At 41.0% G+C, this 115343-nt stretch carries 96 protein-coding genes and 2 pseudogenes (1 of these 98 running past the window's edge); 80 read left to right on the top strand and 18 right to left on the bottom strand.

Annotated features, from left to right (window positions below):
• Together leuS and O3605_RS03630 are read left to right on the top strand one after the other, a co-directional pair.
• Positions 1–955, top strand: partial view of a leucine--tRNA ligase gene (leuS, locus tag O3605_RS03635; protein ID WP_371585271.1) — the 3' end only. 1547 nt of this gene lie to the left of the window's left edge; 955 of the gene's 2502 nt are visible here — the last part of the coding sequence; its start codon lies off the left edge, out of view; it ends in the stop codon at positions 953–955.
• Positions 956–1215: 260 nt separating this feature from the next.
• Entirely contained in the window at positions 1216–1629 is a 414-nt protein-coding gene (locus O3605_RS03630) for a YjdF family protein (RefSeq protein WP_350007406.1), read from the top strand.
• A 53-nt stretch (positions 1630–1682) separates the two neighbouring features.
• On the opposite strand, the gene O3605_RS03625 is transcribed toward O3605_RS03630, so the two are convergent.
• Genes O3605_RS03625 through cbiM form a run of 3 tightly spaced genes read right to left on the bottom strand, consistent with a single transcriptional unit; the run spans position 1683 to position 4185 of the window.
• The gene (locus tag O3605_RS03625; protein WP_155199207.1) at positions 1683–2408 is read right to left on the bottom strand and encodes an energy-coupling factor ABC transporter ATP-binding protein; all 726 of its coding nucleotides are present in this window, start codon (positions 2406–2408) and stop codon (positions 1683–1685) included.
• 12 nt (positions 2409–2420) lie between these two features.
• A complete protein-coding gene (locus O3605_RS03620; RefSeq protein ID WP_155199208.1) occupies positions 2421–3209 on the bottom strand; it encodes an energy-coupling factor transporter transmembrane component T in 789 nt (262 codons plus the stop codon).
• The gene (cbiM, locus tag O3605_RS03615) at positions 3202–4185 is read right to left on the bottom strand and encodes a cobalt transporter CbiM (RefSeq protein ID WP_371585270.1); all 984 of its coding nucleotides are present in this window, start codon (positions 4183–4185) and stop codon (positions 3202–3204) included. The genes O3605_RS03620 and cbiM overlap by 8 nt, the downstream gene beginning before the upstream one ends.
• Before the next feature lie 293 nt (positions 4186–4478).
• Here cbiM and O3605_RS03610 point away from each other — a divergent pair, with 293 nt between their 5' ends.
• The 7 genes from O3605_RS03610 (at position 4479) to glmS (ending at position 12618) form a co-directional block, all read left to right on the top strand.
• Positions 4479–4928, top strand: coding sequence for a MarR family winged helix-turn-helix transcriptional regulator (locus tag O3605_RS03610; RefSeq protein ID WP_134974664.1), 450 nt, complete (start codon positions 4479–4481; stop codon positions 4926–4928).
• A gap of 18 nt (positions 4929–4946) precedes the next feature.
• Complete coding sequence (locus O3605_RS03605; RefSeq protein ID WP_049491031.1) at positions 4947–5801, top strand: SDR family oxidoreductase; 855 nt, start codon at positions 4947–4949, stop codon at positions 5799–5801.
• Positions 5794–6522 carry an ABC transporter ATP-binding protein gene (locus O3605_RS03600; protein WP_049491030.1) on the top strand — a complete coding sequence of 243 codons (729 nt, stop codon included), beginning with the start codon at positions 5794–5796 and terminating at the stop codon, positions 6520–6522. Before O3605_RS03605 ends, O3605_RS03600 begins: the two co-directional genes overlap by 8 nt.
• Positions 6515–8035, top strand: a complete 1521-nt coding sequence (locus O3605_RS03595; RefSeq protein ID WP_049498070.1) for an ABC transporter permease/substrate-binding protein — start codon at positions 6515–6517, stop codon at positions 8033–8035. Before O3605_RS03600 ends, O3605_RS03595 begins: the two co-directional genes overlap by 8 nt.
• A gap of 178 nt (positions 8036–8213) precedes the next feature.
• Positions 8214–8909 (top strand): gamma-glutamyl-gamma-aminobutyrate hydrolase family protein, encoded by a 696-nt coding sequence (locus tag O3605_RS03590; protein ID WP_049498069.1) that lies wholly within the window; start codon positions 8214–8216, stop codon positions 8907–8909.
• Between the two features lie 134 nt (positions 8910–9043).
• Positions 9044–10429: a glycoside hydrolase family 1 protein gene (locus tag O3605_RS03585; RefSeq protein WP_049498068.1), complete on the top strand. Its 1386-nt coding sequence runs from the start codon at positions 9044–9046 to the stop codon at positions 10427–10429.
• Between the two features lie 380 nt (positions 10430–10809).
• Positions 10810–12618: a glutamine--fructose-6-phosphate transaminase (isomerizing) gene (gene glmS / locus O3605_RS03580; protein WP_049498067.1), complete on the top strand. Its 1809-nt coding sequence runs from the start codon at positions 10810–10812 to the stop codon at positions 12616–12618.
• A gap of 203 nt (positions 12619–12821) precedes the next feature.
• Here glmS and O3605_RS03575 read toward each other — a convergent pair whose 3' ends face one another.
• Complete coding sequence (locus O3605_RS03575) at positions 12822–13679, bottom strand: 5'-nucleotidase, lipoprotein e(P4) family (protein WP_003004374.1); 858 nt, start codon at positions 13677–13679, stop codon at positions 12822–12824.
• A 427-nt stretch (positions 13680–14106) separates the two neighbouring features.
• On the opposite strand from O3605_RS03575, the gene O3605_RS03570 reads away from it, so the two are divergent.
• From O3605_RS03570 to O3605_RS03505, 14 genes are all read left to right on the top strand, one after another.
• Entirely contained in the window at positions 14107–15117 is a 1011-nt protein-coding gene (locus tag O3605_RS03570) for a uroporphyrinogen decarboxylase family protein (RefSeq protein ID WP_371585269.1), read from the top strand.
• A gap of 17 nt (positions 15118–15134) precedes the next feature.
• On the top strand, positions 15135–15335 hold the full coding sequence (locus O3605_RS03565) for a hypothetical protein (RefSeq protein WP_070505345.1): 201 nt from the start codon (positions 15135–15137) through the stop codon (positions 15333–15335).
• 98 nt (positions 15336–15433) lie between these two features.
• Entirely contained in the window at positions 15434–16435 is a 1002-nt protein-coding gene (locus O3605_RS03560) for a uroporphyrinogen decarboxylase family protein (protein WP_070505346.1), read from the top strand.
• A 28-nt stretch (positions 16436–16463) separates the two neighbouring features.
• A complete protein-coding gene (locus O3605_RS03555; RefSeq protein WP_049474424.1) occupies positions 16464–17342 on the top strand; it encodes a transporter substrate-binding domain-containing protein in 879 nt (292 codons plus the stop codon).
• A 66-nt stretch (positions 17343–17408) separates the two neighbouring features.
• Positions 17409–18101 (top strand): amino acid ABC transporter permease, encoded by a 693-nt coding sequence (locus tag O3605_RS03550; protein WP_023919543.1) that lies wholly within the window; start codon positions 17409–17411, stop codon positions 18099–18101.
• 3 nt (positions 18102–18104) lie between these two features.
• Positions 18105–18791, top strand: coding sequence for an amino acid ABC transporter permease (locus O3605_RS03545; RefSeq protein ID WP_070505347.1), 687 nt, complete (start codon positions 18105–18107; stop codon positions 18789–18791).
• Between the two features lie 19 nt (positions 18792–18810).
• Positions 18811–19575: an amino acid ABC transporter ATP-binding protein gene (locus O3605_RS03540; RefSeq protein WP_070505348.1), complete on the top strand. Its 765-nt coding sequence runs from the start codon at positions 18811–18813 to the stop codon at positions 19573–19575.
• Positions 19576–19932: 357 nt separating this feature from the next.
• On the top strand, positions 19933–22062 hold the full coding sequence (locus tag O3605_RS03535; RefSeq protein ID WP_023919529.1) for an AAA family ATPase: 2130 nt from the start codon (positions 19933–19935) through the stop codon (positions 22060–22062).
• 225 nt (positions 22063–22287) lie between these two features.
• Positions 22288–22533 carry a hypothetical protein gene (locus tag O3605_RS03530; RefSeq protein ID WP_003009969.1) on the top strand — a complete coding sequence of 82 codons (246 nt, stop codon included), beginning with the start codon at positions 22288–22290 and terminating at the stop codon, positions 22531–22533.
• Between the two features lie 156 nt (positions 22534–22689).
• Entirely contained in the window at positions 22690–23016 is a 327-nt protein-coding gene (yajC, locus tag O3605_RS03525) for a preprotein translocase subunit YajC (RefSeq protein ID WP_003004444.1), read from the top strand.
• Positions 23017–23170: 154 nt separating this feature from the next.
• A complete protein-coding gene (gene uppS / locus O3605_RS03520; protein ID WP_049498060.1) occupies positions 23171–23920 on the top strand; it encodes an undecaprenyl pyrophosphate synthase in 750 nt (249 codons plus the stop codon).
• A gap of 9 nt (positions 23921–23929) precedes the next feature.
• On the top strand, positions 23930–24733 hold the full coding sequence (locus O3605_RS03515) for a phosphatidate cytidylyltransferase (RefSeq protein ID WP_023919527.1): 804 nt from the start codon (positions 23930–23932) through the stop codon (positions 24731–24733).
• 36 nt (positions 24734–24769) lie between these two features.
• The gene (gene rseP, locus O3605_RS03510) at positions 24770–26029 is read left to right on the top strand and encodes an RIP metalloprotease RseP (RefSeq protein WP_049482393.1); all 1260 of its coding nucleotides are present in this window, start codon (positions 24770–24772) and stop codon (positions 26027–26029) included.
• Between the two features lie 15 nt (positions 26030–26044).
• Entirely contained in the window at positions 26045–27895 is a 1851-nt protein-coding gene (locus tag O3605_RS03505; RefSeq protein ID WP_003009975.1) for a proline--tRNA ligase, read from the top strand.
• A gap of 53 nt (positions 27896–27948) precedes the next feature.
• On the opposite strand, the gene O3605_RS03500 is transcribed toward O3605_RS03505, so the two are convergent.
• Positions 27949–28509 carry a hypothetical protein gene (locus O3605_RS03500; protein WP_049498059.1) on the bottom strand — a complete coding sequence of 187 codons (561 nt, stop codon included), beginning with the start codon at positions 28507–28509 and terminating at the stop codon, positions 27949–27951.
• Between the two features lie 486 nt (positions 28510–28995).
• Here O3605_RS03500 and O3605_RS03495 point away from each other — a divergent pair, with 486 nt between their 5' ends.
• The 12 genes from O3605_RS03495 (at position 28996) to O3605_RS03440 (ending at position 49011) form a co-directional block, all read left to right on the top strand.
• Entirely contained in the window at positions 28996–29283 is a 288-nt protein-coding gene (locus O3605_RS03495; protein ID WP_049498058.1) for a WXG100 family type VII secretion target, read from the top strand.
• 131 nt (positions 29284–29414) lie between these two features.
• The gene (esaA, locus tag O3605_RS03490; protein ID WP_049498057.1) at positions 29415–32438 is read left to right on the top strand and encodes a type VII secretion protein EsaA; all 3024 of its coding nucleotides are present in this window, start codon (positions 29415–29417) and stop codon (positions 32436–32438) included.
• On the top strand, positions 32435–32890 hold the full coding sequence (gene essA, locus O3605_RS03485) for a type VII secretion protein EssA (protein WP_049498056.1): 456 nt from the start codon (positions 32435–32437) through the stop codon (positions 32888–32890). The genes esaA and essA overlap by 4 nt, the downstream gene beginning before the upstream one ends.
• Positions 32891–33133 (top strand): EsaB/YukD family protein, encoded by a 243-nt coding sequence (locus O3605_RS03480; RefSeq protein WP_003013697.1) that lies wholly within the window; start codon positions 32891–32893, stop codon positions 33131–33133.
• Between the two features lies 1 nt (position 33134).
• Entirely contained in the window at positions 33135–34424 is a 1290-nt protein-coding gene (gene essB, locus O3605_RS03475; protein ID WP_049498055.1) for a type VII secretion protein EssB, read from the top strand.
• Between the two features lie 3 nt (positions 34425–34427).
• Positions 34428–38837, top strand: a complete 4410-nt coding sequence (gene essC, locus O3605_RS03470; protein WP_049498054.1) for a type VII secretion protein EssC — start codon at positions 34428–34430, stop codon at positions 38835–38837.
• A 63-nt stretch (positions 38838–38900) separates the two neighbouring features.
• Positions 38901–39581, top strand: coding sequence for a hypothetical protein (locus O3605_RS03465; protein ID WP_049498053.1), 681 nt, complete (start codon positions 38901–38903; stop codon positions 39579–39581).
• Entirely contained in the window at positions 39578–42160 is a 2583-nt protein-coding gene (locus O3605_RS03460; protein WP_049498052.1) for an SA1320 family protein, read from the top strand. Before O3605_RS03465 ends, O3605_RS03460 begins: the two co-directional genes overlap by 4 nt.
• Before the next feature lie 196 nt (positions 42161–42356).
• On the top strand, positions 42357–42722 hold the full coding sequence (locus tag O3605_RS03455) for a hypothetical protein (RefSeq protein WP_239681864.1): 366 nt from the start codon (positions 42357–42359) through the stop codon (positions 42720–42722).
• Between the two features lie 144 nt (positions 42723–42866).
• The gene (locus tag O3605_RS03450) at positions 42867–43271 is read left to right on the top strand and encodes a DUF3592 domain-containing protein (protein ID WP_241672514.1); all 405 of its coding nucleotides are present in this window, start codon (positions 42867–42869) and stop codon (positions 43269–43271) included.
• Between the two features lie 195 nt (positions 43272–43466).
• Positions 43467–47861 (top strand): PolC-type DNA polymerase III, encoded by a 4395-nt coding sequence (locus O3605_RS03445; RefSeq protein ID WP_350007401.1) that lies wholly within the window; start codon positions 43467–43469, stop codon positions 47859–47861.
• A gap of 286 nt (positions 47862–48147) precedes the next feature.
• On the top strand, positions 48148–49011 hold the full coding sequence (locus tag O3605_RS03440) for a helix-turn-helix domain-containing protein (RefSeq protein ID WP_041818440.1): 864 nt from the start codon (positions 48148–48150) through the stop codon (positions 49009–49011).
• A gap of 9 nt (positions 49012–49020) precedes the next feature.
• Here O3605_RS03440 and O3605_RS03435 read toward each other — a convergent pair whose 3' ends face one another.
• Positions 49021–50604, bottom strand: a complete 1584-nt coding sequence (locus O3605_RS03435) for an ATP-binding cassette domain-containing protein (RefSeq protein ID WP_070505352.1) — start codon at positions 50602–50604, stop codon at positions 49021–49023.
• 191 nt (positions 50605–50795) lie between these two features.
• Between O3605_RS03435 and O3605_RS03430 the strand changes: the two genes are divergently transcribed.
• From O3605_RS03430 to O3605_RS03410, 5 genes are all read left to right on the top strand, one after another.
• Entirely contained in the window at positions 50796–51059 is a 264-nt protein-coding gene (locus O3605_RS03430; RefSeq protein ID WP_003016112.1) for a type II toxin-antitoxin system RelB/DinJ family antitoxin, read from the top strand.
• Positions 51052–51330, top strand: coding sequence for a type II toxin-antitoxin system YafQ family toxin (locus O3605_RS03425; RefSeq protein WP_003016081.1), 279 nt, complete (start codon positions 51052–51054; stop codon positions 51328–51330). Before O3605_RS03430 ends, O3605_RS03425 begins: the two co-directional genes overlap by 8 nt.
• Positions 51331–51347: 17 nt before the next feature.
• The gene (locus O3605_RS03420; RefSeq protein ID WP_049488740.1) at positions 51348–51497 is read left to right on the top strand and encodes a hypothetical protein; all 150 of its coding nucleotides are present in this window, start codon (positions 51348–51350) and stop codon (positions 51495–51497) included.
• A gap of 150 nt (positions 51498–51647) precedes the next feature.
• Positions 51648–54500 (top strand): AAA family ATPase, encoded by a 2853-nt coding sequence (locus O3605_RS03415; protein WP_347112347.1) that lies wholly within the window; start codon positions 51648–51650, stop codon positions 54498–54500.
• A 101-nt stretch (positions 54501–54601) separates the two neighbouring features.
• Entirely contained in the window at positions 54602–55843 is a 1242-nt protein-coding gene (locus O3605_RS03410; protein WP_070505354.1) for an aminopeptidase, read from the top strand.
• A gap of 479 nt (positions 55844–56322) precedes the next feature.
• Here the strand turns inward: O3605_RS03410 and def are convergent, their stop codons facing one another.
• Both def and O3605_RS03400 read right to left on the bottom strand, forming a co-directional pair.
• The gene (gene def / locus O3605_RS03405; RefSeq protein WP_003004253.1) at positions 56323–56937 is read right to left on the bottom strand and encodes a peptide deformylase; all 615 of its coding nucleotides are present in this window, start codon (positions 56935–56937) and stop codon (positions 56323–56325) included.
• Positions 56938–56997: 60 nt separating this feature from the next.
• Positions 56998–57684 carry a cyclic nucleotide-binding domain-containing protein gene (locus O3605_RS03400; RefSeq protein ID WP_347112348.1) on the bottom strand — a complete coding sequence of 229 codons (687 nt, stop codon included), beginning with the start codon at positions 57682–57684 and terminating at the stop codon, positions 56998–57000.
• A 145-nt stretch (positions 57685–57829) separates the two neighbouring features.
• Between O3605_RS03400 and O3605_RS03395 the strand changes: the two genes are divergently transcribed.
• From O3605_RS03395 to trxA, 7 genes are all read left to right on the top strand, one after another.
• Positions 57830–58993 carry an MFS transporter gene (locus O3605_RS03395; protein WP_371585267.1) on the top strand — a complete coding sequence of 388 codons (1164 nt, stop codon included), beginning with the start codon at positions 57830–57832 and terminating at the stop codon, positions 58991–58993.
• Positions 58994–59098: 105 nt separating this feature from the next.
• A complete protein-coding gene (locus tag O3605_RS03390) occupies positions 59099–60250 on the top strand; it encodes an MFS transporter (RefSeq protein WP_371585266.1) in 1152 nt (383 codons plus the stop codon).
• A 2-nt stretch (positions 60251–60252) separates the two neighbouring features.
• On the top strand, positions 60253–60981 hold the full coding sequence (locus O3605_RS03385) for a pseudouridine synthase (protein WP_371585265.1): 729 nt from the start codon (positions 60253–60255) through the stop codon (positions 60979–60981).
• A gap of 371 nt (positions 60982–61352) precedes the next feature.
• Entirely contained in the window at positions 61353–64028 is a 2676-nt protein-coding gene (locus O3605_RS03380) for a Cna B-type domain-containing protein (RefSeq protein ID WP_371585264.1), read from the top strand.
• A 254-nt stretch (positions 64029–64282) separates the two neighbouring features.
• Entirely contained in the window at positions 64283–64552 is a 270-nt protein-coding gene (gene rpsO / locus O3605_RS03375; protein ID WP_004193424.1) for a 30S ribosomal protein S15, read from the top strand.
• 300 nt (positions 64553–64852) lie between these two features.
• A complete protein-coding gene (locus O3605_RS03370; RefSeq protein WP_003004724.1) occupies positions 64853–65077 on the top strand; it encodes a DUF4649 family protein in 225 nt (74 codons plus the stop codon).
• A gap of 12 nt (positions 65078–65089) precedes the next feature.
• Positions 65090–65404, top strand: coding sequence for a thioredoxin (trxA, locus tag O3605_RS03365; protein WP_003013593.1), 315 nt, complete (start codon positions 65090–65092; stop codon positions 65402–65404).
• A 50-nt stretch (positions 65405–65454) separates the two neighbouring features.
• Here trxA and pepF read toward each other — a convergent pair whose 3' ends face one another.
• Positions 65455–67251 (bottom strand): oligoendopeptidase F, encoded by a 1797-nt coding sequence (gene pepF / locus O3605_RS03360; protein ID WP_371585263.1) that lies wholly within the window; start codon positions 67249–67251, stop codon positions 65455–65457.
• A 155-nt stretch (positions 67252–67406) separates the two neighbouring features.
• Here pepF and O3605_RS03355 point away from each other — a divergent pair, with 155 nt between their 5' ends.
• The 10 genes from O3605_RS03355 (at position 67407) to O3605_RS03310 (ending at position 79479) form a co-directional block, all read left to right on the top strand.
• Complete coding sequence (locus O3605_RS03355; RefSeq protein ID WP_371585262.1) at positions 67407–68690, top strand: DUF6287 domain-containing protein; 1284 nt, start codon at positions 67407–67409, stop codon at positions 68688–68690.
• A gap of 17 nt (positions 68691–68707) precedes the next feature.
• The gene (locus O3605_RS03350) at positions 68708–69445 is read left to right on the top strand and encodes a hypothetical protein (RefSeq protein WP_371585261.1); all 738 of its coding nucleotides are present in this window, start codon (positions 68708–68710) and stop codon (positions 69443–69445) included.
• A 690-nt stretch (positions 69446–70135) separates the two neighbouring features.
• Positions 70136–72358, top strand: a complete 2223-nt coding sequence (pnp, locus tag O3605_RS03345; protein WP_070505370.1) for a polyribonucleotide nucleotidyltransferase — start codon at positions 70136–70138, stop codon at positions 72356–72358.
• A 24-nt stretch (positions 72359–72382) separates the two neighbouring features.
• Entirely contained in the window at positions 72383–73000 is a 618-nt protein-coding gene (cysE, locus tag O3605_RS03340; protein WP_003018264.1) for a serine O-acetyltransferase, read from the top strand.
• Positions 73001–73012: 12 nt separating this feature from the next.
• Positions 73013–73879 carry a GNAT family N-acetyltransferase gene (locus O3605_RS03335; RefSeq protein ID WP_371585260.1) on the top strand — a complete coding sequence of 289 codons (867 nt, stop codon included), beginning with the start codon at positions 73013–73015 and terminating at the stop codon, positions 73877–73879.
• Positions 73880–73899: 20 nt separating this feature from the next.
• The gene (cysS, locus tag O3605_RS03330; RefSeq protein ID WP_371585259.1) at positions 73900–75243 is read left to right on the top strand and encodes a cysteine--tRNA ligase; all 1344 of its coding nucleotides are present in this window, start codon (positions 73900–73902) and stop codon (positions 75241–75243) included.
• On the top strand, positions 75236–75634 hold the full coding sequence (locus O3605_RS03325) for a Mini-ribonuclease 3 (RefSeq protein WP_371474242.1): 399 nt from the start codon (positions 75236–75238) through the stop codon (positions 75632–75634). The genes cysS and O3605_RS03325 overlap by 8 nt, the downstream gene beginning before the upstream one ends.
• Positions 75631–76491 carry a helix-turn-helix domain-containing protein gene (locus O3605_RS03320; protein ID WP_371585258.1) on the top strand — a complete coding sequence of 287 codons (861 nt, stop codon included), beginning with the start codon at positions 75631–75633 and terminating at the stop codon, positions 76489–76491. The genes O3605_RS03325 and O3605_RS03320 overlap by 4 nt, the downstream gene beginning before the upstream one ends.
• 123 nt (positions 76492–76614) lie before the next feature.
• Complete coding sequence (locus O3605_RS03315) at positions 76615–77745, top strand: ABC transporter ATP-binding protein (RefSeq protein WP_003010064.1); 1131 nt, start codon at positions 76615–76617, stop codon at positions 77743–77745.
• 66 nt (positions 77746–77811) lie between these two features.
• Entirely contained in the window at positions 77812–79479 is a 1668-nt protein-coding gene (locus tag O3605_RS03310) for an alpha-glucosidase (RefSeq protein WP_371585257.1), read from the top strand.
• Positions 79480–79540: 61 nt separating this feature from the next.
• Here the strand turns inward: O3605_RS03310 and O3605_RS03305 are convergent, their stop codons facing one another.
• Both O3605_RS03305 and O3605_RS03300 read right to left on the bottom strand, forming a co-directional pair.
• Complete coding sequence (locus tag O3605_RS03305; protein WP_371585256.1) at positions 79541–82762, bottom strand: LPXTG-anchored zinc carboxypeptidase; 3222 nt, start codon at positions 82760–82762, stop codon at positions 79541–79543.
• Positions 82763–82878: 116 nt separating this feature from the next.
• On the bottom strand, positions 82879–83841 hold the full coding sequence (locus O3605_RS03300) for an aromatic acid exporter family protein (protein ID WP_049487803.1): 963 nt from the start codon (positions 83839–83841) through the stop codon (positions 82879–82881).
• A 96-nt stretch (positions 83842–83937) separates the two neighbouring features.
• Between O3605_RS03300 and rlmB the strand changes: the two genes are divergently transcribed.
• The 5 genes from rlmB to rpsI all read left to right on the top strand — a co-directional run bounded on the left by rlmB (position 83938) and on the right by rpsI (position 87070).
• Positions 83938–84666: a 23S rRNA (guanosine(2251)-2'-O)-methyltransferase RlmB gene (rlmB, locus tag O3605_RS03295; protein WP_003010074.1), complete on the top strand. Its 729-nt coding sequence runs from the start codon at positions 83938–83940 to the stop codon at positions 84664–84666.
• An 18-nt stretch (positions 84667–84684) separates the two neighbouring features.
• On the top strand, positions 84685–85197 hold the full coding sequence (locus tag O3605_RS03290) for an NYN domain-containing protein (protein ID WP_070505380.1): 513 nt from the start codon (positions 84685–84687) through the stop codon (positions 85195–85197).
• Entirely contained in the window at positions 85197–86060 is an 864-nt protein-coding gene (locus O3605_RS03285) for a DegV family protein (protein WP_070505382.1), read from the top strand. The genes O3605_RS03290 and O3605_RS03285 overlap by 1 nt, the downstream gene beginning before the upstream one ends.
• Before the next feature lie 152 nt (positions 86061–86212).
• Complete coding sequence (gene rplM / locus O3605_RS03280; protein WP_371585255.1) at positions 86213–86659, top strand: 50S ribosomal protein L13; 447 nt, start codon at positions 86213–86215, stop codon at positions 86657–86659.
• Between the two features lie 18 nt (positions 86660–86677).
• A complete protein-coding gene (rpsI, locus tag O3605_RS03275) occupies positions 86678–87070 on the top strand; it encodes a 30S ribosomal protein S9 (RefSeq protein WP_002893764.1) in 393 nt (130 codons plus the stop codon).
• A 112-nt stretch (positions 87071–87182) separates the two neighbouring features.
• Here the strand turns inward: rpsI and O3605_RS03270 are convergent, their stop codons facing one another.
• The 4 genes from O3605_RS03270 to O3605_RS03255 all read right to left on the bottom strand — a co-directional run bounded on the left by O3605_RS03270 (position 87183) and on the right by O3605_RS03255 (position 91418).
• Positions 87183–88400 (bottom strand): site-specific integrase, encoded by a 1218-nt coding sequence (locus O3605_RS03270; RefSeq protein WP_371475423.1) that lies wholly within the window; start codon positions 88398–88400, stop codon positions 87183–87185.
• 70 nt (positions 88401–88470) lie between these two features.
• Positions 88471–88731 (bottom strand): helix-turn-helix transcriptional regulator, encoded by a 261-nt coding sequence (locus O3605_RS03265; RefSeq protein ID WP_003013637.1) that lies wholly within the window; start codon positions 88729–88731, stop codon positions 88471–88473.
• A gap of 233 nt (positions 88732–88964) precedes the next feature.
• Complete coding sequence (locus tag O3605_RS03260) at positions 88965–90311, bottom strand: hypothetical protein (protein WP_371585254.1); 1347 nt, start codon at positions 90309–90311, stop codon at positions 88965–88967.
• Positions 90312–90452: 141 nt separating this feature from the next.
• Complete coding sequence (locus O3605_RS03255) at positions 90453–91418, bottom strand: site-specific integrase (protein ID WP_371475421.1); 966 nt, start codon at positions 91416–91418, stop codon at positions 90453–90455.
• A 788-nt stretch (positions 91419–92206) separates the two neighbouring features.
• On the opposite strand from O3605_RS03255, the gene O3605_RS03250 reads away from it, so the two are divergent.
• On the top strand, positions 92207–92626 hold the full coding sequence (locus O3605_RS03250; protein ID WP_371475419.1) for a hypothetical protein: 420 nt from the start codon (positions 92207–92209) through the stop codon (positions 92624–92626).
• Between the two features lie 69 nt (positions 92627–92695).
• Here the strand turns inward: O3605_RS03250 and relB are convergent, their stop codons facing one another.
• Entirely contained in the window at positions 92696–93022 is a 327-nt protein-coding gene (relB, locus tag O3605_RS03245) for a type II toxin-antitoxin system RelB family anti-toxin (RefSeq protein WP_003010093.1), read from the bottom strand.
• Positions 93023–93182: 160 nt separating this feature from the next.
• On the opposite strand from relB, the gene O3605_RS03240 reads away from it, so the two are divergent.
• From O3605_RS03240 to O3605_RS03205, 8 genes are all read left to right on the top strand, one after another.
• On the top strand, positions 93183–97022 hold the full coding sequence (locus O3605_RS03240) for an SEC10/PgrA surface exclusion domain-containing protein (RefSeq protein WP_371585253.1): 3840 nt from the start codon (positions 93183–93185) through the stop codon (positions 97020–97022).
• 141 nt (positions 97023–97163) lie between these two features.
• Positions 97164–97535, top strand: coding sequence for a hypothetical protein (locus O3605_RS03235; protein ID WP_003004846.1), 372 nt, complete (start codon positions 97164–97166; stop codon positions 97533–97535).
• 207 nt (positions 97536–97742) lie between these two features.
• Positions 97743–98507 carry an IS30 family transposase gene (locus tag O3605_RS03230; RefSeq protein WP_371585252.1) on the top strand — a complete coding sequence of 255 codons (765 nt, stop codon included), beginning with the start codon at positions 97743–97745 and terminating at the stop codon, positions 98505–98507.
• A 92-nt stretch (positions 98508–98599) separates the two neighbouring features.
• Positions 98600–99472, top strand: a complete 873-nt coding sequence (locus tag O3605_RS03225) for a helix-turn-helix domain-containing protein (protein WP_049496925.1) — start codon at positions 98600–98602, stop codon at positions 99470–99472.
• A gap of 203 nt (positions 99473–99675) precedes the next feature.
• Positions 99676–99813, top strand: coding sequence for a hypothetical protein (locus O3605_RS03220; RefSeq protein ID WP_155167719.1), 138 nt, complete (start codon positions 99676–99678; stop codon positions 99811–99813).
• A 145-nt stretch (positions 99814–99958) separates the two neighbouring features.
• The gene (locus O3605_RS03215) at positions 99959–100252 is read left to right on the top strand and encodes a hypothetical protein (protein ID WP_023919386.1); all 294 of its coding nucleotides are present in this window, start codon (positions 99959–99961) and stop codon (positions 100250–100252) included.
• 6 nt (positions 100253–100258) lie between these two features.
• Positions 100259–102460: a bacteriocin-associated integral membrane family protein gene (locus tag O3605_RS03210; RefSeq protein ID WP_049496930.1), complete on the top strand. Its 2202-nt coding sequence runs from the start codon at positions 100259–100261 to the stop codon at positions 102458–102460.
• 4 nt (positions 102461–102464) lie between these two features.
• Positions 102465–103121 (top strand): ABC transporter ATP-binding protein, encoded by a 657-nt coding sequence (locus O3605_RS03205; protein ID WP_195311642.1) that lies wholly within the window; start codon positions 102465–102467, stop codon positions 103119–103121.
• 907 nt (positions 103122–104028) lie between these two features.
• Here O3605_RS03205 and O3605_RS03200 read toward each other — a convergent pair.
• Positions 104029–104928 carry a tyrosine-type recombinase/integrase gene (locus O3605_RS03200; RefSeq protein WP_070505413.1) on the bottom strand — a complete coding sequence of 300 codons (900 nt, stop codon included), beginning with the start codon at positions 104926–104928 and terminating at the stop codon, positions 104029–104031.
• 90 nt (positions 104929–105018) lie between these two features.
• On the opposite strand from O3605_RS03200, the gene O3605_RS03195 reads away from it, so the two are divergent.
• Positions 105019–105732 (top strand): toll/interleukin-1 receptor domain-containing protein, encoded by a 714-nt coding sequence (locus O3605_RS03195; RefSeq protein WP_049514396.1) that lies wholly within the window; start codon positions 105019–105021, stop codon positions 105730–105732.
• 68 nt (positions 105733–105800) lie between these two features.
• Here the strand turns inward: O3605_RS03195 and O3605_RS03190 are convergent, their stop codons facing one another.
• Entirely contained in the window at positions 105801–107273 is a 1473-nt protein-coding gene (locus O3605_RS03190; protein ID WP_049514398.1) for an SIR2 family protein, read from the bottom strand.
• Positions 107274–107499: 226 nt separating this feature from the next.
• On the opposite strand from O3605_RS03190, the gene pezA reads away from it, so the two are divergent.
• From pezA to O3605_RS09980, 8 genes and pseudogenes are all read left to right on the top strand, one after another.
• On the top strand, positions 107500–107976 hold the full coding sequence (gene pezA, locus O3605_RS03185; RefSeq protein WP_070505417.1) for a type II toxin-antitoxin system antitoxin PezA: 477 nt from the start codon (positions 107500–107502) through the stop codon (positions 107974–107976).
• Entirely contained in the window at positions 107976–108737 is a 762-nt protein-coding gene (pezT, locus tag O3605_RS03180) for a type II toxin-antitoxin system toxin PezT (protein ID WP_371476304.1), read from the top strand. Before pezA ends, pezT begins: the two co-directional genes overlap by 1 nt.
• Before the next feature lie 55 nt (positions 108738–108792).
• Positions 108793–108972: a hypothetical protein gene (locus O3605_RS03175; RefSeq protein WP_125386627.1), complete on the top strand. Its 180-nt coding sequence runs from the start codon at positions 108793–108795 to the stop codon at positions 108970–108972.
• Positions 108973–109521 (top strand): hypothetical protein, encoded by a 549-nt coding sequence (locus O3605_RS03170; protein ID WP_371476306.1) that lies wholly within the window; start codon positions 108973–108975, stop codon positions 109519–109521.
• Positions 109522–109523: 2 nt separating this feature from the next.
• Positions 109524–109757, top strand: a complete 234-nt coding sequence (locus O3605_RS03165; protein ID WP_044814943.1) for an ABC-three component system middle component 6 — start codon at positions 109524–109526, stop codon at positions 109755–109757.
• On the top strand, positions 109747–111453 hold the full coding sequence (locus O3605_RS03160) for a hypothetical protein (RefSeq protein WP_371585251.1): 1707 nt from the start codon (positions 109747–109749) through the stop codon (positions 111451–111453). The genes O3605_RS03165 and O3605_RS03160 overlap by 11 nt, the downstream gene beginning before the upstream one ends.
• A gap of 1022 nt (positions 111454–112475) precedes the next feature.
• Positions 112476–112754: pseudogene (locus O3605_RS09985) on the top strand (YSIRK-type signal peptide-containing protein); the annotation flags it as partial.
• Positions 112755–112877: 123 nt separating this feature from the next.
• A pseudogene (locus O3605_RS09980) lies at positions 112878–115343 on the top strand (Spy0128 family protein); the annotation flags it as partial.

Here is a 115343-nt window from a genome sequence, read left to right as displayed (position 1 = left end):
GGACCTCCTCAAACAATGGCTGCCAGTCGATATCTATGTAGGTGGTGCAGAACACGCTGTTCTTCACTTGCTTTACGCTCGCTTCTGGCACAAATTCCTCTATGACCTTGGTGTTGTACCGACTAAAGAGCCATTCCAAAAACTCTTTAACCAAGGAATGATCTTGGGAACTAGCTACCGTGACCACCGTGGTGCTCTTGTAGCGACTGACAAGGTTGAAAAACGTGACGGTTCCTTCTTCCACATGGAAACAGGAGAGGAATTGGAGCAAGCACCAGCTAAGATGTCGAAATCCCTCAAGAACGTGGTCAACCCAGACGATGTGGTGGAACAATACGGTGCCGATACCCTTCGTGTCTATGAAATGTTCATGGGGCCACTCGATGCTTCTATCGCTTGGTCTGAAGAAGGTCTAGAAGGAAGCCGTAAATTCCTTGACCGTGTTTACCGTTTGATCACAAGTAAAGAAATCGTTGCAGAAAACAATGGCGCTCTTGACAAGGTTTACAACGAAACCGTTAAAGCTGTCACTGAGCAAATCGAGTCGATGAAATTCAATACAGCCATTGCTCAACTCATGGTCTTTGTCAATGCGGCAAACAAGGAAGACAAACTCTATGTGGATTACGCCAAAGGCTTCATCCAATTGATCGCCCCATTTGCCCCTCACTTGGCAGAAGAACTCTGGCAAACAGTCGCAGCAACAGGCGATTCAATCTCTTACGTAGCTTGGCCAACATGGGACGAAAGCAAATTGGTTGAAGACGAAATCGAAATCGTTGTTCAAATTAAAGGAAAAGTCCGTGCGAAATTGATGGTCGCAAAAGACCTTTCTCGCGAAGAATTGCAAGAAGTCGCTCTAGCTGACGACAAAGTCAAAGCAGAGATTGATGGCAAAGAAATCGTGAAAGTAATTGCGGTACCAAATAAATTGGTTAATATTGTTGTAAAATAACCAATTTATTTGCTGATTTCCAACCTCAAACAGTTTCCCAAACTGTTTGAGCCAACCAAACTTGTAAATATTATTATGAAATAAAATTAAAAGTCCTTCAGAGCTAAGTTCTGGAGGACTTTTTGTATTGCTATATGCTATAATAGTTCCAACTAAGATAAAAACACAGTTCTGGTTGGTAGTCCAGACGTAGGCAAGCCTATCAGTAACCTTCCTCCTTGGTTGTCCATTCTTAGGGATAGATTTAAGGAGGTGCTGTCGTGGAAACAATTTCAATTGGATTGACAGTTTATTTTGAAGATGGATTTTGGCATGGTTTGTTCGAACAAGTGTATCGAGAAACTTATCAAGTTTGTCGTGTGACATTTGGTAAGGAGCCAAAAGATGATGAAATTCTAGAGATTTTACAGACTCAGTTTACTCAATTATCTTTTAGTCCAGAAGCTACAGTTAAGCAACATGTAAAAATCAAGAATCCTAAACGATTACAGCGAATGGTGAAGAAACAAGTAAATCAGAAAGTTTCTTCCAAGTCGAAAGAACTATTGCAGTTGCAGTATGAGGAAAAGAAAAAGATTTCAAAACATCAATCTAGTGTCCAAAAGCAATTGCTCGAACAAGAGAAATTTGAACGCAAACAGCAAAAACGAAGAGACAAGCATAAAGGACATTAACCCTTATCTCTTTCATCAAAAAGCTTCGGTAGGAAGAACCCTACCGAAGCTTTTTAACATGTTGAAAACGATTGTTGAATATCTGGATGATTTTCCCAATCAGCTCGATTGTAGCTTCCTGTAATGGTGTGCTCTTCAGAAAAGAGCAGAACCCGTTCCACAATCGGAGCGATTTGCTCGAAATGGTGGGAGGAAATCACAATCGTTTTTCCTGCTGTTTTGAGTTCTTGGAGCAAGGCGACAATCAGCTTCTGGTATTTGGGGGAGAGACCGTTAAAGGGCTCGTCAAATAGCAAGAGACTAGGATTCATGGTGAGGACACTGGCAATGGCGACTAGCTTCTTTTCGCCACCGGAAAGATGGTAGGGAATGCGATCTCTCAGGTGCTCAATCTCTAAAAGAGCGAGTGTGTCCTTGACGCGTTGTTCGATTTCAACTGCCGATAAGCCGAGTTGACGTGGGCCAAAAGCAAGCTCATCATAGACGCTTGTGTTGAATAGTTGCGTATCGCTATTTTGAAAAATAAGCCCGACCTGTTGAAATAGCTGGCCAGCACGATGGGGATCTTTTAAGAAAGGACCATCAATTGTCCAATCCTTAAAGTGGTATTGACCAGAAGACAGGGGTAAAAGTCCAACTAGAATTTTGAAAAGCGTGGATTTTCCTGCTCCGTTTGGTCCCATCAAAGCGATCGTTTCCCCTTGCTTGATCTGTAGTTGAATATCGTAGATTCCAATCTCATCTGTGTAGTGGTAATTTCCATCTTGAATGGTTATCATAGGCTATCCTTTCTAACGGAGTAGAGTTGTGACGGCAATAAGGAAGACTAATTCCAGTAGAAAAATGCCATCTTCTTTTTTCCAACAGAAGGGCTCTTTTTGTTTCCTATCCATGCCATATCCTCTCAGCAACATGGCATCGTAGACCTCTTTGGTATGGTTCTTCGTTGATAGATACAAAAGACCCAGCAGAGAGCCAAAGAGATGGAGACTCACTTTTTGACCAACGGTCCGGAGTTGGACGCACTCAATTTGTTGGTGAAGGTGTTTTCCCAAAATATAACTATATTTCAGCGTAATATCAATGGTCTGGACAAAGGTCTTGGGGAAATGTAGCTGCCTTAGGGCCTCAACCAGTTGGATGCTTGTGGTAGTGGCTAAAAAGAGAGAAATATTGAGGACAATCATCCCGGCACGTAGCAAAAAAAGCCCTCCATTTTGAAATCCTTGAAATAAGATGCTAGGCAAAATCACAATGGTAGAGAAGAGAAGGACCTTGACGAGGACTTTAAACAGGTGAAGAAGGGTTTCTCCCGGCAGCATGGCAATGTGAAGTAGTAAGAGTATACCGAGGATCCAGAGCTGGATCGTATGGTGGGCTGTTGTAATAAGAATGGCTAGGGTTAAAAAGTAAACAAGCCGCATCCAAGAGGAAGTTTTGGCCTTGAATGCGGGTGTCGTTTGTTTCATTTTGCCAAGAAAATGGCGCAATGTGTGAAGGTTCATTTGTAAATAGTGATGGCTTTTTGAAGCTTCTAGAGTCGCTTGCTCTTGAAGGAGCCAGTCAGGAAGTTTACGCATGAGAAGTTTTTGCTCCGTTTATTGATCGAATCATTTTGCTAATGATATAGAAAATGAGAACAGCTGTAATGGCTGATAGAATATAGCCAATCGCAATTTTAGTTCCAGGAATGGTGTAATCACTGAACAAGGCTTCAAAAGAAAAACCATTTTTGATACCAGCTGGAACTTTCCCTTTGAGCAAGGATCCTAATTCTTCAGAAGACCATTCTCCGAAAGCTGTACCATCTGCCAGGAGACCGAGAGGGCTCAAAACGATCAGCCCCAAGAGGACCCAGCGGATTTTTTTGACAAATGAAGTCGTATTTTTGCTACTTGGTGTATACAATTCAGCTGGGGCTACTTGTTTGACAAAGCGGTAAATCACATAGGTGAAGAAGGCTTCGACCCAGCCAGCGACCACAAGATGGGCAGCCATCATGGCAGGAATCGTGACTTCTAATCCATAAGGATTGTAGAGAGGTTGTCCAGCTTCGGATGCAATCAAAGGTTGCAGTCCAAGTTCTATCCCTGTTAAGAGAGCTGCGGCGTTGATAGCGACATAGGACCCCACGATCACTCCAAGAGATTCATGATGGTGTTTGCGGAACCAACTGTAAATCCCATAGCCGATAAAAGGCATGGCAACGGCCATATTGAAGATATTGGCTCCAAGGGCTAAGATTCCTCCATCTCCAAATAAGAAGGCCTGGAGGATCAAGGCAACAGATAAGGCAAGGGAAGCTGCATAGGGACCAATCAGGATGGCCAGAAGAGCACCACCGACAGCGTGTGCCGTTGTCCCCCCTGGAACTGGAACATTAAACATCATTAACAAGAAGGATAAAGAGGCTGCGACGCCAAGCATAGGGGCCAACTCTTTATTTTCCTTTAATTGAACTTTGACTTTGGCAATGGATTCGCCAATCGCAGGGGCAGCCGCTACAGCTAAGAGGGCACAACTTGCAGGACTCAAATAATTATCAGGGATATGCATCACAAATACTCCGATCTTTCTATCATACAGTTAACAGATTACCACATCGTAAAACCAAGTGTCGTTACAAAAGGAGTTTAACATTTGTTACTATTATAGCGAATTTTTGACCGTATTCCAAAGAAGTTTGTGTAAAAGGGGTAAAAAAGTCTGGTCATTTGGAGCTGTGCAAGAATCTTTTGAAGAGCTTCTTGTCAAAAAATTACTATTTCTATATAGAAATAGTTGACAGATGTAATAAGCAGTGGTACAATGACTTTGATATTTCGATATAGAAATAAAAAGGAGACAAAATGGACAAGATGCAAGGGGGCTACCAAGCTTTACAGATACGCTTATTGAACGGGCGACTTTTTCAAAAACTCTTGAGCAAGGAACCAGATGCTCAATACAGAAGTGAACAAGGGAAAATTTTAACGATTTTGTGGAAGCAAGAGTTGGGGTGCGCTACTGCGACAGATATCGCTCTTGCGACGGGTCTAGCCAATAATACATTGACCAGTATGGTTAAGAAATTGGAAGAACAAGGCCTGGTCACGATTCAACCTTGCACGCAGGATAAAAGGAAAAAATATATCTCTTTGACAGACCTTGGTTGGGCACAAAAAGAAATTGGAGACCGCGTTAGTAAAGAGTTGGGTGAAATTTTCTACCAAGGATTTTCAGATCAAGAAATCCGAGAATTTGAGGCCTATCAAGAGCGCATTATCACAAATCTAAAAGCTAAAGAGAATGACATCTAGGGAAAGGAAGTAACAGTTATGATTGGTATTACAGGGGTAACAGGGAAATTAGGTTCTTATGTGGCGAATCTTGTCGATAGGAAAGGAATCGCTTCCGTCCATCTAGCACGAAGCCCAGAGCGTGCAAAGATCTATGCGTCAGCGGAAATTCGTAAAATAGTGTATGCCAATACACCAGAGGTGGTTGAAGCCTTAAAGGGGATCGATATCTTGTTGATGGTTTCTGCTCGGGAAAATCCAGAGCGTGTCAAGGAACACCAGGACTTTTTAGATGCTGCAAAGCTAGCAGGGGTAGAGCATATCGTCTATACCTCCTTTTATGGGGCAGATGAGAAGGCAACTTTCACCTTGTCTCGAGATCATGCCCAGACGGAAGCCTATATCAAGGAGTTAGGCTTCACCTACACTTTTTTGAGAGATAATTTTTACTTGGACTTCCTGATTGATATGGCGCTTGAAAATGGAGAGATTCGTGGTCCGGCAGGCAGTGGTCTTGTGTCAGCTGTTGCCCGTAAGGACACATCTAGGGTTGCAGCAGAGATTCTTTTAAATCCTAAGGAGTGGGAAAATCAAACCTTGCATCTGACAGGACCAGAGGATCTTTCCATGGAAGAAATCGTAGCGCTTCTCTCAAAAGAGACTGGTGACGCCATCGCGTATGTGGATGAAACAGTAGAAGAAGCTTATGAGTCACGGAAAAAATGGCCAGCACAAACTTGGGAGTACGATGCCTGGGTCAGCACTTATACAGCGATTAAAGCTGGGGAACAAGCTGGGGTTTCAACAGATATCGAAAAAGTCCTAGGGCATCCGGCAAGTAGCCTATTGGATACTCTTAGAGACAGAAAACTTATTGAGGAAGAATATGATTGAATATAAACATGTAGCCTTGCGCTACACGGATAAGGACATTTTAAAAGATGTCAATCTCCGTATTGAAGATGGTGAATTTATGGTCCTCGTAGGTCCTTCAGGATCTGGAAAGACCACCATGATCAAGATGATTAACCGTCTCTTGGAGCCGACAGATGGCAATATTTATATGGACGGGAAACGCATCAAGGACTATGATGAACGAGAGTTACGTCTGTCTACTGGTTATGTGCTTCAAGCCATTGCTCTCTTTCCTAATTTGACAGTTGCGGAAAATATCGCTCTCATTCCTGAGATGAAGGGCTGGGGCAAGGAGCGAGTGGCTTCCAAAACAGTCGAATTTTTAGAAAAAGTAGGCCTTCCAGCTTCTGATTACGCCGATCGCAAACCCCATGAGCTGTCTGGTGGGGAGCAACAACGGATTGGCATTGTGCGGGCCATCATCGGGGAGCCAAAGATTCTATTGATGGACGAGCCCTTTTCAGCCTTGGATGCCATTTCCCGCAAACAGTTGCAGGCTCTTACCAAAGACTTGCACAAGGAGTTCGGCATGACCACTATCTTTGTTACACACGATACCGATGAAGCCTTGAAATTAGGCGATCGGATTGCGGTGTTACAAGAAGGAGAGATTGTGCAGGTGGCGGATCCTGAGACCATTCTAGCCCAACCAGCCAACGACTTTGTTGCGGATTTATTTGGAGGTGCTCACCATGTCTAAACTATTTGCAACCTTTCAAGAACGCTTTGGAGACTGGCTCACTGCACTAGGGCAACATTTGCAACTGTCATTACTGACCCTGCTCCTTGCTATTTTTCTAGCTGTTCCATTAGCTATTTATTTAAGTACACGCAAGAGAGCCAGCAACTGGGTTTTACAGGTAGCTGGGATCTTCCAGACCATTCCTTCCATGGCCCTTTTGGGGCTCTTCATTCCCATCATGGGAATTGGAACACTTCCGGCCTTGACAGCTCTCGTCATCTATGCCATTTTCCCCATCCTTCAAAATACTATCACCGGTTTGCAGGGGATTGACCCAAGTCTAGAAGAAGCAGGGGTCGCCTTTGGGATGACTAAGTGGGAGCGCTTGAAGAAGTTTGAGATTCCCTTGGCCATGCCCGTCATCATGTCTGGGATTCGGACAGCAGCTGTGATGATTATCGGGACGGCTACTCTAGCTGCTTTGATTGGAGCTGGGGGACTCGGTTCCTTTATCCTTCTGGGGATTGACCGCAATAATGCCAGTCTGATTTTGATCGGTGCCCTGTCTTCTGCCTTCTTAGCCATCGCCTTTAACCTTCTTCTCAAATGGATGGAAAAGGCTAAATTGCGGACCATCTTTGCGGCTTTTGCGGTCATGATCCTGGGATTGGGAGCTAGCTATACACCAAGTCTTCTTCCCAAACCGGAAAAAGAAAACCTGGTCATCGCTGGGAAGTTGGGTCCTGAACCGGAAATTCTAGCCAATATGTACAAGATTTTGATCGAAGAAAACACAGACATGACAGTGACTGTTAAACCAAATTTTGGAAAAACCACCTTCCTCTTTGAAGCTCTGAAAAAAGGGGATATTGCTATCTATCCAGAGTTTACAGGGACCGTGACCGAAAGTCTCCTCAAGCCGGCGCCGCAAGTCGGCCATGATCCAGAAGCAGTCTATCGAGCGGCTCGAGATGGGATCAAGAAACAAGACGACCTGGCCTTGCTCAAACCCATGGCTTATCAGAATACCTATGCTGTCGCGGTGCCTAAGAAAATTGCCCAAGAGTATGGCCTCAAGACCATTTCAGATTTGAAAAAGGTGGAAGGACAACTCAAGGCAGGATTTACCTTGGAGTTTAATGACCGAGAGGACGGGAACAAGGGCTTGCAGAAGGTTTACGGACTCCATCTACAAGTCTCCACCATGGAGCCAGCCCTTCGCTACCAGGCGATCCAGTCCGGTGACATCCAGATCACAGATGCTTACTCAACGGATGCCGAGCTGGCTCGCTATGACCTGGTGGTCCTTGAAGATGATAAGCAACTCTTCCCACCTTATCAAGGGGCGCCCCTCATGAAAGAAGCTCTTCTTAAGAAACATCCAGAATTGGAAGGCATTCTAAACAAGTTAGCTGGTAAAATCACAGCAGAGCAAATGAGCCAGATGAACTACCAAGTCGGAGTAGAAGGCAAGTCAGCTAATCAAGTGGCACGTGACTTTTTGGTAAAAGAAGGGGTTATTAAAAATTAACAAATAATTCTCAAGTCTTCGCACTTGAGGATTTTTTGATAGAAAGCAATTTTAACCCTTTTCAGCAAGCTTTTGTTATAGAGGGGGAGACCTTCTCTTAAAAAACTCTCCATTGAGTCTAGCTTAAAATTGTGTTACAATAAGCCTTGAAAACGAATGAAAGTATATGGAAACAAGTATGAAAAAAAGACCAGTGATTGGAATTACAGGAAATGAAAGACCCTTCCCAGATGATCCAGACGCGAACATGAGTTATGCGGCGACTGGTTTTGTCGAAGCGGTCAAAGAGGCGGGAGGAATTCCCTTGATCTTGCCAATTGGAGATGCGGACATGGCCAAACACTATATGTCGATGATTGATAAGCTCATCATTACTGGTGGTCAAAATGTCTTGCCCAAGTTTTATGGAGAAGAAATCACCATTGATAGCGACGACTACCTCTTAAAACGTGATCTTTTTGAGTTGGCCTTGATTGAGGAAGCGCGAGCGGCTAAAAAAGCTATCTTTACAGTCTGTCGTGGGACCCAACTCTACAATGTTGCATTGGGTGGAACTTTGCATCAAGATATTGAGGATCATTGGCAGGACAATCCAGGTCAGTACACCAGCCAAGAGCTGGTGACTAAGGATCAGACGGTTTTACAAGAGATCTATGGTAAGACCAGTCGCATCAATTCCTTTCACCATCAAAGTATCAAAGACTTGGCAGATGGCTTAGAAGTAATTGCGCGGGATCCCAAAGACGACGTCATAGAGGCGGTTCAATCCACAGATGAGAGTCGTTTTCTCGGCGTTCAGTGGCATCCGGAACTGCGTTTTGACAAGAGTCCTGCAGACCACAAACTCTTTGAATATGTTGTGAATGACTTATAATGAGGACCAGCTCTCTTAGGAATTTTTCTAAGGGAGCTTTTTCTTTAATCTGCGTAAGAAAGACTGTAAATTGTGCCTAGGTTTTGGGGGAGGATTCGCTACAATAGAGCTAGTAGAATGAGGAGGATTAGAACATGTTTCAATTTCCAAAGGATTTTTTATGGGGGAGTTCGACCTCGGGTCCACAGACAGAAGGGCGTATAGATCAGGATGGAAAAGGTGACAATCTCTGGGATTACTGGTATAGGATCGAACCCAATCGCTTTTATCAAGGGCAGGGACCAGAGAAAACATCCACTTTTTATGAACACTGGGAAGAGGACCTGGATCTCTTGTTAGAAACCGGTCACACAGCTTTTCGGACGTCTATTCAGTGGTCCCGCATTTTCCCAGAAGGCCGAGGGGAGATCAATCAAGCGGGTGTCGATTTCTACCGTCGTGTCTTTGAAAAGATTAAGGAAAAAGGGATTCACCTCTTGGTCAACCTCTATCATTTTGATTTGCCGATGGCTCTCCAAAAGCAGGGCGATGGTTGGGAAAACAAGGAAACCGCCTATGCTTATCAAGAATATGCGCGTTTTTGTTTCAAGACCTATGGGGATCTGGTCGACCAGTGGATCACTTTTAATGAACCCATTGTCCCTGTGGAGTTTGGTTATTTTTATGATGCCCATTTTCCTCATAAGGTAGATGCAGCTGCAGCTGTAAAAGTAGCCTACCACACCCAGTTAGCAAGCTCTCTAGCGGTCAAGACCTGTCACGAGGTGGATCCCAATTCCCGGATCGGGATTGTGCTCAATCTGACACCAGCCTACCCTCGGAGCCAGCATCCAGAAGATGTTAAAGCCGCTCGTATCGCCGAGCTCTTCCAAGCCAAATCTTTTTTAGATCCTTCCGTTCTTGGCCATTATCCTCAAGAATTAGTGGAGATCTTGCGGGAGCGTGATCTCTTGCCAGATTATGATCCATTTGAGTTGCGCTTGATGGAGGAAAATACCGTCGACTATCTAGGTGTTAACTATTACCAACCACTCCGTGTGGCAGCTCCTCGTTATACTCCGAATCCAGCTTCTCCCCTACTCTTTGAGCAATTTTATGAACCCTATGTCATGCCAGGCCGCAAGATTAATCCCCACCGTGGTTGGGAAATCTATGAGCAAGGCCTGTATGACATTGCCCAAAATATCAAGGAAAACTATGGCAATATCGAGTGGATCCTGACAGAAAACGGGATGGGGGTCGAAGGCGAGGAAAAATTCCGCAAGGATGGAGTGATCCAAGACGACTACCGGATTGACTTTGTCAAAGACCATCTTCGTGAGCTCCACCGGGCTATTCAAGATGGTGCCAATTGTAAAGGCTATTTGATCTGGACCTTTATTGATTGCTGGTCTTGGCTCAATGGCTACAAGAACCGCTATGGTTTAGTTGAATTGGATCTTGAGAGTCAAAAACGTACCCTCAAAAAATCCGGCCATTGGTTCCGTGAGTTAAGCCAGCAGAATGGATTTGAAGAATAGAAAAACAGAGAGTGGGACAGAAATCGGTCATTCGTTAGAATTCGATTTCGTCGTCCCGCCTCCGCAAAGTTGAGTAGGGCTGTAAAAGCTGATGAAATCAGCGTAGTAGAGCCTACTCAACCACTGCATCTTGCTTGACAATCTAAAAACAATTAAGAGGCTAGGACTTTTGTCTCAGCCTCTTTTCTTAACCCTTTCTTAACTAGACCAATTTTCTTATATTTCCTAGTTGACAAACTGGAAGAAGCATTGTATACTGACTCCGCTGGTTACTTTTTTGGTAAATTAGACTAGACCAATTTCAAAGTAACTGAGAAATCGACCATGGGTCGTTTGACTAAGTAAAGGGGAAAGTATAGCAAGGCTATATCGTAAAGACTATGTGCGGAATCGTTGGTGTTGTAGGAAATACAAATGCAACTGATATTTTGATTCAAGGACTTGAAAAGCTCGAATACCGAGGCTATGACTCTGCGGGTGTTTTTCTGGCTAGTGAAGGCAAGAGCCAATTGGTAAAGGCAGTTGGTCGCATTGCAGAATTGTCAGCTAAGGCAGAAGGTGTCGAAGGAACAGCTGGGATCGGACATACCCGTTGGGCCACTCATGGAAAACCAACTGAAGACAATGCCCACCCACACCGTTCGGAGACAGGTCGTTTTGTTTTGGTACACAATGGCGTCATTGAAAACTACCTTGAAATCAAGGAAGAATACCTAGCTGGTCACCATTTCAAGGGGCAAACCGATACAGAAATTGCAGCCCACTTGATCGGAAAATTCGCTGAAGAAGAGGGCTTGTCTACGCTTGAAGCCTTCAAAAAAGCCCTCCACATCATCCGAGGAGCCTATGCTTTTGCTTTGATGGATGCGGAAGATCCAAGCACCATCTATGTAGCAAAAAATAAATCACCACTCTTGATTGGTCTTGGGGATGGTTACAATATGGTCTGCTCAGATGCCATGGCCATGATTCGTGAGACCAACCAATATATGGAAATCCATGACAAAGAGTTGGTCATCGTCAAAGCAGACAGCGTTGAAGTCCAAGACTACGATGGAAATCGTCGTGAGCGCGCTAGCTACACGGCTGAACTTGACTTATCAGATATCGGTAAGGGGACTTATCCATACTACATGCTCAAGGAAATTGACGAGCAACCAACCGTGATGCGTAAACTCATCCAAGCCTATACAGATGAATCTGGTCAAGTAGTGGTAGACCCAGCTATCATCAAGGCTGTTCAAGAGGCAGACCGCATCTATATCCTTGCAGCCGGTACCTCTTACCATGCAGGGTTTGCGTCTAAAAAAATGTTGGAAGAGTTGACGGATACCCCGGTAGAACTCGGTATCTCCTCTGAGTGGGGCTACGGCATGCCACTTCTCAGCAAAAAACCACTCTTCATCTTTATCAGTCAATCTGGTGAAACAGCGGATAGTCGCCAGGTATTGGTCAAAGCAAATGAAATGGGCATTCCAAGCTTGACAGTAACCAATGTTCCAGGATCTACTCTTTCACGTGAAGCAGACATGACTATGTTGCTCCATGCGGGTCCTGAAATTGCGGTCGCTTCCACCAAGGCTTATACGGCTCAAATCGCAGCCCTTGCCTTTCTTGCCAAAGCTGTTGGAGAAGCCAATGGCAATGAAAAGGCCAAAGCCTTTGATTTGGTGCACGAATTGTCTATCGTTGCCCAATCGATCGAATCAACCCTTTCAGAAAAAGAAGTCATCGATGAAAAAGTCCGTGGCTTGTTGGAAACAACCCGCAATGCTTTCTATATCGGACGTGGCCAAGATTACTATGTTGCCATGGAAGCCAGTCTGAAACTAAAAGAAATTTCTTATATCCAATGTGAAGGCTTCGCAGCGGGTGAGTTGAAACACGGTACCATTGCTTTGATCGAAGACGGTACACCAGTTATTGCCCTCTTGTCTGATCCAGTCCTAGCCAGCCACACACGTGGAAATATCCAAGAAGTGGCAGCACGTGGGGCTCATGTCTTAACCATTGCAGAAGAAAATGTCGCTAAAGAGACGGATGATTTAGTCTTGACAGCGGTTCACCCTTACCTCTCTCCAATCTCAATGGTGGTGCCAACCCAATTGATTGCTTACTTTGCAACCCTTCATCGTGGACTCGATGTCGACAAACCACGGAACCTTGCTAAGTCTGTAACGGTTGAATAAACTTGTCTATATAGAAAAAACGAGGCTGGGACAAAAGTCCCAGCCTCTTAATTGTTTTTGGATTGTCTAGCAAGACGCAGTGGTTGAGTGGGCTCTACTACGCTGATTTCATCAGCTTTTATAGCCCTACTCAACTGTGCGGAGGTGGGACGACGAAATCGAATTCCAACGAATTACCGATTTCTGTCCCACTCTCATTTGTTTTATTTATCAAAACCTTGCAAGGCTTTGAGGCGTTCTTCTGTTTGTCCCTTGGCATCTAGTTTTTTACCTTGGTAAACAGCAGATTCCCATGATCCGTACATTGGATTTGGGAAGATGATGAATTTTTCACCAAATTCTTTTTGCAATTCGTCCAATTTCTTGTCGCGATCAGCTTCGGATGTCTTAGAGAAGTCTGCAAAGTCCACTAGGTTGTCCCCAAAGAGCAAGACAAGATTGGTCTTTTCTTGCACAGCTTGGCGACGGCCTTCTTTTGATTTGACACCATCTTCTAAGAACATGAGGTGGTCACGTCCTTGAACCGGAATGCCTTCTTTTTCAAGATTCTTGATGGTATCATCTACTTGAGAGGTTGTACGGTCAGAAATGTAGTAGATTTGAACCCCGTTTTGATCCGCATATTGAAGGAAATCTTTAGCACCTGGCACCGCTTTTGCGGCTGCTTTTTTCACCCAAACATCCCAATCTTTAGGGTTGAAGGCTGTACCATCTTTGACGTTTTGAACTTGGTAAGGGCTGTTGTCTAAAACAGTTTCATCCAAGTCTAATACGATTGAGTATGGCTTATCAGAAGGCGTTTGGAGGATCTCTTTCAAACGGTCAGTAGCGACATTGTAGCCTTGTAAATACAAAGCCTTGGTTTCTGCTGCCTTTTGGTACCAGAGAACAGACATGGTATTTTCTTGTGAGCGCTGCTGATCATAGGTCATCGTCACCTGATTTTTAGTGCTGCTTGCTTTTGTCTCTTGCGTTTTAGTGGTGTTGCTTCCACAACTCGTCAGTAAAATGACAGAAGCAAGAGCAGAAACGATGGTAAAGGTGGTTTTTGTTGTTTTCATAAACCGTACACTCCTTAAAATTATTCTATAAAAATTATACTCCTTTCAATCTTGTATGACAAGAAAGAGGGGAAGGGGAGCCAGGAAATGGTGGAATGAATAGGAAGAAAGAAATGTTGATATGAAGGGCTTTTTCATCTCAATAGATTCCATTTTTCATCTTAAAAGGAGGGGTATAGTTTTATATTATAACCGGATCAAGAAAAGATCAAAGAGGTTCTTTTTTTCTAAAATGAAACAATCGAGAAAGATACTCGCAAGTCCCTATTTTCAAGGGCTTGCGTTTTTTTGATGATTTTCTTAATAAAGAAATTTTAAGGCTTTGATAGGGAAAATATATTAGTCAGCTACTTTTCGAGGTGATATCATGGTTACAAATTCCAGAAGGGAAGCAGTCAATCTTTCTTTTGGAGAAAAGATGAGGAGGATGTACAGTATGAGTAAAAAAGAATTGGTTCTTCGTGCCATTCGAGGCGAAGCAGTAGAGCGAATCCCTGTAGGATTTTGGCTCCATTATGTGACCCAAGAAGAAAAAGAATTGGGGCTAGACAATCCAGCTGTAGTAGAAAAAAGTATTAAGGGTCACCAACACTATGTTGAAGAAATTTCACCTGATTTTGTCAAGATCATGAGCGATGGCTTCTTCCGCTATCCGAATGTCCTTTATTCGAGAGAGATCACATCGATCCAAGAATTAAAGGACATTCAACCGATTGGAGAGCATCATCCTTGGATTGAAAAACAGATTGAAGTGGTCAAGGAGATTCGTTCCCATTTCCATGAAGAGATTGCTTCTTTCTACAATATCTTCTCGCCCATTTCTTACTTGAAACGCTGGTTCCGTACGGATCAATCCCGTGGAGACCAAGTGATTGCAGACTTTATCAAGGAAGATCCAGAAACTTTAGCTCATGTCCTTGACGTGATTGCAGGAGACATCGCCATTCTTAGTCGCCGCTTGATCCAAGAAGCAGGAGTGGAAGGCATTTACTTCTCAACCCAGCAGGTTCAAGATGAGCGCGTGACAGAGAAAGAATACCGCAAGATCATTGAGCCAAGCAACATTGCCGTTCTAGAAGCAGCCAATGAAGCGGGTGGAATCAATATCCTTCATATCTGTGGTTTTGAAGGGGCCAGCAATGAAGTGGACCTCTTCAAGGATTATCCAGCACAAGTCATTAACTGGGCGACCCATCATGAAGGCCTGAGCCTAGCAGCAGGTCGCAAACTCTTTGGGGATCGTGCTGTCCTAGGTGGCTTTGTCAATGGTAAGAAAGGCTTACTCTATCAAGGGGAACGAGCAGCTATCGAGCAAGAAACCCGTCGCCTGGTCGCAGAAGCGGGAAGTCGTGGTTTGATCCTTGGAGCAGACTGTACCGTACCAGACGATTTCCAATTGGAACGCTTAGACTGGGTGCGTCAGGCGGCCGTCTTGTAAGAAGAAAGGAGAGGGAGATGAGAAAGATTCATGTGTGGTGTATGGGGCTGGTAGCTTTATTCTTAGTCCTAGGACTCGCAAAAGCTACTGCAGCAAGCAGTCATGGGATTGTACGGAAAGATCCGGACATCGAAAAATTGGAGAAAATTCCAGCCCATAGTCTCTCTCTCCTTCGCCCATCTGATATAGCAGGAATTTTACTTCTTGAAGATCAGTGATAAAAAAAGATGAAGAGCTTGATAAAAAATATATATTAGTCAAAGTATAATTGAAGTGATAAGATAACAAACAAGAAAAGATGGAACGAGGTAAGAACATGTCAGCAAAAAGAGAATTAGTGTTAAAAGCTTTTAAAGGAGAAGCAGTTGATCGTGTGCCAGTTGGATTTTGGCACCATTTCACGACAGAAGAAGAGTGGCTAAAAGGATTTTCAAATCCTGAAATTATTGAAAAAAACCTGAAGGGTCATCAAAACTTCCTTCACAAGGTCCAACCAGACTTTGTTAAACTTATGAGCGATGGTTACTTTGCTTATCCAAATCCAGCCATTCACAAAGGCCTTGAAAACATCTCTGACTTAGCAGGAATTGAACCTCTCGGAGCCGATCATCCATGGATCACAGAGCAGGTAGAGCTTGTGAAAAAAATCCGTGCCGGTTTTGAAGAGGACATTGTAGCCATCTACAATATCTTTGCTCCAGTAACTTACTTTAAATGGTTGGTCGGAGAAGTTTCAGGAGGAGATGACTTGATCGCAAACTTCATCGATCAAGATGCTGCAACCCTTAAAAAAGTATTGGATACGATTGGTCAAGATATTGCAAGTTTGAGCCAACGCATCATTAAAGAAGCAGGAGCAGACGGGATCTACCTCAGTGTTCAAAGTATCCAAGATGCGCGCGTGAGCCAAGAAGTTTATAAAAATAGTATTGCACCGAGTGAACTCCATGTCTTAGAAGCAGCCAATGAAGCAGGTGGGGTAAATATCCTTCATATCTGTGGCTACGAAGGGGCTCGCAATGATATCCATCTCTTCACAGACTACCCAGCTCAAGTCATTAACTGGGCAGTTGGACCAGAAGGAATCAGCCTAGCAGAAGGACGCGAAATCTTCGGTGGACGTACGGTTCTTGGTGGCTTTGAAAATGGCAAAAATGGTCTTCTCTATACAGGAGACAAGGCTGCGATTCAAGCAGAAACTAAACGCATCATCGCAGAAACTGGAACCACAGGCTTGGTCATCGGTGCGGATTGTACGATTCCAAGTGACATTGATGAAGAGCGAATCGAATGGGTTCGTGAAGCTGCAGCAGAATAAGAAAAAATAGAATCAGGGAGAACAGAGTATGAGTAAAAAAACATGGATTATCGGTGGGGTGGCCGTTCTTGCCATTGCAGGTGCAACCATTCTTGGACGGAGCTTGAACCATGCAAACGACAGCAAAGGCTCAACGGGATCGAACAAGGTAACAACCTTGAAAGTAGCCCACACGCAAAACTATGTACCGTACGATTTCGTCGATGAAAAAGGAGAATCAGATGGTTATGAAGTAGCTGTGCTCAAAGCTATTGACGAAAAATTACCAGACTACAAGTTTGAGTACACTGGAACAAGTGACGATGACCTTTTGATCGGTCTAGAATCTGGTAAGTATGATATCGGAACCAAAGGAGCTTGGTATACCGAAGAACGCGCCAAGAAATTTATCATTCCAAAAGAACCAATCGGAGCAAGTATCATCGGATTTACCGTACGAAAAGAAGATGCGGATAAATACAAGAACATTGATGACTTTGCGAAAGAAAAAGGGAAATTAGTTCCAATTTCACCACAAAATGCGCAATGGAATGTTATTAAAGAATACAATGAAAAGCATAAGGACCAACAAATCGAATTAACAGCTGCCGAATCGTTCAAAGTCGCAGATGCTTATGCTTGGGTACTTGAAGGTCGTTACGATGCCTTCTTTGACATCAAACTTTCCTTTGAAAAAGCTGTCACAGATAAAGATGGTTCTTACCACCAATACGCAGACAAACTCAGCTGGTTTGCCTACAAAGGAATTCCAACTTATCCATTGATCCATAAGGATAAGAAAAACGAAAAATTTGCGGAAGAATACAGCAAGGCCATCAAAGAATTGGAAAAAGATGGAACGCTTGCGAAATTGTCGAAAAAATATTTCGGTGAAGATGTCTTCAGTTATGTAGATAAAGAGAAATAAGATGGAACTGGGTGCGCATAGCCCCAGCTTCCTTATTTCTATACGGATACAGAAAGGAAAAGAAACATGGTCTCATACGACATTTCCAAGGTCTGGTCATTTCTTCCAACCTTGGTCCAAGCTCTACCAGCGACCTTAGCTTTGATGGTGTTAACGACGCTTCTTGGTTCTGCATTTGGCTTGGTTTTGACTTGGGCACAAGTATCAGAAGAGAAGGTAGGAGCAGGTCTGGCAAAAGGCTATGTCTTTACCTTGCGTTGTACCCCTCCGATTGTCTTGCTCTTTTTGGTCTTTTATGGACTACCCCAATTTTTGAACTGGTGGTTGGGCATTGATATTGACCACTGGTCCAAGTTTGTCTTTGTCCTTGTGGCCATGTTTCTTCTCTTTGCGGCGATGATCTCTGAGGTCTTCAAGGCAGCCTATTTGGCCATTCCCAAAGGCCAGATGGAAGCGGGCTTGAGTATCGGATTGACACCAGCTCAGACCATTTGGCGGATTGTCCTTCCCCAAGCCTTTCGTGTGGCTCTTCCAAATATGACGACGGCCATCTTGAACCTCATGCGCGATGCCGCTTTGGCTTATACCATTGGCTTTATCGATATCATGGGAGCAGGAAACAACTTGATCAGTCGCAACCTTGGGAATTATTCCCTCGAGACTTATACAGCCGTAGCAGTGATCTACTGGGGAATTGCTCTTGTGATCTCCTTCTCCGCTCAATTGCTTGAAAAACGACTCAGCGTAACAGAAAGGTAGCTTATGGATTTCAATTTTATTAGTAAAACATTTCTAGCCACCTTGGGTGGTGTTCCAGTGACCCTTCTGATCATGGTCGTATCGATTCTCTTGAGTTTTTTTCCAGCCCTCTTTTTGGCGCTCGGTCAGATCTATAAGGTCAAAGGGGTTCGCAGTTTCTCAGTGGTTTACTTAGCCTTTATTCGCGCGACGCCTCCGATTCTCTTGATTCTCTTCTTTTATAGTCTCTTTCCTAGCCTCTTGAATAGCTTTTTTAAGAGCATAGGCAGTCACTTTAATGTCTTTGAGATCAATCCCATTTACTATGCCTTTATCATCTTTAGCTTGATGACAACGGGGAGTCTTGCAGAAATTCTCCGGTCAGCTATTCTGACTGTGGATAAGGGCCAGCTAGAAGCAGCGCAAGCCATTGGTTTGACCAACCGCCAAGCTTATATCCGAATTGTTTTTCCTCAAGCCTTGCGTTCAGCCCTTCCTAATTTGTGTAACCTGGTCATCAACTTGGTCAAAGGAACTTCCCTTGTCTTTGTCATGACGATCAAGGATATCACCGCCATTGCCAAGGTCGAAGCCTCTTATGGTTATCAATATTTTGAATCCTATCTCGTGATTTTTATTCTTTATATTATCATTTGTGGGGTGATTCAGTGGGGATTCAACCTCTTGGAAAAACGCCTGACACTCGCATAGAAGAAGGAGAAATAAGAAGATGTTAGAAGTAGAACACGTATCGAAAAAATTTAAGGACCACCAAGTCCTGGTAGATGTTAATCTCAAGGTCAACCAAGGGGATGTCGTCGTTATTTTGGGTCCATCTGGATCAGGAAAAACAACCTTCCTTCGCTGCCTCAATCACTTAGAAAAGGCAGATACAGGCCACCTAACCCTAGGTGGAAAAGCATATGACCTCTCAAAACTCAGCAAAAAGGAAATTTTAGAAATTCGTCAAAAGACAGCCTTTGTTTTTCAGCATTACAATCTATTTGCCAACAAAACAGCACTTGAAAATATCTTGGAAGGATTGATTGTAGCTCGTAAGATTCCAAAAGAAGAAGCCATCCAACGGGCAGAATCCGCCCTTGAAAAAGTTGGTCTCCTCGCTTACAAGGATTACTATCCTTCTCAATTGTCAGGTGGTCAGCAGCAGCGGATCGGAATCGCACGTGCTATCGCAGTAAAACCAGACGTGATCTTGCTGGACGAGCCGACTTCAGCGTTAGACCCAGAATTGGTTGGGGATGTCTTAGATGTCATGAAACAGCTAGCCCAAGAAGGAGTGACCATGGTTGTCGTAACCCATGAGATGGGCTTTGCGCGTGATGTGGCCAACCACGTTATCTTTATGGACGGCGGACACATCATCGAAGAAAACGAACCCCATGAATTCTTCAATAGTCCAAAGGAAGAACGGACCAAACAATTCCTTTCACGGATTTTATCTGATGCTACTTATAGCGTCGAATACATGATTTAACAAGAGACACACCTATGTAGGGTGTGTTTTTTGGATTCTGGAAAAATTTTTTAAAAAAATGTAAAAAATTATGTAAAAAGTGTTGACAAAGAAATCAGTCTGCGTTATAATAATTTATGTAAACAAAAAGAGGTTGGAAAAACCTACTGGTTTACAATATCAATAGTGGAAAGGAGATGGTGATATGCTATTTCCAGAATTAAGACAACTAATTGATAAAAGGAAAAATAGAACTGTTAGCCTGTAGGGCTATTATTAAATAAATGAATTAAAATTATGTAAACAATCAAACAGCAGCCAATTGGTCTGCTAATTTTCAAGAATGAATTAAAATTATGTAAATTAGAGGTATACAATATGAATAACAACTTTAACAATATGGATGATCTTTTCAATCAACTAATGGGAAACATGGGTGGTTTTCGTTCTGAAAGCCGTCGCTACATGATCAATGGTCGTGAAGTAACACCTGAAGAATTCGCCATTTACCGCCAAACTGGTCAACTTCCAAATGAAGGAAGCGAGCAAGTGCAACACCATCAAGGTAAAGGAATGAAACAAGATGGGATCCTTGCAAAACTTGGTCGCAACTTAACCGAAGAAGCTCGTGAAGGAAAATTGGATCCGGTCATCGGACGTAATAAAGAAATTCAAGAAACTGCTGAAATCTTGTCTCGTCGTACCAAGAACAATCCTGTTCTTGTAGGGGATGCCGGTGTTGGTAAAACAGCAGTTGTAGAAGGTTTGGCACAAGCTATTGTGAACGGGGATGTTCCAGCTGCTATCAAGAACAAAGAAATCATCTCGATTGATATTTCTGGTCTAGAAGCTGGTACGCAATACCGTGGTAGCTTTGAAGAAAATATTCAAAATCTGATCCAAGAAGTCAAGGCTATGGGAAATGTTATTCTCTTCTTTGATGAAATCCATCAAATCCTTGGTGCAGGTAGCACAGGTGATGGTCAAGGCTCTAAAGGTCTTGCGGATATCATCAAACCTGCTCTTTCACGTGGGGAATTGACAGTTATTGGGGCAACTACTCAAGATGAATACCGTAACACCATCTTGAAGAATGCGGCTCTTGCTCGTCGTTTCAACGAAGTGAAGGTCAATGCTCCATCAGCTGAAGATACTTTCAAGATTCTCCAAGGGATCCGTGATCTTTATGAAAAACACCACAATGTCATCTTGCCAGATGAAGTTTTGAAAGCAGCGGTTGATTATTCGATCCAATACATTCCACAACGTAGTTTGCCTGATAAGGCCATTGACTTGGTCGATGTGACAGCTGCTCACTTGGCAGCCCAACATCCTGTAACAGATGTCCACGCTGTGGAACATGAAATTGAAGAAGAAAAAACCAAACAAGAAGAAGCTGCGGCTAAAGAAGATTACGAAGCAGCTTTGAAAGCAAAAGTTCGCATCGAAGAACTTGAAAAGAAAATTGAAAACCATACGGAAGACCATAAAGTAACAGCAACAATCAACGATGTGGCTGAATCTGTAGAACGGATGACGGGTATTCCAGTATCACAAATGGGTGCAACTGATATCGAACGTTTGAAAGATATGGGTCACCGTTTGCAAACTAAGGTTATCGGTCAAGATAAAGCCGTTGAAGCAGTGGCACGTGCTATCCGTCGGAACCGTGCAGGATTTGACGAAGGGAACCGTCCAATCGGTAGCTTCCTCTTTGTAGGTCCTACTGGTGTCGGTAAGACTGAGTTGGCTAAACAATTGGCTCTTGATATGTTCGGTACCAAAGATGCCATTATCCGTTTGGACATGTCAGAATACAGCGACCGCACAGCCGTTTCTAAATTGATTGGTACAACAGCTGGTTATGTTGGTTATGATGACAATAGCAATACTTTGACAGAACGTGTTCGCCGTAACCCATACTCTATCGTCCTTCTTGACGAAATTGAAAAGGCGGATCCTCAAGTGATCACCCTTCTCCTTCAAGTCTTGGATGATGGTCGTTTGACAGATGGTCAAGGGAACACGGTCAACTTCAAGAACACTGTGATTATCGCAACTTCAAACGCAGGCTTTGGTTACGAAGCTAACTTGACAGAAGATGCGGATAAACCAGAACTCATGGATCGTTTGAAACCTTACTTCCGTCCAGAATTCTTGAACCGTTTCAACGCTGTGATTGAATTCTCACACTTGAGTAAGGAAGATCTTTCTAAGATTGTTGATTTGATGTTGGTAGATGTCAATAAGACCCTTTCTAAGAAAGAAATCGACTTAGCAGTGAGCGATGCAGCTAAAGAATACATGACTGAAGAAGGTTATGATGAAGTGATGGGTGTTCGTCCACTCCGTCGGGTAGTTGAACAACAAATCCGTGACAAAGTCACAGACTTCCACTTGGATAACTTGGATGCCAAACATCTCGAAGCTGACATGGAAGATGGTGTCCTTGTGATTAGAGAAAAAGACACAAAGAAGGAAGAAAACACTGATAAACAAGCAGACTAAGGCGAATTAGTTTGTGAAAAATAGAGGCTGCTATAATATAGCAGTCTTTATTTTTTCTTCCCACCTGGGGGAAATTATTCGCCGTATAAGGCCAAAATCCTCCTATTTGGGGTAAAAAAACATCAATAATTAGTGAAATTAATCCAATTTGAGCAAAATTATTAATAAATAAAGAAAATAAGTATATAATCTATACAAGAATAAAATTTGAGGAATGGAAGTAAGATGAGCAATACAATTGATATCTACTCAACTCCCGAATACAGAAAAGTGGAAGCCGTTGTTCAACTGATGGTTGACGGTCGCTTGACGAGCTATCGTGTCGCAACTGAAACAAACATCAGCAAAATGAGCCTAGCGACTTTGACGAAGGGAACGAGTAAAATCAAAAATATTACCTATCAAACGGCTTTGGCCTTGATTGATTGGTATGATGAGAATCATGAAAAGTATGGCATTACGATTGACTAGTCAGTAGCCCACTTTTCGTGGTTTTTTTCTTTTTCATCAAAACTTGCCTCCTCTCTGAGACTGGAGTCTGATTTTACTTGAAGAGGATGGGAAAACTTGAAAAGACGGGCGAAATTTGATATAGTATAGCATATATGAAAATTAAAGGAGAAACATATGCAAGGCGGAAGTTTGCTAATTATGCTCGTTCTTATGGTCGGTTTGATGTACTTCATGAGCCGTAGCCAAAAGAAACAGTACCAAAAACGGATGGAAAGTTTGAATAAACTTCAAAAAGGAAATGAAGTCATCACGATTGGTGGCTTGTACGGAACCATCGATGAAGTCGATACAGATCGCAAGACCGTTGTCTTGGATGTTGATGGTGTCTACCTGACCTTTGAATTGGGAGCGATCAAAACAGTTCTTCCTGTATCAGAAGGAATCTCAGCTACTGCTACAGAAGGTGCTAGTTCAGATGCCGATTCAGCCATCGAAGAATAATCATCAAAGAAGAGGCAAGGGCCTCTTTTTTGGTGGGCAAATAGGACGATGTGATGAAGGAAAGCCTTGCTGGTTCAAAAAAGAGGCCAGAGTCCCTATTTTATGGGGATTTATGGTATAATGAAGCGATAAATATTGAAATAGGTAGAAAAACATGTTTCGTTTTAAGAAAAAAGAAAAAATCGAGATACCTTTAGAAGTCCCGAAACACATTGGGATCATTATGGATGGCAATGGTCGCTGGGCGAAAAAGCGGATGCAACCGCGTGTCTTTGGTCATAAGGCGGGGATGGAAGCTCTCCAAGAAGTGACGATTGCAGCAAAAAATATGGGGGTTCAGGTCTTGACTGTCTATGCCTTTTCTACGGAAAACTGGACACGCCCTGAAGATGAAGTCAAGTTCATCATGCACTTGCCGGTCGAGTTTTATGATCGTTTCGTCCCCGAATTGCATCGCAACAATGTCAAGATTCAAATGATTGGTGACACTAAGAAATTACCAAAAGAAACGCTGGAGGCTTTGGAAAGAGCAGAAGCGATGACCCACCTCAATACGGGTTTGATCTTGAATTTTGCGCTTAACTATGGTGGACGTGCAGAGATCACCCAGGCTGTGAAGCAGATCGCCCAAGAGGTCTTGGATGCGAAGTTCAGTCCAGAAGATATCACAGAAGAGATGATCGCAGATTCTCTCTATACTGAGAGTTTGCCACGTGTCCTAAGGGATCCGGATTTGATTATCCGTACCAGCGGAGAGATCCGTTTGAGTAATTTCCTTCCTTGGCAGGCTGCTTATAGCGAGTTGTATTTCACAGATGTGATGTGGCCAGATTTTGGAGATGAAGCACTACGAAGTGCCATAGTAGAATATAGCCATCGCCATCGGAGATTTGGTGGTGTTTAGGAGAAGATGATGACGAAAGATTTACAAAAACGTGTGATTTTTGGAGGAATTGCCCTGCTCTTTTTCATTCCAACAGTAATGGTTGGAGGAGTGTTCTTCCAGATTGTGATTGGCTTGATCGCCATGCTAGGGGTTCATGAATTGCTCAAGATGAAGGGGCTTGAGACAGCGACCTTTGAAGGAGCGCTAGCCATGTTAGCGGCCTTCGTTTTGACCTTGCCGATCGAGGACTACCTCCCTTACCTTCCAGCAGATGGCAATATGATTGCTTATGGTTTGGTTGTCCTGATTCTCATGGGAACAACTGTTCTTGCTCAGAATTACAATTATGAAGACGTGGTCTATCCCATTGCCTCTAGCTTTTATGTTGGACTTGGTTTCCATTCCTTAGTAGATGCGCGAATTGCTGGTATTGATAAGGTCTTATTGGCCCTCTTTATTGTCTGGGCTACAGATTCAGGTGCTTATCTAGTAGGAAGTCGGTTTGGGAAACGCAAGCTCATGCCTGCGGTTTCTCCTAATAAAACGATTGAGGGCAGTCTTGGGGGAATCTTGTCTGCAGTTGCGGTAACTGTGATCTATATGATCGTGGATCGTTCTGTGGCGGGTGGACATGGTTTTCTTGCTATGATCTTCTTTACCATCCTCTTTAGCATTGCAGGTCAGTTTGGCGACCTCGTAGAGAGTGCGATCAAACGCCACTTTGGTGTCAAGGATTCTGGGAAATTTATCCCAGGACATGGTGGTGTTCTAGACCGCTTTGATAGTTTGATTTTTGTCTTTCCCTTGATGCATTTCTTGGGCTTGTTCTAAGACAGAAGAAATAGAAAGGAAACCACGTATAGAACGATGCAATTTATTGCCTTTATTGTTATTTTTGGAGTGATCGTTCTCGTTCACGAGTTTGGTCATTTCTATTTTGCAAAAAAATCGGGCATCCTGGTGCGAGAATTCTCGATCGGGATGGGTCCCAAGATCTTTGCCCATATTGGTCAAGATGGAACAGCTTATACCATTCGCATTCTACCTTTAGGTGGCTATGTTCGTATGGCTGGCTGGGGTGAGGACACAACTGAGATTAAAACCGGAACGCCTGTCAGCTTGACGCTAAATGAGGCTGGTAAGGTCGTCCGGATCAATCTTTCAGGAAAGAATCTGGATCAGACAGCCCTTCCCATGAATGTCACCCAGTTTGACTTTGAAGATAAACTGGAAATTACGGGCTTGGTTCTCGATGAGACCAAGACCTATAGTGTTGATCATGATGCGACCATCGTTGAGGAAGATGGGACAGAAGTGCGGATTGCGCCGAGAGATGTTCAGTATCAGAATGCCAGCATTTGGGGACGATTGATTACCAACTTTGCGGGTCCTATGAACAACTTTATTCTCAGTATTGTCGTCTACTCACTTCTAGCTTTTATGCGTGGTGGTGCGATTGACTACTACAGCAACAATGTTCAGGTGGCACCTGATGGGGCGCTGGCTAAGGTCGGTGTCAAAAGCAATGTTCAGATCCTTCAAGTCAACAACGATACCGTTAGCAACTGGGATGAACTGACAGATGCTGTCGAGAAAGCAACCAAGGACAGCAAGACGGCTCCTGAATTGACCCTGAAAGTCAAAACAGACGGCCAAGAAAAAGAAGTCAAAGTGAAGCCAACCAAGTCAGGGAATCGTTACTATCTGGGTGTGACAAATGGCCTTAAGACAGGATTTGTGGATAAACTCTTGTCTGGTTTTACAGATACCTGGAATACAGCGACACGAATTTTGGGAGCTTTGAAAGATATCATTTTCCACTTTAGTCTCAATAAACTGGGTGGTCCGGTTGCCATCTACAATGCCAGCTCACAAGCTGCTCAATTAGGGATTCCAGCAGTCTTGTCTCTTATGGCTATGCTCTCTATTAATATTGGGATCTTCAATCTAATCCCGATTCCGGCTTTGGATGGCGGGAAAATCTTGATCAATTTGATCGAGGTCGTCCGGAGAAAGCCATTGAAACAAGAAGTAGAAACCTATATGACGCTTGCAGGTGTAGCTGTAATGGTTATTTTGATGATTGCTGTCACCTGGAATGATATTATGAAATTATTTTTGAAATAGAAAAGGATATTGTCCATGAAACAAAGTAAAATGTTGATTCCAACGCTTCGCGAAATGCCAAGCGATGCCCAAGTCATTAGCCATGCTTTGATGTTGCGTGCAGGTTATGTTCGCCAAGTATCAGCTGGTGTTTATTCTTATCTGCCATTAGCCAATCGAGTGATTGAAAAAGCAAAAGGCATCATGCGCCAAGAATTCGAAAAAATTGGAGCAGTAGAAATGCTAGCTCCAGCCCTTTTGAGTGCAGATCTCTGGCGTGAATCTGGTCGTTACGAAACTTACGGGGAAGACCTTTATAAGTTGAAAAACCGTGAAGGCTCTGACTTTATCTTGGGTCCAACTCACGAAGAAACCTTTACCGCTATTGTGCGCGACTCAGTAAAATCTTACAAACAATTGCCGTTGAATCTCTACCAAATTCAACCAAAATACCGCGATGAAAAACGCCCACGGAACGGTCTTCTTCGGACCCGTGAGTTCATCATGAAAGATGGTTACAGCTTCCATGCGAACTACGATAGCTTGGATGTCACTTATGATGAGTACAAAGCAGCTTATGAGCGGATCTTCACCCGCAGTGGCATCGACTACAAAGCCATCATCGGTGATGGTGGTGCCATGGGCGGAAAAGATAGCCAAGAGTTTATGGCTGTTACACCTGCTCGTACAGACTTGGATCGTTGGGTTGTTTTAGACAAATCAGTGGCTTCCTTTGATGAGATCCCAGCAGAAGTCCAAGAAGAAATCAAAGCAGAATTGCTCAAATGGATGGTCTCTGGGGAAGATACCATTGCCTATTCAAGTGAATCAACCTATGCTGCCAACTTGGAAATGGCTACTAACGAATACAAGCCAAGTAACCGTGTTGTGGCGGAAGAAGAAGTGAAGCGCGTGGAAACACCAGGTGTCAAATCGATTGATGAAGTAGCTGCATTCTTGAATGTTCCAGAAGAAGCTACTATCAAGACTTTGGTTTACATCGCAGATGGTGAGCCTGTTGTTGCCCTTCTCGTAGGTAATGATCAGCTCAATGAAGTGAAGTTGAAAAACCACCTCGGCGCAGACTTCTTTGAACCTGCAACCGAAGTGGAAGTAAAAGAATTATTGGGAGCTGATTTTGGCTCTCTCGGTCCAGTTGATCTTCCTGAAAATGTTAAGATTATCGCAGACCGCAAGGTCCAAGACAGCCGTAATGCAGTAGTCGGTGCCAATGAAACAGGCTACCACTTGACTGGTGTCAACCCAGGACGTGACTTTACTGCAGAATACGTCGATATCCGTGAAGTTCGTGAAGGCGAGATCTCACCAGATGGGAAAGGAGTCTTGAACTTTGCGCGTGGAATCGAAATCGGTCACATTTTCAAACTCGGCACACGCTACTCCGCTAGCATGGGAGCAGATGTTTTGGACGAAAACGGTCGTGCGGTTCCAATCATCATGGGCTGCTATGGGATCGGTGTCAGTCGTCTTCTTTCAGCCGTTATGGAGCAACATGCACGCCTCTTTGTCAATAAGACTCCAAAAGGGGAATACCGTTATGCTTGGGGAATTAACTTCCCTAAAGAATTGGCGCCATTTGATGTGCATTTGATTCCAGTCAATGTCAAGGATGAAGCGAGTCTTGCTTTGACCGATCGGATCGAAGAAGCCTTGGTGAATAAAGGCTACGAAGTCTTGGTGGATGACCGAAATGAACGCGCTGGTGTCAAATTCAGCGATAGTGATTTGATTGGACTTCCAATCCGCGTAACAGTTGGTAAGAAAGCAGCTGAAGGCATCGTTGAAGTGAAAATCAAAGCGACAGGAGATACCATCGAAGTTCATGCGGACAATCTCCTTGAAACCCTTTCAATCTTGAACAAATAAGAAAAAGCTTTCTGAGATCTCACCATTGTGGTGACGATACTCAGGAAGCTTTTTTATTTTTCTTCTTTTAGTCCTTGATCTTCGATGTAAGTAAAGAAATCTTGTGGTTTACCATTGAGATATTTCTTGAACTCGGCTGTTTCTTCCTCCCCTTGATCTCCGTAGATGGAAGCAAACTCATCTTTCTTGATTTTTGAGAAGTCAGCATGTAAGACCTTAGCATAGGATTGTTTATCTTTCGAAATTTGAATGCGGAAGCTAAGTCCAGGCTTGCCATTTAAGCTTTTATAGATATCGCTCTGTTCTAATTCTTCTTGGTAGATTTCCTTTAATTCGGAAAGATCCAAGTCTTGCAAATCAGAGGAAATGGGTTCAAAACTAAGAAAAGTAAAAGAGACAATTTCTTCTTTTTTGTAGCCGACTTGAATTTTGTTTTGATGGTGATCGTTAAGTTCTGTGGAGAAAATTTTGGTTCGAACGTTCTCTTCTTTTTCTTTTTTCACTTGGGAAGTTCTTTGGCTAGATGTTGTTGAAGTTTTACCTTTTTCTGCTTGGCCTTGGCTACATGCGGTGAGAGCTAGGAGGCAGACAGAGGTCAATAATATTTTTTTCATAAAAACTCCTTGTAGGTTTTAGTAGTGTTCGATCTTGCATAAAACAAGTTCTATACAGTCTTCATTATACCATAAACCAACCTCAAAGTCATTTATATGAAAAAATATACAATAATAGCGTAAATTATTGTTTAAGACATTTAATATCAACAATATTTATAAAAGTGTCAAGTTAATGTTAAGATACGGAGTGTCTAATTTTGTTCATGAAAATAATACTATGTAAAGACTACTGGGGCAAAGGTTTTAGGAAAAACATTACAATTTCATGACAAAACATTTCGAAACTGTGACAAAGTTACAAAGTTTTATCAGTTAGCCCTTTAAACTTGACTTTCTTGCAATATTTCATTAAGATATTTTTAAGTAAATGATACAAATAGGGAGTAAAAGGTAAAATATACAATTATCTGGAATTTTACTAATTCGTACTAAATGTGTTGTTTATGAAAAATATAAGGGTATCAGCCCAAAAAGGAGAAACATATGACTCAAATTAAATTAACTCCAGAAGAACTACGTCAATCAGCACAACGCTATGCACAAGGTTCTCAAGAAATCGATCAAATCCTTAACACTTTGACACATGAACAACAAGTCATCGACGCAAACTGGGATGGATCTGCATTTGATAGCTTTGAAGCACAATTCAACGAATTGTCTCCAAAAATCAAACAATTCGCTCAATTGTTGGAAGATATCAACGGTCAATTGATCAAAGTTGCTGATATCGTTGAACAAACTGACCAAGATATCGCTGCACAAATCCACTAAGATAGTCTTGGAGGTGATCTTACTTCTTGTAGGTAGATCACCCTTTTGTCTTTTGATATATAGAAAATAGGGGTTAGATTCTTAATTCCTAACCCCTATTTTGTATCTATGAATTAGAAAAAGGAAAAGGTATGGAAGTTAAAAATAAAAAATGGTTAAAATACATCGGTCAGAGTGCGGTTGTGCTCCTTTTGATGGGATCTGTCGTGGGTCTTTATACCACTGTTCAAAAGGACCAAAAGCAAAACGAAGCAAAGACCGTGCAAACGACAGAAAACACCAAGCTCAACATTGCGGTTGTCAATGAAGACAAGGCGGTCAAACTGAATGATAAAGAATATAACCTTGGGGCTAGCTATGTAAAGAATATCGAACGGGATAATTCGCAAAACTGGTCTGTACTCCCTCGTGGAGCTGCTGAGTCAGGGCTTGCAGATGGCAAGTACCAGTTGATGATCGTCATTCCAAGTGACTTCTCAGAGAAGGTCTTGGAAGTGAATGCGGTTAATGCAGAGAAGACCACCGTTACTTATAAGGTCAATGCTGCTGGAAATTCTCAAGTTGAAAATGAGGCAACTAAAGTTGCCAAGGATATTGTTTCAGACTTGAATAGCCAACTGGTCGATATGTATATGGTCAGCATTTTAAGCAATCTTTATACAGCTCAAAAGAACGTAGAGACAAGCAATAAAATCCAATCGACCAACATTGGTTCTTACCGGAGTAACTTGTTGGAATCGGCTTTAGATTCCAAGAATATCTTCCCAGGTCTCTATAGCTTGTCTACCTCATCCGTTGAGTCCAACAATGCTCTGAAGACAGCCCTTGAATCCTATACACAGGCCTTTGATCAATTGAGCCAATCTCAAGATCAGTACGGTCAAAATTTTGATTTGTTGATTAAGCAACGTTCTGCGGATAAGATCAGCCATGAAGAATTCATGAACCAATTGATGGCTATGAATCAGTCTGTTGTCAGTGAAAAAACTCAGGACTTGTACAAGAGGTTGCAACAAAATCAAGAAGCGATTACCAAACAATTGAGTCAGCCGGCGGAGGGTGAAGGAGATCCTTCAGCTACCAAGACTTATGCAAGTTTGACTAAGGATGTGAATGATCGTGTGGCAGACCTCGAAAAAGGGATCAAGGCAGAACGCGACAAATTAGATGATCACGAAAAGAACATCGAGTCTTCTGTAAAAGCGAAGATCCTTGACTACTATGGTCTAAAAGAAGGAGACAAAGTCACTCTTCGTACCTTGCTTGGAAAGACGACTATCAAGACCTTAAGTGAGGCACGTGATAAGGCAGATGCGGACATTCGTAACGCAATTGAAAAACTTCCGTCTTTAGATCCTGCTAGTCTGAATTTGAATAAGTATGGAAATCTCAACGCAGCGATTAATTTTGATAGTGCTTTTGCTGGAACAAAGGCGCATCCAAAAGGGAACGCCGGTGACTTGAAACGATTGGCTACTGAAGTGGATGCCAAATCAACGGCAGTTGCGGATGTCCTTAATGCTAAATCTGGAAAACAGAAGGTTAGCATCCAAGTGCCAGCAGGAGTCAAGGTTGATACTTGGACCTATGATGGACATACTTATGCAGGTAGCGGCGATCAGGAAGTCGAACTGAAAGATGGCAAACAAATTCAAATTCACCTTGTTGAAGATGGAGGAGCCATGCCAAGCGCGATTGATGTTGAAGTCCTTGTCAATGGGGTTTCTTCAACCAGTGTGACGGTATCAGCAGAAGATTTGAAAACAGCTGTCGCTAACTATGCATCGAAAGCTAGTGAAATCGCCTTGGATTATCAACGCGCAGGAGCATTGATCGATGCCTACTATCCAGAAGATGACAACCATGTTCGTCATTCACTCTATGATCCAATCGAAGATATGGATTTGACAAACGCTTTGGTCGACATCGTGAAGGCTGCTGTTTCAAGTAACATGAAGGACTACCGTAAGAGTATTGAAACGGATGAATCTGGGGATGCAACGAAGAGTGTGAAAGCCCAGTTAGATGGTACACTCCAACAGTTGCAAGAGTTGGGACCACAATTGCAGGCCAATCTTCAAGCAATCGAAAACACCAACAAAGATCTGACCCAAAATATCAACGATCAATTGGCGCAGTATGCAGACCTTCAAAAACGCTTAGAAGCTATCTCAGCTGCACAAGAAACAGTGACACAGGCTCAAACCAAGACCGATGCAGATTTGTCAGCTCTTGGTTCTGAATACACGTCATTATTGAGCTCGACAGAAGGCGTCAAGAGCTCGTCTCGTAGCAATGTAGAAGCTGCTAACTCTACCAATGAAATCTTTAGCCAATTGAACAAAGAATTGGAAAAAGCCCAAGGCAATACAGAGAAATTGTCTAGTAATGCGGAAAGTTTGATGGGTGAATTCGACAAGGAATTGTCTGAAAACGGGAACTTCGTCGAAGCCTTCCGTAAAGTCTTCAACAATGCCTATGAAAACGGAGTACCGAATGAAGTCTTGCTCGACTTCTTGTCAAATCCAGTTGCAGAGAAATCTTCTTCTGTGAAAGCGACCATCAATGTCTACCGTCCATTTATCTGGATCTTTATGTTGGAAGTCTTGAGCCTCTTTACAGCTTATCTCTTTGCGACGCAACCAATTATTCGCAAGGTGAAAGACCGTTTCAAATTGAATCGTTTGCAAGAATCGGATCTCTTAACTGTCGGTGTCCTTGTAGGACTTTCCCTTATCCTTGGACTTGTGATCGGAATGATTTCAAGTATCCAACTCTCTGTTGGTCGTGAATATGTTCCTTCGTGGGTGTTACTAGCAGTATTGGCGGGGTTTGTATTGGTACAACTGCAATACCTTCTCTTGAAACACTTCCGTGTGATTGGAATGGGACTGGCCTTCTTCATGTTGATCAGCTATGTCTACCTATCAAGCGCGATCGGAACGACTGCGACCTTGTCGGGCCTTCCAGCATTTGTGAAAAATATTAACCTCCTCTCTATTCTAGAAGGACAGTTTGCGGGTTACTTTGATGGACAAACAGCTGGATTTACCGTCTTCTTTGGATTGTTGGTTTTCTTCGGCCTTTTGACTGTTGCCAACATCTTCCTTCCAAAGAAGTTTACTCAAACAAAGGAAATTGAATCAAGCTTATGAAAAAAATGATGTATCTTCTCTTTGTCTTTAGTCTCTTGCCAGTAGCTGTTGTTTCTGCAGATGATTTTATTGATAATCGTCTGCAGGTCAACAACTCACGTCTTGAGACAGAAGAGGAAAAGACACTTGGTGGCCAATTGGATGCCACTGAGTCTCTTTTCAATGAGAAGGATCAGAAAAAATTAGCAGATGAAAAACGCAAGCAAGAGAAACAATTGACCGATTCAGACGGCCAGTTGTTTTCTGCTATAAAGGGAAAGAAAAAAACAGAGCCTGAAGCGGACCTGTTCCAGCCTGAAAATCAAAAATTATCTAAATTCGAGTCCAATGTGGGGGACAATTCGGCCAGCTTGGCGGATTTTATTCCAGCCTTGCAAATGCTGGCTTGGAGTGCCCTTCTCTTTGGGATTGCTGGCTATATTTCCTATCGAATCTATAGAAAAGAGGCCTAAATGGACCAACATATCAATGTCACCTTCCGTATGAATGGTGCAAGCCATGACCTCCGAATCCCAACGCGGATGGAGGTGCGACGCTTGATTCGGGAATTGGATCAGATCTTTGGATCTGCCATGGAGCCTAGAAGCAAGTATCAGTTGCGCGTGGTAAATAAAGGCATCTTGCTGGATGAAGGCAAGGTGGTACAAGAGTATCCGATCACGAGTGGTGATCTGATCGAAATTGAGGAGTGGTAAGGTGAAAGAAGAACAATTTACACTGGAAGAACAAGTCTTCCGTTTTGAAAAAGAAGAAACGAGCTGGCGGCTGGACCTCAAGCGTTCAGAAGTGGATAGCCAGGATTTACGCAATTTATGGATTTTGGATCTCCATCATCCCTTGTTTTTAGAGCAAAGCATGACAGCGGATCAAGACCAGATTCATCTGACCTATCAGACTGATGCGCTAGGCTTGAGTGCTGAAGAAATCAAGAAATTACCGGTTTCAGACCGTCTGCGTCTAGCTATCAATGTCTTGGATTTGGCGCCAGCCTTGGAGCTTCCGGTGACCTTTGTGGTGCATCCCATCAATTTGTTTGTGACCAAGGATGCGCAAGTCAAGATCGCTTACCGTGGAGTTCCGGGGATGATGGTGCCACGCAGGTGGGATCAAGTGGAATTCTTGCGTCAGGCCAAGTGCTATGCGGTCACTCTTTTTGGGGACTGGGATTTCATGGAGCTCTATCAAGGGACACTTGAATTAGAAGATCTACCTGATTTCTTGGTGGAAATTCGTGATGCTGCGAGCTTAGAAGAGATGAAAGTTCTCTTAGAGAAAGCCTACAAAGAACGCAAGGAAGAGGAAGAAAAGACCTTGACCTTGGTTTCAAGCCGTCAACACCGAATCTTTAAGTTGGCAACAGTGTGGCTTTCAGCTGTAGTGGCCCTCTTACTCTTGCCTTTGATTTATTTGGTCTTTTTCCAAGCACCCTTTAAAGAAAAGTTGCTTCAAGCGGATACAGCCTATCTCAAGGTAGACTACACCGGTGTGATCGATGAGTTGGAGGGAGTGGCTCCAAGCAGTCTTCCAACGACACAGAAATATGAGTTGGCAACGTCTTATTTACAAGGCTTGAATTTCTCAGAGGAGCAAAAGAAGGTCATCCTTAACAACGTCACACTCAAGTCAGATAGCCTCTATCTCCACTACTGGATCTATATCGGCCGTCATGACTTTACCCAAGCGCTGGATACAGCCAAGCGGATCGACGATTCAGACTTGATCATCTATGCCCTTCGTAAAGAAATCAAGGCGACACGTGATAGCGAAAAACTCTCTGGTGAACAGCGCGAGAAGAAACTCTCTGAGTTAGAAGGCGAATACAAGAAATACTGGGATGCCCGCTCTAAACTCTTGGAAGCAGAGACAGATGAAACCAAAGTTTCCACTAGCAGCTCAACAACGGCTTCGTCTACAGAAGGCTCCTCAACAGAAAGCTTGTCTTCTACAACTGCAAGCTCGACTGAGTCTAGTGACCATAAGGAGTAGTCTATGAAAAAACGTATCATACTCTATAAAAAAGGTTTTCGCTATGAGCTAGCGCTAGAAGAGGGAAAAACAGCGACCGTATCGAATCAAGAAACAGCTCAGTTGACCCTGGCTTCGCAAGAAAATCCCCTTCATTTCCAATGGAGTCAAGGGGAAATCTCCTACCAGTATGGTGAAGACAAGGGCGTGCTTGAAAATAGCAAGATCCTTGGGGATGTGGTCTGCTACTTGGCGACAGGTGAAGTCCATACCTATGAACTGCTAGACAAGGAAGAAATCCTCGTAGCAGATGAAAAGGGTGCGGATGTGCGCTTGCACTATCCAGTACGCTTTCTCCTTGTGAAAAAAGAGCAGACTTGGACTTGTCAGCTCTTATCTGGAAAACTCTACCATAACCATAAACTCGTCAGTGAAGCGACTTTTCCACTGGCCTTTGGGGATGAGCTGGCCATTGGAGATGTGACCTTTAAGCTCTATCCAGAAGAATTTGGCGTGGAAGGGGCTGTAGAAGTAAGTCCTTATCTAGTGCCGCGTTTGCATTCACGCTATGACTTCTACAAGGACTATCCAGAGTACCACCGTTCTCCGCGGATCATCTACCGGAGTTCGGAAGACAAGATCTTGATCAATCCTCCGGGAGCGGAGCCTCAAAAGCCATCAGATGAACTCTTGAAGTTGATCATGCCACCCCTCATCATGGTTGGGGTGACTCTCTTGATCACCATTTTCCAACCGCGGGGTCTCTATATCATCGCGACAGTATCCATGTCTGTGGTTAGTGTGATCTTTTCGGTTCAAGGATTCTTCAAGAATCGTAAGAAATACAAAGAAGACAAGAAAGAGCGTGTGGAGCTCTACCATCTCTATCTCAAGGATAAGGCCAAGGACTTGGAACAGCTATCTCGGAAACAACGAGAAGGCATGTTTTACCATTTCCCAGCGATTGAAGACTTGACAAAGATGGTCAAACGCTATGATTCGCGGATCTACGAAAAAACACCCCTTCATTTTGATTTTTTGGCCTATCGCTTGGGCTTGGGCAAGGTTCCAACCAGCTATGAGCTCAAATATGGTCAGGAAGAGCGTAGTGGGAAGAAAGATGCCTTGGAAGAAGAAGGCTACGCTCTTTTCCAAGCTCACCAAAAGATCGACAATCTTCCGATTGTAGCTAGCCTTAATCGGGGACCTGTAGGGTATGTCGGTCCTCGTCCTATCGTGTTAGAGCAGTTGCAACTCCTCGTTGCCCAATTGGCTGTCTTTCACTCTTATCATGATCTGACCATTATTCCGATCATTCCAGAAGAAGAAAAAGAAAGCTGGGATTGGATGCGCTGGTTGCCTCATGCAACTCTGCAAGACATGAATGTCCGTAGCTTCGTCTACAATCAGCGGACACGCGATCAGGTCTTGAACAGTCTCAACCAGATCCTCAAGCTCCGCAAGGCGCAAAAAGAGGAAGAAAAAGCCAATGATACCAAGATCTTCCATCCTCACTATGTGGTCCTCATCACCGATGAGACTTTGATTTTGGACCATGTCATCATGGAGTTCTTCCGTGAGGATCCGACAGAGCTCGGCTGCTCCATCATCTATGTGGCAGACGTGCTCTCATCACTTTCTGAAAATATCCAAACCGTTATCTCTATCAAGGACCGTAACCAAGGGCAATTGCTCTTGCAAGAAGGGGTTCTTCGGGAGCTTGACTTTCAATTGGATCACTTCCCTGAAGGCTATGACAAGGAAGCCATCTCGCGCGGCCTAGCCCCACTGAAACATATCCAACAGCTCAAGAGCTCGATTCCAGACTCGGTGACCTTCCTTGAAATGTACCAAGCGGAAACTTTCAATGACCTCAAGGTCTTGAGTCGTTGGGAGAGCCATGCCCCTTACCAAAGTTTGGCCGTGCCGATCGGTCTGCGCGGGAAGGACGATTTGGTCTACCTCAATCTCCATGAAAAAGCCCATGGACCACACGGCTTGATCGCAGGGACAACCGGTTCCGGTAAGTCTGAAACCATTCAGTCTTATATCCTGAGCCTTGCTGTCAACTTCCATCCACATGATGTGGCTTTCCTCCTCATCGACTACAAGGGTGGGGGAATGGCCAACCTCTTCAAGGATCTGCCTCACTTGCTTGGGACCATCACCAACTTGGATGGTGCCCAGTCTATGCGGGCCCTAGCCTCTATCAATGCGGAGATCCATCGTCGGGAGCGGCTCTTTGGTCAATATGGGGTTAACCATATCAACCAATATCAAAAGAAATTTAAACTGGGTGAAGCGACAGAACCGCTACCTCACCTCTTCTTAATCAGTGATGAGTTCGCCGAACTCAAGGTCAACCAACCTGACTTCATCAAGGAATTGGTCTCTATCGCGCGTGTCGGGCGTTCCCTCGGGGTACACTTGATCCTTGCGACGCAAAAACCTTCTGGGGTCGTGGATGACCAGATCTGGTCCAACTCCCGCTTCAAGCTAGCCCTCAAGGTGGCAGACCGTGGTGACTCTATGGAGATGCTGCGGACGGCAGATGCGGCTGAGATCACCCAAACCGGTCGTGCCTACCTCCAAGTCGGAAATAACGAAGTCTATGAACTCTTCCAAACCGCTTGGTCAGGAGCAGACTATCAGCCTGAGAAAGATCAGCTAGGGATCGAAGACCATACCATCTATTTGATTAATGAACTGGGCCAATACGAAGTCCTCAACCAAGACCTATCCGGTCTGGATATGGCAGAAGAAATCAAGGAAGTGCCAACAGAGCTGGATGTCATCGTGCAGGAAATCAACCACTTGCACCAACAAGAAGGGATCGCAGCTGTGGCCCAACCGTGGTTGCCACCGCTCAAAGAGCGGATCACGCTGGATGAGTTGGACAAGGTCGTGCCGATCGAGGCTTGGCAAAAACGGACAGCTCCAAGCGTCCTAATCGGGGTCGCCGATATCCCGCAAGCGCAAAAGCAAGAAGCTGTCGCTATCGACCTATCAAAAGATGGCAATATCCTCCTTTACGGAAGTCCAAGTACAGGAAAGACCACTTTCCTACAGACTGCCGCAATGGATCTAGCTCGTAAGCAGAGTCCAGAAAACCTGACCATGTACCTGCTGGATTTCGGGACCAACGGTTTAGCACCCTTGACTCAATTGCCGCATGTGGCCGATAGCCTCTTGCTGGATCAGACGGAGAAAATCCAGAAATTCATCCGAATCATCAATCGCGAGTTGGATCGCCGTAAGAAGCTCCTCTCGGAGCATGGTGTCGGCACCATCGCCCTCTACCGTGAAGTGACCGGTAAGCAAGAGCCAACCATGGTCATCCTCATGGATAGTTATGAGTCTATGAAGGACGAGCCTTATGAGACAGACCTCTTCAAGCTCTTCATGCGGATCTCCCGTGAAGGTCTCAGCATCGGTGTGCACTTGATCATCACAGCTAGCCGTCAGAACAACCTACGGGCTCAACTCTATTCAAACTTCAAGCACCAGCTGACCTTGCCACAAAATGATTTCTCTGAAGTCCGCGGTATCGTGGGAGCAACCCCACTGGCGTCTACTATGGAAGACATCAAGGGACGCGCTCTCATGAAGCGTGACGAAGTCGATGTCGTCCAGTTCGCCCTACCAGTCGCAGGGGACAATGATATCCAAATCATCAACAACCTCCGAGACCAAGTCCAAAGTCTTAAAGAGATGTGGACAGGCCGCACACCAGCAGGCATCCCAATGGTGCCAGATGAGTTGACAGAAGCAACCTTCTATGGACGTGAGGATGTAGCAGCCTTGCTGGATGAAGGAAAAGTGCCACTCGGATTGGATCTGGAAACAGTTGAGCCTGTGACATGGGATCTCAAGAAAGGCAACCTTCTCTATCTGACAGACAAAGAAGAGCAGATGACACAATTCGTTAAACAAATTGCTCGCAGCAAGCAAAAGGTAATTGTGTTGGCGCCACAATTTTCTAAACTAAACTTAGAAAGATTTGATAAGAAAGTTATCTGTGAGAATGTAATACAAGATATAGAAAATAGGTTGGAACTACTTGAAAATGAGATAAATAAACGTATCCAAGAAGGATTGACGGAACAAGTAGCTACTATTGTTCTTTATAATGTAACGGAGATCATTGGAAATCTAACACCTATTGCACAGAAGAGACTAGAGTTTATCTTTAAACAAGGTCTATTTGTTGGCTATGCATCAATTGTAATAACGAACCAAAGTATTTCTCGTAATATCGAGGCACCGTTGCGCTTAGCAAAAGGTTTCAAACAAGCCTTGGTAAGCATGAGACTCAATGATCAAACCGTTGTACCTGTTGCAAAGAAACCTCTACGAGAGTCTATATTAGAAAAACAAGTCCATTATTTTATTTGTGAGAGTACATACATTAAGATCAAGGGATTGATGCGCTAAACGCATGATTAAAGACGCAATCACGAGTCAATAGTGAACATTGTAATCGCGGAGTAAAGAAAGATGAAAAAAATAAAAATAATTTTATGGCTACTGATAGGAGGAGTTATACTTATGACAGCATCGTTATTAAATGGATGTAGTTTGGGTGGTGAAACTATTCCCAAAAACAGAACAAAGGAACAGTACGAATTTGAAAAAACGTTTGAACCTATGTTTGAATTTTTGGAAAAAGACAAGAAAGAGTTTAATGGGTTAAAGCTTTACAAAAATAGTATTTATATAGAGAGTGGAAACGTAGTAAAGGATTATAAAGTATTCTTAGATACTAGCCAATCTGACATTAAGGGTGAGTATACAATAAAAATTGGGGATAATGAAGAAACAGTTCCTGTTACTTACTCTAATGGGAGATTACAGTACGAATCGAAGTTAGAACCTTTGTTTGACGAAGAAATTCTTAATTTGGTAGTACAAAGAGATTATTTCGCTTCCTTGAATATAAAAGAAACCTTTAAGAGTGCTGAAACTGAATTGAGCGATATTATCTACCAGCCTGAAAATCATTCTGACCTCTATAAATATCTTAAAAATAAGTACGATATGCCAGAAGATACGACCTGTCGAATAATATTAGATTACTCTAGTGGAACAATCTATGGAATTTCAATACTAATGGAATCTAAGGATGAGGCTGTTCAAATAGATTTAACTATATTTAAACAACGGGAGGATAATCAATGAATGAAATTGAAAAAAGTAATCGTCGAGTTGAAATGTCAGCCGTCTTATCTGATGCTGTATATAAATACGAGATAGCCTATACTGCTGGTCGTAAAAATCCAACAGAGATGGCTGTAGGGGTTTTGGATGATGCTGGCGTGGATAGTAGTAGTTATGAAATCGTAGACTGCATGTACGATAAAGATTCGGGAGTTGCCGCAATTGCTGTATATGATAAGTTTACAGAAGAAACCTATATCTCTTACGCAGGAACTAACTATAAAGCTGACGGTCATAAAGATATTATTGTAGATGCTGCAATTGGTATCAATGATTCGTTATATCTTAAAAAAAAGAACAAACCTGCACTTGATTTTTATGATAGAGTAGAAGCAAAAGGAAACTATATCACAACAACAACGGGACATTCCTATGGAGAATTTCATAGCGGACGAGTAGCATTGGAGAGACAAGTACCCTATAATTTCGGGTATCAGGGGGCTCCTCAGTCAGTAAATGGGAAAACAGCTCAGCAGATGATTAAGGACGGAGATTCTAAATTATTTAATGAAATTCTAGTAAATAAAGATTTTGATCATTTCAAAACCATGGTTGAAGTGAAAACTAATCAAACAGGGCTGAGTATGCCAAGTGATAAAGTGCTTAAGCAATACTGGACCTACTTTTCATCTTTAAAGAATATTTCTCCTGAAATGTTAAAATCCTCGGAAAAAGAAGCTAAGCGGATAGAAGAATTAAGGAAAAATTACAAGGGACAATCAATTACTTTTTCCTCAACTCGTGATGTATTGACTAATTTAGTATGGAATCAAAATAAATTAGAAATTCAATTTGAAGGACAGGCACTAGATGGAGCATTTTTGCAATGGTTGTTAGATGCTAATACTCCAGGAATACTAGATTTTACTGGAATAAGCATGGAAACAAAATATCCAGGGAGAGTTGTTGCAATTGATTTACCAATTTATCATAATATGACAGCATATAGAAAAAATGAAGAAGCTATGCAATATACAAAGCAAATAGTTCTAGAACAATTATTTACTGTTGATATAGAAGGAGATGGTATTCTTGATTTTGCGGTCACTCCTGAAAATACAACTACCAGAGATTTATTACCAAAAAGTGGAGATTCACTACAAGTTAAAATAGATACTACATCTATGACAATTTTGATTACTAATTTAAAAGTATGTTTAAAACAGGCACAAAATTTAGCATCAGTTACTCAACAAACTCTTCAAGCAAATGAAAATGTTCTGAATAATTTGTCGAGTCGCACAAATAATCTTAAGGAGGTGGTCTTCCAACATTTACAATCGATAAGTTTAATTGAAGCTATCCAAAAGATAGACAAGGCTTATAGTCACTATAATAGTATTACAGGAACTTTTGATACACTTAGTAACTATGATTCATACGAGTTTTCAAGAAAATTTGATTGGAGAGGTTCCAGTATATTTTATGATTATTTAGATAGTGCTGGAAATGTATTTAATCATGGAGCAATTACTTCTAAGCTGAATGGCATGAACTCAAATGCTTTAAATATAGAGGCAGATATCAATATGCATAAAATAGCTTCTGAAGGGAAATACGGGAATATATGGCCTCAAGCAAACATGTATACGAAATTTGGAACCAAAGGTGCAGAACTTGTGAATTCATTTGAGGATATGATTGAAAAAAGTACAAATGGATTGGCAAATCGCTCTCATTTTGGTGATGGAATTCCACAAGCTGTTGATGAAATTTTAAAAGTGTTAGCACAAAATATTCAAACAATTATCTCTTGCATTTCATATACTATTTCAGTAGCTGAGCTTATTAAATCAGCTTTAGAAGAAACTGATAGAGGATTGGCCAGAAATATTGACACTTTAAATTTCAGTTCGATTCCAGATGTAAATATTAGTGTTTCACAGGATTATAATGCTTACTTAGAGGAGAGTGGTATATTCGATGATCGTGATGTAATTAGTGCTTTTGACGATCAAATAGATGTTAAATCTGAGGCTTTAGCCAATCAAATGTCTCCAGCATTTAGTGATTATCTTGATAGTGTAAAAGCTGCTGTTGAACATACAAACAAGGTGATGACCACTGCTAAATATGATCTCCAAACAATTGTTAATGAATTTCCAACTAAAATATACTACAAGTTAAAATCTGATGATAAAAATAAGAAAAAACTTTATAGTACTGTAGAGCCACTTATTTCGGTATCAGGTGTAATTCGAACTGCTATTTCAGATATTGATTCTGTAGATTTAGATTTGACCACAGCATCGACAACAATTAATACGGTATTAACTATGTTAGGAGGTTTTAAAACGGTATTTAGAAATGGGATGGAGGATGCTTTTTATGGAGCTGCTCATTTGCAAGGTATTGTTCGTGCTCAAAAAGCAGTTGCGACGGTTATTAAATCGTTACAAATTCGATTTGTTAACTTGAAAGGAGATTTGGAAAGTTTATCTTCAGGTGCCGCATCAGATGCGCTAGGATACAAACTTGGAGATATGACGAATCTGATGGGGAATGTATCTCATGTTATTGATGATTGTTTTGGAAATTGATAATGATTAATATTTTTTAGAGAGAGCCCCTTTGAACTGTACCTCAAAAGTTAGACAGAAAAATCTAACTTTTGAGGTGTTTTTATTATGACATTGATATTGAGAAAAAAGTTCAGAACCTTGAACATAGAAAACAAGAGGCCTTTAATTCTTACAGTACTTTTAACCACTACTGAAAGGAAAAACATCGGATTTGATGGAACTGGGGAAGAAGTTAGTTAAGGAGCATCCGGAAGTTGGCGATCAAGAGGATGTCACTGTATATTATACAGGGAACACTTATACTGTAGAGCAACAAGAATATGCAGTATTTATGTTGGTCAATAAAACGACAACGAATATTGATCGTGATGCAACTTTTAAAATTAGCTGGAGTTATGATGGGCAATCTGTTTACCAAGATCAAGTAGTCCAGTATAGTCTATCGAACAACCCTAAGTTACCAACGCAATCAGCGACCCTCTTGTTGCTTCCTTTGACGAGCGAACAAAGCTCGATCGTAGAGAAGATATCAGATGAAACGAAGATGAGTCTGAGTATCACAGACATTTTGATGAAGTAGGTGATGGGGATGCCTGATATCAGAATACTTCTAGTCATTGCTGTGGCTGTTATTGGATTTCCTTTGTTTGTCGTACTCTTTTTTGGACATTTCTATAGAAGAGAAGTTAGGATTAAAACCCTCTCGTCAAAGAGCGTTGAGGGAGTGGTAGTTGGCTATAAGCGGGCACAAATTGTAGCGGCTTCAATTGTAGAATATAGAGTGGATGGTCAGACCTATCGAAATAGCCTGAAATATTATCGGGTGGTGCGAGTGACCCTTCCTTGGAAAACGAATCAAGCGGCTAGCGACATCGATTTGATGGCGCAAAGGATAACCATTTACACCAATTCTACAGTCTCAAAGGGCAATCTTTTTCAAGATGCTTTTCCACTGGGATCGAGCATGACGGTCTGGTATAATCCAGCCTGTCTAAAAGAATCATACGTTGAACGCTATGGTGGATTAGACGGGCTTTTTAAACGGCAGATGTGGATTGGAATCTGGATGTTAATTTTATTTCCTATTTTGGCAGTTGTGGCCATTGTCATGGGGATGAAGTATAAATGATGGATCAGCTCTAACTGAATAAAAGATGAAGAGAAATCACCGTCCTATAGGTGATTTTTTCGTCTTCACTTCTCCCTCGAATTAATCCTTAAATTGTGATAGAATAAGGGTTACGAATGTTTTTGAATGGTCTGTTTTTTCTTAGAGTCAGGCCACTCAAAAGCGAGCAAAAGAATCAAGATCAAGGGAGAAACAATGTCCAACACCTTTGAAATTTTAATGGATCAGCTGGATATGCCGCTGGAGATGCGATCTTCCAGTGCCTTTTTGCATGCGGAGATTCAAGAAGTCGTGGTGCACAAGGTCAGTCGGGTCTGGGAGTTCCGCTTTGCTTTTGCGGAAGTCTTGCCCATTGCTTTGTTTAAGGAATTGCGCCAGCGCTTGAAGGACGAATTTTCAAAGACGGGAAACCAGGCGACCTTTACCATCCAAGTGGCCAATCAGAATTTTTCTACGGATTTATTGCAGGCCTACTACCGTGAGGTCTTTGAGGAAGGACCTTGTGCTAGTCAAGGCTTTAAGGGACTCTACCAAGACTTGCAGGTGCGCGCAGAAGGGCAGGAATTGATCATCTCAGGGCCTTCTTCGGTTGATACGGAGCATTTTCGTAAGAACCATTTGCCCAATCTTGCTAAGCAGTTGGAAGCCTTTGGTTTTCCGCATTTCACCTGTCGAGTGGAGTCTGATGAGGAGTTGACAGAGCAAGAAGTGGCGCAATTTGAGCAGGAAAATGAAAAGATCTTCCAAGCAGCCAATGAAGAGACCTTGCGGGCTATGGAATCCTTGGCCCAGATGGCTCCGCCACCAGCGGTTGAAGAAAAGCCAGTTTTTGACTTCAAGGCTAAGAAGGTGGCAGCTAAACCTAAGCTAGACAAGGCCGAGATCACTCCGATGATCGAGATCACGACAGAAGAGAACCGGATTGTCTTTGAGGGTGTAGTCTTTGACGTGGAGCACAAGGTGACACGGACCGGTCGGGTCTTGATCAGCTTTAAGATGACCGACTATACCTCGAGTTTTTCCCTTCAGAAATGGGTCAAAAATGAGGAAGAAGCCCAGAAGTTTGACATGATCAAGAAGAACAGCTGGCTCCGGGTGCGGGGAAATATCGAAATGAACAATTTCACGCGCGACTTGACCATGAATGTCCAAGATATACAGGAAGTCGTGCACTACGCCCGCAAGGACCTGATGCCAGAAGGCGAGCGCCGGGTGGAATTCCACGCGCATACCAATATGTCGACGATGGATGCCCTGCCGGAAGTCGAAGAGCTGATCGCCAAGGCAGCTGAGTGGGGCCACAAGGCGGTGGCTATCACTGACCATGGCAATGTGCAGAGCTTCCCACATGGCTTTAAAGCAGCCAAGAAAGCTGGGATCCAGCTGATCTATGGGATGGAAGCCAATATCGTAGAGGACAAGGTGCCCATCACCTATAATGAGGTGGACCTGGACCTTAATGAAGTGACTTATGTGGTCTTTGACGTGGAAACGACGGGACTTTCAGCCATCTACAATGACTTGATCCAGGTCGCTGCTTCTAAGATGTACAAGGGCAATGTCATTGAGGAGTTTGATGAGTTTATCGATCCGGGCCATCCTCTGTCCGCCTTTACGACCCAATTGACAGGGATCACCAATGAGCATGTTCGGGGTGCCAAGCCCTTGGTGCAGGTCTTAAAGGAATTTCAGGCCTTCTGTGAGGGAACGGTTCTCGTTGCCCACAATGCTACCTTTGACGTAGGCTTCATGAATGCCAACTATGAGCGTCATGGCCTTCCCAAGATCACCCAGCCGGTCATCGATACCCTGGAATTTGCCCGTAACCTCTATCCAGATTTTAAACGGCATGGATTAGGGCCATTGACCAAGCGCTTTGGAGTAGGCTTGGAGCACCACCACATGGCCAACTACGATGCGGAAGCAACGGGGCGCCTGCTCTTTATCTTCATCAAAGATGTCGCTGAAAAGCATGGGGTGACCAATCTCAAGGACTTGAATATCGATTTGATCGATGAGAATTCTTATAAGAAAGCGCGGGTCAAGCATGCCACCCTCTATGTCAAGAATCAGACCGGCCTTAAGAATATGTTTAAACTGGTCTCACTTTCTGGGACCAAGTATTTCGAAGGAGTCCCACGGATTCCAAAGACCGTGCTGGATGCCCACCGCGAGGGCTTGATCCTTGGATCGGCCTGCTCAGAAGGGGAAGTTTTTGATGCGGTCATGTCGCAAGGTGTAGATGCGGCAGTCGAAGTGGCCAAGTACTACGACTTTATCGAGGTCATGCCGCCGGCTATCTATGCGCCCCTCATTGCCAAGGAGCAGGTCAAGGACATGGACGAGCTCCAGACCATTATCAAGAGCTTGATCGAAGTGGGAGATCGCCTCGGCAAGCCTGTTCTTGCGACAGGAAATGTCCACTATCTGGAACCGGAAGATGAGATCTATCGGGAGATCATTGTCCGTAGTCTCGGTCAAGGGGCTATGATCAACCGGACCATTGGGCACGGAGAAGATGCCCAGCCAGCGCCACTTCCAAAAGCGCATTTTAGAACCACCAATGAAATGCTGGATGAATTTGCCTTTTTGGGAGAAGACTTGGCGCGCAAGATTGTTATTGAAAACACTAATGCACTCGCAGAGACCTTTGAGCCGGTCGAAGTGGTTAAGGGGGACCTCTATACGCCATTTATCGACAAGGCCGAAGAAACAGTTGCGGAATTGACCTATAAGCGAGCCTTTGAGATCTATGGTAATCCGCTCCCTGATATTGTCGATCTGCGAATTGAAAAAGAATTGACCTCTATCTTGGGGAATGGCTTTGCAGTGATTTATCTGGCATCGCAAATGCTGGTGCACCGTTCCAATGAGCGGGGCTACCTGGTTGGATCGCGTGGATCCGTTGGATCCAGCTTTGTGGCGACCATGATTGGGATCACCGAGGTCAATCCGCTCTCGCCTCACTATGTCTGCAGCCAGTGCCAGTACAGCGAGTTCATCACCGATGGTTCTTATGGATCTGGTTTTGATATGCCAGACAAGGATTGTCCAAACTGTGGCCACAAGCTCAGCAAAAACGGGCAGGATATTCCTTTCGAAACCTTCCTTGGTTTCGATGGGGATAAGGTACCCGATATCGATTTGAACTTCTCTGGAGAAGATCAGCCAAGCGCCCACTTGGATGTCCGCGATATCTTTGGGGAAGAATATGCCTTTCGGGCAGGAACGGTAGGTACGGTCGCAGCTAAGACTGCTTACGGTTTTGTGAAGGGCTATGAGCGTGATTTTGGCAAGTACTACCGCGATGCCGAGGTCGAGCGCTTGGCTCTTGGTGCAGCTGGGGTCAAACGGACAACTGGTCAGCACCCAGGGGGAATCGTTGTTATTCCAAACTATATGGATGTCTATGACTTTACTCCGGTCCAGTATCCGGCAGATGATGTGACAGCTGAATGGCAGACCACTCACTTTAACTTCCACGATATCGATGAGAACGTCCTCAAGCTCGATGTCCTGGGACATGATGATCCGACCATGATTCGCAAGCTTCAAGACTTGTCAGGTATTGATCCGAACGATATCCCAATGGATGATCCAGGGGTCATGGCCCTCTTTTCTGGGACGGAAGTGCTAGGGGTGACAGCCGAGCAGATCGGAACGCCGACAGGGATGTTGGGGATTCCAGAGTTTGGGACCAACTTTGTTCGGGGCATGGTCGAAGAGACCCATCCGACGACCTTCGCAGAGTTACTTCAGCTCTCTGGTCTGTCTCACGGTACCGACGTGTGGTTGGGAAATGCCCAAGACTTGATTAAGGCAGGCATTGCCGATCTATCGACCGTTATCGGGTGTCGGGACGACATCATGGTTTACCTCATGCACGCGGGTCTCAAGCCTAAGATGGCCTTTACCATCATGGAGCGCGTGCGGAAAGGGATGTGGCTCAAGATCTCAGAAGAAGAGCGCAACGGTTACATCCAAGCCATGAAGGAAAACAATGTCCCTGAATGGTACATCGAGTCCTGTGGGAAGATCAAGTACATGTTCCCTAAAGCCCATGCGGCGGCCTATGTTATGATGGCCCTTCGTGTGGCCTACTTTAAAGTGCATCATCCACTTTATTACTACTGTGCTTACTTCTCGATTCGGGCCAAGGCCTTTGACATCAAGACCATGGGTGCAGGCCTTGAGGCCGTGAAAGCGCGGATGAAAGAAATCTCTGAGAAACGCAAGAACAACGAAGCTTCCAATGTAGAGATTGACCTCTACACCACCCTTGAGATTGTCAATGAGATGTGGGAGCGGGGCTTCAAGTTTGGTAAGCTAGACCTCTATCGCAGTCAGGCGACAGAATTCTTGATCGATGGGGATACCCTGATTCCACCATTTGTCGCTATGGATGGTCTGGGAGAGAACGTTGCCAAGCAAATCGTGCGAGCGCGTGAAGAAGGAGAATTCCTCTCTAAGACCGAGCTCCGGAAGCGTGGCGGTGTTTCGTCTACCCTGGTTGAAAAGATGGATGAGATGGGCATTCTTGGCAATATGCCAGAGGATAACCAGTTGAGCCTCTTTGATGATTTGTTCTGATGGAGGGAATCCATTCACAAAAGTTGATCCAGTTTCATCTAATTAAGACTTAACAGTAAAACCAGTAGAGATGATTTTTATGATTTTCATTTCTGCTGGTTTTTAGATATGATAGAATATAAATAAGTTTTTATCCAGAGACTAAAACTTTAGGAAGTTATATATTGAAATTATCAAAAATGATCGCTATAAATTATTAATAATGATACTCTCAAACAAGAGTAGGCTTAACGGAAGTAGTGTTTGCTATACCTTAATAACTTTTCGATATGGAATGGAGATAAGTATGATTTTAGGTGAAACTTATAGGAAAATAAGAGAAGAAAAGGGAATTTCTATTTCTTCATTAGCAGGTGCTGAAATTTCAAAATCTCAAATATCTAGATTTGAATTAGGAGAAACAGAGATTTCTGTCTTTAAGTTATTGTATCTTCTTGAAAGAATAGGAGTAACACTAGAGGAATTTCTGCTTATCTGTAATCATTATCAACCTTCGGATTTTAATACCTTAATAGCTTCTGTTAAACAGGCCGCATATAATGAAGATTCTCAAGCATTACTAGATATGGTAGAGAAAGAAATAGAACTTTTTCATAGGACAAATTCTCATTACCATAAATTAAATGCTATTTTCATTGAAAGTATTGTTTCGGGAATGGATAAGAATCATCAATTGAGTCGTCAAGACGCCTCTTATCTTACAAACTATTTATTTTCTGTTGAAAACTGGGGTTATTACGAAACGCTCATCCTTGGAAATTGCTGTCGTGTTCTATCTCCAGATTTATTATTTAGATATGCCAAAGAGGCGCTCAAAAAAGGGAAGTTGTATAGCTCTATACCTAAAAATAGACAATCTCTCATTCAACTACTTCTCAATTCTTTGATTATAATGATTGAGAACGACTTATATGAGGAATCTTTATTTTTAAAACAGGCTACGAAGAATATATTAGCGGATTCCACAGATTTTTTTGAACAAACTATTTTGCTGTATTTAGATGGATATTTGGAACTAAAATTCTATCATAATCAAAAATCACTTTTAAAAATCGAAGAAGCTTTAAAAATTTTCGAACTCTTCAATAAAACAATCTACAAAAATTACAAAGAATACTTTGAGAAACACATCATTCATTTAGTAGACTAGGCCATTTATCTATAGGGTAATAACGTGATCAAACTCTTCCAATATTTCTGGATTTTGATCATGAGTAATGACAATAACAATTGCATCTTTAATGGATAGAATGTAGTCCATCATTGCTTTGGCTTTTATTGGATCAAGGTTGCTTGTAGGTTCGTCAAAAATATATACAGAATATGGTTTGGCTAAAAACCTAGCTAAATCAATTCGTTGCTTTTCTCCTTCTGAAATGGTTTGATTTGATTGAGATAGACTCTTATTAAGGAAGTCTTCACTAAATCCTAAGGCTTTTCTTAATTTTTCAGTTAAATAAAGGTTTCTGGACAGTTTGATATTCTCTAGGATATTTCCTTCAATCAGAAAATCATTTTTTTGCACAAATGCAATATCTTTATATAACTCCTCTGAGGGAATATCAATATTCTGTTTTCCGTTGATTTTTATTTCCCCATCATAAAGATTTTTGGAATAATAGTTTAGTATTAATTTTACTAAAGTTGTTTTCCCAGCTCCTGAAGCACCTATAATCGCATAGCGTTTGCCTTTTTTAAATTCATAGGAAAAATGATCAAATAATATTTTATTTTCAATTTCATAATGTAATTGGCTAATAGAAATGGTCGAAATGTTATCACAATCAATTGTCCTTGTTTTATGGAAAAGTTCATGATTTGTCTCATATAAATTTTCTTGGATATTATCAATAATGGACTTGCTACTGCTGATTAAATTTTTATTGTAAAGAATAGATTGTAATGGAGCAAAAACACCGTTTAATAATTGAATACTTGCTACTAGTAATCCAATAGTCAGTAAGTTATTTCTTACAAAAAAGATACCAGCAACCATACAGGATAGTTGAGAGCCAAAACTTAGTAAAATTCCAGTAGTTGAAGCTAAGTCTTTTAAGAATTGATATGTTTTTCTGGACTCTTCAAATTCTAAACTGATTTCCTGAATTTTTTCTTGGGTCCAGCTTTGAATATTTAATAACTTAATTTGTTCAAAACCATTAATAAAGTTTGTCATTTTTGACAAATAGTGATTATTTTGTAGAGAATAATTATTTGTTGATTTAGTCATTAACTTTCCAGGAATTTGTGATAGAAAAATCGTTATACTCGACAATAAAAGAAAGACTAATGCTAATCGCCATTCTATATAAATAATAGCAACCACACTCATGATAAGGCTCCCTAAATTTGCAATTAGAGAGATTTTAGGGATTAATAAATTTTCTTGAATAAGGTCACTGTTTTTGGTGATATTATTTAAGAAATCTGAATGGTTACGGTTGTCAATTTGGTTAAATTCACGCGATAAATAATGTAATAAGAGACGCCTTTTTAGATCTAAAATAACTTTTTTTACATATTGGTTTTTAAGATAGGAATAGGAACAAGAAATCAAGAACCACAGTAAAATCGAACTTACACAAATAGTGATATGAAAGAGTAATCCACTATTTGAATTAGATATACTATCAAGTATTCTTCCTAATTGGAGAGAGAAGAATGTCATTAAAAGAGCACTTGTCAGACTTAATAAAATAAGCAAGAAATATAGTAATTTATATTGTTTCGTAATCTGCTTCATATTTTTCACCTCTTAATATATGATAGCAACATTATATTCTAAAACTAAAACTCAGGCTGAGATCTCCCATATTTGGGATACTAATTTTATTTCTTTACTATATTTTAGTTTACAGCTATCCATTGTATATCCTATGGATTTACAATAGCCTTCTTTTTTGATACAATAAAAGATAGAAAGAAGGTGAGAATATGTCAAAGACGAGCATGAGTATCCGTTTGGATAGTGAGGTTAAGGAGCAAGCCCAACTGGTATTTAATCATTTAGGGATGGATATGACCACGGCTATCAACATTTTCCTTCGTCAGGCTATTCAATATCAGGGCTTACCTTTTGATGTTCGATTAGACGATCGTGGTAAGTTGCTCCAAGTAGTAACGGATGTAGAGCAAAATCGGAATATGAGTCAGCCCTTTGAATCGGTCTCAGACTTGATGGAGGACTTGCGTGCTTAAGATTCGTTATCATAAACAGTTTAAAAAAGATTTTAAGTTAGCAATGAAGCGAGGTTTGAAGGCAGAACTGTTAGAAGAAGTTTTGAATTTTCTGGTTCAAGAAAAAGAACTTCCTGTCAGATATCGTGACCATCAATTGACCAATTCCAAGCATTTCCAAGGTGTTCGGGAGTGTCATATCCAGCCGGATTGGCTTTTGGTTTACAAAGTAGATCAGGATGAATTGATTTTAAACTTGCTGAGGACAGGAAGTCACAGTGATTTGTTCTAGAAACAAAGGAGGAGAACATGAAGTTAGAAATTTTTGCAGAAGACAAACCAGCTGAAAAAGTCTTTGAGTACAAGCTAGAAGTGGCAGACAATGTGCTGCTCCTTTCCACTGCCATGCTCTCAGGAGTGATTGCTCTAGCCAGCTTGTTTTCAGCCTTGAAAGATTAACTGACAGCCTCTATTTTCCTTTTGAAAATAGAGGTTTTTCAGTCCTTTCAGATCTGATAAGTGTTTTCTTTGGTACTGGATTGTGTTACAATTTTTAGTAACAAGTGTTTATAACAAGGAAACAGAAAAGATGAAACAAAGGAGAAGCGCGTGGCAAGATATTTAGTAGGGCCTTACAACAATAGTTGGAACTTTATGGATGCGCTTGAAAAAGCGCAGGATGGAGATACCATCGAGTTTGAAAATGGGTATGTGTTTCAATGGCCGACAGATGAGGTAATTGTGATCAACAAGAGCCTTCATTTTGTGGGGCATGTAGTTCCAAATCCAAATGGTAATGGGCGCATGTTTAACAACACGATTGAGGCTTCTTTCCGATTTGTAGAGGGAGCTCAGGTGACATTTGAAGATCTGTGGTTTAAAGTTGGTGGGAACTATACTGCCTTGACCTTATGGAATGAGTCAGCTATCACTTGTAAACAGGTCTATTTTGAAATTACCACTCCGACAAATAGTGAATTTTTTATCTATATGGATACGCATTCGAAAATGACATTGGATGGAGTTGGGATGAAGGTTCCGGAAAAACACCAAAGTGTCATCGGAATGTCAGCATCAGAACTGTCCATTCAAAATTCAACGATTTTTTCTAAGATAGATCTGTCAGAAGGATCTAAATTGACCTTAGAAAATGTCCATATTGAAAAATTTGGGAATAATACGATCCATGCCAAGGACTCAGAAGTGATCGCAAAAAATTCAACGATTACAGGCGGGGATCTGGAAAAGGACTTTCCACCAGTTTGGTTGAGGAATGTCATCTGGGAGTCTGAAAACTGTAAAATTGAGTTGCCTACTGGAACTGGAGTCTGTCTTGACAATAATGTTCAATTCAATTCGGATTCCGATCGTATCACCTCTCTCAATGCATTCAATAGTATGATCCGAGCTCACCAGGCTACATTTTCAGAATTTTTATGCGTCTATGAAGAGTCCTTTGCTTCCCTGACTGGAGAAACGACCTTCTTGAATGAGAATGCCCAAACCATTTCGTTTGGAGTTTTTGATGATGGTGTGCTGATGGCTGAGCATATGATTTGTCATAAGATTGCGGATCCTAATATACGGCTTCAAGGTGGAGCCTTTGCGAAGGTGGGCACCGTGACCTATAGGCAAGGCGATGCGCGTGATCTGACCAAGGAAATCGAGGATGACTGTGACTATCTTGTTGGCAGAGAAGTGGCCAAGGGCAATGCGCAAGTCGTTCCTACGGGACAGACGACGGATGCAACGGTGGCTCCAACCACCGCAAGAGACTCTGGTCCAGAGAAGAAACAAGATGCTCTTCAAGAACTCAATAGCCTGATTGGTCTTGAAAAAGTCAAACATGAGATCAAGAAAATGATCAACATGGTGGAATTTAACAAGAAACGAATCGCTAGTGGCAAGGCACCTGAAAAGCAAACCTTGCATGCTGCCTTTATGGGAAATCCTGGTACAGGGAAAACCACTGTGGCCCGTCTGTTGGGACAAGTGCTCTTTGATGCGGGTGTCCTCTCAGGGGAAGAATTCCGTTTCGTGGAAGCAACGGAGTCCGATCTGATTTCTTCGAATATTGGAGGAACGGCTGAACAGACCCAAGCCCTGCTTGAAAAAGCGCGAGGAGGCATTCTCTTTATTGATGAAGCCTATAGCTTGGATAAAAAGGACAGCGGTGCGGACTTTGGGATCGAGGCGATCAATACCATCCTCAAATTTATGGAGGACAATCGTGACGACATCATGATTATCTTTGCCGGCTATACCAAGGAAATGGAGGAGTTCTTAAAGACCAATCCAGGCCTTCGTTCTCGGGTACCAAATAATTTCATCTTTGAAGATTTCACAGGAGATGAGATTGTCCAACTAGGTGAAATGATCCTAAGCAAAGGGGACTACAAACTCGAAGACCGGGATTACTATGCGCGGCATGTTAAGCGGGCTTATGATGGCTCGCTAGATAAGAGCAATGGACGCTGGATCCGTAATCTGGATGAGCAATTGACCAAGACCATGGCGGATCGGGTGGTGGCCCAAGGTTCTGACGATATTGAGACCATCCTCAATAGCGATATCGATGCTGTCCTTAACCAAGGTAAGTATCAAGCAGGAGCCGACAAGGAAGAAGATGGGATGGCTGCCCTCAACCGTTTGGTTGGAATTGCCAAGGTGAAAGAGCAAGTCGAACAATTCGTAGCCATGGCTGAGTTCAACCAAAAACGGGCTGAACAAGGTGGCATCGTCGAAGACACGACCTTGCACTCTCTCTTTCTTGGAAATCCTGGTACAGGGAAGACTACCGTGGCCCGCATTTTGGGCAATATCCTCTTCCAAAAAGGGGTTATCAAACAGAAGAAATTCATCGAAGTTTCGCGGAGCAATCTGGTTGGAGGCTACCAAGGTCAAACAGCTTTGAAGACGCGCGAAGTCCTAGAAAGTGCACTGGGGGGAGTCCTCTTTATCGATGAGGCCTATACGCTCTATACCGGTTTAAATGACGATTTTGGGAAAGAAGCCTTGGACGAAGTCCTCAAATTTATGGAGGACCACCGCCGCGATATCGTTATTATCTTTGCTGGTTACACAAAAGAGATGCACGACTTCTTGCAGGTCAATTCAGGTCTGCAAAGCCGGATCCCGACTACATTTGATTTTGAAGACTACAGCCCAGATGAGATCGTTGAGATCGGTCTGTTAGGATTGCGTAAGCAAGGTTACCAGGTCAATGAAGCCCTTTATGGAGAGATTGTGAAAGGAAATTATATGCGTGCCAATGACCATAGTAATGGTCGCTGGGTTCGCAATCTCAATGAAAAACTCTTGCGCCAAGTATCAACTCGGGTAACCCGTGAAGGTAGTACAGACTACAATTCCATTTTGGATCAAGATTTGGAAGCTTTGAGAGAGAATAGCAGTTCAGAGCAACCCCATACCGTGGATGATCAAGGCTATGTTCTTCCTTAAGCTAGAAGGAACAAGAAAAAGGATTCTGCAGGAGCGGAATCCTTTTTGCATGGACTTATGGTATACTAGGAGAAGATTATTCACTTATGAAGGAGAAAGCAATGGTTTTACCAAATTTTAAAGAAAACCTCAAAAAATACGCTAAATTGTTGGTGGCGAACGGCATCAACGTGCAACCTGGCCATACCTTGGTCTTGAACATTGATGTGGAACAAAGAGAATTGGCCCACTTGATTGTGAAGGAAGCCTATGCATTGGGGGCGCACGAAGTGATTGTCCAATGGGCAGATGATTTTACTACCCGGGAAAAATTCCTCCATGCACCGATGGATCGCTTGGACAACGTGCCTGACTACAAGATCGCGGAAATGAACTACCTCTTAGACCACAAGGCTAGTCGCTTGGGTGTGCGCTCGTCTGATCCAGGTGCCTTAAATGGTGTTGATGCAGAGAAGCTTTCTGCCTCTGCCAAGGCTTTGGGCATGGCCATGAAACCAATGCGCATCGCAACTCAATCCAACAAGGTCAGCTGGACCGTTGCTGCAGCAGCAGGTTTAGAATGGGCGAAAAAGGTCTTCCCAAATGCGGCGAGCGATGAAGAAGCAGTGGATCTCCTGTGGGATCAAATCTTCAAGACTTGCCGGGTGTACGAAGAAGATCCAGTCAAGGCTTGGGAAGAGCATGCTGCTATTCTCAAGAGCAAGGCAGATACACTGAATAAGGAACAATTCTCAGCCCTTCACTACACAGCGCCTGGTACAGATTTGACTCTTGGCTTGCCGAAGAACCACGTCTGGGAATCTGCCGGAGCCATCAATGCCCAAGGTGAAAGCTTCTTGCCAAACATGCCGACAGAAGAGGTCTTCACAGCTCCTGACTTCCGCCGCGCAGAAGGTTATGTAACTTCTACAAAACCGCTTAGCTACAATGGGAACATCATCGAAGGCATCAAAGTGACCTTTGAAAATGGAGAAATTGTGGATATCACAGCTGAAAAAGGCGATCAAGTTATGAAAGACTTGGTCTTCAAAAACAAGGGAGCGCGTGCCTTGGGTGAATGTGCCCTCGTACCAGATCCAAGCCCAATTTCACAATCAGGCATTACCTTCTTTAACACTCTCTTTGACGAAAATGCCTCTAACCACTTGGCCATCGGAGCAGCCTATGCAACCAGCGTAGAAGGTGGCGCAGAGTTCACAGAAGAAGAACTCGAAGTAGCCGGCCTCAACCGCTCAGATGTCCACGTCGACTTCATGATCGGCTCAAGCCAAATGGATATCGACGGCATCCGAGAAGACGGCACCCGCGTCCCAGTCTTCCGCAACGGAGATTGGGCAATATAGGGAGCAGGACAGAAATCGGTAGACGCAGTCTCGATTTCGTAGTCCTGCCCCCACACAGTTGATTAGACTGGACGAAGAACCGAAAGGTTCGAGTGCCGTCAATCAACCACTGTGCCGAGAAACAGAAATCAGTAACTCGAAGAGTTTGATTTCTACCTCGCTTTTCGGTTTTAATGCTCGGGCAAAAAAGGTCCGCAGGACCTTTTTAGTACCCCCGCACAGTTGATTAGGAAGTACGAGTACCGCAGGTAGGAGTAGTTCCAATCAACCACTGCGCCAAGAGACAGAAATCGGTAGACGCAGTCTCGATTTCGTAGTCCTGCCCCCACACAGTTGATTAGACTGGACGAAGAACCGAAAGGTTCGAGTGCCGTCAATCAACCACTGTGCCGAGAAACAGAAATCGGTAGACGCAGTCTCGTAAAAAAAGTAAGGTAGTAGTGATGATTCACTACTACCTTACTTTTTTGTCATTTGCGCTATTCTAAAATCAAGAGTCCTTCTTTGATTTCAAATGGGTTGTTTGGGTTGATGCGGTCATAGAACATGATACCGTTGGTGTGGTCGATTTCATGTTGAACGACGATGGAGTTGTATCCCTTGAGTTTGATGCGTTTCTTTTCCCCATCTTTTGTGAAATACTCAACTGTCACGCGGGCATGGCGAACCACATAGCCTGGGACGTTGCGGTCTACAGAGAGACAGCCTTCCCCGTCGCCAAGAGCCGCATCTTGAACAGAATGGGCGACAACCTTTGGATTGTACATGACTTCTTGAAGGCTATAGGCTTCTTTTGGTGGGTTTCCATCGGCATCTTCTGGATTGGGAACCAAAACAGCGATGATTCGTTTAGAGATATCCAGCTGAGGGGCAGCGAGCCCCACTCCTCCACGGAGGCCAAGTTTTTCAGCCATAACAGGGTCTTGAGAATGGTGCAAGAATTGCATCATTTTTTCACCCAGGATAATTTCCTGATCAGACAAAGGGAAGGTCACGTCTTCTGCAACAGCTCGAAGTGTTGGATTTCCTTCGCGGATAATGTCATCCATATCAATCAAATGGGATGCTCTTGTAACTTTTTCAATTGCTTTCATCGTTTTACTCTCACTTTCTTTCTACCCTCCATGATAACACAAAAGAGCCTAAAATTAAAGTTATCTGTCGACGGTTTCCGCATGTTTGATGGACAAATCATTCATCCTTTTTGCATCTAAAATCGTATAGACTCGCCCTTCTCTTTGGACTAAGCCCTCTTCGATCATCTGCTTGATGACACGGCTAAGGTGGCGGTAGCTGATCCCAAAACGCAGGGCCAGCTGATTCATCTTGGGCTTGAGGGTCCCATTTTCATCGCAATGCTCCAGAAAATGCGAGGCGAGGCGTTCCTTGACCGAATAATGAAAGTTGGCAGGAGCCAAATAGTTGATCTGGTGTAATTTCTCAGCCAAGGTCTTGGCCGTAGAGCGCAAAAAGGTTGGATCAAGCAGGAGGCGCTTCTTAAAGTGCAGGGCTGGGAGCTGGACGACTAGCGAGTCTTGGTCTGCAATGACTGATGAGATACAGACCCGATCGAGCAGGAGCTCAATCTCTCCTAAGAGTCCAGGTTTTTCTTGGATTTCAAGGATGGTGTCGCTGCCATTCTCAAGACTGTGGATAATCTTGAGCCGGCCTTTGAGAAAATAAGGAATGACATCTTGCTCAGAGCCTTGGCGGCAGATATAATCTCCAGCCTGGTAGAGAACGAGGTCCAGTTGGCTGAGGCAGTCGCCCGGAAAGATCTGGTCCAATTGGTAGTCTGTGATGATTTCCTTGAGTCTTGTAGATGGGGAAATTTTTTTCATCTCAATCTCCTAAAATAGGACAAATGTCCTGTTTTTCTATTTCTAAATTGATTATACTAGGATTCTATTGAAAATACTAGTTTGAATCTTTTCTGAAAAAACTAGTAAAATCAAATGTTACCAGTAAAGTGTAGGAAATAAAAAAATGAAAAAAACAATGGAAAGAATCAGTCTCTTGAGTTTGTCGCTCATGCTGATCTCATCCTTTTCAATTACAGCCGGTTTGCCAGCTATGAAGGCCTATTTTAGCCAATTCGGATATTCAGCAGGCCAGGTGGAACTCTTGGTTTCCCTGCCGGCCTTTGCGGTTGTGGTCATGCTCTTTTTAAATAGCCTGATCGAGCGATGGATGAGTGAGCGCCAGATGATTGTCGCAGGGCTCTTGCTCTTTTCAACTAGTGGCCTTGTGCCTTTGGTCGTGCAGGACTATCCTCTCATCTTTCTTAGTCGTTTGGTTTTTGGTTTGGGGACAGGAATGATCAATGCCAAGGCTATTTCGATTATCAGTGAGCGCTACTCAGGAAATGACAAGACTCGGATGCTGGGCTATCGGGGGTCTGCTGAAGTGGTGGGCTCTGCCATCTTGACTTTTATTGTTGGACAACTCTTACCCCTAGGCTGGCCAGCGATCTTTGCTGTATATGGAGGTGGTTACTTGATTTTACTCCTCTATATCCTTTTTGTCCCCTATCCTAAGGGGAAAAAACAGGCTAGCTTGAAGGAGAAAAAGAAAGGTTTCGCACGCCTTCGCTCCCCTCAATGGCGTTTTAGTCTGATGCTAGCTGTGATTGCTGGTATCATCATTTGTTTCAATTCCATCATTAGCCTGCGCGTGCCGGATATCATTGTTGACGCTCGTATGGGAACGGCGACAACAGCTGGAACAGTCCTAAGTCTGATGCAATTGACAGGGATTGTAGCGGGAGTGGGATTTGCTAGTTTGACACATGTTTTCAAAAAGAACTTGCTCATGATCATGTGCTTTGGTTTCGGTCTAGCTTTAGCCTTGATTGGCTTGTCTGGACAGCTGTGGAGCCTGGTTCTAGGAACCCTCTTGGCAGGATTTACCTACAGTACGGGGGTCACCAGTATCTTCTATCACTTATCTGAAAAAATTCCGACTAATCTCCTGAATCTTGCGACCTCGCTTGTCTTGATTGGCTGCAATCTCGGATCAGCCGTCTCTTCTTTCTTCATCCAGTTGGTGACGCCACTAGCTCCTTCCAATCATCTGCTCTTTGTCTGGATTGGTGCTTTGATGCTCCTAACAGGAGTCTTCGCCTCACAATTACTAGCACGAACGAAATGATGGAGAAATCATTTCGTTTTTTTAATTCAATCTATTGCGTCCTGTCACTAGCTCGTGTTATTATAGGAGGAGTGTGAAAAAAAGATTAGTTTAAAGGAAAAAATAATGAAAAGAATCATGGAGAAAGTGAGTATTCTCGCGCTTTCATTTATTTTGACGACCTCGTTTTCGATTTCGAGTGCGCAGTCGGCCATGTTTGCCTATTACAAGGGGATTCCTCACAGCATGATTGAGCTCTTGGTCTCGCTTCCTTCTGCAGGGATCATGGTTTCACTCATCTTCAATAAATGGATTGGGCGACTATTTTCAGAGCGTCAGATGATTGTGATAGGCCTAGTCGCTTACGCTCTATGTGGCTTTATTCCCTTAATCAGTCCAGCTTATCCGGTTGTCTTTTTGTCTCGGATTATTTTCGGGATGGCGGTTGGCTTGCTCAATGTTTCTGCCATTGCCATTATCAGTGAGCGCTATAAAGGAAAAGAACGTGTCCAAACCCTTGGCATTCGTGGTTCTGCAGAGGTTGTTGGGACGGCCGTTTTAACCTTTGGAGTCAGCCTTTTGATTCGCTTTGGCTGGCAGGCTGCCTTTCTCGTCTACGGTATCAGTATTCCAATCTTGCTCTTGTATCTCTTATTTGTCCCTTATGGTTCGAAAACAGTTGGTGTAGAGGAGAAACATCGGAATGATCAGATGACAGCTAGTCAATGGTGGACAGCGCTCGGCTTAGCAGTCGTTGCGGCAGCTATCGTCTTGTCCAATGTTATGATCACCGTTCGGATTCCAAGTGTGGTCGAGCAAGTAGGGCATGGTACTGCCCAAACTGCTGGGATTATTTTAGCAGCCATGCAATTTGTTGGGATCTTGGCAGGTTTGGCCTTCTCGCCCTTGACCCAGCTCTTCCGCGATCGTTTATTATTGGTTTCGGGTGTAGCTTTTGGTGTGGCCCAACTGTTGATCGGCGTCTCTCCAAATCTCTTGATTCTTGCCCTTGTAACCATCGCTTCTGGCTTCGCCTACAGTGTAGCTCTTACAACAGTTTACAATGTCTTATCAGATAAGATGCCAGCAGGGGTCTTGAGCCATGCAACATCCATTGCGGTTTTGGGATGTAGTACAGGTTCGATCGCAACGACCTTTGTCCTTAGTCTATTAGGGACTATCTCATCTGCTCCAGCCTTTATTTTTGGATTTTCTGGTATCCTCATGATCCTGATTTCCTTTTTTGGCCTTTGGATTGTGCGAAAGAGCGGGAAGTAATCATGCGGCTAGATAAATTTTTAGTGGATTGTGGCGTGGGGAGTAGGACCGAGGTCAAGCTGCTTCTCAAGCAAAAGAAAATCGCAGTGAATGGAAAAAAAGAGACAGCAGGGAAGCTACAGATTGATCCAGACAAGGATCAGGTGACCTTTATGGGGGAAAATCTGGTCCATGAAACCTTTGTGTATTATCTGCTTAATAAACCAGCTGGAGTCATCTCAGCGACTGAGGATGACCATCACCAAACTGTCTTGGATCTACTGGATGAGACAGCCCGTCACAAGGAAGTCTTTCCTGTCGGGCGCCTAGATATCGATACCCATGGCTTGCTCCTTTTGACCAATAATGGGAAGCTTGCCCATGCCATGCTTTCACCGAAGAAGCATGTGTCGAAGGTCTACCGTGCCCAGGTGGCTGGGATCATGGATGAGGCAGATGTGGCCCGTTTTGAAGCAGGCATTGCCCTCAAAGATTTCACGACTTTGCCTGCGAGATTGCAGATCTTAGAGGTGGATGAGACAAGCGCCAGTTCCTATGTCGAAATTGAAATTGCAGAAGGAAAATTCCATCAGGTCAAGCGCATGGTTGCTGCCTGTGGCAAGGAAGTAGTGGATTTAGAGCGGATCTCGATGGGTCCTCTAAGGCTAGATCCCACTCTTCAATTGGGAGAATGGCGGAGACTCCATCCTTCTGAACTCAAGTCCCTAGAGGTATTCGGAGTTCCCTTATAAGCAAAAAACCAAGAGGCTGGGACAAAAGTCCTAGCCTCTCAATTGTCTTTGGATTGTCGAGCAAGACGCAGTGGTTGAGTGGGCTCTACTACGCTGATTTCATCAGCTTTTACAGCCCTACTCAACTGTGCGGAGGTGGGACGACGAAATCGAATTCTAACGAATTACCTATTTCTGTCCCACTCTCTATTTTTCTTTGTATCAAAAAAATGTACTTAAAATACAAAAAGCATATATATTAGCTTGTCTTCTCAAAGTAAATCGATTATAATGAAAAAAGATGGGTTGTGTATAAAATCACAATATGTAGTGATAATTTTTCGACTCACATACCTTATCTAGTAAACGTAGAAAAAGGAGAAAAATCGTTTATGAAAAAGTGGCTCTATTCTGTTGTGACAACAGTTGCCCTATTTTTACTAGCGGCTTTAGGATTTGCCAAACCCAATAGTCCAGCTAAAGTCCATGCAGATACGATCAATGATGTTGTGACATCTGTAAACATATCGAAATCAACTGGTGGAGCGATTACAGATCCACTCGGTGTTTGGGAGAGTTTTCAAGTTGAAGCAAACTTTGTGTTGCCGAATGGACGTGTAAAAAAGGGAGATCAGACCGTTATCCAACTTGGAGATGACTTTAAGGTCTTTGAAACGGACACCATCGACCTGCTGGATCCAAGTGGTCAAAAAGTTGCGACAGCAACGGTAGATGATCAAAGAAAAGTCATTACTGTAACCTATACGGATTATCCTGAAAGAATGGCCAATGTGACAGGGAAACTGCGTTTCTTTGCGCGTGTAGACCATCAAGTTGTCAAAGGACAAAAGACGCTCGATTTCACTCTGACGGTTGATAATAAGACCATTTCAGGTGGAAAGGTCGATTACAAAGGGGTCAATCCAGGGGAGTATCCTCCAACTCCAGAAGTCTTTAGCAAATGGGGTTGGACCAACTCAGATAATAAATTAAAATTGACCTATACCTTGAACATCAATCAAGGTCACACTGCCCTTCATAATATTGATATTAAGGACCAATTGGCCTTTACAGATGGAAAAATCAAAGCAGATTCTGTCAACATCCATACTGGAACTTGGCAGATCGATAACGAAGATGGTGCCTATCATTTACGAGATACCACAAATGTCACTAAAAATTATTCCCCTGTTGTCAGTGCCGATGGTCAATCTCTAACGGTTCATATCGGAGATCTAGCTCCAGAACAAGGAATGACGATTCGTTATGATGTTTATTTGGACAAGGTCCCAGCCATCAATAAATCCTTTAAAAACAATGCTAGCATGACAGCTACAGAAATCAAGGAGCAAAATAAGGTTGCAGACATTCTGTATCAATTCCTTGATGGAGATTTTAATGGTGAGAAATATTCCTTCACTATTCATAAAAAAGGTGAAAATGGTCAAGCGCTTGCAGGTGCCGTCTTTGCTGTGACAGCAGATGATACAGGTGAGCAAGTTGGAACCATTACGACAGATGAGAATGGTGTTGGCACCATTACGGGTTTGATCAAGCAAGCTTATACGGTTAAAGAAATTCAAGCTCCGACAGGATATGTGCTCTCTGAAAAACCTATCAAGATCAGCAAGGATGATTTTGGAAATGACCTCGCGATTTCTCGTGATGTCGTAAACCAAAAAGAAAAAACAAGCGTTGCTGGTCAAAAGACATGGAATGATAATGATAACCAAGATGGCAAGCGTCCATCAAAAATCACCGTCAATCTCCTAGCAAATGGTGTCAAAGTCGCTTCCAAAGAAGTGAAACCAGATGCTGCAGGAACCTGGGCTTATCAGTTTGATAATCTCGATGTGGTCGATGATGCTGGTAATGTCATTGCCTACACTGTTTCAGAAGAACCTGTTGAAGGCTATGAAATAACTATCGAAGGAACCAATATTACCAACACTCGTACACCAGAAGTTGTTGAAATTCCAGTAACGAAGATCTGGAAAGATAATGATAATCAAGATGGTGTTCGTCCTGACAAGGTCACTGTTCGTCTCCTTGCAGATGGTACAGAAGTAGCTAGCCAAGAGCTAAGTGCAGCGACTGATTGGAAGACAGTCTTTACCAATCTTCCAAAATACAATCACGGTAAACAAATTCTCTACACAGTCACAGAAGACACAGTAGCCAATTACTCTGCTGCGATTGATGGAACAACTATTACCAATAGCTACAAGCCAGGTAAAACCAGCGTCACTGTTACAAAACGTTGGGAAGACAACAATGACCAAGATGGGAAACGTCCAAACATCATTAAGGTACAGCTTTATGCAGACGACAAAGCTCAAGGAAAAGAAGTGGAACTTTCTGCTAAAAATAACTGGACTCATACCTTTAGCAATTTGCCTCTAAAAGCGAAAGGCAAAGAGATTCAGTACCAAGTGAAAGAAGTTGGAACAGTCAAAGGCTATACTAGTACGGTTGATGACAGTAACAAGGGAAATGTAGTGATCACTAATAGCCGCACGCCAGAAGTAACGGAAGTAGCGGTTAAGAAGATCTGGGATGACGCAGACAACAAAGAGGGTCTTCGTCCTGAAAAAATCACAGTTCGTCTCCTTGCGGATGGTCAAGAAGTGGCTGTAAAAGAAATCACAGCTACTGATAATTGGCAGGCAAGCTTTACGGATCTACCCGTATACAAGGAAGGTAAGAAGATTACTTACACCATTACAGAGGATCCAGTAGTTGACTATACAACAACTATTGATGGTTTCACGGTAACCAACCGTCATAGGCCACCAACAACACCTCCGACCACTCCACCAAGTACACCACCAAGTACACCGCCAAGTACACCGCCAACGACACCACCGACCACTCCACCAACAACACCTCCTACAACGCCTCCAAGCACACCGGAAAAACCAGAAACTCCAACCACACCAAGAGAAGGAAAGAAAAAAATTCTCCCATCAACTGGTGAAGTTGTTGCATACGGGTTGACCATACTCGGTGCACTTTTAGCAGTTTTTGCTTTGGCTTTGCTCTTGCGTGGTAAACGGAAAGAAAAATAAGATTCATACCATTAAAAGACAAATATCCTAAAAGATATTTGTCTTTTTGAATAAGTTGCTAGAAGAATGCTCCATCAAACCGTTCAAATTCTTGAGGTTCATCTTAAAAATCCATCTTGAAGGAAACATAAGTGTTTGACAGAAAGATGAAATCTTGGTAGAATAAGAAGGTCGAATAGACAACTAACTCTTTCTTGGTAGCAGGATATGCCAAACCTGCCACTCGGATAGAGCATAAAGAAAAGGAGCTTATCATGGCAATCTCAAAAGAGAAAAAAAATGAAATCATTGCACAATACGCACGTCACGAAGGTGACACTGGTTCAGTAGAAGTACAAGTTGCTGTCCTTACTTGGGAAATCAACCACTTGAACGACCACATCAAACAACACAAAAAAGACCACGCTACTTACCGTGGTTTGATGAAGAAAATCGGTCGCCGTCGTAACTTGTTGGCTTACCTTCGTAAGAACGACGTTAACCGTTACCGTGAGTTGATCAACTCTCTTGGACTTCGTCGTTAATCTGCTCTATTTTCCACTTACGCTGCGTTGTCACCTTGCCTCGATATACTCGAGTATAATCTTCGGCTACGGTTCCTAGCATCGTAAGGTAAAATAGACCAGATCTATCTCCCTTCGGGGAGATTTTTTGTTTTCACCTGATTTTAGCCCGAGTTCAAAACAGCCCTCTGGATTCAGAGGGCTTTTTTGCTGTCTTTTCCTTATCGAACGAGATCCATCATTCTGAGGAAGTCGTTTTGTTTGACAGATGTAATATCTAGAGTTACAATTGATGCATCATAAGAAATAGAGGTTATCGACATGATTGATATTACATATCTAGACGGTGCAAAACAAGAAAGAGTCATGCATTTTGATTCCTACGAAGAGTTTGAACGCTCCCAACAAGCCTGCTTGATTGGGGTAGCAGATTTTTATCCTGTTGTGAAACTGACCTATAATGGGCATGAGTTGGACTACCAAGGGACTTACGGAGATGTCTTCTTCTATTTAATGAAGCAAGATTTGACCCAGTACCAAAACTAAAGGAGAAAGAAAATGGCAAAAGCAATTACAGACGCAACATTTGAAGCAGAAACAAAAGAAGGCTTGGTCTTGGTAGACTTTTGGGCAACCTGGTGTGGTCCATGTCGCATGCAAGCTCCTATTTTAGAAAAATTATCGGAAGAACTTTCGGAAGATGAGTTAAAAATCCTAAAAATGGATGTGGACGAAAATCCAGAAACAGCGCGTGCTTTCGGCATTATGTCCATCCCAACCTTGCTCTTTAAAAAAGATGGGCAGGTTGTTAAACAAGTAGCAGGAGTGCATACCGCAGCACAAATTAAGGCCATTGTGGCTGAGTTGAGTTAAAAAGCAAAAAAGCTAAAGAAGAATGAACCTTCTTTAGCTTTTTTTGAATTTTATTCTCCCAATTCTGCACTGTAAGCAATGATTTGATCCACAGTGTCTGAAAGGAATTGGATGGTATCGCGAAGTGGTTTGTCCGTTGAGATATCTGCTCCGATAATCATGGCTGACTCAAGTGGTGTCTTGCTACCGCCTGATTTGAGGAGGTCCAGCCAATCTTTAGCTCCGTTTTCAGAGTTTTTCAAATGCAAGTAACCCGCTGTTGAGATTACTAATCCAGCTGAGTAGGTGTAGCTGTAAAGTCCCATGTAGTAGTGGCTTTGGCGCATCCAGGTCAAAGCCGCATCGTCATCTGTTTCAACAGCGTCTCCCCAGAATTCGGTCAAGACTTCCTTCATGATGCTATTGAGCTTGCTAGCGCCGAAGGTTCCACCTTCTTCAATCAGGGTGTAGACCTTGCGTTGGAAAGCTGCTTCTAGCAAGTGGGTGATGAAGTTGTGGAAGTAGGTGTCTGTCAAACGGTGAGCTAGGGCAAAGCGTTTTTGACGAGGATCGTCAAACTGGTGTTCCAAGTAGTCGCTGAGGAGGAGCTCGTTAAAGGTAGAAGGAGCTTCCACATAGTAGGTCGACATGTGGGCGTTGAAGTAGCTTTGGTTGTTGTCTGAGAAGATGAATTGACCAGAGTGTCCGATCTCGTGGATTAGGGTGTAAACATCGCTCATCCGTCCTGTCCAACTCATCAGAACATAAGGATGGACACGGTAAGGATCGGCTGCATAACCACCGGAATCCTTGCCTTCATTGGCCGCAAAGTCGACCCAACGTTCGGTTTGGTAGCGGGCAATTTCGCGAGAATATTCTTCCCCAAGAGGTGCTACGGATTTCATGACCAAGTCATAAGCGTCATCAATGGTGACATCTGGGTTGAGCGCACTGTCCAAGTCCAACTTCCAATCAGCAAAGGTCATTTTCTCAAGGCCGTTGACCTTGGCCACGTGTTTGAGGAATTTTTGAGCGACCGGAGCGAAGTCTTTCATGATCAGGTCGATCTGACGGTCAAACATAGCACGATCCACTTCCTGTTCAGCCAAGAGATAGTCAAAGACTGAGTCGTAACCTCGCATGTCTGCGATTAGTTTTTCAGATTTGACTTGGGCTAGATAGGTAGCAGCAGCCGTGTTTTGGTGCTTGCGGAGGCCTTCTGAGAAAGAACGAAAGGCTTTTTCACGGACTTCCGCATTCTCATGGTTTTGGTAGAAGTTTTCATAGGTGACAAAACTATTCTTGTAGACTTTTCCATCCACTTCAAAATCAGCCATTTCAAAGTCACCTGCCCGCATCTTGGTATAGATGTCTTGCGGTCCGTAGAAGACTTCACCAAGGTTGGTCAGAGTTTTTTCCACATCAGCTCCCAAGTAGTGAGCTTTTTTGATTTTAGCCTGACGAATGGCAAAAGTGAGGTGAGGGAGTTGTCCGAGACGTTCAAGGACTTCTTCATCCGCTTCGACTAAGGCATCATCAAAGAAAGAGAGTTCGACGCTGGCCCAAGTTTCGAAATCCATCCCTGCTTGGGCAATTTCTGCAAAAACTTCATCGCCAAAGTCCGTCGTTTGGGGCATAAAGCTGTAGTTACCGATGTGGCTGAGTTGGATCTGAATTTGTTCGAAGATCGCAAAGGCAGCTTCAAAGTCTTCAAAAGTGTGGAGCTTACCCTTGTAGTTACGGACAAATTCATTGATTTCTTCACGTGTTTTTTCAATGGCACGCAAGAAGTCTTCCTGGTCTTGGTAGAGGGCTGTGAGGTCCCAAAGTTCATTCTCAGGAAATTCAGAACGTTTTTTTAATTCCATAGTGTTCTCCTTTTGATCAAATAACTATACTAAGTATATCAGAAAAAAGGGCAGAAACATAGAGGGAGAGGGGAAAATGCTTGTGTAAAAATCTTGAAAAGAGCTGGGAAAATTGACCATTTTTGATATACTAGGATAGATATGAGGAGGTTTTTATGAAAAAGGTTATGATTTCACTATTGGCGGGTGTGTCCGTTCTATCTTTAGTGGCTTGCACGCCCAAACGCTATGAACGTCAAAGTAAGCCGAATACGGCAAGCTCTTCATCGGTCAAAAAAGAAAAGAAGGATACAGGTCAAAAGTATTATCAAGAGGTTTTGGAGCGGTATGCTAAGTATGATACAGCTCTTAAAAATGGCGATAAGTCAGGCCTGTTTGCGGAATTAGGTAAGATAAAATCTGGCTCAGAAGAAAGCATCTATCTAGATGCTTTGGAGCGCTTAGGAACTCCGGTAACCTTCCAATACGCTTTTACAGACTTGAACAAAGATGGTGTGGATGAGCTCTTGGTGTCCAATCAATACACTGGAAAAAAACAATACGTTTCTGCCATCTATTACCTCAAGGGTCAAGAAGCCGAATTGCTCCATACAGCTTATACAGCTGCGGTTGGTGGCTATCGCTCCAGCCTAGACCTTTTTGATAATGGGCAAATTGTCTACGCCACTTGGCAATCTGTGAGCCCAGACCGGGAATTGACCCTTTATTCGCTAGGAAAAGGGGAAGCCAAGGAAGAAAAGAAAGCAACCATTCAAATTGGTGGGGACCAAACAGCAGAGAAGGCTCTTGGGATTTCAGCCAAGCAGTTGGACCTCAGTAAGCTGGACTGGAAAACTTTTGACGGTTCAGGGGATTCCAAATCAACAGCAAAAGCAGAAGAGAAAAAATCAGAAAGCTTCCAAGTGCAAGTCAGTGTGTCGGATCTTCGTATTCGAAAAGAACCATCTACTTCAGCTCCATCTGCAGGAATGATCGCAAAAGGAACTCATACCATTACGGAAACCATAGATGCGGATGGTCATACCTGGGGCAAATTAGAATCTGGACAAGGCTGGATTGCCCTTGACTATACAACGCGAGTGGATGGAAATGCCGAATCAGCTCCTGCCCCTGCCAAAACAAGCACTGAGATGAATCTAGATGAAATAAAAGCTGGAAATTTCTCAAGTGTAGCGGGAGTTTGGAAAAATAAGTACGGTACGAGTATTGAGTTTGATGCGCAAGGAATTGTGAAGGTCAATGGTAGTGCTGTCAATGGTGTTCAATTTTCTGGTTTTTACTTCAAGGAAGGCAATTTACACGGAGTTAGTCGGATGCCTGGGGCAACGAATGACACGCCTATTCTTTTCATTCCTTCAAGAGAAGGTGGCAGTGAATCCATTTACTGGAGTAAGAGTGATGCTACGAATGGGAACGATTTGTACTACCGTGTGAACTAAAAAATAAGGAGACAAACATGAAAAAAATTGGAACATATTTACTAGCTGCAGCCCTCTTGCTTTCCCTAGCAGCTTGCGCTCCAAAACGCTATGAGCGTAAGCACAGTCCGGTAGGAGCTTCATCGGTCAAAAAATCATCTGACAAAGCCCAAGAAAAAGAGCAAACAGAAGAAGCTAAGTCAGATGAACATGATAAAGAAGCCATTGGAACCTTGTCAAAAGCAGACCAAGCGGATATCTACTCGATCATTGAAAACAGTGCGTCTTTGACCTATTCACTTCAGGTGCAACCGACTCGTTTGCTGGAGTTGAACAATGATCACAGTGCAGTTGAAGGCTACTCGCAAGACATGTTCATTGATTACTTCAATACCTACACGCCAGAAACCTATAATTTACAAGATATCATTGATAAATTGAATGCTGAAGAGATCTCGGACTCTATCCGTAGTCTGTCACAAGACCAGTTGATCCAACTAACAAATGAAAAGAAAGATGGCCGGATCTATTCGACAAAAGACAAGGCCTTTTACGAAATTGTATCTGGTGGTCGTGGCGGAGCGATGCCACCGATGGAAATTCCTTCACCGGATGAATGGGTGATCAATGAAGATTCAGTTGAAGTGACAACGACCATCCAAGGAACTTCCGATCCATACAGACGTTTTGTCTTGAAACGCAACAACAAGAATTACAAGGGTGGAACCCACAAAACACGCTTTTATGTCGACAGCACTGAATTCGCGAAATCTTAAAAATAAATAGAAGCTATACCTGGATCTAAAATTTTTATATAGGTCTCTTGGAAGATTCGCAGAAAAAGGCCCTTAAAGCCTTTTTCTTTTGGGCTTGAATATGTTAAAATAAAAGGTATACGTGCTTGGATACAAAGATGAGGATATAACATACAGATGGGCTGTCGAAATTCCTATCTCGTTGAGATGGGTGGCCTGGGTATCTTGAGTAATTGAATTTTGGCCTCATTTCTTAGGAAAAAAGATCAGCTTCCTAGCACTCATCGAGTGTGGCGTCACCTTCCTATTTTTCTACAGAAATGTTCGGCAAGCCGAACCGTCCAAAATATCTTGAGTAATTGAACCCGCCTACAACTCTGTGGAAAAAGATAAATCTACCTAGGAGCGTTCGCTCCGTCGTTCGATTTTCTATTTTCCTTTGAGTTGCTTAACGGCTTGGTATCTTGATAGTTGAACACGGGCTAAATCCCTAGTGAAAAAGATAGATTTCCTAGTGTGCGTGGCACACTGCGTCAATCTATGCTATCATGCGTAATTGAACCCGGCCGAAAAGCTGTGTAAAAAAGATAAACTGTCTTGTCTTCATCGAAGACTTCGCCAGTTTCCTATTTTTACTTTGCTTTTTGCGGCCTTAGTATCTTGATCTTTGTAGGCAAGTCGTATAATTTTATCAATCCAAAGGGGATTACAATGACAAAACAAGTGTTTCAAACGACTTTTGCGGGTCGTGAGTTAATCGTAGAGACTGGCCAGGTTGCCAAGCAAGCAAATGGCGCTGTTGTCGTGCGTTACGGGGAGTCAACTGTCTTGACGGCAGCTGTCATGTCTAAGAAGATGGCAACTGGGGATTTCTTCCCACTTCAAGTCAACTACGAAGAAAAAATGTATGCGGCTGGGAAATTTCCTGGTGGCTTTATGAAACGGGAAGGTCGTCCTTCTACAGATGCGACTTTGACAGCGCGTTTGATTGACCGTCCGATCCGTCCAATGTTTGCGGAAGGTTTCCGTAACGAAGTGCAAGTCATCAACACAGTCCTTTCTTACGATGAAAATGCATCTGCCCCAATGGCAGCTATGTTTGGTTCATCCTTGGCCTTGTCTATCTCAGATATTCCGTTTGACGGACCTATCGCTGGGGTACAAGTGGGCTATGTTGACGGAGAAATCGTCATCAACCCTACTCAAGAACAAGCAGAGCAATCGCTTCTTGAATTGACAGTAGCTGGTACCAAGCACGCTATCAACATGGTAGAGTCTGGTGCCAAAGAATTGTCAGAAGAAATCATGTTGGAAGCTCTTCTTAAAGGGCACGAAGCCGTTAAAGAATTGATTGCCTTCCAAGAAGAAATCGTTGCGGCAGTTGGGAAAGAAAAAGCAGAAGTGGAATTGCTTCATGTAGATGCTGACTTGCAGGCTGAAATCATCGCAGCCTACAACAGTGACCTTCAAAAAGCGGTTCAAGTTGAAGAAAAATTGGCGCGTGAAGCTGCAACTCAAGCAGTCAAAGACCAAGTCACAGCAGTTTACGAAGAAAAATATGCCGACCACGAAGAATTTGACCGCATCATGCGGGACGTGGCTGAAATCTTGGAACAAATGGAACACGCAGAAGTGCGCCGTTTGATTACAGAAGACAAGGTTCGTCCGGATGGTCGTAAGGTCGATGAAATTCGTCCTTTGGATGCACAAGTCGACTACCTTCCTCGCGTACACGGTTCTGGACTCTTTACACGTGGACAAACGCAAGCCCTTTCTGTCTTGACCTTGGCACCAATGGGTGAAACGCAAATCATCGATGGTTTGGATCCTGAGTACAAGAAACGCTTTATGCACCACTATAACTTCCCTCAATACTCGGTTGGTGAAACAGGTCGTTATGGTGCGCCTGGTCGTCGTGAAATTGGTCACGGTGCTCTTGGTGAGCGTGCCCTTGCTCAAGTATTGCCAAGCTTGGAAGAATTCCCATATGCCATCCGTTTGGTAGCAGAAGTATTGGAATCAAATGGTTCTTCATCTCAAGCCTCTATCTGTGCGGGAACACTTGCCCTTATGGCTGGTGGTGTGCCAATCAAGGCCCCAGTAGCTGGTATTGCCATGGGTCTGATCTCAGATGGAAATAACTATACAGTATTGACCGATATCCAAGGTTTGGAAGACCACTTTGGAGATATGGACTTCAAGGTTGCTGGAACTCGTGACGGGATCACAGCCCTTCAAATGGATATCAAGATCCAAGGGATTACTGCAGAAATCTTGACAGAAGCGCTTGCCCAAGCCAAGAAAGCTCGTTTTGAAATCCTTGATGTGATTGAAGCAACGATTCCAGAAGTGCGTCCAGAATTGGCACCAACTGCTCCAAAAATTGATACCATCAAGATTGATGTCGACAAGATCAAGATTGTCATCGGTAAGGGTGGAGAAACCATCGATAAGATCATCGCTGAAACAGGTGTTAAGATTGATATCGACGAAGAAGGGAACGTATCGATCTATTCGAGCGACCAAGATGCGATTAACCGTGCCAAGGAAATCATTGCTGGTTTGGTTCGTGAAGCCAAAGTGGATGAAGTCTACCATGCCAAAGTGGTGCGGATCGAGAAATTCGGAGCCTTTGTCAACCTCTTTGACAAGACGGATGCCCTCGTTCATATCTCTGAAATGGCTTGGACGCGCACCAACCGTGTCGAAGACTTGGTAGCGATTGGCGATGAAGTGGATGTTAAGATTATCAAGATTGACGAAAAAGGTCGTGTCGATGCTTCTATGAAGGCACTATTGCCACGTCCGCCAAAACCTGAACATTCAGAAGAAAAAGGTGAAAAGGGTCCTCGTCATGGCGATCGTCCTCGTCACCACAATAAAGACCACAAACCTAAAAAAGACTTTACCATTACACAAAAAGATTCAGAATAAGCATTAGAAAAGGAGGAGCACGGTATGGGATGGTGGCGTGAAACCATCAATATTGTAAAAGAAAATGACCCAGCAGCGCGTACCTCGCTGGAGGTCCTTTTGACCTATCCGGGAGTCAAAGCACTGGCAGCTCACCGTGTTTCCCACTTTTTGTGGAACCATGGTTTTAAGCTCTTGGCGCGGATGCACAGCCAATTCTGGCGTTTTTGGACCCAGATTGAGATCCATCCAGGTGCGACCATTGCTTCTGGTGTCTTTATCGACCATGGAGCGGGCCTCGTTATCGGGGAAACAGCCATTGTTGAAAAAGGCGTTATGCTCTACCACGGGGTGACCCTTGGGGGAACAGGAAAGGATGTCGGCAAACGCCATCCAACGGTACGTGAAGGAGCCTTGGTCTCCGCTCATGCCCAAGTCATCGGCCCAGTGGAAATCGGAGCCAAGGCCAAAGTCGGAGCAGGAGCTGTCGTGGTCTCAGATGTACCAAGTGATGTGACCGTTGTAGGTGTTCCTGCCAAGATCGTGCGGGTGCACGGTCGAAAAGACGAACCGGTTATTCACCAAGAAGAAGAAAAACGGGAATACTACATGAACAAGCTGGAGCATGCTAAGGAAGCTAGCCATCGGTCTTCGAGCTTGTAAGGAGATCGCTACGTGATTCAATCAACCAATACATTGAATGACCACCAACTACTGGAAGCAAAGGCCCTTATTGCAGTCTGTCAGAACTATGACGGAACGTTTCGGGATCCTTATCTCTCCAATATGCTAAATTTTGACCCCGATATGCCCGCCTTTTTCCTTTATTATGAAAAAGGTGAACTTGTTGGCCTATTAACCGTCTATGCAGATGACCAAGATGTGGATGTGGCGATCCTGGTCCACCCTAATCATCGTCGTCGAGGCATTGCGCGGGCTTTGTATAGAAGTTTTGAGAAAGAAACGGCATCTTATCCAATTGAGTCTGTGACTTTTCAGACAGAGCGTATTTTTCTAGAGAATCATCCTGATTTTGCCAGCAATTGGGGACTGGTTGAGGATGACGAAACAGAAACCTGGTTAGGACGTGATCGAACCACTTATGCATTAGATTCCCGTTCGGATGTCGATGTGCTCTTGGCAGATCCTTCTTATCTTGAAGCCATTGACCAGCTCCACCACCAAACCTTTTCAGATGAAGTGGAAGCACCGGAAGTGAGCCACAGATACATTTCGGAGGCCTTGAAGGATCCTGATAGTCTGCTGTACATATTACTCAAAGAAGGTCAAGTGATTGGCGTTTGTACGGTCGATGTATCTGGAAAATGCAATTACCTTTATGGACTTGCGCTTGCTGAAGTCTATCGTGGGCAAGGTTACGGAAGCTATCTGGCAAAATCCCTCATCAACCAACTCATTGAGCAAAATGATAAGGAATTCCAGATTGCAGTGGAAGATGACAATGTAGGTGCCAAACGCTTGTATGAAAAGCTTGGCTTTGTCACACAGACTCAGGTGGTTTACTTGAAGCCAAAAGAGTAGAAACAGAAAGGAAATGAAGCGTGTTAAAAATTTATGATACCATGTCTCGTGATTTGCGAGAATTTATCCCCATCGAGGAAGGAAAGGTCCGCATGTATGTTTGTGGGCCAACCGTTTACAACTATATCCACGTAGGGAATGCCCGCTCAACCGTGGCCTTTGACACGATTCGTCGCTACTTTGAGTATCGTGGCTACGAAGTTGCCTACATTTCCAACTTTACAGATGTGGATGATAAGATCATTAACCGTGCCAAAGAAGAAGGCATTACGCCACAGGAAGTGGCAGACAAGTATATTGCGGCTTTCCGTGAGGATGTAACGGCTCTCGGTGTGAAACCTGCAACCCGCCACCCTCGTGTGGTTGAGTTTATGGATGACATCATTCATTTTGTCGCTGACTTGATCGAAAAAGGCTATGCCTACGAGAGCCAAGGCGATGTCTATTTCCGTGTGGAGAAATCCCACAACTATGCAAAATTAGCCAATAAAACCCTAGAAGACTTGGAGTTAGGTGCTTCTGGTCGGACAGATGAGGAAACAGCTCGCAAGGAAAATCCAGTCGACTTTGCCCTCTGGAAAGCTGCCAAACCAGGAGAGATTTCTTGGGACAGCCCTTGGGGACCTGGTCGTCCGGGTTGGCACATTGAGTGTTCAGTCATGTCGACGGGGATTTTAGGCGATACCATTGATATTCACGGTGGTGGGGCCGATCTTGAGTTTCCACACCATACTAATGAAATTGCCCAGTCTGAAGCTAAAACAGGCAAGACTTTTGCCAACTACTGGATGCACAATGGCTTTGTCAATATTGATAATGTCAAGATGTCCAAGTCCTTAGGCAACTTTATCACCGTGCATGATGCATTGAAGACTATCGACGGCCAAGTGCTTCGCTTCTTCTTTGCGACCCAGCACTACCGCAAGCCCATTAACTTCACTGAAAAAGCGGTACGCGATGCGGAGACCAACCTCAAATATTTGAAAAATACCTATGAGCAACCGTTCACAGGAGAAGTGGATCCAGCAGACTTGCAAAGCTTTGTGGCCAAGTTTATCGTGGCTATGGATGAAGATATCAATGCGGCAAACGGAATCACTGTCGTCTTTGAATTGGCTAAATGGATCAATTCTGGTCACTACAATCAAGACGTCAAGGATGCCTTGACCAAGATGTTAGAAGTCTTTGGAGTGGTCTTTGTCGAAGAAGTCTTGGATGCAGATATTGAAGCCTTGATCGCTGAACGTCAGGAAGCGCGGGCTAAGAAAGATTTTGCACGTGCAGATGCGATTCGCGATGAATTGGCTGCACAAGGAATCAAGCTCTTGGATACAAAAGAAGGTGTAAGGTGGACACGTGATTGATGTCAATCTAATCAATGGGATTGCCCTGGCCTTTGAGGGAGATGCGGTCTATTCCATGTATATTCGCAGACACCTAATTTTTCAAGGGATGACCAAGCCCAATAAGCTTCACCAGGCTGCCACCCGCTATGTATCTGCTAGGGCTCAGGCCAGCTTGATTGAAAGCATGCTGGAGCAAGAAATTCTGACGGAAAAAGAGTTGGAGATCTACAAGCGCGGTCGCAATACCAATAGCCATACCAAGGCCAAAAATGCGGATGTCGTAACTTATCGCATGTCGACAGGCTTTGAGGCTGTCATGGGTTATCTCCATATGACGGGGGAGATCTCTCGTCTAGAAGAGCTGATTGACTGGTGCATCCAGCAAGTAGAAGAAGGAAGAAAGCAGTGAAAAATATCAGAGAGTGGTTTCCTCATGCAGAGATGACGGATGAAGCCAATCCACCAGCTGGTTATGTAGCCATTCCCCTTCAGGCTCATCAATGGCTGCTGCTGAAGGAAGAAGAGCTAACCGAGCGAGAAAAACAACTGATTTCCTGGTTGGGCGGTGAAGAAGAGGTTGCCCCTAATCCTTGGTACCAGTACCTGATCGATGGAAAGGGAGAAGCCCCTCAAGTCATTAAAAAAATGCAGGTCGTCTATTGCCACCTCTCGCACTCGACAGTGGAAGGGACGGCTTCTTGGTTAGAGATGATGCAGACGCTTTTGCCCAACTTTCGGGCAGTCTTGCAACTGAGTGGACAGGACTATGTACTCATTCTAGATCAAGAGCAGTCGCTGGCTGTGGCTGATATCTTAAAAGATACGGTCTCTGCCATGGAGTATGACTTCAATATTCGTTTATCTATCCTGGTCGGGCAAGTATGGACTGAGTCAAAAGTTGGGAAAGTATCTCCGGTTATCCGAGCAGAACAGGCCGTCTTTCGAGCTTGGATTCGAGAAGGGCATCAAGGCGTCTATCGCTTTTCTCAACTCTATCTGTGGGGAATCGAGCAGGCAGATATGGATCTGACCCCAATCAAAGAACGTTTGCATCAGTTGATTGGGAGTCAAGACCAGTTGCAGGACATCATTGTCGCTCTTTGGGACAATGGGGCAGTCGTCACCAAGGCCGCCCAGCAACTCTATCTCCATCGCAATTCACTCCAATACAAGATTGATAAGTGGGAGGAGTTGACGGGTCTCCAGTTAAAAAATCTGACTGATCTAGCCCTTTGTTACCATTTAGTTTTACAAGATGTGATTTAAACGGATGAATCCAGAGTTTTGTGCAACTTGCACAAAACTCTTTTTCTTTTTTGTGAGACTTGCCATAGATTTGTAAAACGTTTTCATTTACAATAGAACTATAAAAATCAAAGGAGTACCATCATGGTAGAATTGAATCTTAGTCACATTTATAAAAAATATCCAAATAGCGAACATTACTCAGTTGAAGACTTCAACTTGGACATCAAAGACAAAGAATTTATCGTTTTCGTAGGTCCTTCAGGATGTGGTAAATCAACGACTCTTCGTATGATCGCTGGTCTTGAAGACATCACAGAAGGTGAATGTTCGATCGATGGCACTGTTGTAAACAACGTGGCACCTAAAGACCGTGATATCGCCATGGTATTCCAAAACTACGCTCTTTACCCACACATGACTGTGTACGATAACATGGCATTTGGTTTGAAATTGCGTAAATACAGCAAGGAAGATATCGACAAACGTGTACAAGAAGCAGCTGAAATCCTTGGCTTGAAAGAATTCTTGGATCGTAAACCAGCTGACCTTTCTGGTGGTCAACGTCAACGTGTGGCCATGGGACGTGCCATTGTCCGTGATGCAAAAGTGTTCTTGATGGACGAACCTTTGTCAAACTTGGATGCTAAACTTCGTGTATCCATGCGTGCTGAAATCGCGAAAATCCACCGTCGTATCGGAGCTACAACAATCTACGTAACCCACGACCAAACAGAAGCGATGACATTGGCTGACCGTATCGTTATCATGTCTGCTACTAAGAACCCTGCAGGTACTGGTACAATTGGACGTGTAGAACAAATCGGAACTCCACAAGAAGTGTACAAAAACCCAGTCAACAAATTCGTAGCTGGATTCATCGGAAGCCCTGCAATGAACTTCATTAACGTGAAATTGGAAGGTGGACACATCGTTGCCAATGGATTGAACTTGAAAGTTCCAGAAGGTGCTTTGAAAGTCTTGAAAGAAAAAGGCTATGATGGTAAAGAATTGATCTTTGGTATTCGTCCAGAAGACGTGAATACAGAAGCTGCTTTCCTTGAAACATTCCCAGAATCAGTAGTAAAAGCAACCATCTCTGTATCTGAATTGCTTGGTTCAGAATCTCACTTGTACTGCCAAGTTGGTGACAACGAATTCATCGCTAAAGTAGATGCACGTGACTACCTTGGAACTGGTGAAACCATCGAACTTGGATTTGACTTGAACAAAGCTCACTTCTTCGACAAAGAAACTGAAAAAACAGTATACTAATACCTACTGAAACTGTAGAGACTGAGACGATATGTCTCGGTCTCTTTCATTTTAAGGAGACAAAACATGGAAAAAGACTGGTGGAAGGGGAAGGTCGCTTATCAGATCTACCCAAAAAGCTTTAAAGATAGCAATGGTGATGGCGTTGGGGATTTGAAAGGCATCACGGAGAAACTCGATTACCTTCAAGACTTAGGGATTGACATTCTCTGGTTATCCCCTATTTACAAGGGCCCTTTTATTGACCAGGGTTACGATATTTCTGACTATTATGCCATTGATCCTATTTTTGGAACGATGGAAGATATGGAAGAGTTGATCGCGGAAGGTAAGAAACGGGGCATTTCCATTATCATGGACTTGGTGGTCAACCACTGCTCCAGTCATCATGAGTGGTTCCAAAAAGCTCTAGCGGATCCAGATGGTCCTTATGCGGATTACTTTTACTTCATCGAAAGTGACAAGGAACCCAACAACTGGGAAAGTTACTTTGGAGGCAGTGTCTGGGAACCGGTTCCTGGTACTAACAAATACTATCTCCATTCCTTCCACAAGGATCAGCCAGACCTTAATTGGCAAAATCCTGTCTTGCGCGAAGAAATTTACAAGATGATCAACTGGTGGTTGGACAAGGGAATCGCGGGCTTCCGGATCGACGCTATTATCAACATTAAAAAAGATTTAGAATGGCGTTCGCTTCCGTCCGATCGTGACAATGGCTTGGTCCCAGTACCGGAGTCTCTGGTCAATGCGCAACCGATTGAACCTTTCTTGCAAGAGTTAAAGGAGCGTACTTTTGCCAAGTACAATGCCTTCACTGTAGGGGAAGTTTTCAATGAAACTGATGAAGAATTGCATTTCTTCATTGGAAAAGATGGCGTCTTCTCTTCGATCTTTGACTTCAAACAAACCATGCTGGGTCAGGAAGGAAAAGGCTGGTTTGACCATGCTCTTCCAACAGCAGATGAACTCAAGGAAAGTATTTTCCAAGCGCATGAGCGCGCGGATAGCATTGGAGTTCTTTCGACCATCATTGAAAACCACGACGAACCTCGTGGCGTGTCCCATTATATTGCGGAAGGTCCAGTCAACGATACCAGTAAAAAAGCTCTGGGAACCATTCAAATCTTGCGTAAGGGAATTCCGTTTATCTACCAAGGCCAAGAAATTGGGATGGAAAACCAAGTATTTGAATCGGTGGAGGACTTTGATGATATCGCGACCATCAATGGCTACCATGTGGCGAAAGAAGCTGGCTTGAGCGAGGAAGAAGCCTTGGCAGCAATTGCCAACTACAGCCGGGACAATGCACGGACACCCATGCAGTGGTCAGCAGAGCCAGGTCTGGGCTTTAGCGATGGAACAGCCTGGTTGATCAGTCCCAAACCAGATGTTGCCATCAATGTGGAAGACCAGGAAAAGGATCCAAATTCCATCTTGAATTATTACCGTCAGCTGACAGCCTTGTATCGCCATCCCCTTTATGGAAATACCATTCGGTTTGGAGATATGATTCCAGCGTATCGGGACCGTGAAAACATCATCGCCTTTGAACGCCGTGGGGACAAGCGTCTCTTGGTGATCAGCAATTTCCAAAATCGCCAGGCCACCTTGGAGTTGCCAGCTCCGATTAAAATAGTCGTTTTAAATAATACAGCAGGATTATTCCATGAAGGAGACCAAGTGCTAGAATTGACCCCTTACCAAACGGTTGTGTTGGAATTAGTAGAATAGAAAGAAGAACCTTCGCAGATGCGAAGGTTCTTTTCATGTCATCCAAGTCTAAACCTGGAACTTACTCAACTTCTTTCTTTTTCAAGAGGAGGAAGCCTCCGCTAACGGCTAGCAAGAAGCCTGAAAGAATGAAGTGCGCAGTTGTGTCTTCTCCAGTTTTTGGCAATTGTGCCTTGGCTGGACTTTCTTGGAAGCTTTGTCCTACTTGGTAAGTCAAGGCTTGCACACTTTCTTCATTTTTAGTTGTCATTTCTTTTTGTGGAAGGAGGACTTTAGGAGTATCCTTCTTGGCTAAGATTGGCTGTGGATTGGTTGTTTGGTTATGAATTGGAACCACCACTTGATCTGGTTCTTTAGCTGGAACGTAATCCATCAAGCTTGCTAACTTGCTGCCAAAGATCGCATTGGTTACCCAGCGGAAGAAGTGGACAGGGTGTTGACGGTTGGTTGGATTTCCTGCATAGACAAAGAGAGGTTGTCCCATCAGTTCTCCAGAGATGGCCATGACTTTGTTGGCTAGCACATCATTATGTGGCCACCAACCTGCAATATAATAATCACTCGGAGCGATGCTCATCAAGGTCTTGAAATGCTCTGGAACCTTTTCAATCCAGTTTCCTGAGTTGGAGTAGAAGAGGGTATTCTTCTTGTATCCGCTGGTCAATGGATCCTGGTCATCAATGATCGCTTTCATCAAGCCTTCGTAGTCACTACCGCCTTTTAATTTTTCAGCGTCAAATCCTGTAAGAACTCCCAATTTTTCCAATTTTTGCATGGCTTCCCCACCAATGACAAGGGTTGGTTTCTTGCCAAAAATGGAAGCATCAAAGCGGTTGCTTTCCAAAATAACAACATCCGCTTCTTCTGGCGTATTGACGATTTGGAAGCCTAATTTTTCAAGGACCAGACTAGTATGAGCAGGCGCATCTACTCCAGCCCAATTATAGTGGTAGTTCGGAGAGTAGACCTTCATCGGTTTCAAGGTTGGTCCGCTTGGCACCTTGTAGAGGGCATCCCCATAAATGGCATAGTTTGGCAGGAGAGAAGCAAAGGTATCGCGGTCAACGATGTAGCCATCGTCTGTTAGGTAGACGGATTTTCCTTGCGCGATGGCCTGGTTAACAGCTTTAACGGCACTGGCTGAGGTATTTGCGATCACATAGTAAGGAGCTTTTGGATCGATCTCAGAGGTACGAGTCGCGCGGGTGGTAGTAACTTCTCCTAATTTTCCATTGAAAAGACCGTCCGCAAAGACAGGTTCGGACTTGAACCCTCTCATATCTGGGAAGTTGACTAGCAACTCTGCGTACATAGCAGCCCAGGCAGATTCGTTGGAGCCCTTGTAGAGAATGTGGTTGGCATAGCCACGTTTGGCTTGGGCCATGTCAATGACTAAGTCCCCCTTTTTATAGTTGCCAATATCTTCTTTGAGTTCCTTGACGAGGACACCATTGCGTTTGAAGTAGTCGATCATATTGAAGGCTTCTTGGGCATCGTTGTCTTTGTCGAGGCTCATTGGGATGACGTAGTAGTCTGGGAAGAATTTCGGACGACCATTTTTCACACGTCCAACGATTTCTCCATTTGGGCCGACCAGTTCATTTTCAGCTTTTGGATCTTCGGTTTTATTGAGACCGCGCAGGTAGAAGTTGAGACGCATCTCAAGGAGACGGTCCGGATCTTGGTTGAGGAAGTCAATCCCTCCTAGAACAGCATTGCGACCTGCTTTGTAGGATTCTTCATTTCCTTCTGGAATTTCAATGGTATGGCCTAAGATACCATGGTAGACAGCATATACCCCTGTATAGCCAGAGAAGGAGTCATCCCAGCCATCGCCCCAATCCAGTTTTGGAATGATGTAACTATTGTATTTAGAATTGGCAACTCCTGCCCGTCCCATATGATGGGCATTTTCTAGCATCAGGTCTGACAGAAGATCGTATTCGAAGTTCGGATCATGTGGTGGCGTTGCAGGTTCGATTAAGAATTCTTTGACAAAACCGTGTAAGTCGTAGAGAGCGATCGGATTCCATTTGTTGATCATTTGGATAACCGTGCGAACTTCAGGGTTGGTTTGGTAGCTGGCATCCCGGTTTGGATCGAGCCCGTTTGCTAGGGCCCGCAGGTTGAGAGCATCCCCATCTGGGTTTTCCGTGAAGTCAAATAAGAAGATGAATTTATTGAGCAAGGTTGGAATATCTAGCGTTACAGTTTTAGCATTTCCAGCTTCATCTGTAGTGTTAAAGGTCACTTTTTCCTTGGTAGCAAAGGTATGAAAGAGGCCAGTGATGATATCAATTCCAGGCTGTTCATCCGCGTGGGTGTTGTGGACTAAGACAGGTAATTTGTAATCCAAGGTCTTGTCTTTTAGTGCGGCCAGCATTTCGCTTGGCTTAGTCAAGGCTGTAGGATTGGTGCTAGAGAGGTAGTGATCGATGCTGGCTTGGTCCTTGCTCACGATCCCCATCTTCATATCCCGGCCTTGGGCACTCTTGCCAAGGGTTTCCAGCTGCACTAAACGATCGGGTTTCGCTTCTTCCTTGGATTTTTCGATAGCAGCTAGCATTTCTTCATGCGTATGGTAGTCTTGGTAAGGTCGAAAAACAAGGGTTTTATTGATGGTCACACCCAAGTCTGCATTGGTTCCGACTAGTTCATGGTTGCCGATGTAGTTGCGATAAGTCCGGCGAATATTATTTGGGCTACGAAGACTGAGATCTTCACCAAAGAGATCCTGCACGTCAATGTGGAGATCCAGATCATTGCCGTTTGCGGTCTCTGTGATAGTGAGGAATGGATCCTTGCTCAGTGCTCCTGTCTCCATATCCCAGGTTTTCCACTCAGAGAGAGGTTTATTGTCTAAGGTCCAGCTGATCTTGCCAGCAGCTTGAGCTTTTTCTTGGACTTTGTCATCAATCGTACTCTTTTCAGAGAGATAAATGGTGCTATCCGCCAATCGAGTCGCTTGGTCAGCGGTTGTTGTAGCACGGGTAGTGCTTGGACTAGCGGTTGGAGCAACTTCTGTAGTAGAAGTCCCATCAGAAGTCGCTGCTGTTTCTGCAGGACTAGCAGGAGTTACTTCTGTGGCTGTAGCGGGACTAGTCGTCTCGGCTGTCACAGGTTGCTCAGTAGCAGGTGTCGCTTCAAGGACCGTGCTTGGTTCCGTTTGAGGAGTTTCTAAGCTATCGGCTGAAGCTTGGCCATGACCGATAACGGAAAGCAAGACAGCCGCTGAGAGACTGAGTGTCGTAGTGTACAAATGTTTCTTATATGAAGACTTCATATAGAAGACCCTCCTTAAAAAAAGTTATTTTCCAGTTCTAGTATACCATTTTAGGAAAGCGTTTACAACGATTACCCTAATAAAGAAGCCTTTGCATCTTGCAAGGGCTTCTCTGTCTATTCTGTTTCCTTATGAAATTGTTGGTAAAAATCAACCTTGATTTGGATAAAAGTTTCTAAGTCTCTTAAGAGTTGGAGCAAGGTGGCGCGTGTTTCGAATTCTTCACGGGTCTTGGGAAGAGGGCGTTCGCGGAAGATCGCCAAATAATGACTAATATCATCTAGAAGATCTTGGGCAGGATTTTCCTGGCTTAACTGTTGAGCCGTCTTCTTAAATAGTTGTGCCAGGATTATGCTTTCACTCGCCGCTAACTGACAGCGATTGACGTTTTCTGCCATATCTCGCAGAATATCGTTTTGCCGCTTGCGCATTTCGAAGTAGTGAATATGGTAGTTGGTTTGGTGAAAGAGGTGGTTGGAATGGTCCAGATAAACTAGCTTCAAAGCATCCTTTAGGATACCATCCAACTCCTTAATCAAGCGAGCATCATTGCGACCATCCCCTTTACCAAGTAATTCCGCAAAACGACCAAGGATCTTCTTTAGTTGGTCTTCAACAACATCATGGTAATGATCGATCGCTCCCTGATTAGAAGGCATATAGAGATTGGCCAGCAAGGCAAAGCTGGTCCCAATTAAAAAGAGAGCAAGTTCATTGAGCAAGAGCCCCCAGGAGGTAGACTGCTCAATCAAGAGGTGGGTAACCAACACCGTACTAGGGGTGATACCGATCTGCCAACCCAATAGAAAGGCACCAGGAACATAGAGAGCGATAAAAACTCCCAGTGCCCAAAGGTTAAATCCTAAAAAGGAAAAGGCGAGACTTCCGATAGCAAGGGCTAGCAAGGTTGACATAAAGCGCTGGTAGGCCTGCTTGATGGTACTGCGACGCGTATCAGAGATACTCAAGATGGCAATGACGCCAGCTGAGATGGCATAGGTCAAGCCCAGAGCATAAGCAAGGGTAGCTGCTAAACAGGTGGCCAAGGTGAGCTTGATGGTTCGTTGAAAAAGAGGCATGGCTTCCTTTCTAGTTATGTTTGTTCATTGAGATAGATTTGATTTCATTATATCATGAATTGGCCTCTTCCTCCTTTCTTGTGGTATACTAGTTCTATGGAAAATAACGATATCGTATACGGTGTCCACGCAGTCACCGAGGCTTTACAAGCCAACACAGGCAATAAATTATATATTCAAGAAGATCTCCGAGGGAAAAATGTCGACAAGATCAAGGCCTTAGCAGCTGAGAAAAAAGTGTCGATTTCTTGGACGCCAAAGAAAACCCTGCAGGAAATGACAGAAGGAGCTGTTCACCAAGGCTTTGTTCTTCGAGTGGCAGCCTTTGCTTACACCGACTTGGCAGCGATTCTGAAACAGACAGCCCAAGAAGAGAACCCGCTTTTATTGATTCTCGATGGCTTAACAGATCCGCACAATCTTGGATCTATCTTGCGGACAGCTGATGCGACCAATGTCTCAGGAGTCATCATTCCTAAGCACCGAGCGGTTGGGGTGACCCCAGTGGTGTCAAAAACTTCTACCGGAGCAGTGGAACACATTCCCATTGCGCGTGTGACCAATCTTAGCCAAACCTTAGACAAGCTAAAGGAAGAGGGCTTCTGGATCTTTGGAACCGACATGAACGGCACGCCATCGCACCAGTGGAATACGGCTGGCAAGTTAGCCTTGATCATTGGCAATGAAGGAAAAGGGATCTCAGCCAACATCAAAAAGCAAGTCGATGAGATGATCACCATTCCCATGAATGGTCATGTGCAAAGCCTCAATGCCAGCGTGGCAGCAGCTATTCTTATGTATGAGGTCTTTCGCAACCGACTATAATCCTAGAAAGGCAATGATATGAAACGAAAAATCTTATTGGTTGACGGCTATAATATGATTGCCTTTTGGCAGGAGACTCGCCAGCTCTTTCAAAAAAGTGAGCTCGATGCAGCTCGCAATATCCTCCTGCAAAAACTGAGTCACTATGCTAGCTTTGAAGGAATCGAAGTCATCTGTGTCTTTGATGCCCAGTATATGCCAGGAGTGCGGCAGACCTATGAGGAGTTCAATGTTCAGGTGGTCTTTACCGGTGAGGATGAGACGGCAGATGACTATATCGAGCGCTTGGCTGCAGAGCTTAACACGCCCCTCCACCAAGTATCGGTCGCAACCAGTGACTTAAATGAGCAATGGACCGTCTTTGCTCAAGGAGCTCTTCGGGTATCTGCCAGAGAGTTAGAAAAACGGGTCGCAGTCGTCAAAGGAAACCTTAATCAGGCGCAGCTAGTGGTCAACGATCAAAAACCACCTATGCGACCGCTCGATCACGAAGTATTGCGACAATTACAAGAAATGATGGGAGACAAGTAATGACATTTGCTATTTTAACCGATTCGACCGCAGATTTAGATCAGAACTGGGCCAAGGAACATCAGGTGACCATTCTTGGCTTAACCATTGAGTTAGATGGGACGGTTTACCAGACAGTTGGCCAAGGTCAATTGACCAGCCCAGAGCTTTTAGAAGCTATGAAAAATGGGGCCAAACCGACAACCAGTCAGGTCAATGTGGGCCAATTTCAGGAAACCTTTGAACAATTTGCCAAAGAAGGGAAAGCCGTGCTCTATGTGGCCTTTTCATCAGTCTTATCTGGGACCTACCAGAGTGCAGTCATGGCACGAGACCTGGTTTTAGAAGACTACCCGGAAGCAGTGATCGAGATTGTCGATCCGAAGGCTGCTGGGATTGGAGAGGGATATCTGGTCATGCGGGCAGTAGCTGCGCGTGATGCGGGCCGTTCATTAGCAGAAGCCAAAGAAGAAATCATGGACCTAGCGCCAAAACTGCGGACTTATTTCCTCGTCGATGATCTCTACCACCTCATGCGTGGAGGGCGTCTCTCAAAAAGTGCCGCGATCATGGGAAGTTTGGCCAGCATCAAACCCATTCTCTGGATTGATGCGGAAGGGAAATTAGTGCCCATCAGCAAGGTTCGGGGACGCAAAAAAGCTGTCCGAGAATTACTAGAGCTGATCAAAGCAGATATCGGTGAAAGCACAGCCTTGGTTTCTTATACCAATGATCTAGAAGGAGCAGAAGCACTGAAGAAAGAAATGCTTGCGCTTGAAGGGATCGATGAAGTCCTCGTGATGCCCCTTGGACCAGTCATTTCAGCCCACGTCGGCCCAAATTCCTTGATCGGATTTGTCATTGGAAAAGAAAATCGCAAATAATTTTCCAAATCGGTTGACTTTTATCTTAGAATTTTGATACAATAGTAGGCGGTATTGTTTACCCCATTTGTAAGGCCCCGGAACCTTTCAAATAACTTGCGGACCGGAACATCCGCCCTGTAAACAAAAACGACATTCATATAGGAGAAATCATGAACAAAACTACATTCATGGCTAAACCAGGCCAAGTAGAACGCAAATGGTACGTTGTTGACGCAACTGATGTACCTCTTGGACGCCTTTCAGCAGTTGTTGCTAGCGTGCTTCGCGGAAAAAACAAACCAACATTCACACCTCACACTGATACAGGTGACTTCGTAATCGTTATCAATGCTGAAAAAGTTAAATTGACTGGTAAAAAAGCAACTGATAAGATCTACTACACTCACTCAAACCACCCAGGTGGATTGAAATCAATCTCTGCTGGTGAACTTCGTTCTAAAAATGCAGTTCGTTTAATCGAGAAATCAGTTAAAGGTATGCTTCCACACAATACTCTTGGCCACGCTCAAGGTATGAAATTGAAAGTATTCGTTGGAGCTGAGCACACTCACGCTGCACAACAACCAGAAGTTCTTGATATTTCAGGACTTATCTAAGGAAAGGAACAATAAAGTATGTCACAAGCACAATATGCAGGTACTGGACGTCGTAAAAACGCTGTTGCACGCGTTCGCCTTGTTCCAGGAACTGGTAAAATCACTGTTAACAAAAAAGATGTTGAAGAGTACATCCCACACGCTGACCTTCGTCTTGTAATCAACCAACCATTCGCAGTTACTTCAACTGCAGGTTCATACGACGTTTTCGTTAACGTTGTAGGTGGTGGTTACGCTGGTCAAGCAGGAGCTATCCGTCACGGTATCGCTCGTGCCCTTCTTCAAGTAGACCCAGACTTCCGCGATTCATTGAAACGCGCAGGACTTCTTACACGTGACTCACGTAAAGTTGAACGTAAGAAACCAGGTCTTAAGAAAGCTCGTAAAGCTTCACAATTCTCAAAACGTTAATCAATACGATTATATCAACGTTTCGGAACACTTCAAGGTTCACACCATGGAGTGTTTTTTTGATGATTTTTAGCAGAATTCACACCACTTTTCACACCAAATTCACACCATATTATTTATTTAGGGAGCGATAAGCAATTTCACCAACAGCCATCGGAATGACGTTCGATGTGTTGACGTAAGTTTTAGTTGTGATTGTGTCACTATGAGTCAGCGCTTCGGAAATAGCTTCCATAGAGGTTCCAGCCTGTTTAGCGAGTGTAGCTCCTGTATGTCGTAATTTATGAGGGGTTGCATGTGCGAGTTCTGGATGACGACGCTTAACAGATTTCATCTTGTTGTTAAGATAATCAGCATGGAGACAACTGTTTACATTTCCCTTTGTATCAATATACGTAAAAACATACTGTTCAGGAGTTTGCATGATGTTAAATGAAGCCAGTTCAGATTTTTGTTGCTTCTTCCAAGAATTTAACAAGTCGGTAAGTTCTTGTGGAATCGAAAAAATCGTCTTTTTATTCCCTTTAGTTGACTTTTGATTTTTATATCGATCTAAGGCTTGAACCAATTGAATTTGTTGATTTTTGAAATCAATATGTTTCCATTGCAAAGCGTAGCTCTCTGACTTTCTATCTCCTAAAAAGAAGGTAGTATAGAACAAAACATAGTCTTTGAATAGAATTTTTTCAGTCTCCAAATCCTTTTCAAAAGCTGTAAACCATGCTTGAAGTTCTTCTTGAGATAGATATAAATCTTCATCTTTTTTAGATTCCTGTAGCTTGATTTTCTTAGTTGCTTTGATACGGCTTATAGTTTTTGATAGGCGATTAGTTTCGATATACTCTAATTCTTCTGCCCAGTCAAAGATAGAGTTAACGTAGCTCCTGATAACTTTGAAATTTGCATATTCTTCAGCCTTTTGAGTCAATAAATTTAGTACAACTTGCTTATTTTGATTAAGAAAGTCTATTGAATAATTCCCAAGTAAGGGTAAGATGTGTTTTCTAAAAGCAATTTCTGTTCCAACTATAGTTGCTTGAGAAGGTGGTTTAGCAGTAGAAGTAGTCTGACCTGCTTTGTAGGATTCCCACCAAATGTTTTGATAGAAATCTGAAAAAAGGATAGAACCACTATTTTCTAATGAGACTGAATCTCCACTATGAATTTTATCAATCTTATTTTGAAGTTCTAGTTCGTATTTTTTAGCATCGCTCCTTTGTTTGAATCGTTTTTCTATCACTTTTTTATCAATTCCAAGAGAAGATTTGACTTCTTCAGGAATGTAGATACGTAAGCGATAAGTTCCATTTTTAGTTTTTGAAATTGACATAGTATTCTCCTTTTTGAAATGAGCTAGAAAAATACCGTGGCTTTATTATAAACAAACCACGGTAAAATTGCTACTGATTTTGTAACCAGCGATTGATTTCTGTTTTATCAAATCGAACGGTTTTTCCAACTCGAATAACGGGTAATCCCTTTTTTATCCAAGAATCCAGTGTATTGTTTGAAATTCCTAGATAGTCACAGGTTTGTTTCTTATTTAAAAAAGGGCTGTCAAAATGACTATTGTGCAATTTGTTTTTAATTTCTTGTTCAATTAGATTGCCTATCAACCGTTTAATTTGATGAATTTGTTCATCGGGTAGGATAACTTGCATATTGCTCACCTTTCTTGAGTAATCTTTAATATTGTGAGATAATAGCAACAACAGAAATAGTTGTGCTATTTTTGTTGATTTTTGGGGTTATCAATGTTGGTTTGGACGCTAGAATTGATAACCTTTTTATTTTCCGCTGATTCATTTTTTTCCTCCTTATGTACACCACCTTTGTGTACATATTTTTAAATGCTTGCTGAAATGCAGGCGTTTTTGGGATTATCTACTCTATTTTAATTATCTAAAATAGCGATAAATTTTTTCTTTGAAAATCTCTCTTTAAGTTTACAATCAACTTGATATTCAATATTTCTTTTCATTTTTTTAATTGTTTTTTCAAAAGTTTTAAGTTTTTCTTTCTTAGAAAAGTTCTTAAATCTTATTTTATGGAAAATAACTGACGTAGAATTGGTATGAAAACCTAGACCAGTATTACGAGCGTCTTCTAAGCTTATAAACATTAAATTAATAATATCTAGAACTTGCCACGAAACCATTGGGGGTGATTGACAGTTTTCTTTTTGAAATGTTTTTAATAACGTTGTTTTTGTTCTAGCTTTATTTTTAATAAAAGTTGGATTCATGAAAGTTATAATTTCTTCATCGATCATCAGTGGTTTTAATTCCTCACTACTATAATTTTCTAACTCGAGAATAAATTGAGGAATATATCTTTGAGAACTATAGTTTGAAAAAGTGTCGTGCAGTTTTTTTTCACATTCTTTTATTGAACTTTTAATAGCTTTGATATATTGCAAAGAAGCCAACATTAAGTGATTCTCTAAATATTCTATTATTTTTTGATCTGTTAGATCATTGATTGTATTTTGACCCAATTCCTGTTTGATCTTTTGATTTTTTAGTGTTAATTCAAATCTTTGAACATCGACGTTCTCTAAACTAGAATTTTTTCTTCTGATCTGACGATTAACCTTAGCTTTTTCAATTTTGTTGTAAAGTACATATGATGCGTCTTTTCTACTTTTGCAAGTGAGAATTGAGTACTCACTATTATTTTTTTTATTCTTATGCTGAATAAAATTCGGGCTCCTTCCTAAAGATAGACATTCTATTAAAAATCGTCTTACCTGTAAATGTGGCTTCTTCTCAAATGAAACAGTAAATGCTAGTTCGATTAATTTGAAGATAGCATCTTTGTACGTAATACTAATTCCATATTCATTTTTAATCAATAGGATTGCATTTGCTAACCTTTGCTTTATTCCGTGAATACCGACTGTTCCGAAATTTAATGTCGGATTAATTAATTCTATCCTAACATATTCTTTCTTATATCCCGATTCATCAAAAGAAATAGTAAGTTTACCAAATTTTTCAGATTTAATTTCTATTTGAAGAAGTTTGTGGTTAGAGTTGTAGAATACTTTTGTATCTTTTTTACTATTAATAGTAGTAAAGTTGAGAATGTCAATGTTGAAATCAATGAGAGATAATTCACATTTGTCGATTCCCCAAAAGTTAGATTTTTTTGAAAAACACTTTTTAATTTCTTTCTCATTTTCCAACATTTTTGCCTCTTTTTCTAGTTTTTGTATGGATGAACTTTTATTGTGAATCATATTTTTAAATTTCCTTTCTTTTTTTCATAAAATATCACTAATAAATTTGGATAATAATAGTATGCCGCAAAAACGTTCCAAAACTGTTTTTTTCCGTTTTTTTTTCTTCATTTTTCATTTTTTAGTCGAAAATGAGATACTTTAAAGAATATAGTTAGTCACTGTGACGGATAGACGCCAGTGGGAAAGATGGAAGACCGAGACAGCCATCAAGGCTAAACGATTATATTTTGTAGGCAGTGCTGAATTTAAGGCTTTTTTATAGTTTGATCCACGAATTTTATAAGGTTCATCTCTTAGTTCATTAATGAAGTTTTTCTTTTGTTTCTCAAATTTCTTTAATGATTTATCCCTTAAATTTTGGTGGCCAACCTCCCAACGTTCTATTAAAAAATTTTTTAAATTCAGCTTGAATTTAGGATTGTCTTGGAGTTTCTTCAAGTAGAAGTAATAACACTCTTTTGCATGTTGAGCTCGCATCCCATGTAGATTGATTAGATTATTCATTTCTACATCGGTAAAGATATAATCATCCTCTTTTTTATTTTTAAAGGTATCGAGGACGACTGGAACATCTTGAGGAAGAATAAGTTGAGGTTGAAATTTTCCTCCCTTTCCCCGCTGAACTAAAACATAGTAATTTCCATTATTATCTTTTCGAATATCTTTTCCTTTTAATTTTTTTAATTCGGATCTACGAATCCCAACTGCCCGCTGAAAATTAACCAGCCGAGAGAAGCGAGAGTCTGTTTCTTGATGTTTACCTTGTGAGTTTTTTGATTTTACACGACCTCGGATAATTTTGTCGCTGGAACGCTTGTCTTTTCTAACTCTATTCATGTTGATATCAACTGCTTTACAAACAGGTGCTAAATAAGTGTGAATGGTAGCAACAGAGTATTGTTTTGGATCATCATTTAGATCTAGTTGGTATAGTTGAATTACTTCTTCAGTAATATCTGATTTTTTCTTAATATTGTGTTCTTTAGCCCACTTTGTGAAGCGAGTAATTGCTCTTTTATAGCTTGTCCTCGTTCGATTGTTTGTGATATTTTTTGAAGCTGCAATAAATAAATCATGCTTGAGGGAATTTCTTTTTCTTGGCATTATACATTCCTTTCTAAAATAAATACATATTATTGTTAAACTGCCTCCCACCCTTTTTTAATAAGCTGGGTATGCTTTTGATACTTCCCATCGAGGCTAACTCTTAAAGTTTAATGTTTGCGATAGATTTTCAGTACTCACCGTAATCTATGTTTGGAAGGATCATAAAGATGTCATTGCTTGTTCGAGCTTATAAAACTTTTCTATTTTACTTTTTTTATTACATTATTTTTTTACTTTACTAAACTAGTTATTTTTTTAGTTTTTACTTTTATTTTCACCTCTTTTATTATACCTTAAACACGTTTTTCTTTACTTTTTATCTACTAAATGGTTATTCTTTACTTCATGTTATTCAGTAGAGAATAACCATTTAGATTTTCTTTCTTTTTTTCTTAGTTTTTTCCTTTGCAATGACTAGCATATGAGAAATAAGTACGTTAACCGTGTCCGGTAATAAACTTTCTCACCATATGGCTAATGGTAATCGCTCTACTTTCTCAATTAAATTTATAATAATAGTATGCCATATTTTGATAAAAATAAAGATAGAAGAAAAAACATCGTTATTTTAGAAACGGAAATGTTGTTTTTATTTTTACAGAAAAATGGCATAATAATAGTGAAGATAAAAAAAGGCAGTGGTGAACTGTCTTTTTTTATTCCTAAAAAAAGGAGGTAGTAGATGCTCAAGCCAAATCATTTAATAATAATATTAAAGAGAGTAAGGCCACCGTAAAGCTAAGGATGAAAAAATCTTTTAAAAAAAATAATAGGAGGTAAATAAAATGAAAACCTATAAAAAGTATGTAGTTTTTTCAAGTCAACAATATATTTCAGAATTAATTAATCATAATGAAGAAGTTAATATTAGAATGTTTTATTCAACATTTGATGAGGATCAGTATATTTCAATCTTGAATGATCAAGATCAAGAAGTATCATTCAATTTTGTAAATGATAGTATTGAAATTGAATTGATTGATCCATTGTGTGAGAAAATTTTGATTACATTTGATACTGTAGAACAGACAGCCAAAGTTCATCAAGTAATTAAATTTCTCTTAGATTTGTTTTTTAAATTCAATTGGCATGAATCAGTTGCGGCGTTATCAGTTGCAGATTTCTGGGAATTGATCAAGAATTACGAGAAAGATAACCTCGATATGACATTTGGTTACCCAAAAATCGCAGGCTCAAATAGCTAATAGCCATATTTTTAGGCACGAAAAAAGTGGGAAAGGAATTGTTTTTATACTTATCCTTTTCCACTCTTTTTATTTTGTCTCGTTAATAATAGTGTTAATAGCTGAAATGACTTTATTTTGTTTGTACTCTGGTAAAGATTTGATAGTGTCGATAAGCTGTGCTAAGTCAGTACTTTCTTCTTTAAGTGTTAAATCAAAAAAAGTTTGTAGATCAACATTTAACGCTTCTATAATTTTCTCAAGCGTACTAATTTTTATATTGGGCTCTAAATTTTCTAACTTATACGCGTAATTGGTACCAAGATCTGCTTTTTCTTCTAATTGTTCCTGAGTCATTCCTGACTGGGTTCGCAGAATCCGTATTCTTTTGCTTATATACTTTTGTAATTTTGACATTTGTAACCTCGTAAGACTATTTTACAGTCTTAGAAGGTTAGATTCTAGTTCTTAAAAGGTTGGATACAACTTTACAAAGTTGCTAAAATATAGTATAATTCGGGTGTTTATAATTAAATAGTGATAATTTGCTCAACAATCTATCATAAAGGTGGGAATTATGAAAAAGAAAACGATCAAAGCAACTGTATCTGCTGTATCAATAGCTACAGCTTTTGCGGGAATTTCTGTTGTACAAGCGGATGAAGTAACTGCAACTCAGCCAAATGAATCAACATTAAGTGTTGAATCGACGACTCTTTCGTCTACAAATATAAAACAAGTAGACGGAGTGTTTGTTAATAATGGGGTTGCAACCGTAACGAAAACGCCAACTTCTGAAGTTGTAGAAGAAGCAAGAACGATCAAGGAAGAAACGGATCAATCGGTTTCAAATCAAGAAAGTGCATTAGAAAACGCTAAGGCTTCGGAAGCAACCGCTACATCAAAAGTTTCCGAGGCAAATGTTGACTTAAAGAATGCTGAGGCAAATAAAGAATCAGCTACGCCGGAAAAAATTGAAAAAACGAAGAATGAAATATCAGAAGTAAAAGCTGATATTGAGAAAAAGGAAACATCACTAAAAGATGCATCTGATAAAGTTCTAGAAGCTGAGAAAGAACGTAATCAGCAATCAGAGGTTATTAAAAAAGATCAAGATAAAATTTCAGAGCAAGAAAAGAAAGTTTCGACAGCTGAGGAAGCAGTAGCAACAGCACAAAAAAATCTTGATGGCACTGGAGCATCGGAAATCATTGCTGAAAGAGACAAAGCAAAAAGTGATGTAGCTGAAAAAGAATCAGCAGAATCAGCAGCGAAAAAGGCTTTGGAAAATGCTATTAGCGAAGACAGAAATAAAGCTGAAGAACTCAGTAAAGCTTCTTCTGATGAAAAAACGCAACTTAGTGCTAGTCAAGTTTCTGCTAAACAATTAGCAGATGCTAAAAAGGTTGCAGAAGAAGCAACAAATACATTAGTGAAGGCTCAAAAAGAGAAAGAAACTGCTCAGAAGGTTCTAGACGGTACTGGCGTTGAAGAAATTGTAGCAGAACGCGATGCTGCTAAGGAAAATTTAGATGCTAAAACAGCAACTGAAAATACAGCTAAACAGGAACTTGATCGTGCCAAAGAAGCAGATGCTAAAAAAGCTACCGCACTTAAAAATGCAAAATCAGTCGAAGCAGATCAAATAAAGAAAAGCCAAGAAACGGCCGCAAATTTGTCATCTGCTGAGGAAAAACAAAAACAAGCACAAGAGAATCTAAAGAAAGCTCAAGAAAATAAGGTATCAGCGCAAAGTAATCTTGATGCTTCTGAATCACAACTTGCCCAAACAATTGCAAATCGTGATAGCAAAGCAAATGAATTAGCAAATAAACAAAATAGTAAGATAAGTGCAGAAGAAGAGCTCAAAACAGCTAAAGAAAATGATGCTAAGAAAGCTTCGGAAATTTTAGCTTTAACTACTAAGAAAAACCAAGAAGATGCAAAAGTAAATGAAACTTCAAATGAGCTATCGAGTGCTACATCAGCAGCTCAGGAAGCAAAAGAGAATAAAGAGAAGGCTGCTAAAGCGGTTGAAACACTCAATAAACAAATTGCAGCAATTAAAAATCTCACTATTCCTCAATTGCCTCAGGATGTCATTGATGCCTACAAGGCTTATCTAGCCGATGACACAGATGCAAATAAAAATGCATTAAACGACGTTATTCAAAAATGGTTCACCGGTAGTCAATATGATTTTGGAACTCCAGAAACGGAATATTCCCCTGAACACCAAAATATTGTTATCAAAGGTTGGCCAAATAAGGATATTGTTTTGCCTATCGATGACTCAGAAGTCGATTTGGATAATCTCACAGATAAACAGATTGAAGCTTTGAGCCAATATTATGCACTTCTTGCAAATAATCTTCAAGACCTAGTTTGGGGTAGTCATCATTATATCGTTACCGAAGAGTCTGTTCAAGGGATTAAAAATATTGCAAAAGCTTACGCTGATGAAAATAAACCATATGGTTCAGGACACAGTGATTCAGCTCTGGCGAAAGACGGCCTTGAGTCAATTGCATGGGCTGGAGAAAATATGAGCTTCAACAACACTTTGCTCGGATATGGAGGGTACTATTCAGAAGCTAAAGAAACTCGTAAAGCTACAATGTCTCAATTATATCGTGAAGTGTATGATGCAGTGATTAGCTTTATTACAAACGATGTTCATGCTTACTTCGGTCACATGAAACTCATGATTGGTGAAAAAGCCCCTACAAAAACTTGTGCTGTTGGGGCCGCAAATAGCTTTACCGCCAATGGCGTTGGGCGCATGCACTTTATTAAATTTAAAGGTCAAGATGCTCATCTTGAATACGTTAAAGATGAACAAACTGGAGAATATCATTTTGTTAATGTTGATGATTACTATGATAAAGGAATTGCCAAACCTCTAGCTACTCCATTTGATACTTCAAAAATGGAAGATGAATTAACAGCTGCTAAAACTAAGCAGACTGCAGCAAATACAGCAAATGATTCTGCACAGAAACGTTTGGAAAAAGCTAAATCAGAAAACGATTCAAGTACAAAAGCTCTCAAAGAAACCACAGCAAAATTAGATGCTCTCAATGCTACTCCTGACCAAACACCTGCAGCTACTACTAAATTGGGAATCGCTACACAAAATTATAATGAAGCACAAACCCAATTTAATAAGGCTCAAGATGCACTCGATCAATTAAATGCTGATATTCAAAGCAAGCGTCAAGCTTTAGCAAATGCAAAAGACAATTTAGACCAGGCTACAACAGCAGAAGTAAAAGCTAAATCTGATCTTGAAAAAGCAAAACTAGAAAATCAAAATGCGAATCAAAATCTGAAACAAACTCAAAAACTTGTAGCAGAATTAATGTCAGTTCCTGATCAAACTCCAAGTGCACAAAAGAAATACGACAATGCGAAACAACTAAAAGAAGAAGCTGAAACAAGATATATCAAAGCTCAAACAGCTCTGGATAACTTAAATGCAGACCTTCAAGTTAAGCAAAAAGCATTAGAAACTGCAAAAGAGCAGCTTGAAAAAGCAAAAGCAACAGATAAGACTGCAAGAAACAATTTAGATGAAGCAACAAAAATTCATGAAAAACATTTGGCAGCCTTAAATGCTACACGTCAAACGATTGCAAGATTAAACTCAATCTCAGATAAGACACCTCTTGCACAAAAGAATCTAGATGAAGCTTCTCAACAATTGATTGCTGCCAAAACTCGTTATACAAAAGCACAATCAGCAGTTGAAAATCTAAATGCAGATATTCAAACAAAACAAAAAGTTTTAGCAGAGGCGCGTGCAGAATTGGATAAAGAACTTAAAGTTCTTTCAGAACTTAAAGCTGAAAAAGCTAGGGACGAAGCAGAACTCAGAAACCGTCAGAATAAAGTTGAAGAGTTAAAAGCTAAAGAAAGTCAAATTAAGGATGCAATGTCTAAATTAAAGACTAACTTAGTTGCTTTAGAAACACTTTTGGATCATTTTGAAAATGCTGATGCATATTTGAAGAAAGCAAAAGATGCATATGACAATGCAGTTGAAGAGCATCGTTTAGCACTTGAGAATGTAGTAAGAGAGGAAGCTAAACTTAAAACACTTTTACAAGATCAATTGGATGCAACTGCACAATATGAAGCAGTTAGGGAAGCCTATTTAAATACTCGTACAAGACAAAGCGAAGTCTTTAACGATAAAGTAGATCACAAGATGATTTCTCTGAATCCTACGTTAGAAAAGAGTATACCAGAAAATACTTTTAACGAACGAGTATATAGCTATGCTGGAAATCAAGCTAAATATGCTGCAAATAGAGCCTTGCCTAATACAAGTTCAATTGAGAATTGGTTAGTATTTGCAATGGGAATTGTTCTTTGTAGTTTTGGTATTTCAGTATCACGGAAACATCGTAATTAATAAAGGTAGTTAAGTATTTCTTATTGTAGTAGTGAATAAAAGTTTATCATTCAAAATTTGATTTTTTACTAATGATTTTAGTGAAACTAGGTATATGAAAAAAATAATAAATATCTTTAGATATTTATAGGAGGAAAAATAATGAAAAAAATTATTGCTTTAGTTGTTTTAGTACTTGCGGTTGCCGGTGGGGTATTCTTTTTCTTGAATCAAAATTCAGGACCAGAGAAGCAAATTATTGGTACTTGGTATGATAGTAAACACGATTCAACTATCGTTTTCAATAGCGATAAAACACTAGAAGTAACAAATAATAAAGACGAATCTAGAGATGGTACTTGGAAAATTGCTGGGAAATACGTCAAATTAAAGGTTTCTAGTGCAGCGAGTGCTAAAGCTGAATTACCTGGAAAAGATGAAAAAGAAGTAAAATATTTAAAGATTCAATTTAATTCAATTGAAACTGTTAACAGTGATTTTCGAGTGGCAGACGGAACTTTTGAAAAACAGTAATATAATTTAAGTATCTATCTTAAATATAGTTAGAAGATAAATAATAAAAGGATTTGGAATTAATGTTATTGTTAACATGATTCTAAGTCTTTTTTATTGAGATTTTATCAAATGATAAATTGTAAAATATAGTGCAACAAAAAAACTCATAGCGTTTCATTGGTGTAAACTGTAAGTAACCGCACAAACAGAACCCGAGGAAAAACTATGAGCTACTCCCATCTTACCATAACCGACCGAATAAAGATAGAAACTTACTTGGATTTAGGTTTAAAATCTTGCCAAATTGCAAGTAAACTTGACTTTCATAAGTCTACCATTTCAAGAGAGTTAAGACGATGCCAAAATGGTTACTACGCCGTCTTAGCACAGGAACAGTACGACCACAGGGCTAAGCAAAAGGGTCGGAAGTCTTGTTTGACACCAAAGTTGAAAAAGGAAATTGAGAAGGGGTTAAAAGCCTCTTGGTCACCTGAACAGATTTGTGGTCGCTATCAGCTTGAACAAAAGCCAATGGTAGCTTTTAAAACCATCTATAACTGGCTCTATGCTGGTTTGATTGATCTGGATTTAAGCGTCCTGCGCCGAAAGGGAAAAAGTCGACAGCCCAAAGAAACACGTGGGACATTTAGGATTGGCACGTCGATTGCCAAACGTCCTAAAGAGGTCAGGAATCGTGAGACTTTTGGCCACTGGGAGCTCGATACTGTGGTGTCTTCCAGAGGTAAAAGCAAGGACTGTTTAGCGCCCTTTCTAGAGAGAAAAACGCGCTTTTACTTAGCTTTCATTCCACTTTATACTCCTGAGATGAATCCGATTGAGCAAGTCTGGGCGGAGATTCGGAAGCGTGGGTTCGAGAAAAAGATGTTTAAAACTCTCAATGAAGTAATTGATAAGTTGCAAGAAGTGATTAGGAGCTTGCATTGGACAGTACTAAAATCTATTGTTCATAGAAGTTGGATTAGTTTTTGATTTTAGGTGAGTATGAATAATTGAAAAATAAAAGTCATAATGTTATAATTTGTGATATAAAGATAAATATTACATAGAATAGAGGTGGCCATATGGGGAAACTATTGGCGAGCCGAATGCGTAGTCGGAGAAAAGAACTGAATTTGTCTCAGGTTGAATTGGCTGCTGGTATCTGTGAACAGGCCCAAATCAGTAAAATTGAGCGAGATGCAGACTATAGTCCTGGCTCAGACTTAATATATGCCCTTGCAAAAAAGCTAAATGTATCAATGGACTACTTTTTTGACGAGGATATCCATGTCGAATCGGAGTTTTTGACTCAATTTCGTGCTGTATCTAAGAAATTCTTAGACTTACGAGATTATGATTCACTAAAATATATCTATGAGTTAGAAGCTGCGAAGACAGTAAAACTCCCTCTCTCCGATCAGTTATACCTTCAGTGGATAGAGGCTATTGTGTTGTTTAACCATGACCTTAAACAGAATGAAGCGATCAAAAAATTAGAAGCTATTTTGTCAAAATATAGCGAATATGATTGGGAATATTTGAATATCTCAAATAGTTTATTACACTTTTACTTTCAGACGGATGAACTCTCAAAATTTGAAGAAGTCTATAATCGCATGACCAATCTTTTTAAGAGTGTTAAGGTTCGGACAATTGATGAACTTGAAATTCTGATTAAATGTCGGTATAACTTTTGTCGGTATCTATGGTTAAACCAGCAAACAGAGAGAGCGATAAGTGAGACTTTTGAAACGATTGGTATTTGTCTCAAAAATAATAGTTTCTACTGTTTAGCTAATCTTTACTGTTTACTTGGGAATGTTAGTGAAGGTTTTGCCCATAAAGATGCCGTTAAACAGTACTTTGTAACAGCGCAGCATGCATACCTGCTAGAGGGAAATGATAAGATGGCTTTAGACCTTGAGCGTTTTATCAATGAAACATTCCCAGCATAATTGTTATAGACAACTCAGTCTTTACTGTGTTGTTTTTTATATGCATTTATTATAACATCTCTCATGAAACGAGTTATTTCTACGGTTAAAATAAACTTATTCATAATAAAAAAATAAAATAAAAAAATCTTTATAAATATAATTGACAAATAATTTTCTGCGTGATAGAATACAATCAAGGAATATGAAAGGGGTTGCAAGATATGAAGAAAGCAACTAAAAAGTTTGTTGTCGCAGTTTTATTAGCGGGTTTATTAGTTATTGTTGGTAAACCATCGATAAATCCCGCTCCCGCCCCTTTAGGCTTTGATCCTGGAGAATTATATTCTGTAAAATTTTAAAATATGAATTGTACAATTTTATGAATAAGCTGGTAGTATTACCAGTTCAAAAAAAGGATAGTTGCCAATGTACTAAGTTGTCATAAGTTACTAAAAAAGAGTTGTAATTGTTAGTTTTAGTCAAAAATGAAATGGAGACTATGTTATGAAGAAAAGAATTAAGAAGATTATTTCAACATCGTTACTTGCTCTTACCCTAGCTGGTGCAGGTGGTTCAATCGCTTCTGCCGCAACAGTTTATTATAAAGGTTCTGCCGTTTATTGGAACTATGGTCGTACAGTAGGACTTTGGAGTTACTCACACGTTCAATCTGGTGTGTATGAACACGCAGCAAGTGCTAACGGAGGTTTCTCAGGTTGGAAACGGCCAGGAATTGAAGCACGTGCATCTAGATATATTGGAAGTGGTACAGCACAATGTTACTGGAATTGTAGGTAAGCGCCTATGACATACAAAAACATGTTATTAGGTAAAATGAAGTACTTAATCCTGTTTTTGATTGCCATTCAGAGCGTACTACTTGCTCTGATGGCAATTTTTTTTACAGGTGTTCAGTATGAGGAGGCATGGCAAAGTTATAACCGTAATTCTAGGACAGTTACAGTTTATCTTCAAAGATTATCTGAAGAACAGGCGCAAAGTGTATACCAATACTTTTTGGAACAAAGTGACTTGTCTATTTGGACGAAACGTACTACAAATAGTAGTAGGGATGGTTCAATAAATAGAATATATTTAGATGTTCTTGGCAATCCTGAAGGTTTTTCAGATTTTACAAACGGTGGTAAAATAATTTTATCACGCCAACAAATTTCAGATTTATTATCCCATAGTGACAATAACTTGACTATTGGACTTGATAAGGGAACTGATAATATGCTCTATGAATTACCGAGCTTGTTATTTACAACCCCTGTTGTTATTAATCGGTTAGACCATATTTTTCAAGAAACAAATACAATAAACGGGATATATCATATCAATGGTCTTCAGGACGACCTCTCAAGAGAAACGTTTTTATCAAATCTCTCATCTATTACTGGGATTTCTGTTGAAGACTTGACTAGAGAGAGTTTTGGCAGTAATACTGTTGAGGGAATTGTGCCAATCGTTTTAGCTGCTAGTATTGCAGTAAATGCTATGGTTCTTCTTGTTCTTTTCCTAATATGTGTTTTACAATCCTTTAAACATTTTGGGACATTGATACTACTTGGATGGGATAGGAAGGAGTTGTGGTCTGCCCTCTTTAAGGATTCTCTTCTGTTTTCTATTTATATTGCACCTGTTTCTGCACTAGCAACTTGGTTTTTGTCAGGTTGGGCTAGTTTTGGATTATCATCATTTGTGTTAGTCTTTGCGGGTACAAGTCTTTCAATCTTGTTACTATTGCTAACATTAATTATTCCAAGTATTGTTGTTTATTGGGTTTCTCCATTAGCTGCAATTCATAAACGGTTACCAATGAAACCATTAATGGCAACCAGTTTGTTATTCTATACTTTAGTAGCTGGTTTATTAATAGCAGTTAGTCATTCCTTAGATGCGCCAATGAATCAGTTCATTGATAATGTCAAAGTAGCTAGGGAGTGGAAAAGTGTCGAAAATATGTATGTTATTTCGGATTTTGTAGAAGGGGATGATATAGGAACCTACTCTGGTAATACAAATTCATTAGAAAGCAGCATGTATCACTTTTACCAACGAATTTCAGAGATTCCAGGTGTTTATATTGCTCAGGGAGAATATCTCGGGCAAGAATACCTTGATACAATCTATGGTACGTATCAAAATGTTCCTAAAAAACCATTTTGGTATTTAACCTATTCTTATAATTACTTATCTGAACTAGGAGTTGAGTTAAGTAATGAAGAATTATCCGAAATACGTAATGGTGCCAGATTGTACCTTATTCCTGATACTCTAGGTTCAGCGGATGTTGAAACCATGAAGGCTTACTTACAAGAAGTTGTTCGAGTAAAACCAGGGGATATAGGGACTAAGTTTACAGAAAATCCAAGATTTTTATTTAGAACCTATCAGCCATCTAAGTCCATTTTTACTTGGTCAAGATCAATCGATCGAGGTGTAACTAGTGAAGAACCTGTTATTTTTGTAGCAGCTCCTGAAAACTTGTACTTCATGGAATCAGCAAACCTATCTGTGAGTGGATATGACGGAATTTTGAAAGTTCGTGATAAGGAAACAACGAATCAGGTAAAATCAATTTTAGAAAATGAGTTCCCTGATTTATCAGACAATGCACTGAAATTTACAACGGTTAAGAATTATATCAATGGACTTCAGAAAGATCTCGGCTATACTTTCTACCTATTTGGAAGTATCATTGCTATTATTGTCTTTACTATGATGGCTATCTTTTGGAGTTTTGTCTTGATTTATCGCTTGCTTTTCGAAGAAAAACTGTATGTACAATACTTCATGGGCTTTTCTCCTTGGAAGAGGTATAGCGGTGTTCTTTCTCTTGTCGTTGGTGTTTCTGCGATAGAACTACTAGTTTCTATCTTACTAGGCTCTAAGTTGGGAATAGTTTTAGCACTAGTTACATTTGCTTTCCAATTATTACTTCTTTACTTCAATCTATTCCGTAAAGAAGTAGAAAGTCTCATACAATCGTTTAAGGGGTGATTTAATGTCTATGATTTCCGTACAAAATGTGTCAAAAAAATTTGGGTCACGTGAGATTTTAAAAGACTTAAGTTTTGATGTTGAGGAAAATGAATTTGTAGCTTTAGTAGGGCCATCTGGTTCTGGAAAATCTACGTTACTTAATATGATTGGCCTTTTGGATAATATTGATAGTGGTAAGATTTTAATCAACGGGAAGATCTTACCAAAAGTGAATTCGCGTTCTGCGGTTAACTATCGAAAGAATGTTATCAACTATCTATTTCAATCAAATGCACTCATCTCTACATCCAGTGTAAAAGATAATCTCATGCTTGCTATGAACTTTACTAATTTCTCTAAGGAAGAGAAGGAGAAAAAGATTAAAGAAACCTTGCGGTTTGTTGGTTTGGAAAATAGACTAGATAGCAAGGTCAATGAATTATCTGGAGGTGAGCAGCAGAGAATCGCCATCGTGAGAGCTATTATAAAACCAGGTGATATCATCTTGGCAGATGAACCAACAGGTTCATTGGATCCTGATATGGCTCAAAAATCATTTGACTTAATTCGGTCATTGAGAGATCAGTTTGGAAAAACAATTCTAATCGTCACACATAATTTAGACCATGCGAAACAATGTGATCGAATTGTCTCGTTGAAATCAGCTTTTGTAAATTAGTCTACTCACTCGCAACTGAGACAATCATTTTAGTCTATAGAACAACGAAGAAAGTGGAAGTTTAAGGATGAAAATTTTGAATACTATATGACACAACAGCCAAATTTGTACAATCATCTAGAGTTATAAACTTATCTAGTGGTTGAAAATCATATTGATGACATCCTTTGTCTGCATATAATTTTCAACAATAAATTAGTAGATATGGTTGTTTTACATTCATTTCAAAAGAAAACTGTCCCTATCCCACATTGTTTTAAAGGCGAGACTGTGACAGTCTTAGATGACGATGAGGTGACGTGGCATTTGTGAGAATTTCAGGATTTTAGAACTTGTTTGACTTCAGTGATTCAGCATGGAGTTCACTAAAATATAAGAAAAAGAATTTTATCAGGAGAAGTATACTACTATATATAGCGGAAAATCGTAAAAAAGCAAAGACGAAGTAATTACCTCGTCTTTGCTTTTTTAGTATAATGAACACCTTCATGTCAATGAAGTCAATATCGGATGGTAGCCCTTTTGAGTAATCAAAAATGCCCAAATTAATTAAAACTTGCGCATCTTATTAATTTTACAAATTGGGTATTACTACTTTATGCCACCCTTTTTCAAATATATTATACAAAAAAATGAAAAGGTTTACAAGGAATTGACGGTTATAGGAACTATAATTCTCATCACTTTGAACATTAAAAAGGAGAGAACCAATTTAGTCCTCTCCAGATTGTAACTTTATATCAACCCACTACAGTTGACAATGAGCCAAGGATCAGTCGCTATCATCTCTATGGGGCAATCAAGACAAGCACAGACACAACAGATCAGTCATTTGCCTATAACTTCGAAGTTCGTGACGATACTGGACTTGACTATTCAGGATAGGGTTACCTCTATGAAGGTAGCCCTATTTTTTTGACTGTGAATGAATCGAAGCGATGGGATTACACAGAGTTAGAATTTCTTTTTGCTTTGACTGAGATACATGAGTATAGATTTGTGTGACTGAGATAGAACTATGTCCAAGAATTTGTTGAATGTATCGAATATCTACATCACTATCTAGAAGCATTGTTGCGAAACTATGTCTAAACATATGGGGGGTAATAGGTGTAGTTAAGTTATGTTGTTTAACAAGGGTATTTAGAATTAAACGTACACTTTGCTCTGACAATGGGTTGAAAGAATATTTTCCAGAGAATAGGTAGTCACTGGGTTGAAAGCAGTAGTTATTTATATATGTTTCTAGTAAGCTAAATGTTATTTGATCTCCTAAAAATAGGATACGTTCTTTCTTGCCTTTTCCCATAATATGGAGAGTCCTATTTGAAAGATTAATGTTTTTAAGATGAATATGACAAAGTTCGGAAATCCTAATTCCAGTTGAAAGCAATAGGGAAATGATTAGCAAATTTCTTTCAGCTTTTTGTTTTTGATATTTAGTTTTTGAATAGGTAACTTTCTGTTCTAGATGTGAAAAAATACTTTTCAAAATATCATAAGGAATCGTTTTAGGTAATATTTTTTCCGTTCTAAATTGATAACGTAATTGATTAAAAGGATTCTCATCAACTAAATTATGATATTTTAAGTAGCTGTAAAACACCTTCAAACTAGCAATTTTGCGACGTAATGTATTAGATTTAATATTGGATTTCGTCAAATGTTCAACATAGGTTTCCACACTGCTGTAATTTGAATTGTAAAATTGCAAAAGATCATTTTTGTAAGCTCGAATCGTATGTGAACTCAAGCGTTTATGGGTTTTGCAGTAGTCTAAGAAAGTAGAAATATGTTTATAATCCATGAATAACTCCTTTATCAATAATCATGCTATTATATACTTATTTGAATGCTTTGTATAGTGATAATAAATAGTTATCGGTAGGAGAGAAATGTGAGAGAATTTCAATATTTCATAAGTTATTCAAGAGATATTTACTACGAATTTGTAAATCATCTGAATAATATGTTAAACGAAATAGGATTAAAAACCTGGATTGACAAATTTGAAATTAACATTGGAGATGAAATAATTGATAATCTATATACTGTACTCGATAAAAGTGCTGATTATTATGGAATTATTTTTATATTCGATGAAACATTCTTTAACAAAGCATGGTGTATAAAAGAGCTAGATTATGCGATGAAGAAAAGGATTCCTTTTTTTCCAGTATTGTATAAAATAAAAAAAGAAGATATTCCTAGTGAGTATACCTTCTTAAAAAATTATAATTTATTAACGGTATCATCGTTAAAAGAGATAGATTATATCGTAGATCGCTTTATATTACTGCATTTGAACAATATTGTTTGTAGAGATATTCCTAAGTTTTCAATCAGCAGTTATGTCGGTAACTTTTTATTAGAACAGATTCGGTGTTGTACTGTAAACAATATTGACGCTATTTTTATCATAGATAACTTCTCTCAATATTTGAGAAAGCAGAAAAAGTCAGGAGATTTTAAACTAACTCACGAAATATTATTTTGTACTGAAATAACTCAATTATTAAAAGAACGCTTATTTAGGAAAGACTTTCAGGGAGAATATCATTTTAAAATACTGGAAATTATCCAAGAAATATACACAAACATATATATGTGATTGAAATTTAGAGAATATCAAACAAAAATAGAGATCCATCGAAGTGAAGTCAATCGGTGAGTCTCTATTTATATTACGGGAGCATTCTTTATATACTTGCTATCCATGATGTAAGACTCTCTGATATATTTAATGCAGTCAATAATAGTTTGAGATAGAATTTCAGGATCCTTTTCCGTTAGTAACTTATCTAGAAAAGGAGTGAGATAGGAATATTTATCAATTTCAGATAAAAGTGTTTGATATACTTCTAAAGAGCTCCAACCAGTTGAACCTACAGGAATAATAAATCTATTTTGCTTCATTGCCCTATCAAAATCTTCCAGTACTCCCCTAGAATTAGATAAAGTCCCATCATAATATTGGTTTCCGAATACAAATATAACTATTCCTGCTTCTGATATCATATTATCTTGAAATCTTTGTTTTGCAGATCTATCAATATGTTTATCGCTCCCCTTAATTAATGGGAGAGTTTTAATTTTTAAATACTTCGAAATATCAAGATTTTTATCATTAATCGCTGTCATCACACCATTAATCACCTGTGGTCCTACACCTTCTATATTCCCATTTCCAACAATAATTCCATTATCAATTAACTTATATCCTAAAAGATATAAAAACTCAGTAGCACTAGTCTCATCCCATTCTCCATAATTTCTGCAACTTCCAGCAATAAAGACACTGTTGGTTAAATATAACTGATAGCACTGATTAAAGATTTCATCAATCTCATTATAATTATCAATCAAAATAGTATGAATGCCATATCTTTTTAAATCATTTATTTCGAGCTCTTGTTTTATCTTGCCATATTCTAATTCGTTTTCAGGGGCGTTGGAATTTTTAAACATATCAATAGATAAATTTTTCCGAAAGCAATAATGCATTCTAATATTTTCCCCGATTAATAATCTAATTTTACTTAGAATTTGCTGAATATCTGGATCATTTAAACTATATCCTACAAATACAAATGTTTTACTAATCAGATCTCCTCGAAGTGTTTGGATAAAAAGTTTGTGACTCTCATCAAAACTCTCATAATCATCCCGAGTCAACACTGCCTCATAGGGTCTAGAAATATCTCCATGAAATTTATATACAGTAGTATCAATATTTGGGGGTGTAATTGATAAATCGTTATTATCAATCTTGACATCTACGCGTCTTCCAGATTTCTTCAAGTTGTCTTCAATTAAGTGATCATAATTAGTTGTCCAAAAAGTCCCGATGGGCATACTTGTTAGAAGTGTCAGCAAATTATTATCTTTAGAGTCTTTAGTAAATTCTTGTATTAGTTTTTGTGTAATCTGATTTTTTGAATGTGCAGAATTTTTATAGTACTGTGCAACTGAAATTAAGTCGTGTTCTTTATCAATATCTAGTCCAATCGAATCAGAAAATTGCCGTAATAGTTCTTTCCAGTTTACATACCCTGAGGGAACTGAGAGTCCTGCGCCAGCAAAAACAGCTACATTATTTTCTAACATTGCTGCACTAAAATCAGAAATAAATTGTTGTTTTAGTTTTTTCATCCTTCTCCTACCGATAACTATTTATTATCACTAGTATACCATAAATTCCTACCTCCAATATGTTTTCGATTGTAGTTTTCATTCTCAAAGACTTTTTGAACAGCCTCATAATACTCTTTCTTCAATAACTGAATATGTGGCATTCTATCTATCGGCATCAACGCACCAAAAATGGTGCGTTTCTCTATTTTGTGCTATAATAGAAATAAATAAAAGGAGGAGTTACATGATTGGAGAAAATATAAAAACGTTACGTAAAACACATAAATTAACGCAGCCTGAATTTGCAAAGATTGTTGGTATCTCTAGAAATACTCTGAGTCGTTATGAAAATGGGACAAGTCGAGTTTCGACAGAATTAATAGATCGTATCTGTAAGAAATTTAATGTTTCTTATATCGATATCGTAGGAGAGGAAAAAATGCTCACACCAGTAGAAGATTATCAGTTAACTCTGAAAATTGAAGTGATTAAAGAACGAGGGGCGAATATCTTAGCGCAACTTTATCGTTTTCAAGATGAACAAGGAATTGCATTTGATGATACTTCGAATCCTTGGGTTCTAATGAGCGATGATTTGTCTGATTTGATTAATACGAGGATTTATCTTGTTTCAACTTTTGAGGATATAGAGCGATTTAATGGCTATTTGGATGGTATTGAACGTATGCTAGAACAAGCTACTCATCTGGTGGTGGCTTAATGAAACTAGAAGAATTTAGTCAAGATAATTTTGAACAAGCCTCCAAACGACTCGTTCGTTCTTTAACTCGTGGGAAAACAACCTCATCTCATCCTGAGGCTATTTTGCTCGGTGGACAGAGTGGTGCTGGGAAAACAACGATTCATCGTATTAAACAAAGGGAATTTCAAGGTAATATCATTATCATTGATGGAGATAGTTATCGCTCTCTTCATCCGAACTACCATGGCCTACAGGAAAAATATGGCAAAGATAGTGTGGATTATACCAAAGTATTCGCGGGACAAATGGTTGAATATCTTGTAGATAAGTTGAGTAAAAAAGGTTATCATTTATTAATCGAGGGGACCTTGAGAACAACAGAAGTTCCCCGAAAAACAGCCCAATTATTGGCAACTAGAGGATATCAAGTCTCACTTGCACTGATTGCGACCAAGCCAGAATTGTCCTATCTCAGTACCTTGATACGTTATGAGGAGTTCCATGCTATAGATCCTAGTCAAGCGAGAGCAACTCCCAAAGAGCACCATGATGGAATTGTAGAACATTTAGTTGATAACTTACGAGAGTTAGAAAATGACAAAATTTTTAATCAAATTCAAATTTATCAAAGAGATCAATCGTGTGTTTATGATTCGCAAGTAGATGAAATATCAGCAGCAGAAGTTTTACAAGAATGCCTCTTCGGAAAATGGAGTAAGGTGGAGGAAGAGATGTTGAAGTTGGGACAGGAACGGTTGAGAGAGCTTGGGGAAGTGTGACGGTGGAAAATTAATTTTTACATGGATATTTAGTATATAATATGAGAGGTAGATAATGGAAACTGTAAATACAATTTTAGGAATAGTTGGCTCGTTGTTTGGTATATATGCTACGGCAATTTCTCTTAAAAATAAGAAAGATATTGAAGTGATTATAAAAAATTCTAATAATAGTCAAAATATAGGTAATAATAGTAGTAATAATGTGCAAAATATTGGTGATAGGGGGAAATAGATGACTAATTCTCAGAGTATTGGAAATCATAGCAATAATAATACTCAAAATTTATACATAACAAATATCGAGCAGCGTACATTGATCCCAACTGTTATTTTTCAGCTTTTAAAATATGTTGAAGGATTTCACTCTCAAAACGATGAAAAGTTTTTACTTGAACAACCAGCTGAATTAAAAGCAAAACTACAATTTAATAATTCTAGGAGATATATTAGATTATTTAAAGAGGGTCTCGGTAACTATATTTTACTAGAAAAGGTACTAAAAGATGAATTCACAGATAGTCAAAGAGTAGTTGAAAATATAAAGAATATTTTTATGGATCATACTCCTATAGATGAAGAAGGAAATCCGACAGTAGGTAATGGAGATGAATGTTTGAAAAAGATGCATGATGATATCAAAGAAAGAATCGCGAGAGATCCTGATTTTTTATCTAGTCAAATTGATGACCTAGAATTGGATAAATTTATTATTGCACTTCTTCAATATGGAGTCATGGAGTGTCAGATATTATTGAATCCAAATATTTATATGGAGGGATAATAATGTTATTACTTGATAAAAATGCTGAGCCCAAAAAGACTATTTTTTATCTCTCAGCTATTGTACATGGCTTGATTTTAAAGAAGATAGTCAATATAGAAAGTCTTTATATAGAACTTCAAAAAGAAATTGAAGATGAACTAAATTATGATTTTTTTATTTTAGCACTAGATTTTCTTTTTCTATTAGATAAAATAAGAGTTAATAATGAAGGAGATATTGAGAGTGTTCATTAAAAGTTTGAGTATTATCAGTAAAAATACTGAGGTTGTATTGAGAAAAATAGAATTTAAAAATGGAATTAATTTTATAGTAGATTCGGAGAAGTCTGATAAGCATAATAAAGTTGGAAAAACAACATGCTTAAAACTACTGGATTTAAGTTTAGGGGCAAAAAGTAAAGATGCCATTTTTAAAGATTATGAAACACAGAGTGTTAATGAACAATTAAGGTTGTTCATTGAAAATCAAAAAATCTATACTGATATGGTGTTAATAGATGATTTCAACCATCCTTCTAAAGAAGTTTCTATAAAGACAGAGTTGTTTAACAGAGGTAAGCGATATATTAATGGTGAGCAAACTTCATATGATGAAGTTAACAAATATTTAAATGAATTATTGTTTGAAAACAGCTCTCAAAAGCCAAGTTTTAGAAGCACAATAAAGTCATTTGTAAGGATTTTAATGACTAAGGATAATACTCAATTTTTAAAAGTATTAGATAATTTTTCAAATATTTCGGGATATCGTGCTCTATATAATTATTTGTTTGATATTTCAGATCCTAAAAACGATTTAGAGCTTGGTGAATTAAAACAGGAATTGAAAAAAATAAAAAGCGAGGAAAAGAATTATAAAAAAACAAATCCTATAGATGATGTTGTAAAAATAAAACAAATTAATGTTGCAATTGATAAAGAAATTGATCGGTTAGAAAAAGAAATAAATGATTTAGTGGATAAAAAAGTATTTGAGAAAAATAGAGTTCATATCAACGATATTAGAAAAAAATACGAGGAGATAAGTCGACAATTAAGTAAAATTGATTTTGACATTTTACAGTTACAAAAATATATCAAAGAGGCTGAGGAGAAATCCCAAAGAATAGTTAATCAAGAACTGGCAAATGACTTTTTTCAAGAGATTTCAGAATTGCTACCTAGTATTACAAAAACTTTTTTGGATTTAGTTGAATTTAATTCCCAATTGAGTAGAAATAAATTGTCTTATTTTAATGATAGAATTCAAGAATTGATAATAGAAAAGGAAAGTAAAGAAAATATATTGACGGAATTGACTGAAAAAAATTCAGAATTTATTTCTTTAGTAGAAGAAAATAAAGTAGATTTATATTATGATAAGTTAAATCAACTAAATGAGTTAAAAATAAAAAAAGTACAAAATGAATCAACAATTATTAGCTTAGAAAACATTGAGAAGCAAAAGCAGTCTATAGAAAAAAGACTATCTGAACTGGAGATGACTGTTAAAAATAATGAAGTAGAATACCAGAAAAAAATGGATATTTTTAATAGTTATTTTAAGAACGTTGCAGGTCGAATAAATAAAGAACAGCCTGTCTTACTTTATAATCCCAAGACAGATGAATTTCCAGTTTCAATTGATCAACTATCAGAAGGTACAAGTACAGGGACTAGAAAGTCCCTTATCGCTGCATACGATATTGCTTATCAACTTTTTGCTAGAAAAATTAATAAAGTAACTCCTAAATTTATTGTACATGATGTTCTTGAGAGTATTGAAGGTGATGATATTAGGGCGTTAGTTAACGAAGTAGAAAGTAATCAAATACAATATATTTCAGCGATTTTAAAAGAAAAGTTGGTATCCTCTGGGATATCATTGGAGGAACAAAACAAAATGATTATTTTGGAACTTTCTATGAAAGATAGATTATTTGAGAAATGAAGTGAGTTATTAAATGTTTATTGTTAAGTATTTATAATCTAAATCGGATACCTAGGATTTATTCTAAATTTTTATCTATTGATAAATTGTAAAATATTAACAATTCAAATGGTGTGAACTTTTTGGTAAAATCTAGCTCAATTTATGTATTTTTAGGGTAAAATTCACACCATTCAACTGAAATTGATTCAAATTAGATGAAATTGTTCTTTCTGAAAATGTGGAAAAATATTGATTTTAAGCCTATCTTGAAACTTATTCAAATAGAAATGTTTCCAACCAGGTCTTAAGAAAGCTCGTAAAGCTTCACAATTCTCAAAACGTTAATTCGTTACTGGACAGCAGAATACAAACGAAAACACTTTGCATCTTGCAAGGTGTTTTTTGTATGAGAACTGGCGGTGCGCAATTAGGACAGCTCTAGCGACTTTAGTCGCGTAGAGATATGCTATGCACAGTTGCCCCAAGAAAACAAGCGAAGCGATGTTTGATTGGATGGCAACCACTGCACTCAAAACGTTAATTCGAAAGAATTACTATACATACAAAGAGCACCTTTCAAGGTGTTCTTTTTTAGATTTTTTTACTAAATTGGTGCAATTGACACAGTTGTTGCGACTTTAGTCGCTTACAAATATGGCTGCAATTCGACGAAGTTAATTACCTTAAATTTTTAGTTGATATGATATATGATTGTCGTCTTAATATCTTTTGATTCTTTGATACTTTTGTATGAGGACAACTGAATTTTTGAAATAGAATATGATGGATATTGATAGATGAAGCTTATTTGGCATTTTCTTTTATTAAGACATATTGCTTATGCAATAGTTGAAATAGATGTCTAAGGGATTCTTATATTTTGTCAGGATTTCTTATAAATGTTGGCTATAAATTAATAATTCTTTCAATGGCCTCAGTTCTTATTAGATTATTAGTTGTTATAAAATATTTGTAATTATCTTTACGTAGTGCTATAATCAAAGAAATAATATAGTGACTATAATTAAAGGAGTTGCGCAATGAGACACAATTTTTTTGAAACAAAAGAACGTTTTTCTATCCGAAAGTATTCTATCGGGGTTGCTTCTGTTTTATTATCGACGTTATTTTTTGCTTGTGGAAGTGTTTTTGCGGACGAAGTGAAGAATAATACAGATTCACAAACTTCAGTTGTCGCACAAGAGAATCAAGGTGAGAGACACAAGGAATCTGGTCTTGAAGCCAATGAAGATGTAACGCAAGCTAACACTAGTGTTACGCCGAGTGAATCAGCCTTTCCAACGTCACAAGCTAGTGCCGAAAACTCTGCAAATGTGATTAAAGAGGAAAAGACTGAAAGACAATCAAATGAAGTTGTAGCACCAGCTAGAACTAGTACTACAACAGCTGAGTCGACCTCTCCAACTTCACAAGCTAGTGTCGAAGCCCCTGCACATGTGGTTAAAGAGGAAAAGACTGAAAAACAATCAAATGAAGTTGCAACACCAGCTAGCACTAGTGTTGCACCAGTTGAGTCAGCTTCTCCAACTTCAAAAGCCAATGCCGAAGCCTCTTCATCTGCAGCTAGCGAGAAAAAAACTGAGGCACAACCTACAACTAGATCAAGACGGTCTAAAAGAGAACTGCCTTCATCAGGTGGTGCAACAACCTATGTGAAAACAGGTGATACAATTACCGTACAAAATCCAGATGTTGAAGTGAATTTTCCAAATGGTAACGGATTGTATGCTCCAGCTGAAACTGTGATACATATGGAAATTCCTGATGATATAGAGATTAAACAAAATGATAAAATTGTTGTGGATATTCCAGATGCGATCAGAATTCCTACAAGTCTCCATTATGATGTGACTGGACCAAGTGGCGAAGTTATCGGAAATGCTTTTCTTGATTCAGTCAAAAATAAAGTAGTTACAACTTTTACAGATTACTTTGAGAAAAATAACACTTCAAAACAATTTACTTTAAAATTTAGTACTGGATGGAAATCTTATGTAAAACCAAATGTTCCAACAGAGCTTAATTTTAGTGGCCGGAAAATTACAGTGACAGTAGGACCAGAGACTGCACCAGTACCAGTAGAAAAAACCAAGGTTACGAAGTACGGAGAAGCAGTTACTGGACATCCAGAATTAATTCGATGGACTATTCGTCTTAATTCAGGAAGCCTAGTAGCACCACAGGTTTTAACAAATTACCAATTAATTGATACTCTACCAGATGATCAAGAGTTAGTTCAGGATGGTGATCCAGTATTAAATGAATTTGATGCAAATACAAAAGCAACATGGAGGTTGGGACATGCGACATGCGACGGATATTCCTTCCGATCATGTAGATTTGTGGAATGGAAAAGCTCTGAGAGCTGAAAAGGTTCAGTCAATTTCACCGTGGATATCTAAAGGAAATGCGATTCAATTGCTAGAGAATATTAAGGAAAGTTCAAATGGCTTTTCATTTAAGATAGCACAACTGAATGAATTGGTTTACGTTCGTTATATGACTAGGCTGAAGCAAGTTCCAAATACAAATGAAGAACTCCAACAAAAGCATGGGAATGATATTAAAATCACATACAACAGTGGAGAGGAGCAGAGCTATCAGGCAACTTTTGCGTTTAAGGCCGATGGATCTGGATCTGCGACGAAAGCAAAGAAACCAGCAAGGGTTGATTTATCATTTACAAAACAATTGGATGGAAGAAAGTTGAAAGCTGGAGAATTCACTTTTAATTTAATTGATCAAACAGGTCAAGTAGTTGATTCTCAAACGAATGATAGTTTCGGTCATATTACTTTCATTCCACAGTTATTTAACCATGCTGGTGTTTACCACTACACAGTTGAAGAGGTTCCAGGAAAACTGACTGGTATCAATTACGATAGTATGAAAGCTGAAGTGACCATCACGGTAAATGATAACGGTGATTCCTACGTAGCTCAAACGACTATGCCGGCTGATACAGAGTTCAATAATACTTTCACACCGTCTCCTGTAAAAGTAAATCTGGAATTTAATAAAGCACTTTCAAATGGTGATTTGAATGCTGGTGATTTCAGTTTTAAATTGACAGGTGATAACAATATCAATGAAACTGTGACAAACAAGGCTGATGGGAAAGTTACCTTCAGCGAATTGTCATTCGATAAAGTTGGTGTCTACAACTACACTGTTAAAGAAGTGAAGGGTAACAAACCTGATGTAGACTACGATGAAATGACTGTCGCAGTTAAGGTGACTGTAACAAAAGATGAGGATTCAGGTCTGTTAACTGCCAAAACAGAGATGACTGCAACAGGTGGTGAAGCAACTGGTGCGGATGACAAGACATTCAATAACCATGTCGTTGCTCCTGTCACTGCGCAATTTGACTTCACTAAAGCTCTTGCAGGTCGTCAGTTGAAAGCTGGTGAATTTAGCTTTGAGTTGGTAGACCCAAGCGATACTTCAACAGATCCAAACGGAAAAGTTCTTCAAACGAAGACAAATGATGCCAATGGACTTGTGAAATTTGATGCTCTTACCTTCAAGAATGGTCAAGAAGGAACGCATAAGTACATCGTACGTGAGGTTCAAGGTTCACTTACTGGGGTAACTTATGACCCAATGAAGGCAGAGGTGACAGTGACTGTAACGAAAGATGGCCATACTCTTACAGCGACCAAAGCTCTTCCAACAGATACCGAGTTCAATAATATCTTTACACCGACAGCAACCAGTGCCCAATTCAATTTCACGAAGAAATTGGAAGGAAAAACGCTTGAAGATGATGCCTTCACCTTTGAATTGCTTGAAAATGGCCATGTAATCCAAACGAAGAAGAATAAAGCTGACGGAACGATCCAATTTGACACCATTTCATATGATAAAGAAGGAACTCATACCTA

The sequence above is a fragment of the Streptococcus sp. 27098_8_99 genome (genome assembly GCF_041431935.1).
GTDB classification, from domain to species: domain Bacteria; phylum Bacillota; class Bacilli; order Lactobacillales; family Streptococcaceae; genus Streptococcus; species Streptococcus parasanguinis_D.
Note: the sequence above shows the minus strand (reverse complement) of the source record. Positions and strands in the feature narration are given on the sequence as shown.

Excerpts from the sequence above, each read along its gene's own strand:
- O3605_RS03625 (WP_155199207.1), bottom strand. The coding sequence starts at position 2,408 with ATGATAACCATTCAAGATGGAAATTACCACTACACAGATGAGATTGGA.
- O3605_RS03620 (WP_155199208.1), bottom strand. The coding sequence starts at position 3,209 with ATGCGTAAACTTCCTGACTGGCTCCTTCAAGAGCAAGCGACTCTAGAA.
- cbiM (WP_371585270.1), bottom strand. The coding sequence starts at position 4,185 with ATGCATATCCCTGATAATTATTTGAGTCCTGCAAGTTGTGCCCTCTTA.
- O3605_RS03610 (WP_134974664.1), top strand. The coding sequence starts at position 4,479 with ATGGACAAGATGCAAGGGGGCTACCAAGCTTTACAGATACGCTTATTG.
- O3605_RS03605 (WP_049491031.1), top strand. The coding sequence starts at position 4,947 with ATGATTGGTATTACAGGGGTAACAGGGAAATTAGGTTCTTATGTGGCG.
- O3605_RS03600 (WP_049491030.1), top strand. The coding sequence starts at position 5,794 with ATGATTGAATATAAACATGTAGCCTTGCGCTACACGGATAAGGACATT.
- O3605_RS03595 (WP_049498070.1), top strand. The coding sequence starts at position 6,515 with ATGTCTAAACTATTTGCAACCTTTCAAGAACGCTTTGGAGACTGGCTC.
- O3605_RS03590 (WP_049498069.1), top strand. The coding sequence starts at position 8,214 with ATGAAAAAAAGACCAGTGATTGGAATTACAGGAAATGAAAGACCCTTC.
- O3605_RS03585 (WP_049498068.1), top strand. The coding sequence starts at position 9,044 with ATGTTTCAATTTCCAAAGGATTTTTTATGGGGGAGTTCGACCTCGGGT.
- glmS (WP_049498067.1), top strand. The coding sequence starts at position 10,810 with ATGTGCGGAATCGTTGGTGTTGTAGGAAATACAAATGCAACTGATATT.
- O3605_RS03575 (WP_003004374.1), bottom strand. The coding sequence starts at position 13,679 with ATGAAAACAACAAAAACCACCTTTACCATCGTTTCTGCTCTTGCTTCT.
- O3605_RS03570 (WP_371585269.1), top strand. The coding sequence starts at position 14,107 with ATGTACAGTATGAGTAAAAAAGAATTGGTTCTTCGTGCCATTCGAGGC.
- O3605_RS03565 (WP_070505345.1), top strand. The coding sequence starts at position 15,135 with ATGAGAAAGATTCATGTGTGGTGTATGGGGCTGGTAGCTTTATTCTTA.
- O3605_RS03560 (WP_070505346.1), top strand. The coding sequence starts at position 15,434 with ATGTCAGCAAAAAGAGAATTAGTGTTAAAAGCTTTTAAAGGAGAAGCA.
- O3605_RS03555 (WP_049474424.1), top strand. The coding sequence starts at position 16,464 with ATGAGTAAAAAAACATGGATTATCGGTGGGGTGGCCGTTCTTGCCATT.
- O3605_RS03550 (WP_023919543.1), top strand. The coding sequence starts at position 17,409 with ATGGTCTCATACGACATTTCCAAGGTCTGGTCATTTCTTCCAACCTTG.
- O3605_RS03545 (WP_070505347.1), top strand. The coding sequence starts at position 18,105 with ATGGATTTCAATTTTATTAGTAAAACATTTCTAGCCACCTTGGGTGGT.
- O3605_RS03540 (WP_070505348.1), top strand. The coding sequence starts at position 18,811 with ATGTTAGAAGTAGAACACGTATCGAAAAAATTTAAGGACCACCAAGTC.
- O3605_RS03535 (WP_023919529.1), top strand. The coding sequence starts at position 19,933 with ATGAATAACAACTTTAACAATATGGATGATCTTTTCAATCAACTAATG.
- O3605_RS03530 (WP_003009969.1), top strand. The coding sequence starts at position 22,288 with ATGAGCAATACAATTGATATCTACTCAACTCCCGAATACAGAAAAGTG.
- yajC (WP_003004444.1), top strand. The coding sequence starts at position 22,690 with ATGCAAGGCGGAAGTTTGCTAATTATGCTCGTTCTTATGGTCGGTTTG.
- uppS (WP_049498060.1), top strand. The coding sequence starts at position 23,171 with ATGTTTCGTTTTAAGAAAAAAGAAAAAATCGAGATACCTTTAGAAGTC.
- O3605_RS03515 (WP_023919527.1), top strand. The coding sequence starts at position 23,930 with ATGACGAAAGATTTACAAAAACGTGTGATTTTTGGAGGAATTGCCCTG.
- rseP (WP_049482393.1), top strand. The coding sequence starts at position 24,770 with ATGCAATTTATTGCCTTTATTGTTATTTTTGGAGTGATCGTTCTCGTT.
- O3605_RS03505 (WP_003009975.1), top strand. The coding sequence starts at position 26,045 with ATGAAACAAAGTAAAATGTTGATTCCAACGCTTCGCGAAATGCCAAGC.
- O3605_RS03500 (WP_049498059.1), bottom strand. The coding sequence starts at position 28,509 with ATGAAAAAAATATTATTGACCTCTGTCTGCCTCCTAGCTCTCACCGCA.
- O3605_RS03495 (WP_049498058.1), top strand. The coding sequence starts at position 28,996 with ATGACTCAAATTAAATTAACTCCAGAAGAACTACGTCAATCAGCACAA.
- esaA (WP_049498057.1), top strand. The coding sequence starts at position 29,415 with ATGGAAGTTAAAAATAAAAAATGGTTAAAATACATCGGTCAGAGTGCG.
- essA (WP_049498056.1), top strand. The coding sequence starts at position 32,435 with ATGAAAAAAATGATGTATCTTCTCTTTGTCTTTAGTCTCTTGCCAGTA.
- O3605_RS03480 (WP_003013697.1), top strand. The coding sequence starts at position 32,891 with ATGGACCAACATATCAATGTCACCTTCCGTATGAATGGTGCAAGCCAT.
- essC (WP_049498054.1), top strand. The coding sequence starts at position 34,428 with ATGAAAAAACGTATCATACTCTATAAAAAAGGTTTTCGCTATGAGCTA.
- O3605_RS03465 (WP_049498053.1), top strand. The coding sequence starts at position 38,901 with ATGAAAAAAATAAAAATAATTTTATGGCTACTGATAGGAGGAGTTATA.
- O3605_RS03460 (WP_049498052.1), top strand. The coding sequence starts at position 39,578 with ATGAATGAAATTGAAAAAAGTAATCGTCGAGTTGAAATGTCAGCCGTC.
- O3605_RS03455 (WP_239681864.1), top strand. The coding sequence starts at position 42,357 with ATGGAACTGGGGAAGAAGTTAGTTAAGGAGCATCCGGAAGTTGGCGAT.
- O3605_RS03445 (WP_350007401.1), top strand. The coding sequence starts at position 43,467 with ATGTCCAACACCTTTGAAATTTTAATGGATCAGCTGGATATGCCGCTG.
- O3605_RS03440 (WP_041818440.1), top strand. The coding sequence starts at position 48,148 with ATGATTTTAGGTGAAACTTATAGGAAAATAAGAGAAGAAAAGGGAATT.
- O3605_RS03435 (WP_070505352.1), bottom strand. The coding sequence starts at position 50,604 with ATGAAGCAGATTACGAAACAATATAAATTACTATATTTCTTGCTTATT.
- O3605_RS03430 (WP_003016112.1), top strand. The coding sequence starts at position 50,796 with ATGTCAAAGACGAGCATGAGTATCCGTTTGGATAGTGAGGTTAAGGAG.
- O3605_RS03420 (WP_049488740.1), top strand. The coding sequence starts at position 51,348 with ATGAAGTTAGAAATTTTTGCAGAAGACAAACCAGCTGAAAAAGTCTTT.
- O3605_RS03410 (WP_070505354.1), top strand. The coding sequence starts at position 54,602 with ATGGTTTTACCAAATTTTAAAGAAAACCTCAAAAAATACGCTAAATTG.
- def (WP_003004253.1), bottom strand. The coding sequence starts at position 56,937 with ATGAAAGCAATTGAAAAAGTTACAAGAGCATCCCATTTGATTGATATG.
- O3605_RS03400 (WP_347112348.1), bottom strand. The coding sequence starts at position 57,684 with ATGAAAAAAATTTCCCCATCTACAAGACTCAAGGAAATCATCACAGAC.
- O3605_RS03395 (WP_371585267.1), top strand. The coding sequence starts at position 57,830 with ATGAAAAAAACAATGGAAAGAATCAGTCTCTTGAGTTTGTCGCTCATG.
- O3605_RS03390 (WP_371585266.1), top strand. The coding sequence starts at position 59,099 with ATGAAAAGAATCATGGAGAAAGTGAGTATTCTCGCGCTTTCATTTATT.
- O3605_RS03385 (WP_371585265.1), top strand. The coding sequence starts at position 60,253 with ATGCGGCTAGATAAATTTTTAGTGGATTGTGGCGTGGGGAGTAGGACC.
- O3605_RS03380 (WP_371585264.1), top strand. The coding sequence starts at position 61,353 with ATGAAAAAGTGGCTCTATTCTGTTGTGACAACAGTTGCCCTATTTTTA.
- rpsO (WP_004193424.1), top strand. The coding sequence starts at position 64,283 with ATGGCAATCTCAAAAGAGAAAAAAAATGAAATCATTGCACAATACGCA.
- O3605_RS03370 (WP_003004724.1), top strand. The coding sequence starts at position 64,853 with ATGATTGATATTACATATCTAGACGGTGCAAAACAAGAAAGAGTCATG.
- trxA (WP_003013593.1), top strand. The coding sequence starts at position 65,090 with ATGGCAAAAGCAATTACAGACGCAACATTTGAAGCAGAAACAAAAGAA.
- pepF (WP_371585263.1), bottom strand. The coding sequence starts at position 67,251 with ATGGAATTAAAAAAACGTTCTGAATTTCCTGAGAATGAACTTTGGGAC.
- O3605_RS03355 (WP_371585262.1), top strand. The coding sequence starts at position 67,407 with ATGAAAAAGGTTATGATTTCACTATTGGCGGGTGTGTCCGTTCTATCT.
- O3605_RS03350 (WP_371585261.1), top strand. The coding sequence starts at position 68,708 with ATGAAAAAAATTGGAACATATTTACTAGCTGCAGCCCTCTTGCTTTCC.
- pnp (WP_070505370.1), top strand. The coding sequence starts at position 70,136 with ATGACAAAACAAGTGTTTCAAACGACTTTTGCGGGTCGTGAGTTAATC.
- cysE (WP_003018264.1), top strand. The coding sequence starts at position 72,383 with ATGGGATGGTGGCGTGAAACCATCAATATTGTAAAAGAAAATGACCCA.
- O3605_RS03315 (WP_003010064.1), top strand. The coding sequence starts at position 76,615 with ATGGTAGAATTGAATCTTAGTCACATTTATAAAAAATATCCAAATAGC.
- O3605_RS03310 (WP_371585257.1), top strand. The coding sequence starts at position 77,812 with ATGGAAAAAGACTGGTGGAAGGGGAAGGTCGCTTATCAGATCTACCCA.
- O3605_RS03305 (WP_371585256.1), bottom strand. The coding sequence starts at position 82,762 with ATGAAGTCTTCATATAAGAAACATTTGTACACTACGACACTCAGTCTC.
- O3605_RS03300 (WP_049487803.1), bottom strand. The coding sequence starts at position 83,841 with ATGCCTCTTTTTCAACGAACCATCAAGCTCACCTTGGCCACCTGTTTA.
- rlmB (WP_003010074.1), top strand. The coding sequence starts at position 83,938 with ATGGAAAATAACGATATCGTATACGGTGTCCACGCAGTCACCGAGGCT.
- O3605_RS03290 (WP_070505380.1), top strand. The coding sequence starts at position 84,685 with ATGAAACGAAAAATCTTATTGGTTGACGGCTATAATATGATTGCCTTT.
- O3605_RS03285 (WP_070505382.1), top strand. The coding sequence starts at position 85,197 with ATGACATTTGCTATTTTAACCGATTCGACCGCAGATTTAGATCAGAAC.
- rplM (WP_371585255.1), top strand. The coding sequence starts at position 86,213 with ATGAACAAAACTACATTCATGGCTAAACCAGGCCAAGTAGAACGCAAA.
- rpsI (WP_002893764.1), top strand. The coding sequence starts at position 86,678 with ATGTCACAAGCACAATATGCAGGTACTGGACGTCGTAAAAACGCTGTT.
- O3605_RS03270 (WP_371475423.1), bottom strand. The coding sequence starts at position 88,400 with ATGTCAATTTCAAAAACTAAAAATGGAACTTATCGCTTACGTATCTAC.
- O3605_RS03265 (WP_003013637.1), bottom strand. The coding sequence starts at position 88,731 with ATGCAAGTTATCCTACCCGATGAACAAATTCATCAAATTAAACGGTTG.
- O3605_RS03260 (WP_371585254.1), bottom strand. The coding sequence starts at position 90,311 with ATGATTCACAATAAAAGTTCATCCATACAAAAACTAGAAAAAGAGGCA.
- O3605_RS03255 (WP_371475421.1), bottom strand. The coding sequence starts at position 91,418 with ATGCCAAGAAAAAGAAATTCCCTCAAGCATGATTTATTTATTGCAGCT.
- O3605_RS03250 (WP_371475419.1), top strand. The coding sequence starts at position 92,207 with ATGAAAACCTATAAAAAGTATGTAGTTTTTTCAAGTCAACAATATATT.
- relB (WP_003010093.1), bottom strand. The coding sequence starts at position 93,022 with ATGTCAAAATTACAAAAGTATATAAGCAAAAGAATACGGATTCTGCGA.
- O3605_RS03240 (WP_371585253.1), top strand. The coding sequence starts at position 93,183 with ATGAAAAAGAAAACGATCAAAGCAACTGTATCTGCTGTATCAATAGCT.
- O3605_RS03235 (WP_003004846.1), top strand. The coding sequence starts at position 97,164 with ATGAAAAAAATTATTGCTTTAGTTGTTTTAGTACTTGCGGTTGCCGGT.
- O3605_RS03230 (WP_371585252.1), top strand. The coding sequence starts at position 97,743 with ATGAGCTACTCCCATCTTACCATAACCGACCGAATAAAGATAGAAACT.
- O3605_RS03225 (WP_049496925.1), top strand. The coding sequence starts at position 98,600 with ATGGGGAAACTATTGGCGAGCCGAATGCGTAGTCGGAGAAAAGAACTG.
- O3605_RS03220 (WP_155167719.1), top strand. The coding sequence starts at position 99,676 with ATGAAGAAAGCAACTAAAAAGTTTGTTGTCGCAGTTTTATTAGCGGGT.
- O3605_RS03215 (WP_023919386.1), top strand. The coding sequence starts at position 99,959 with ATGAAGAAAAGAATTAAGAAGATTATTTCAACATCGTTACTTGCTCTT.
- O3605_RS03210 (WP_049496930.1), top strand. The coding sequence starts at position 100,259 with ATGACATACAAAAACATGTTATTAGGTAAAATGAAGTACTTAATCCTG.
- O3605_RS03205 (WP_195311642.1), top strand. The coding sequence starts at position 102,465 with ATGTCTATGATTTCCGTACAAAATGTGTCAAAAAAATTTGGGTCACGT.
- O3605_RS03200 (WP_070505413.1), bottom strand. The coding sequence starts at position 104,928 with ATGGATTATAAACATATTTCTACTTTCTTAGACTACTGCAAAACCCAT.
- O3605_RS03190 (WP_049514398.1), bottom strand. The coding sequence starts at position 107,273 with ATGAAAAAACTAAAACAACAATTTATTTCTGATTTTAGTGCAGCAATG.
- pezA (WP_070505417.1), top strand. The coding sequence starts at position 107,500 with ATGATTGGAGAAAATATAAAAACGTTACGTAAAACACATAAATTAACG.
- pezT (WP_371476304.1), top strand. The coding sequence starts at position 107,976 with ATGAAACTAGAAGAATTTAGTCAAGATAATTTTGAACAAGCCTCCAAA.
- O3605_RS03175 (WP_125386627.1), top strand. The coding sequence starts at position 108,793 with ATGGAAACTGTAAATACAATTTTAGGAATAGTTGGCTCGTTGTTTGGT.
- O3605_RS03170 (WP_371476306.1), top strand. The coding sequence starts at position 108,973 with ATGACTAATTCTCAGAGTATTGGAAATCATAGCAATAATAATACTCAA.
- O3605_RS03165 (WP_044814943.1), top strand. The coding sequence starts at position 109,524 with ATGTTATTACTTGATAAAAATGCTGAGCCCAAAAAGACTATTTTTTAT.